Source organism: Acidovorax sp. GW101-3H11 (assembly GCF_001633105.1).
Lineage (GTDB): Bacteria > Pseudomonadota > Gammaproteobacteria > Burkholderiales > Burkholderiaceae_C > Acidovorax.
In genome coordinates this window covers 1-112,452 of the sequence record NZ_LUKZ01000014.1, presented here as the reverse complement: position 1 = coordinate 112,452, position 112,452 = coordinate 1, and the positions used below count along the sequence as shown (strand labels likewise).

Below are 112,452 nucleotides of genomic sequence, written 5' to 3'. Positions count from 1 at the left end.
GTCGCGCTGCCGGTTGATGATCTCGGACAGCAGACTGCGGACCAACGCCGAATCGTCCACCACGATCACCCGGATTTTCCTGCTCATTAACGCGAACCTTCCTCAAAACAGATCAACGGAACCACCGGCAGTGGACTTGACCACCGTGACAGCGTTGCCGCGTGCCTCCTGGGCCAAGGCCTCGGGATGGGCATGCGCCAAGCGCTTGACCATGGCCTTTCCCGTCACAGGAAAGAAGACCACCTTGCGCGGGTAGATATCGAGCACATCCTCGGAAACAATGGGAATGCGCTCGGTGTGCAGGTAGTTGAGCACAAAATTGGTGTTCCTCTCGCCCACATTCATCGTGGTGAAGTTGTGCATCACCTGGGCACCACCAAAAATCTTGGCCTGCATGGTTTCGCGGCGCGCCCCCATCTTCAGCATCTCGTTGATGAGCAGCTCCATGGCGTAGGAACCATAACGCCCCGACGCATCGGCCAGGTCACCATCGGGCAGCATGAAGTGGTTCATGCCCCCCACGCGCGCGCGGCTGTCCCACAGGCAGGCTGCAATGCACGAGCCCAGCACGGTCATGATGACCATGCTCTCATCCGCCACAAAGTACTCCCCGGGCAGCACTTTCACGGCGTTGTGCTGGAAATGGTGGTCCAGGTAAAAGAAAGACGCCTCGCCCGGCTTGCGGCTTTGCGCCTTGAGTTCCTGCAAAGAAGACTCGCGCGCAGGCGCCGCACCCGCTGCGTAGATATCCGCACTCAAGGGCGCGATGCGCGGTGCGCGGCGCCGTTCGGATGAGCCTGGAGTCTGGGTGGTCATGGTGGAAGATGTGCCTGCTTGGATGTTGGTCATGGGTGCTTTTTGCAAGACAACATGGACAGGTCAACGGCGCTCGTACACCGTCTTGCCACGCAGGGTAAACAGATCGCGGGATTCGCTGAAGTTTTCGGCATGGCCGACAAACAACATTCCCCCTGGTTTGAGCACCCGGTGGATCCGCTCCAGCACCTTCCGCTGCGTGGGCGCATCGAAGTAGATCATCACGTTGCGGCAGAAGACCACATCAAAGGGCTCTTTGAACGGCCAGTCATCGCGGATGAGATTCACGCTCATGAAGTCAATCACCCGGCGCAGCTCGGGCTTGGCACGCACCATTCCCGCGTTGCCGCCTTTGCCCCGCAAGAAGAATTTTTGCAGCCGCTCCGGGCTCACCCCTTTCAGCCCGTCGAGCCGGTACACGCCCTGCGCAGCCGTGGCCAGCACCCGCGAGTCGATGTCGCTGGCGGTGAGCTTGAAAGACGCGTTGGCCCCCAGCGCTTCGAACGCCGTCATGACAATCGAATACGGCTCCTCGCCTGTAGACGCGGCATTGCACCAGACCTTCCAGTTGGCCGAGGGTTTGGAGCGCAGGTGCGAGGCAAAAATCTCGAAGTGGTGCTGCTCGCGGAAAAAGGCCGTCAGGTTGGTGGTGAGCGCATTGACGAACTCCTGCCACTCTGGCCCGTCGTGGTTTTCGAGCCAGCTGAGGTAGTCGTGAAAACTGGTGTGCCCGGTATCGCGCAGCCGCCGCGACAGGCGGCTGTAGACCATGGCGTGTTTGCCGTCATGCAGGCTGATGCCGGCGCGCTGGTAGATCAGCGCCTGAACCCGGGCAAAGTCTGCATTGGTCCAGACGAATTCACGCCCCTGGGCCAAAGGCCCCGAGGGAGCCTCTGCCGCAGCATAGGCCCCGTCTCCCCGAGAGGAGGCAGACCGGGCTGAAACGGAGGCACTGGTGGTGTGGGCCATATTGATCGTCCGAAGGGAAATCCTGTTCGCTCCAAGAGGCCCGCAAGCCCCGCTTGCGGCCTGACATGTGCCTGGGCCACCAATGGTTGTTGACCGTCGTTGCGCCCTATTCGTTGGCAGTAACCAAACCCATATCCACGCTCGACATCAGTTTCTCGATGTCGAGCAGGATCAGCATGCGCTCACCCACCGACCCGAGCCCCAGGATGCAGCTGTTGTCGATGGCGCTCTCGATGTCGGGCGCCGAGCGAATGCTCTCGGGCGTCAGCTCCATCACATCGCTGACCGAGTCCACCACGATCCCGACCACCCGGTTGCGCAGGTTGAGGATGATGACCACGGTGAAGCTGTTGTAGTCGGCCTGCGCGCAGTTGAACTTCAGGCGCATGTCCACAATGGGAACAATCGTGCCGCGCAGGTTGGTCACGCCCTTGATGAATTCGGGCGCATTGGCGATGCGGGTCGGAGGTTCGTAGCCCCGGATTTCCTGCACCTTCAGGATGTCAATGCCGTACTCTTCCTGATCCAGGCGGAATGTCAGATATTCACGTGCCCCCGTCGGCGCAGCGTCTGCCGTCTTACCAATCACACTCATGGTGCATTCTCCTTTCATGACAGCGCCCAGGCCCTGACGGACCGGGGCGCCTGAATCCTCAGTGGCGCGCCCGGCGCACCAGGCCGCCCGTGTCCAGAATCAAGGCCACCGTGCCATCGCCCAGGATGGTGGCGCCCGACACGTTGGGCACCTTGCGGTAGTTCGACTCCAGGTTCTTGACCACCACCTGGTGCTGCCCCAGCAGTTCATCGACCAGCAGCGCCACACGGCTGCCGTCCGCCTCGACCACCACCATGATGTTGCTGGACTTGTTGAGGTCGAAACGGGGGACCTGGAAAATTTTCTCCAGCGCGATCACGGGCATGTATTCGTCGCGCACCTTCACCAGCTGCGAGCCCTGCGCCACCGTGCTCACGTCGTCGGCATTGACCTGGAACGACTCGACCACAGAAGACAGCGGCAGGATGTACACCTCTTCGCCCACCCCCACCGACATACCGTCCATGATGGCCAGCGTCAGCGGCAGGCGCACAGACACCTTCATGCCGTAGCCTTCGGCCGAGTCGATCTCCACCGACCCGTTGAGCGCCGCGATGTTGCGCTTGACCACGTCCATGCCCACACCGCGCCCGGACACATCCGTGACCTCATCCGCTGTGGAGAACCCCGGGGCGAAGATCAGTTGCCACACCTCGGCATCGCTCATCTGCTCGGACACTTCGATGCCCCGCTCCTGGGCCTTGCTCAGAATCTTGTCGCGCGAAAGGCCCCGGCCATCGTCACGCACCTCGATCACGATCGAGCCACCTTGGTGCGAGGCCGACAGCGTGATGGTGCCGTGCTCGGACTTGCCCTTGGCCAGACGGTCTGCGGGCATCTCGATGCCATGGTCGCAGCTGTTGCGCACGAGGTGGGTCAGCGGGTCGGTGATCTTTTCGACCAGGCCCTTGTCCAACTCGGTGGCTTCACCCAGGGTGACCAGCTCCACCTTCTTGCCCAGCTTGTTGGCCAAGTCCCGCAGCATGCGCGGGAAGCGGCTGAAGACGATGGACATCGGGATCATGCGGATCGACATCACCGACTCTTGCAGGTCCCGGGTGTTGCGGTCGAGATCGGCGAGGCCCGCCAGCAGCTGTTGGTAGGCACCGGCATCCAGCCCACGGCTGTTTTGCGCCAGCATCGCCTGCGTGATCACCAGTTCGCCCACCAGGTTGATGAGCTGATCGACCTTCTTGACGTCCACCCGGATGGTCGTGGACTCCATCTGCGCCTGCGCGGCTGCCTTGGGCTCCGCCTTGGGAGCGGTCGCCTTTGCAGCCTGGGCAGGGGCGGCTTGTGTGGCGGCCTGCGAGGACTCGTTGGGAGCCCCGGGTGCACCACTAAAGAAGCCATAGGGCGTCTCGCCACCGGATGTGTCCACTGCCATCGTGGCTTCGTCGTCCACCGGTTCCGCGTCAGGCTCGCCCGCTGCGGCACCAGCGTCCCGAATAAGCACTTGCTCCTTGGACACATGGAAGGCAAACAGGTCCAGCAGATCGTCGTTGGTGGAATTGGTCTCCACCCCGAAGAGGCGCGTATTGGGTTCGGTGGCAGTCAGGTCGCGGATGGCACCGAGACCAGGAATGTCGCGGAACAGCTCCTTGATGGCGTCTGCCTGTTCCGGCCGCTCCAGGGGGCCGATCTGGATTTCAAGCTGGCGCGCCTGTCCGGCCACGGCAGGGGCGGCAACCTTGGGAGCAGGTGCGGGCGCAGCGGCTGCTGTTGGAGGCGGTGGAGGTGCTGCGGCAGCAGGGGCATCGCTGGGCACCAGGCCTGCGGCCAGGTCGCTGATGCGGCGAACCAGGGAGGTGGTGGACACCGCCTCTCCCTGGCCACCCGCCTGGTGCCGGGCCAGGAGGCTGCGCGATGCATCGGCGGACTCCAGCAGCACGTCCACCATTTGTGGGATCGGCTGCAGCTCGTGGCGGCGCAGGCGGTCCAGCAGCGACTCCATCTGGTGGGTCAGCTCGGCGACGTCAGAGAACCCGAAGGTGGCAGAGCCGCCCTTGATCGAATGCGCGCAGCGGAAGATGCCATTGAGTTCTTCGTCATTGGCACTGCTCAGATCCAGGTCCAGGAGCATCTGCTCCATCTGGTCGAGGTTCTCGCCCGCTTCCTCGAAAAATATCTGATAGAACTGGCTCAGGTCGAAGTCAGCGCCTGCACCCGATCCTTCTTGGTAGCTTTCCGCCATGGTGGGCTCCTGTGTACTTGATGGTCTCAGTCAACCCGGCTCAGCGGATCACCTTCTGGATGACTTCGATCAAACGATTGGGATCGAAAGGCTTCACCAGCCAGCCCGTCGCACCGGCGGTGCGCCCGGCCTGCTTCATCTGGTCGCTCGACTCCGTCGTCAGGATCAGGATGGGGATGGTCTTGAACTTGGGGTGCTCGCGCAGCTTGCGGGTCAGGCCAATGCCATCGAGCCGGGGCATGTTCTGGTCTGCCAGCACCAGATCGATGTTGTGCGTCTCGGCTTTTTCGAGGGCGTCTTGCCCATCCACTGCCTCCACGACGTGATAGCCGGCGCCCGTGAGGGTGAACGACACCATTTTCCGCATGGAAGGTGAATCATCTACGGCAAGGATCGATTGCATGTATGGCTCCAACTGACTTGAATATATAGGCTAACCAATGATGTGAAGGTCAAAACAGGTCCACGGAACCTGCATCCATCTCGCTCTGCGTAACAGGGTTTGGCCTGTCGGGTGCCATTTCTGCAAAGGGCGCGGCATCCTCGCCGTCTTCATGGCCCATGGCTTCCGAGGCCAGGCGGAAGGCACACCCCTGCAGCACCTTGGTGGTGTGCCAGATCAGTTGGGAGGCCATGTCCTGGAACTGCAACTCGGTCACGGCACTGCGCAGCGCAGCGCGAGCGGCCACCAGTTCGGGAGAATCCGAGACCACTGCGTCCGTCAGCATCGCGTTGGCCTCGCCAAAACGCTCCAGCAGATTGTCTGTCGCGTGGTTCAACAGCCCTTCCAGGCGGTGCAGGTCGTGCATCACCACCAACAAGGAGTCCTGCAGTTCCGCCGCCACCATGACGGGTACCTGGACTGCAGGCCCTCCAGGCGTTGTTAGCGTAGATTGCATCGTTTCTCCATCGCAGCACGTAGCAGCAAAGCACGCAAAAACACGGGACTACGATACATGCCTCAAAGACTTCCGGGCTTTGTGCACACCGTAGCATCCGCGCCCATTGGACGCCGACGCCGAAACCACCCCAACGGGACAAACACCCTTGTTTGTTCCAATTTGTATCCTATGATAGCGCTCCTATGGTCACTGCAACACCAGACCAGACCCTTGAAATCCTGCATCTTGAAGATTCACTGGCTGACCATGAACTTGCAGCCAGAACGCTGCGGCGGTCAGGGCTCCAGTGCCAGTTGCACCAGGTAGACACTCTCTCTGAATTCCAGCGCCTCACCGACTCCGGGGCGTTCGACATCATCCTGGCAGATTACCGCCTGCCCGGCTTCACGGCACTGGATGCGTGGGCACATGTGGCGCAAAAGCCTCAGCATCCGCCATTTGTCCTTCTCTCAGGCGCCATCGGCGAGGCGGCGGCGGTAGACGCCATGCGCCTGGGCGTGGCCGACTACCTGCTCAAGGACGACATCCAGCGCCTGCCCCACGTGATCGCGCGCGCACTGGAGGTGCACGAGGCCCGGCGCATGCGCGAACACGCCATGGCCGAGCTGGCCCGCTCCGAGCGCAGGCTCGCGGAGCTGGCGGAACACCTGCAAACCTCCATCGAGCAGGAGCGCGCCTCGATTGCGCGCGAAATCCACGACGACATTGGCGGCGCACTCACGGCCGTGCGTTTTGATGTGGCCTGGATCGGCCGCCACAGCACCGACCCGGCCATGCAGGAGCATGCAAACTCCGCCGCCGACATGCTGCAGCATGCCATCGGCGCCAGCCAGCGCATCATGATGAACCTGCGCCCCCCCATCCTGGAGCAAGGCCTGGTGGCGGCCGTGCAATGGCTGGCGGCGGGTTTTGAGCGGCGCACGGGGGTGCCCACCCGCGTTCAGAGCAGCAGCGACAGCATCGACACGCCTGCAGACATCCAGCTCGTGGCCTACCGCACCGCCCAGGAAGCCCTGACCAACATCTCCAAACACGCCCAGCCCAGCAAGGTGGACATCGAACTGTCTGACAAGGAAGGCGTGCTGACCCTCGAAGTGGCCGACAACGGCCGGGGCATTGCACCGGAGATGCGGGACAAGCCCAAGGCCTTCGGCCTCAAGGGCCTGCAGGAAAGGGCGCGCACCGTGGGCGGCTGGCTGGACATCAGCAGCCGGCCGGGCCAGGGCACATCGGTCATCCTGTCCATCCCGCTACCATCGGCCCCACCAACAGCCCCAGGAGATGCGACGTGATTCATGTGGTCCTGTGCGACGACCACGCCGTTTTGCGGCGCGGGATACGCGACACCCTGACCGAAGCGACCGATATCCAGGTCACCGGCGAAGCGGGGGGCTACTCCGAGCTGCGCGAGGTTTTGCGCACCGCCGCCTGTGATGTGCTGCTGCTGGACCTGAACATGCCGGGCCGCAGTGGGCTGGAGGTGCTCACCAGCCTGCGAGAGACCCATTCCGCCATCAAGGTGCTGGTGGTGTCCATGTACCCCGAAGACCAGTACGCGCTGCGCTGCCTCAAGGCGGGTGCGCAGGGCTATGCCAACAAGGCGGGGGACCCGGTCGAGCTGATTGCCGCCGTGCGCACGGTGATGCAGGGACGCAAATACCTGACGGCGGAAGTGGCCCAGATGCTGGCGGACAGCCTGGCCCAGCCCACCCCTGAAGCCCTGCACACCACGCTGTCCGAGCGGGAGCTGCAGACGCTGATCAAGATCGCCTCCGGGCGGCGGCTGTCGGACATTGCGGAGGAGCTGATGCTGAGCCCCAAGACCGTGAGCGTGTACCGATCCCGCGTGCTGGAAAAGCTCAAGCTGTCCAACAACGCCGAACTCACCGTCTACGCCATTCGCAACCAGCTGGTCTGAAGGCTTCGGCCCGCGCCCTACCGCTGCGCGGCAAACAAGTCCACCGCCTGCTGCATCAGCGCCAGCACGGGCTGTTCCAGCATGGGCAGGGTGGCGGCAATGCCCAGCATGCCCACCGTGAGCGTGACGGGGAAACCCACCGCATAGATGTTCATCTGCGGCGCCACGCGGGAGATGATGCCCATCGTGAGGTTGACGAACAGCAGCAGCGCAATCATGGGCAGGGCAATCCAGAGTGCGCTGGAGAAAAGCGACGCACCCAGCTCGTGCAGCCGCATCTGCGCCAGCGACTGCAGGAAGTTGCCGTTGACCGGAAAGCGATCAAAACTCTTGACCACCGCCATCAGGATCAGCAGGTGGCCGTTGATGACCACAAACAGCAGCATGGCCATGTGGCCAAAAAAACGGGCCACGGCACTGATCTGCGCGTTGGATGAGGGATCGAAGAAGGAGGCGAAATTCAGCCCCATCTGCAATCCGATGATTTCCCCGGCCAGCTCCACCGCCGCAAACACCAGCCGCACCGAGAACCCGATGGCCAGCCCCACAGCCACCTGCTGCGCCACCGCCCCCAGGGCCTCACGGCCGTTGACGCTGATGACCGGCTGGTCCCCCAGCACCCCCTGGGCACACAGTGCGACCAGGAAGGCCAACCCGATCTTCACGCGCATGGGGATCACGCGCATGGAGAACACCGGGGCTACGGAGAACAGGGCCAGGACCCGCAGAAAGGGCCACAGGATGGGCGAGAGCCAGGCCATGATCTGCGCTTCGCTGAAAGTGATCATGGCATCAGTTTGCTATACAAAACATAGCATATAGCGCTTGATGGTCGCGCGCAGAAGGCCAATTTTTATCAAAAAACTAGCCAATCATCGACGGAATCGACTCGATGGTTCGGCGGATGAAGTCCACCAGCGTGCTGAGCATCCACGGCCCGGCGATGGCAAACACCACCATCGCGGCGATCAGCTTGGGGACAAAGGCCAGGGTGGCTTCGTGGATCTGCGTGACCGCCTGGAAGATGCTCACGATCAGCCCCACCGCCATGACCACCCCGAGCACCGGCATGGAGATCATCAGCAGCAGCGTCAGGGCGTCGCGCCCGATGGTCAATACCACTTGTGGAGTCATCGCACGCTCCTCCCTCAGGTTACAAAACTGGCAGCCAGGGAGCCGATCAGCAGGTTCCAGCCGTCGGCCAGCACAAACAGCATGAGCTTGAACGGCAAGGCCACCAGCACCGGGGACAGCATCATCATGCCCAGGGACATCAGGATGCTCGACACCACCATGTCGATCACCAGGAAGGGGATGAAGATCATGAAGCCGATCTGGAACGCCGACTTCAGCTCGCTGGTGACAAACGCCGGTACCAGCACCCGCATCGGCGCGGTCTCTGCCGTCACATTCGGGTCCAGGCGGGCGAGCCGCGAGAACAGCGCAAAGTCAGACTGCCGCGTCTGCTTGAGCATGAAGCCGCGCATGGGCGCCTCGGCCTTGTCCAGCGCCTGCTCGAACGTGATGGTGTTGTTGGTGTAGGGCACATACGCCTCCTGGTACACACGGTCCAGGGTGGGGCCCATCACAAAGAAGGTCAGGAACAGCGACAAGCCGATGATGACCTGGTTGGGCGGCGCAGACTGCGTGCCCAGCGCCTGGCGCAGCAGGGACAACACGATCACGATGCGGGTGAAGCCCGTCATCATGAGCAGCACAGCAGGCAAAAAAGACAGCGCCGTGAAGAACAGCAAAGTCTGGATGGGCACCGAGTAGCTGGTGCCCGAGGGACCGCTGCCCACCACCAGGGGCAGGCTGCCAGCCGCCTGCGCGAAAGCGGGGCCTTGCACGGCCAGCGTCAGCAGTCCGACAAAGGCAGCCAGCAGCCAGCGGTGACCGGCGCTCCGTCCCTTGGCCGGGGCGGGCATGGGCAGTCTGTCAGCCATGGCTTGCCTTTTCCGGCACACCGGCCACAGCAGCCATCTGCTGCGCAAACGAGGGCACCTCAGCCACCGCGCCCACACCGACTGTCGCTGTCGCTGGCGATGGCGCGGGCGACACCGGCAGCACATGCAGGCAACTCACCTGCTGGGCCGTCACGCCCAGCACGAGCCAGGTGCGCGCATGCTCGGGGCCGACCTCGACCGTCACCACCCGCTGCTGCGGCCCGACCGCCACCGCAGACACCACACGCGATGCTGCCCCCGCAGCCAGGGCGCCGCCCGCATGGCGCTGCTGCAGGCGCCGCACCAGCCAGGGCAGCGCCGCCATGGCGCCCACAAAGAGCACCACGATAAGCAGGGTCTGGGTCATGCTCCCACTATCCACGGCTGACCCGGCGCAGGCGTTCGGACGGGGTCACCACGTCGGTAAGGCGGATACCGAACTTGTCGTTCACCACCACCACCTCGCCCTGGGCGATGAGGTAGCCGTTGACCAGCACGTCCATGGGCTCGCCCGCCAGCGCATCCAGCTCCACCACCGAGCCTTGCGCCAGCTGGAGGATGTACTTGATGGGCACCTTGGTGCGCCCCAGCTCCACCGACAGCTGGACCGGAATGTCCAGCACCATGTTGATGTCGTTGACGGTTCCATCCGGACCTGCAGAGCCGGAAAACGGCCGCACGGGCTCGCCGGACAGCGGGCCGCCCTGCTCTGCATCCGCAGGCTTGTCGTCGGTGCGTTTTTGCTCTTCCAGCGCCTCGGCCCAGCCCGCAAACGGGTCTTCTGCGCCTGCGTCCTTGTTGTCTTCTTCAGTTGCCATCTTTCTCTCCCAGCCAGCTCATGTCCGAATTACGCAAGCATTCCTCAATGCGGATGGCGTACTTGGAGTTGTGGGTTCCATACTGGCATTCAAAAATAGGAACCCCTCCGATCGATGCCCGGATGCGGGGCTCTCGGTCCAGCTCGATGAAGTCGCCCGGCTTCATGGCCAGCAACTGCTCCACCGTGGCGTCGGCCTTGGCCAGCTCCGCCACCAGCGTGACTTCTGCGGACTGGATTTCGCGCTTGAGCACGTTCACCCAGCGGCGGTCCACCTCGATGGAATCGCCCTGCGTGGACGAATACAGCACATCGCGGATCGGCTCCAGCGTGGCATACGGCATGCAGACATGGATGGCACCCGAGAGGTCGCCGATTTCCAGCTGGAAGGCCGTGGACACCACAATTTCGCTGGGCGTGGCGATGTTGGCGAACTGGGGCTGCATTTCCGAGCGCTGGTACTCCAGCTCCAGCGGGTAGATGCCCTGCCAGGCTTTCTTGTACTCGGTGCAGATCACATCGACCAGGCGGTTGATGACGCGCTGCTCGGTGGGTGAAAAATCACGCCCTTCGATCCGGGTCTGGAACTTGCCGACACCGCCATACAGCGTATCGATGATGCCGAACACCAGCGAGGGCTCGCACACGATGAGCCCGCTGCCACGCAGGGGACGGATCGCCACGATGTTGAAGTTGGTGGGCACCGCCAGCTCGCGCAGAAAAGCGCTGTAGCGCTGCACGGACACCGTGCCGACCGAAATCTCGGGGCTGCGCCGGATGAAGTTGAACAGCCCGATGCGGAAGTTGCGCGCAAACCGCTCGTTGACGATTTCCATCGTCGGCATGCGGCCACGGACGATGCGTTCCTGGCTGGAGATGTCGTAGTTGCGTACGGACCCCGCCTCGGCCACTTCCTCGACCGACTTCTGGCTCTCGCCAGTGACCCCTTCCAGAAGGGCATCAACCTCTTCCTGCGAAAGAAATGAATCACTCATGGCTGGTCCTTGCCCCGGTTCACTGAATGATGAAGTTGGAGAAGAGCACACGCAGCACGGGGTTGCGCTCGGTGCGCTTGCGCGCTGGACGGTCTTCGGCGTCTCCGTCCTGCTCGGCATCTGCCGCGCGTGCACGCTCACGTTCCGTCGGCACCGAATACCCCAGGGGGCGGGAGACTTCGCGGCGGATATCGGCGGCCAGCTTCTCCTTGCCTTCGCGCACCAGCAACTCAGCCGACGTGCGCTGGGACACCAGCATCAGGATGCCGCTGCGGATGGTGGGCAGGTACAGCTTGACCTGCTCGGCGGTTTTGGCGTCTTCCAGCTCCAGCGTGATGCCAATCTGGGCAAATCGGTCGCCGCCGGGGTCGGCCAGGTTGACCACCATGTTCTCCATGGGCAGGAAGGTGGGGGCCACCTTGGGCGCCTCTTTGCGGGCAGCCGGGGCACCGCCGCCCTCCTCCTCGTCCCCGTGCGAACGGGTCAGGAACCACGCCGCCGCGCCCCCGCCGAYCACCAGCACCGCCACAACGACGCCAATGATGATGATGAGCATCTTCTTGCTTTTCGCCGGAGCAGCTGCGGGTGGTGGGGCTGACACGATGGATGTTCCTTGCGGTAGGGAGCAGGCCGTGCGTGCGCTATCAAAGTGCAAGCAAAGCCGGATGGCCCATTATTGGACGGGGGTGTAACCAATAATAGCCAGAATAAAAGCCCAAAACCATGGCATTCACCGCGCTCTCCCGCTTGCCATGGAGAACCTCTGCATGCATCAAGCGGCAACTGTGCGCTGCGAATCGGGCTGGGTTGATTGCGCGCACAGGCAACGGCGCAGACCACCCCAGGCCGCAGCCCCTTGAGAAGGCACACAGATGATGCCCGCCGGTGTCGGCGCCCATTCCACCGGGCGCGGACGGGTCAGACGAAGATGTCTACGGTGCGGTCGGGCCCGCTGCCGTCCCGCGCCAGCGATGCGGTGCCCACCGGTGCACTGGACAGCACCTGCGCCTGGCGGGCGCCATCGCGGCCACGGGGCTGCCCCGCATCACCGCCCTGCGCACCTGCACCATCCCGCGCTGAAGTCCCCACCGACATGCCGGACAGCACCAGGCCTTCGCCGCGCAGCAGCTCCCTGAGCTGGGCCATGCTCTGGTCGAGCAGTTCGCGGGTCTGCGCCTGGTCGCTGCGGAACGTGACATGCGCTTCATTGCCCGACAGGGACACGGAAACCTCGACGGGCTGGCCATCGCGATTGAGCGTCAGCTCCGCGTTCTGCGTTTTCTGGTTGACCCAGTACGCCACCTGGTCGGCCACCTGTTCTTCTGATCCGGCAGCACCGGGGTCCACAAACGTGGCAGGGCTGTCGGTGTTGCCTGGCTCCAGGGGGGACACGCCCGCACTGCCATCCGACCAGGCGCCCCCGCCAGCAGGTCCCTCGCCAGGGCGGCCGCCCGCCGAGGACTCGGCCCCCCGCGCTGCCGCCACGCTCGCGAACAACCCGTCGGCCAGCGCAGCAAAGCCTCCCTCTGTCGCAGCGGGCGCACCAACGCCGCGCTCCACCGTGGCGCCACCGGCCATCACCCCCACAGCCGGACGCTCATTGCTGGCGGCCTGGGCGAGCGCTGCCGCCACCCCCTGGGCCACCGACAGGCGCTGCGTTGCATCCCCGGCGGCGCTCGCCACCGTGGACAGCTCCGCGCCCCCGGCGCCCCCTGCTCGCTGGGCCTGGGTGTTCTGCAGGCGCGAAAAGCTGCGGCCGAACCCGGCCACCGTGCTCTGGACGGTGCCGTCCTTGAAATCTGCTGCGGTATCGAGTTTTGCGGTTTCCGCCACCAGCCCCTGAGGCAACCCCCCGTAGGCCACCGGGCCGTTCAGCGCCACGTCGCCCAGCGCCCCAGGGGTCACCGCCCCCGGCATCCCATTGGCCATGGAATCGGGGCGCAGCGTTCCGTCGGCCTGCCGCACCAGTCCGGTGGCGGCAGCATCGCTCTGGGCGGAGGCAAACAAGCCCTGAAAGGCCGCCAGGGCCGCCGCATCCGCTTCGCCCTTCACGGCATCCGCCGCGATGTCAGCAGGGCCCGCATCGGTCCCTGTCAGTTCCAGCGGACCGGTGTCCACAGACACCTCATCCAGCGCAGCCAGCAGTGCCAGAAACCCGCCTGCCGCCGCCGCGTCACTGGCCTCCGCCCCTTGCTGCGCGGGCGCTTTGGCCCGCGTGGCGTGGGCCGCATGGGTGCCGCCCTGCGCGGAGAAAACTTTTCCCTGTTCCATGGTCAATACTCCTGGCCCTGGGGCCCTTGGCTCGCGGTGCGGTACTGCAGCGCGGCCCGTTCATCGGTCTGTTTCTGGTCTCTGCGCATTTGCTGCAGCTCCAGGTCGTGGCGCCGCTTGTCCACCACCTTGCGCAGGCTGGTGAGGCGCAATTCAGCCTCCAGCAACGCGCGCTGCGCGCTCTCCACACGCCCCGCCTGATCGCTCACCACGCCCGTCTGAATGCTGGCCGCATGCCCCAGACGGTTCATGAACTGGTAGTGGTGGTACATCACCTCGGGCTGCATGGCGGTGTCGGCCTTCATCCCCCAGCGCGACTCGGTTTCGCGGGCGTAGTCCTCCAGCTGGTCAAGCTGCGCACGCGCCGCCTGCTGTGCGGCCAGCGCGTCCTGCAGCACCTTGCGTGCGGCGTCCCGCTTGCGGGAGGCCACATCCACGGCAACGGAGAGGGAGTTCAGGCTGGACATGGTGGACTACCGGCGGGTATCAACGGTCCAGCACCGAGGCCATGGCGGTCACGCTCTGGTCCATGGAGGTAGCCTCGAACATGTCCTGCTGCAAAAAACCCGCCATCTGCGGCTGCAGGCGGATCGCTTCATCGAGCGCGGGGTCCGAGCCGCTCATGTACGCACCCACCTGCACCAGGTCGCGGCTCTTCTGGTAGCGCGAGTACACGGCGCGGAAGTTGCGCGCCAGATCAAAGTGCCCGCGCGACACCACGTTGTGCATCACCCGCGAGGCCGACTGCTCGATGTCGATGGCCGGGAAATGCCCCGTCTCGGCCAGCGCCCGCGACAGCACGATGTGCCCGTCCAGAATGGCGCGTGCCGCATCGGCAATCGGGTCCTGCTGGTCGTCCCCCTCGGACAGCACCGTGTAGAACGCAGTGATGGAGCCCACGCCGTGCAAGCCATTGCCACTGCGCTCCACCAGGGCGGGCAGCTTGGCAAAACAAGACGGTGGATAGCCTTTGGTGGCGGGCGGCTCGCCAATGGCCAGCGCGATCTCGCGCTGGGCCATGGCATAGCGGGTGAGCGAATCCATGAGCAGCAGCACATGCTGCCCCTTGTCGCGGAAATGTTCCGCCACAGCCGTGGCATACGCAGCGCCCTGCATGCGCAAGAGCGGCGGTGCGTCGGCCGGTGCCGCCACCACCACCGAGCGCGCGCGGCCCTCTGCGCCCAGAATATCTTCCACAAACTCCTTGACCTCGCGGCCCCGCTCGCCGATGAGGCCGACCACGATCACGTCGGCCTGGGTGTAGCGGGCCATCATGCCCAGCAGCACACTCTTGCCCACCCCCGAGCCCGCAAACAGCCCCAGGCGCTGGCCGCGCCCCACGGTCAACAGGGCATTGATGGCACGCACACCCGTGTCGAGCGGCTCGCGGACCGGGTCGCGGTCCATGGCATTGATCTGCCGACGGCCCATGGGCTCGGCCACCACGTCCTGCACCGGGCCGCCATGGTCCAGCGGCAGGCCCTGGGCATCGACCACGCGCCCCAGCAACCCGTCGCCCATGGGCAGGCGCAGCACACCGGCGCGCTGCACCGGCCGTGGCGGCTCACCCAGGCGGGGGACGGGGATGTAGGGCGCGGCCGGGAACACCCGTGCGCCACTCGACAAACCATGGATGTCGCCCGCAGGCATCAAAAAAGCACGGTCGGCAGAGAAACCCACCACCTCGGCCAGCACCGGCTCGCGGCCCGGCATCTGCACCATGCATTGCGAGCCCACCGGCACCTTGATGCCCACGGCCTCCAGCACCAGGCCCGTCAGCCGGGTGAGCGTGCCCCGGGTTTCCAGCGGCACCCCTTCGGCCACGCGCTCGCGAGCGTCGTCCATGAAACGCGTCCAGGCAGAAGGCGCCTCAACGCTCATCGCCTTCTCCTTCGCTCCAGGGCGACTGCAGGCCCAGGGCCGCAATGGCGCGCTGCCAGCGTTTGTCCAGGCTGCCATCCACCACCGTGCCAGCAGATTCCACCAGGCAGCCGCCCGCAGGCACGGCGGCGTCCGCCATCCACTGCACGCCGGGTCCATCCAGCTCCTCGCGCAGGGGTTGCGCCATCGCGTCCATGTCGATTGGATTCAGGCGCACCGTGGCGGGCCGCCCCTCGGTCACCAGCATGCCCACGGCCTCGCGCACCACGGGCTGCAAGGCATTGGGGTTGACCGACAGCTCCTGGCGCACCACCTGGCGGGCGATGTCGCACGCCAGCTCCAGCAGTTGCTGGGCCATCTGCTGCTGCATGTCGATCAGGCTCGCGTCCAGGGTCTGCAGCACCGCTTGCAGGCGCTGCGCGGCGTCTTGCCCCTGCTGGGCAATGTAGTCATCCATGCGGCGCTGCCACTCCAGCGCGGTCTGCGCCTGCCCCTGGGCAAAACCCTCGGCATAGGCATCGTCGCAGGCCTGCTGCTGCAGCAGCGCCTGCTGGGCCTGCAGCTCGGCTTCATCGACCTCGACGGGGATCTCGGCCACCGGCTCCGGCGCAGGCTCGACCAGGTCCGAGCCATCCACCGCGCTGAACTTCCACTGCTTGAAGTCGCCCACTTCCTCGCTGGGGATGAAGCGCGAGTACGACCGCTGGTTGTTAGACGAAGGCATCATCACCGCCGCCTCCGATCACGATCTGGCCTTCGTCGGACAGGCGCCGGATCGTCTTGAGAATTTCCTTCTGCTGCGCTTCCACTTCGGACAGCCGCATCGGGCCACGGGATTCGAGGTCTTCGCGCAGCGCCTCGGCCGCACGCGAGGACATGTTGGACAGGAACTTCTCCCGCAGCTCGGGCACGGCCCCCTTGAGCGCCACGATGAGGGTCTCGGACGCCACTTCCTTGAGTACGGACTGGATGGCGGCGTTGTCGAGCTTGAGCACGTCCTCGAACACGAACATCTTGTCCATGATCTTCTGGGCCAGGTCCGGGTCGTAGCCCCGGATGGATTCGAGCACCGCGGCGTCCATGTTGCCGCCCAGCAGGTTGATGATTTCTGCGGCCGCCTTGATGCCCCCGAGCGAACTCTTGCGGATCTTATCGCCGCCCGCCAGCACCTTGAAGAGCACTTCGTTGAGGTCCTTGAGCGCCGTGGGCTGGATGCCTTCGAGCGTGGCCACGCGCAGCAGGATTTCGCTGCGCTGGCGGTCCGTCAGGTGCATCAGGATGCCCGAGGCCTGGTCGCTGTCCAGGTGCACCAGGATCGCCGCGACGATCTGGGGGTGCTCGTTGCGCAGCAGCTCGGCCACCGACAGCGGGTCCATCCACTTGAGGCTTTCGATGCCCGAGACATCGCCGCCCTGCAAAATGCGGTCGATCAGCAGCCCGGCCTTGTCATCTCCCAGGGCGCGCTTGAGCACCGCCCGCACGTAGTTGCCCGTATCGGACACCAGCAGGCTTTGGGCCGCCGCCGCGTTCGAGAACTTGTTGATGACCTCGTCCACCTTCTCGCGCGACACCGAGCGCATGCGCGCAATGGTTTCGCCCAGCTTCTGCACCTCTTTGGGTGAGAAATGCTTGAAAACTTCGGCCGCTTCCTCTTCGCCGAGGGACATCAGCATGATGGCGGCATCGTGAAGGCCTTGGTCGTCCATGGTGGGGGTCCGTGCAATCTGTGGCTAGGCGGCGGTGTCGCCGTTCAGCCAGGTCTTGAGAATGTTCGCCACGGCCACCGGGTTCTCCTTGGCGAGCACGCGGGCGTCTTCCAGGCGCAGCTGCTCGGGTGTCGCGGGCACCGCTTCGTCCTTTTTGGACGGTGCGGGCAGCGCGGGGCGGTCGGGCGTGTCGGCCTCCAGGGCATCGAGCTGGCCACCAGGCACCGGTGCGGCGCTGGCCTTGGCCGGTGCGGGCGCCTTGAGGGCGGGCCGCACCAGGCCCAGCAGCACCAGCGCTGCGAACAGCACCGCACCCACCGGCCACGCAAAGGTCTTGGCCAGGTCGATCACTTCGGGCTGCTTCCACAGCGGAACGTCGGTCGATGGCGCTGCCGTCACCTGGAACGGCGTGTTCATGAGGTTGACCGAGTCACCACGGTCCTTGTTGAAGCCAATGGTCTCGCGCACCAGGGCTGTCATCTGCTCGACCTGCTCGGGCGTGAGCGCCTTGGTGATGGGCTTGCCCTTGTCTTCACCAGACTGGTAGTTGACCACCACGGCCGCGCTCAGGCGCTTGACGGCACCGGTGCTGCCTCGCGTCACGCGCACGGTCTTGTCCACTTCGTAGTTGGTGGTGGACTCGCGCTTGTTCGTCTGCTCCTCGGTGCCCTGCTGGCCACCAGCATTGGGTGCGGGGTTGGCGCCATTGATGGGGGCGGCCGACGGTGCAGGCGGCTGGTTGGCCACGGCGCCGGGCACGCCGGTGGCGGTTTTGCTGGCGCTGCCCCGGCTCTCCAGCACCTGCTGGCTGCGCACCGCGCTGGAGTCGGGCGTCTGGTTGGGGCGGAACTGCTCGGAGGTGGATTCCGTCTGCGTGAAATCCACCTCGGCCGTGACCTGGGCCTTCACGTTGTCGCGGCCCACCACGGGCTCCAGAATGTCCATGATGCGGCGGGTGTACTGCTGCTCGATCTGCTGCACATAGAGCAGCTGCTGGGCATTCACCTCGGCACCGGCGGTGCTGTCGGTGGTCTGCGACAGCAGCTTGCCGGTGTCATCCAGCACGCTCACGGCCGAAGGGGCCAGCTCGGGCACGCTGGAGGCCACCAGGTGCACGATGCCCGCCAGCTGGGCGCGGTCCAGGATGCGGCCGGGGTGCAGGCTCACCAGCACCGAGGCCGAGGGCTTTTGCTGCTCGCGAAAGAACCCGTTCTGGTTGGGTAGCGCCAGGTGCACGCGCGCACCCTGCACCGACGACAGCGCCTGGATGGAGCGGGTCAGCTCGCCCTCCAGGCCGCGCTGGAAGTTCAGGCGTTCCTGGAACTGCGTCATCCCGAACTTGCTGGACTCCATCAATTCGAAACCGGCCACCGAGCCCTTGGGCAGGCCCTGGGTGGCCAGACGCAGGCGCACGTCGTGCACGCGGTCCGAGGGGATCAGAATGGCGCCGCCGCCTTCGGCATGTTTGTAGGGCACGTTCATCTGCGACAGCTGGGCCACGATGGCGCCACCGTCCTTGTCGTTCAGATTGGCGAACAGCACCCGATAGTCTGGCTGGCGCCCCATGACGATGGCCGCCACGGCAGCGGCCACCAGCAGCGCCACGCCCACGCCCAGCCGCATGCGCTGCGCCCGGTCGAGGGCAGACAGCCGCTGCAGCCAGCTGGCGCTGGCGGGCGGCGGGAGCGGATTGAGAGGGACTTCAGCAACAGCAGACATCTTTGCTTTTCCAGTAAAGCAGGTCCGGCAACAGACCTGGCGTGGTGTCGATTATTCGGTCACGCCTCCACCATGTTCGCTGGATAAGCCGCCCGTTTGACCATCATTTCAGGGGGATGGGCGCCGGGGCGGTGGCTAGGATACGCAGCATACCGCCATTCCCTACGGATACCGCCATGGACCTTCGCATCTCAAGCTCTACCGCCCCGCTGACGGGCGCAGGCGTGGCGCGCCGTGCCGCAGCGCCCCAGGAAACCGGTAACGAAGTGGGATTTTCCAGCGCCCTCAAAGGCGCCCTGCAGTCGGTGAGCGCGGCGCAAAACCGCTCGTCCGAGCTGCAAAGAGAGGTTCAGCTGGAAAACCCCTCCGTGAGCCTGGAAGAAACCATGGTGGCCATCCAGAAGGCCCAGATCGGCTTTCAGGCCACGCTGCACGTGCGCAACCGCATGGTGCAGGCCTATACCGACATCATGAACATGCAGGTATAACCAGGGACACCCCCCCTGAGGCGCTGCGCGCCTTCCCCCCGCTCTCGCAACGCTGCGCGCTGCGGGCAGGGGGACGATGCCCTCGCTGCGGGGCGGCCCTTGCTTGGCATCCCTGGCATTGGCGCGCGCCCGTACCCAGCCACAGCGCCCGCGCAATACTCCTGATTTGATAGCGGAAAGCGCTTACTGGGAGCGCGGAGAAGCCCATTTTTGCCATAAAAAAGCCGACCTCACAGGGTCGGCTTTGTCTTGGGGCTTGTTGCGCGCCTCAGTGCATCATCTGGGGCTGCCCTTCGAACAGGTGTTCGAACTGTGCCAGCCAGGGTTCGGCCAGGCAGCGGATCTGGGCGTCGTTGCGCAGGATGCGCTGCATGATGCGGGTCTTTTCGCGGCGGTGCTCGGGCAACAGCTCGTGCTCCTGCGACTTGAAGCGCAGCTGCTCGATCAATACGGCACAGGCGCCTTCGTAGCGCACCACGCCGTCCCAGTCCTTGAGCCGGGCAGCCTCCAGCATCTTGGCGCTGCTGTCTTCAATCGCCTTGTAATAGTCAATCAGCATGTGGGACATGGTTTATGCCTCCACCAGCACGGGCTGGCCAGTGGCGGCGGGCGCGTCGGCAGAAGCCGCTGCAGCGCCGGATTTCTTGATGTCGTTCCAGCCCTGGGCCACGGGCTCGATCAGGCGCATGACTTCCTGCATCATCGCGTCGTCGTTGCGGGCGTTGGCCAGGATCAAACGGCGCATGCAGTAGTCGTACAGCGCACCCAGGTTTTCGGCCAGCTCACCGCCGTCCACCTTGTCGAGCGAAGTGCTCAGGCCTTCTTCGAGAATGCGCACCGCCTTGGCGATGGCGTTGACCTTGCCCAGCACGTCGCCCCGTGCCATGGCGCCACGCGCCGTGGCGATGGAGTTCAGAACGCCCTCATACAACAGGCTGACCAGCTGGTGCTGGTCGATCGTGTGCATGCTGGTCTCTACATTGATGCGCTGGTAAGCGTTGGCTGCACGGGGGCTGTAGGCGCTGAACATGCTGACAATCCTTCCGAGGTATTACTTAAGTTATCGGCGAGCGCCAAGAAAACTGAAGCCTCTGTTTATTTAGCCCGTCGATTTGTTCCAGGCCACCACCTGCTGCGAGATATAGGCGTTCAGGCCGTTCAGGCTGCTCAACTGGGTGTCCAGCGCGTTATAGCGCCGCGTGATGCGTTTTTCAAATGCGTCAACCTTTTCGTTCACGCGGGTTTGGTCCTGGGAATTGCGCTTGAGGCTCAGCTGCAGGGTGTCGTCCTTGGATTTGAAGAAACCATCGTTGGCCAGCAAATTGGTGGTCAGCGCCTTCAGTTGCACCGCAATGCCATCGGCCGATCCGCCTCCGGTATTGCGGAACAGGTTCTTCACGTCGTCGGGCTTTTCCGTCAGGGCCTTGTTCAGCTTGGTGGAGTCCACGGCCAGGTTACCGCCCAGCTGCTGCGTGATGCCAACATCTGCCAGGCGCTGAAAGCCCCCGCCACCGGTCGAGATCGACTGGATCGCGTTGCGCAGCGAGTTCTGCAGCGCCACAGCGGTCGAGTCCCCCTGCAGAAGACCCGCCGAACCGGTCTTTGCGTCGTATTTGGTCGCCTCCTGCAGCAGTTCGTTGATGGCGTTGTAGGCCTTCACGAACCCATCGATGTTGGACTTGATGGCCGACTCGTCCTTGCCCACGGTGATTTCGATCGGCGCCGTGGTGATTTGCTCCGCTTTGAAGGTCACGCCCGAGATCGTGGAGGCAAAGGTGTTGGTGGCCGAAGACACGGCAATCCCGTTGACCGTGGCCTTGGCATCGGCAGCCGCCTGCGTGACCGTGGTGCCATTGACCAGGCGCGACAGGCCCGTGGCATCGGTGTTGCCTGCGCTCTGGGGATCGGTGTCGCCGTCCTCCATCACGCTCAGCCGGAAGCCGAACTCCTCGCCGGTGCTCTTGCTGCGCAGCAACAAACGCTCACCGGAAGCATCCGACAGGATCGAGGCGGTCACCCCGGCATTGGAGCCATTGATCTTGCTGGCCACGTCCGAGAGCTTGTCACTCGCGCTGATCGTGATGTCCACCGGCTGGCCGCTGCCGGGCGTGAAGGACGAGGGAGCCACACTCCACTTGCCCAGCTCCAGCCGCAGCGTCCCGGCGCCCAGCGCACCGCCCACAGGCAACAGGGCCGCCGACGCGGTAGCCTGCGCCTTTGCCAGGCCTTGCACCTCCACACTGAAGGTGGTGGGCAGGGTGCCACCCACGGCGGTGGCGGACACAAATTTGGAATCCGAGGAGGTGGTGCTGACCCCGTTCCAGCCGGTCACGCTGGTCAGCTTGCTGGCGGCGTCCTGCAGGGTGGACACCAGCGATTTGATCTGCCCAAAGGCAGATATCTTGGTTTTGACCGTCGCGGCCTGCACCGTGAGCTTGTTCAGCGGCTCTTTTTCCAGCTCGACCAACTTGGCAATGATGTTTTTGACATCAAGCCCGTTTGTGCCGACACCTACGGATGAAATCGTGGCCATACCAACCTCCTGAACTGGTTCAACGGAAATTATGGCGCCGAACGGCGATCAAGAACGTCCGTAAACACGCCAGGAAACCCGTCTTATCCAGCGGTCCTGGCACCCGCTGCTCCAAAAAGCCAAAGGGCGGCGACAGAAATCTGCCGCCGCCTGGGCCACTTCAGGGCGCTGCAACGCCCTGACTGCCTTGCCCGCCGCTTGTTAACGCAGCAGGGCCAACACACCTTGCGGCAGCTGGTTGGCCTGGGCCACCATCGCCGTACCAGCCTGTTGCAGGATCTGCGAGCGCGACAGGTTGGCAGTTTCTGCGGCGAAGTCGGCGTCCAGAATACGCGAACGCGAGGAGGACAGGTTTTCCGACGTCACTTGCAGGTTGCTGATCGAGGTTTCAAAGCGCGATTGCAAAGCACCGAGCTTGGCACGCTCACCGTTGATGAAGGCCAGGGCCGAGTCCACAGTCTTCAGCGCGTTGGTCGCGTTGCTGAACGTGGTCACGTCCAGGTTGGCCACCGTTTGCAGGGCCGAGCCGCCAGCATCCAGCTGGTTGCTGGCCGAGGACACAGCAAAGGACTTTTCGGAGTCCAGCGTGATGTAGCCACCCGTGTTGACGAACTCCACCGAGGCTGCGGCAGAACTCAGCGTGGTCGTGGCACCGTTGGCTGCACCGGCTGCGTCGTAGCCCGTCACCGTCACGTTGGCCGCGTTGGCATTGGCGGTGTCGCCCACCACGATGTTGTTGCCGGTGGCGTTGCTCAGAATGATCTGGCTACCGTCCGAGCTGAGCGAGGCATTGATACCGGTCTTGGCAGACTGGTCGTTGATGGCGGACACGGCGGCCGACAGGCGGTCCGTGCCGGTGGCAGAGGTCAGCGTGAAGGACACGGTGCGGGCGGAGCCCACGTTGTCGCCTTCCAGCGTCAGCGAGTACGAACCCGCCGCTGCCATGCCACCCAGGCGCACTTCGGTGCGGGCCGTGGCGGTCACGCCGGTGTCAGCCTTCAGCGCGTTGATCTGGTCGGCCGTGGCCTTGGCCGTGGCGCTCACAGCCACCGTCAGGGTGCCGGTGCCCAGGTAGCCAGCAATGGCCACGGAGCCCGTGGTCACGCCGTTGGTGCCAGCGGTGGCCTGGGTGGCCGATGCGCCGATACCCGAGCCGTTGGAGGCCACGTTCTGGTTGTTGCCGTACACGCTGGTGCGCAGGTTGGCGGTGGCCGCCACGATGGTCTGGTTGGCGTTGGCGCCCACTTGGAACTGTTGCGTACCGAACGTGCCGTCCAGCAGCTTGGAGCCGTTGAATTCCGTGGTTTGCGAGATGCGGTCCAGTTCGGACACCAGCTGGCCCACTTCCTGTTGCAGGGCCTGGCGGTCGCCAGCGCTGTTGGAGGCGTTGGCCGACTGCACAGCCAGTTCACGCACACGTTGCAGGATGTCGCCGGAGGCCTTCAAGGCGCCTTCAGCCGTCTGCGCCAGGGAGATACCGTCGTTCGCATTGCGAACCGCCTGGTTCAGGCCGCGGATCTGGCTGGAGAAACGCTCAGAAATGGCCAAGCCAGCCGCATCGTCCTTGGCGCTATTGATGCGCAGACCCGACGACAGGCGTTGGATGGAAGTGTTCAGCGAAGTCTGGCTCATGCCCAGATTGCGCTGAGCGGTGAGCGAAGCCACGTTGGTGTTGATGGTGGAAGCCATTGCAAATCTCCAGAAAAGAACTGACTGAATATGGCGTTGCCGCCAGCCGGGGCGCCAGCACCGTGCTGGCCTCCTGGGTTCCCAGCGCCTGGGGCGTCTGGTGAACGGCGGGCCACTCATGGTCCGTTGAAAGTGTTTTCGGGTGGCCGCCGGAAAACTTGAGGGTCAAACGCACAAGTTGTGGGACTTTTTGGCCGCTTATCGGGCTAACACACAAAAGTGGCATCCCCACAATTCACCCATCGTTCCCTCATTGACAGCCGGACGGGTGCGCTTGAACCGGCAAACAGATCCGTCTCGCGACGTTAAGGAGTTTCGCCATGGCAGCAACCATCAATACCAATATCAGCTCGCTGACCGCGCAGCGCAACCTGGGCACCAGCCAGATGTCGCTCAACTCAGCCATCCAGCGCCTGTCGTCGGGCCTGCGCATCAACAGCGCCAAGGACGATGCGGCTGGCCTGGCGATCTCCGAGCGCTTCACCAGCCAGATCCGGGGCCTGAACCAGGCTGTTCGCAATGCGAACGACGGGATTTCGCTGGCCCAGGTGGCTGAAGGTGCGATGGGGTCGGCGGGCAATATCCTGCAGCGGGTGCGTGAACTGGCGGTGCAGTCGGCCAACGCCTCCAACAGCGCCGGCGACCGCCAAGCCCTGCAACAGGAAGTGGGCCAGCTGGTGTCCGAACTGGACCGCATCTCGCAAACCACGGAATTCAACGGCTCCAAGCTGCTGGACGGCACGTTCGGTACGCAACAGTTCCAGGTGGGCGCCAACGCCAACCAGACCATCGTGGCGGCCACGGCCAACCTGCGCACCAATGTCTATGGCAACAACCAGAACATCGCGTCCAACGGCTCGGGCATCGGCGCATCGGCCACCCAGGCCACCACTGGCACCAACGGTGTGACCACCGGTACGGTGGCCATCAGCGGCTACCTGGGCACCGGAACCCTGACGGTCGCAGCCAGCGCCAATGCCAAGGCCACGGCCGATCAGATCAACGCCCTACAAGCCACTACGGGCGTTACGGCATCGGCACGCACCGAAGTTCGTCTGGGTGGCATGGCGGCAGCGGGCTCGTACTCACTGACGCTGGAAGGCGACAACGTCGCCAACCCCCGCACCATTTCCTTCACGCTGGTAGCGGGTACCGGCACCGACCGCCTCTCCCCCGCTGTGTCGGCCATCAATGAACAATCGGCTAAGACGGGCATCAACGCCTCGCTCAACTCCGACGGCACGCAGATCATCCTGACCAACGCCACCGGCAACAACATCGTGATCGGCGACACCGTGAACGCCAATGCGGGCGCGGTCACCGTCACCGGCTATGACGCGGCAGGTGCCAGCAACGGCACCACCCGGACGCTGGCGGCCGATGCCAACGTGGAATTCATCAACACCGGCGGCTACATCACGCTGGACTCCGAAAAGTCGTTCGCAGTGACCTCGGCCAGCAACCAGCTGGACAACGGGGGCTCCTCGCTGCACACCGTGGCCAACCTGGATGTGACCACCTTCACCAACGCCACTGACGCGCTGAAAACCGTGGACTCGGCCCTGGCCTTCATCAATGGCGAGCGCGCCAAGCTGGGCGCCTTGCAATCGCGCTTCGAGACCAGCATCTCCAGCCTGCAGATCACCTCCGAAAACCTGTCCGCATCGCGCTCGCGCATCCAGGACGCCGACTTCGCGGCCGAAACCGCCAACCTGTCGCGCGCCCAGATCCTGCAGCAGGCTGGCACGGCGATGGTGGCCCAGGCCAACCAGATCCCGCAGGGCGTGCTGTCGCTGCTCAAGTAAACCATCTGCCCGGCCCACCGCTGCGCAGTGGAACAGCAAGACAAAGGGGCCCATCGGGCCCCTTTGCACATGGCACACTGCCACCACACCCTGCCCTCTTTTGCTCGTAGATCGGCGCCAACGTGCAATCCAAACACACCGAACAGGACACGCCCCGCCTGCAGGCAGCGCTGGCCGCTGCCGACTGGCCCCTTCTCACCCGCCTGTGCCGCCAGGTGCTGCGCAAGAACGGCCGCCACCTCAGCGCCCACCGGCTGCTGGGCTTCTCGCTGAACAAACAGCGCGAGTTCGATGCAGCGCTCCAGGCCTACCGACAAGCCTATGTGTATTGGCCGGGCGACGCCGAGCTGCTGGTCAACTACGCCAACGTGCTGATCGAGCAGGCGCGCAACATCGACGCCCTGCCCCTGCTGGAAAAAGTGTGCGAGCTGCGCCCCCAGCAGGCCATTGGCTGGATCAAGCTGGCCGAGTGCTGCTACCTGCTGAGCCTGCACGACAAGGGGTTTGAGGCCAGCCAGAAGGCCGCCGCCCTGGCCGAGACCCTGCACGACCGCGTGGCTGCGCTCATGCAAAGCTCCATCCACCGGCGCGAGCTGGGCCAGGTGCGCGAGGCGGTCAAGGACTGCGAAACCGCCATCGGCCTTCGCCCCAACGACCCGGGCAACTACACCAACAAGCTGCTGTTCATGCTGGCCGACCCCGAGGTGGACGCCGCCCAGCTGTCGGCCGCCGCACGGCAGTACGGCGCCACGTTCGAGCCCCCGCTGCAGCCCGAATGGCCGAGTTTTGCCGACCACCGGGGATCGCCCTGGAAGCGCCTGAAGATCGGTTTCCTCTCGCCCGACTTTCGCGTGCATTCGGTCATGTACTTTGTCGAAGGGCTGCTGGCGCAGCTGGACCGGCGGCAGTTCGAGGTGTTTGCGTTCTACCTCTTCCCCCGCGACGACCATGTGACCGAGCGCGTGCAGCGCCACGCCGACCACTTTGTGCCCCTGGCAGGCTTCAGCCCCCAGCACCAGGCCGAGGCCATTCGCGCCGAAGGCATCGACATCCTGATCGACCTGGCGGGCCACACCGGCAACAACGGCCTGCTGGCCCTAGCGCACAAGGCGGCGCCCGTGCAGGTGTCGTGGCTGGGGTTCCCGGCCACCACCGGGCTCACGGCCGTGGACTACAAGTTCACCGACGAGATCACCGACCCGCCCGGTGCCGAGGCGCAGTACACCGAACAGCTCTACCGCCTGCCCACGCTGTTTGCGTGCTACCGCCCCATGAGCCGCAACCCGCTGTGGCGCTACCAGCCGCGCTACCAGGTGCGCCCGGCGCCCGCACTCGCCAATGGTTTCATCACCTTCGGCTCGTGCAACAACCTGGGCAAACTCACCGACGAGGTGCTGGCCCTGTGGGGCCAGGTGCTGGCCGCCGTGCCAGGGTCTCGCCTGCTGATCGAAGGCAAGAACTTCGACCGACCCGATTTTGCGCAGGCCTACCGAGAGCGCTGCGAGCGCCTGGGCCTGCCCCCGGCACAGCTGGACCTGGTGGCGCAGCGCACCGACAACCAGTACCTCACCTACCACCGCATCGACATTGCGCTGGACCCCTTCCCGCTCACGGGCGGCACCACCACCTTCGACGTGCTGTGGATGGGCCTGCCCATCGTGTCGATGGTGGGCGAAAGCTTCAAGAGCCGCATGGGCGTGGGCCTGCTGGCCTACCTGGGCCGCACCGAATGGCTGGCCGAGACGCCCGAGGACTATGTGCGCATCGCCACCAGCCTGGCGGCCGACGCACAGGCGCTGAACACCCTGCGGCAGGGGCTGCGCGCCGAGGTAGAGGCCTCTGCCCTGATGCGCGAGGACATCTTCAACCACCACTTTGCCGAAGGCCTCCGCGTGATGTGGCTGCAGTGGCTGGCCCGCGCTGAACACCCGGACGACCCCGCCGCCCAGGCCCTGGCGATCCAGGACTGGCTGCCCCAGCTGCCCGAGGCCTGGACCCAGCCGCCCGTGCCCGGCGTGGGCCTGAAACCCGGCCAGCGCGTGAGCCTGCACGAGGCCCACCAGCGCCTGCAGGACCTGGTGGACAAGGCCAAGGCCGCCCCGCCGCCCACACTCGCCACCGACTCAGACACCAGCGCGGGCCCGGCCCTCAAGGACCGCCACTGGATCGCCGTGACCGAACTGGCCGAAACCGTGCTCAGCGCCATGCCCAACGACCCGGTGGCCCTGGCCTGCCTGGCCGAGGTGGAACATGCCCACGGCCACACCGAATTTGCCGTGACCTATTTGCGGCATGCCACGCAGGCGATGGGCCTGGACATGGGAGCCAGCCCCGCCGCGTGATGCCTTGGTGTGCAGCTATCGGGCTGCACTGCGTCATTTGCTATAAAAATTATAGCTATAAATGCAAACCTACCGCGCGGAAGGCAGCATTTTTTTCTATATTTCCTGCACCCATCACCCCTTGCGCCGCAGAAACCCGTGTGGCGCCACTGTGACCTGCAGGCGCTGCTCCATCTCGGCGTCGATCTCGAACTCGGCGTGCCCGGCCAGCCACTGGTGCACCGCCGTCTTGGGGTTGTTGCCCACGTCCCAGGGGCGGTCGGCAAAGAACTTGGGTGGCATGTCTTCCACAAAGGTGTCGAACACCACGCAGTAGCTGCCGGGCGTGACCAGCGGCGCATAGGCATCGAGCTCGCCCAGCACATGGTCGTGCGTGTGCATGGAATCCAGGCACACCAACACACGCTGGTAACCCTGGGCAAATGCGTGCACCTGCTGCACCACCTCGGGCGCCACGGCCGAGCCCTGGATCATCGCGATGCGGCTGGCCATGGGGTGGGCTTCGATGGCGGCGCGATTGTGTGCGCGGATATCGATGTCCACACCCAGCACCTTGCGGCGCGAGGTGCGCGGGTCGAGCGTGGTGCCCGCCTCGATGGCGTCGCTCATGTCCAGCAGCGCCAGCAGCGAGGCGCTGAGCACCAGCGAGCCGCCGTGGGCAATGCCGGTCTCGATGATCAGGTCTGGCCGCACGCGCCACACCAGCTCCTGCATGGCCACCATGTCCTGCGGGTACTGGATGATGGGCCGTCCCATCCAGTCGAAGTTGTAGACATACTGCCGCTGCATCGAGGCCTGCAGCCAGTCGCGCGACAGGGTCTGGAAGGCGGTGTCCTGGGCATAGCCCGCGAGGCGGTCGCGGCGCTCCTGGGCGAATTGGTCAACGGGGTTCATGGCAGGTACTCCAACGGGGTCGTCATTCATTCAATCGCAGCAAGCAAGCTGTCGTCCCAGAGAGGGCGGGGCACAACGCCCCACTCGCCCTGCAGGCGCGACACGGCAATCGGGGAAAACGGCTGCAGCGGCGCGCCGGGCAGCACCTCTACCGCGCAGCCGGTGCGGGCCTGCAGCCAGTCCAGCCACTGTGCATGGGAGGTCTGGCAGCCACTGGCCAGGTTGTAGACCGTGGCACGGCCTTGCAGCGCAATGCGCGGCAACCAGTCCAGAACATCGGCCACCTGCACGTAGTCCTTGGCAGACTGCGGATCGGAACGCAGCACCACCCGGCCCTGCCGCGCCTGGTGCAGCAGGTCGGCCACCAGGTTGCCCGATGCGGCGTCCAACCCCGGCCCCACCACGTTCGAGAGCCGCGCCACGCGCACACCGGTGCGGCCGCTGGCGTGGCACAGCGATTCGCCGGTGAGCTTGGTGAGGTTGTAGAGGTACGACGGGTCGCCCGGCAGCACGGACAGGGGCGCGTCTTCGTCAGTGCGGGTGGCGCCCATGTAGACCCGGGTGGACGACAGGTACAACAGCGAGTCGAACTGCGCGCGCCGCAGCACCTCGGCCAGCAGGCCCACATGGGCGTCCACGGTGTCGAACGGGCGCGTGCGGAAGTCGGCAGTGAGCCCCACGCAATAGATCACATGGCCCAGCGGGCGGGTGAACACCTCGGCAGCGCCACGCGTGGGCGCCCACACGGTGTGGCCCTGGGCCTGCAGGTGCGCCACCAGGCGACTGCCGATGTAGCCCGAGGCGCCCAGCACGGTAAACGTCGAAGGGGGCAGGCCCGTCACCGGCGCTCCCCCACGGCCGCCAGCGGCTGGCCCGCATATACGGTGTACGCCAGCAGCTCACCGCGCACGATGGAGCCCGCGCCCACCACGCAACCGCGCCGCAGCACGGCGCCATCCAGCAGCACGCAGTTGGCGCCGATCCACACGTCGTCCTCGATCACGATGCCGCCCTTGCTGGGCAGAAAGCCCTGCTCACGGATCAAGCGGCTGCGGTCGGCATAGGCGTGGTTGACCGGCGCAAAGGTGCAGTTGGCGGCAATGGCCACGTAATTACCGATATGGATGCCGTTGCCGGTGTAGAGCACACAGCCCGCGTTGATCACCACATGCTCGCCCACCACCAGGTCGCCACTGCCGCCCGCAGGCTTGACCTTGACGAAGCTGTCGATCACCGAATGCGCGCCCACCACGATGCGCGTGCCACGCACCGAGTCTTCAATGTCGGCCAGGTGCGAGACCTTGGCAGTGGGGTGCAGCTCGATCACCTAAAACACCTCCAGGCGCGGCACGGCCACCACCATCTGCGCGCCCCAGCTGCGCGTGTAGTCCAGCTGGTCGGCCACCTCGCTGCGCAGGTTCCAGGGCAGGATGAGGATGCGCTGCGGCTGGTGGGCGCGCAGGTGCGCTTCGCTCACCACCGGGATATGGCTGCCGGGCAGATATTGATCCTGTTTGGCCGGGTTCTTGTCCACCACGTAGGGCAGCAGGTCAGGCCGCACGCCCGCAAAGTTGAGCAGGGTGTTGCCCTTGGCCGCGGCGCCGTACGCGCCCACGGTGATGCCATCGGCCTGGCATTGCAGCAAAAAGGCGAGCAGCTCGCGCTTGACCCGTATGGCCTGGGCCTGGAAATCGCTGTAAAAACCGGCGCCCAGCAAACCCGCCACCGCCTCGGTGGCCAGCAGTTGCTGCACTCGCGCAGCGCCTTCGGGCGTGGCCTGGGGGTGGCCCACGGTATCTGCGCGGGCGGCAAACACGCGCAGGCTGCCGCCATGCGTGGGCAGCTCCTGCACGTCGATCACCACGAGGCCATTGGCCGCAAAGATGCGCTGCACCGCCGTGAGCGACAAATAGGAATAGTGCTCGTGGTACGCCGTGTCGAACTGGCAACCTTCCACCATGCGCAGCAGGTGTGGGAACTCGAAAGTGGCCACACCGTGGGGCTTGAGCAGGCGCGTGAAGCCGCCCACAAAGTCGTTGATGTCGGGCACATGGGCCAGCACGTTGTTGGCGGCGATCAGGTCGGCCTGCCGGTCGGCGGCGGCCAGCTCGTCGGCCAGGGCCACGCCAAAGAAGCGATCCACCACCGCGATGCCTTTGGCGCGGGCGGCGGCCGCCGTGCTGGCGGTGGGCTCCACGCCGTAACAGGGGATGCCGGCGGCCTGCACGTATTGCAGCAGGTAGCCGTCGTTCGATGCGACCTCGACCACGCGGCTGTCGGCGGTGAGGCCCAGGCGCTCACGCATTGCCTCGACATAGGCCTGGGCATGGGCGAGCCACGACGATGAGAACGAGCTGAAGTACGCGTAGTCGTCGGTGAACAGCGCCTCGCGCCCCGCGTGGTCTTCGGTCTGCACCAGCCAGCAGGTTTCGCAGACCAAGAGGCGCAGCGGAAACCAGGTTTCGGGCGCACGCAGCGCGGCCGCGCTGAGGTAGGCGTTGGACGGGGGCGCGCTGCCCAGGTCCAGGAACGTGAGTTGCAGCGGGCTGCCGCAGTGTCGGCACTTCACAGGCGCACTCCTTCGAATTCTTCGGTCATCCCGGGCTGGCCCGCGTCGCGGGGCGACATTTGCCCCATCGGCAGCGGCCAGGCAATGGCCAGGCGCGGGTCCAGCGGGTTCAGGCCCGCTTCGGCCGCAGGTGCATAGGCCGCAGAGTGGCAATACAGCAGCTCGGCATGGTCGGTCAGCGCCTGGAAGCCGTGCGCAAAACCGGGCGGGATGAGCACCGCGCTGCCGTTGTCAGCCGACAGGTGCTCGGCGTGCCAGTGCAAAAAGGAGGGCGAGCCGGGGCGCAAGTCCACGGCCACGTCCCAGACCTCGCCGCGCAGGCAGCTCACGAGCTTCATCTCGGCGTGTGGCGGCTGTTGGTAGTGCATGCCGCGCACGGTGCCCTTCAAGGCGGTGTAGCTCTGGTTGACCTGGGCGATGGTGCCCGTCCAGCCCGCGCCCGCCAGCTCGTCGGAGCAGAACAGGCGCGCAAAAAAGCCGCGCTCGTCCACCAGCGGCTGGCGCTGCACACGAAAAAGCCCCGCCAGCGGCAGAGGCGCCAGGGCCAGTCGGCTCATGGGCGCGCCTCCCAGGCGTCGATGTCGGCCAGGCACAGCGCCCGGGCGTCGGCGCCGCCATGTTGCTGGCGGTACCAGTTCATGGTGCGGGCCACGGCAGTGTTCAGCGACCAGTGGGGGGCCACACCCAGCACCTGGCGGGCGTGGGCGGTCTCCAGCGCAAGCCAACCGGCTTCGTGTGGGCCATCACTCTCATTTTCATAGCTGATAGCGCTTGCTGGATAGGCGGCAGAGGCCAATTCGATGACATTTTTGACCGTGGCCGCCTCGTGCGGCAGCGGGCCAAAGTTGTAGGCACCGGCCAGCGCGGGCGTCTCCCACAGGCGCTGGGCCAGGCGCAGGTAGGCGGCCAGCGGCTCCAGCACATGCTGCCAGGGGCGCGTGGCCCGGGGGCGGCGGATGTGCAGGGTCTCGCCCTTTTCCCAGGCGCGCACGGCGTCGGGCAGCAGGCGGTCTTGCGCCCAGTCGCCGCCGCCGATCACGTTGCCCGCGCGCGCAGTGGCCACGGCCACGCCCTGGGCGGCTAAAAAGGAATCGCGGTAGCTGGCCGTGACCAGCTCGGTGGCGGCCTTGCTGGCACTGTAGGGGTCGTGCCCGCCCAGCGGGTCGTCTTCGCGGTAGGGGTAGGCCCATTCGCGGTTGCGGTAGACCTTGTCGGTGGTGACCACCAGGGCCACCCGCGCCTCGGGCAGGCCGCGCAGCGCATCGAGCACATGGGCCGTGCCCATGACGTTGGTGGCAAAGGTATCGAGCGGCGCCGCATAGCCGGGCCGCACCAGCGCCTGTGCGGCCAGGTGCAGCACCACCTCGGGCCGGGCGGCGCGCACGCGCATGGCCAGGGCCTGGGGGCTGCGGATGTCGCAGAAATGGCTTTCGATGCCCGGGCCGCCCTGCCCCAGCTGGGCCAGGGTGAACAGGTTGGGCCCGGTGGCGGGCGGCAGCGCCACGCCGGTGACCTGCGCGCCCAGGCGCTGCAGCCACAGGGCCAGCCACGCGCCCTTGAAGCCGGTGTGGCCGGTGAGCAACACGCGCTTGCCGCGCCAGAAGTCGGGATCAGGGCGCATCGTTCTTACCAGCATTTCCAAGGCGCGCGGCCCGATTGCCACAGGTCTTCGAGCAGGTTCTTCTCGCGCAGCGTGTCCATGGGCTGCCAGAAGCCGGTGTGCTCGAAGGCGCGCAGCTGGCCGCTGCTGGCCAGGCGGGCCATGGGCTCCAGCTCCCAGCTGGTGGCGTCGCTGTCGATGTGGTCAATGACCTCGGGCTGCAGCACAAAAAAGCCGCCGTTGATCCAGCCGCCGTCGCCGCGCGGTTTTTCCACAAAACCGTCCACCCGGTCGCCGTCGCGCATCAGGGCGCCATAGCGGCCCGGGGGCAGCACGGCCGTCACCGTGGCCTGGCAGCCGTGGGCGCGGTGAAAGGCAAACTGGGCGGTCATGTCCAGGTCGGCCACACCGTCGCCATAGGTAAAGCAGAACGGCTCGCCCGCAGGCAGGTACTCCTGCACCCGGCGCAGGCGCCCGCCGGTCATGGTGCTTTCGCCGGTGTCCACCAGCGTCACGCGCCAGGGCTCGGCGTGGCGGTGGTGCACTTCCATGCGGTTGTTGGCCATGTCAAAGGTCACGTCCGACATGTGCAGGAAGTAGTTGGCGAAGTATTCCTTGATGACGTAGCCCTTGTAGCCCAGGCAGATGATGAAGTCGTTCACGCCATGGGCGGCGTACATCTTCATGATGTGCCAAAGAATGGGCCGCCCACCGATCTCGATCATGGGCTTGGGACGCAGGTGCGACTCTTCCGAGATGCGGGTTCCCAGCCCCCCCGCGAGCAGTACGGCTTTCATGCCCGCAGCATAGTCCAGCCCCCGTGCCGCCAAAAGGCCCTGTGGCTGCGGAAAAATGGGCCAAATGCAGAGATTGCCCCGGCTGCGCCGCGCGGTGGATGCAGCGTGCCCACACCAGATTGCTACACATTAGATAGCAATAAATCCTTTTCCATCAGGCGCAAACGGCCTGTTTGATGCCGAATTTGATGGCATGACACGCCTTTCCCCCAGCGATGACGGTGCCCAAGCCATTCCTCCAAGAAGCCCTGGTTTGGCAGCTCTCTTGTGGCATTTCGCGCTCAGCAATCCGATACATTTGCAGTAACCTTCGGTAAACCCGCGACTGCGGCTCTCACGCCTCTGCCGCGACCGCCCCCGCTGCGAAGCCGCCCAATACGTCTAAAACATGTTCGTCATCATTGGTTACGTCGTCTGTTTAGGCTGCATCTTCGGCGTGTACATCGTGCACGGTGGAAACATCACTGTGATCCTGAAGGCCCTGCCCTTCGAGATCATCACCATTCTGGGCGGCGCCCTGGGCGCCTTTGTGGTGAACAACCAGCCCAAGGTGATCAAGGCCACCCTGGCCGCGCTGCCCATGGCGCTCAAGGGGTCCAAATACACCAAGGACCGCTACATGGAGCTGATGGCCATGCTCTATGACATCCTGCAGAAGGCCCGCAAGGAAGGGCTGATGGCGATCGAAAAGGATGTCGAGACGCCCCACGAGTCCGAGATCTTCAAGAAATACCCCACGGTGGGCAGCGACCACCATGTGATCGAGTTCACCACCGACTACCTGCGCATGATGGTGTCGGGCAACCTCAACTCCCACGAGATCGAAGCGCTGATGGACAGCGAGATCGACACCCACCACCAGGAGGCCCACGCCCCCGTGGCCGCGCTGGCCCGGCTGGCGGGCGCCCTGCCTGCGTTCGGCATCGTGGCCGCCGTGCTGGGCGTGGTGAACACCATGGGCTCGGTGGGCCAGCCGCCCTCGGTGCTGGGCGGCATGATCGGCTCGGCGCTGGTGGGAACGTTCCTCGGGATCTTGCTGGCCTATGGCGTGGTGGAACCCCTGGGCGGACTGGTCGAGCAAAAGACCGAGGACGCCGCCAAGGAACTGCAGTGCATCAAGTCCACCCTGCTGGCCAGCATGCAGGGCTACAACCCGGCCACCGCCATCGAATTTGGCCGCAAGGTGCTTTTCTCCGATGTCCGCCCCAGCTTCACCGAGCTGGAGGGGCATGTGAAAGGCAAGAAGTAGCGCAGCCAGCGCCCCTGGGCCCGCAACACCATGGCAGAAAAGAAACTCCAGCCCATCATCATCAAGCGCATCAAGAAAGGCGGCCATGCCGTGCACGGTGGCGCCTGGAAGATCGCGTATGCCGACTTCGTGACGGCCATGATGGCGTTCTTCCTGCTGATGTGGCTGCTGGGCTCCACGGCCAAGGGCGAGCTGCAGGGGATTGCGGCGTATTTCGCGTCGCCGCTCAAGGTGGCGATGACCGGCGGCGACGGCTCGGGCAACAGTTCCAGCGTGATCCCGGGCGGGGGCAACGACCTGGCCAAGGTGCACGGGCAGGTGCGGCGCTCCGACGTAGAGGAGGCCAAGCAGCGCCGCATGAGCATCGACGCAGCCCGGGCCGAGCGCGCCAAGCAGGATCTGGACCGCATCAAGGCCCTGGAGGCCAAGATCGATGCACTCATCACCGAAAACCCGCGCCTGAATGAGTACAAGTCTCAAATCCGCATCGACATCACGCCCGACGGTCTGCAGATCCAAATCATCGATGACCAGAACCGCCCCATGTTCGACAGTGGCAGCGCGTTGGTAAAACCCTACATGCGCGACATCCTGCGCGAAATCGGCGCCGCCCTGGGCGGGGTGGAAAACCGCATCAGCCTGGCAGGCCACACCGATGCCGTGCCCTATGGCAACAGCGAGCGCGGCTATAGCAACTGGGAGCTGTCGGCCGACCGCGCCAACGCCACGCGGCGCGAGCTGGTTTCGGCCGGCATGCCAGACGCTAAACTGGGCCGCGTGGTGGGCCTGGCGGCCAGCGACCTGCTGGAGCCAAACAACCCGCGCGCACCTGCCAACCGGCGCATCACCATCACGGTGTTGACCCGCGAAGCCGAAGAACGTCTCATGGGCAAAGGGATCCCTGAAATCACTTCCACAGAACTGCTGAATGAAAAGCGGGAAAATCCCCCCCCAAGCAGGTAACAGTTACGACTTGTCACCTAACCTGCCACCCATGACAATGCCTACAGTAATTCTCGACCGAAAGGGTCCCAAGTGACCACAGCCCTTCGTTTTCTGATCGTTGACGACTTCTCCACCATGCGACGCATCGTGCGCAACCTGCTCAAAGAAAGCGGGTTCTCCGATGCCGACGAGGCCGAGGATGGCGTGGCAGCCCTCAACAAGCTGCGCAACAGCAAGTTCGACTTCGTGGTGACCGACATCAACATGCCCAACATGAACGGGTTCCAGTTGCTGGCCGAGATCAAGAAGGACGACAAGCTCAAGCACCTGCCCGTGCTGATGGTGACCGCCGAGGCCCGCAAGGAAGACATCGTTGCCGCCGCCCAAGGGGGCGCCGCGGGCTACATCGTCAAACCCTTTACCAAGGCAACCCTCGAGGAAAAGGTGACCTTGATTCTGAAGAAGATGGGGTTATGACACCATGGATGCCACACCGGACCACAGCCAGCCGCCTGCCGATGTACACCACAAGATTGGCCTGCTGACCCGCCAGCTGCACGATTCGCTCAACGAACTCGGCTACGCCGACAAGCTGCGCGGCTCCATGGGCCAACTGCCAGATGCGCAGAGCCGCCTGTCCTACATCGCCCGCCTGACCGGCGAAGCAGCCGAAAAAGTGCTCAGTCGCGTGGAGCAGGCCAAGGCCCAGCACGACTTCATCGCGGCCGAGACGCGGCGGGTCGTCGGCTCGCTGGTGGCCGACCCAGTGGCTGCCGTGGCCAAGGGTGAAATCTTCAACTTCCTGACCGACGTGGAGCGCGTGACCAAAGAAGCCGACACGCACCTCACCGAGATCATGATGGCGCAGGACTTCCACGACCTCACCGGCCAGGTGATTGCGCGTGTGGTGAACCTGGCGGCCACCATCGAAGAGCAGCTGGTGCAGTTGCTTATTCAGACCGCACCACCCACCGCCCAGGTACCTGTGGCTGAGGCCAAGCCGGTTCATCTGCAAGGCCCTGTGGTGGATCCCGAGAACACACCCGACGTGGTCACCGACCAGTCCCAGGTGGACGACCTGCTGGCCAGCCTGGGGTTCTGACCGCCTGCGGGCTTTTGCTGACCGTCTGTGGGCTTTTCACCGGGCTTACATGCTCAAAATGGCCATTTGCGCGCGTCCATCAAGCGCTTTTAGCTATCATTTTTGAAAACACCTTTCTTGCTTGAGCACCCCCTTGCGGGTGCCAGTGCGCCGCCGAAAACGCTGGCGGCAGCAGGGAAAAGAGGGGGCCGCAGCCCCCTTATCCAGCTTTAGATTTCCGGGTCGCTCACGACAATGGCATGACACCAGCGCCGTCATGCCACCATGGAATCCAGCCAAGAAAAAAGCCTCCCCGCGTCAGAGCGCAAGCTGCAGAAAGCGCGCGAAGACGGCCAAGGGGCACGCTCGCGCGACCTGTCGCACCTGGCCATCCTGGGGGCGGGCGCGGCCTGCATGCTGCTGCTGACCCCCCAGCTCATGGACCACCTGCAAAAGGCCATGAGCCAGCAGCTGGCTTTTGACTCCGCCACCGTGATGGCGCCGGGCACCATGCTCCAGCGCCTGCAGAGCATGGTGGTGGTGGGCACGGTGGCCAGCTTGGCGTTTGCACTGCTCACCAGCGCCGCCGCACTCCTCAGCGCCATCGGCGCGGGCGGCTGGATCCTCAGCACCAAACCCATCGCTCCCCAGTTCAACCGCCTGAACCCCATTTCGGGCCTGGCCAACCTGTTCTCCAAGCAGCAGATGGCCAACGTGGCCAAGATGGTGCTCATGAGCGCGATCCTGACCTGGGTGGCCTGGAAGTTCATCGGCAATAGCATCGAGGCCGTGGCCATGCTGGTGCTGCAACCCTCGCCCCTGGCGCTGCGGCAGGTGGCCGACTGGCTGACTTCGGGCATGAGCCTCTTGCTGCTGGTGGTGTTCCTGGCCGCACTGGTGGACGTGCCCCTGCAGGCGTTCTTCTTCAAGGACCGCCTGAAGATGTCGCACGAAGAGGTCAAGCAGGAACACAAGGAATCGGACGGCAACCCCCACACCAAGGGCCGCATCCGCCAGAAGCAGCGCGAGATTGCCGACCGCGCCAGCGTGGCTGCCGTGCCCAAGGCCGACTTTGTGGTCATGAACCCCACCCACTATGCGGTGGCACTGAAGTACGACGACAAGACCATGAGCGCCCCCCAGGTGATCGCACGGGGCACCGACCTCGTCGCCATGAAGATCCGCGACGTGGCCAAGGAACACAGCGTGCCCGTGCTGCAGTCGCCCATGCTGGCCCGCGCGCTCTATGCCCACGCCGAGCTGGACCAGGCCATCCCCGCCACGCTCTACACCGCCGTGGCCCAGGTGCTGGCCTATGTGTACCGCCTGAAGGCAGCACTGCGCGGCGAAGGCCGCATGCCCGACAGCCTGGTGGAGCCCTATGTGCCGCCTGAACTCGATCCGCTGAACCGCACTCCCGTGCAAGGTGCTGCCGTATGAACACCTCCGTAAAGTCTTTGCAGCAATGGGCGGGCTCCAACGCCAGCGCACTCCAGGGGCTGTCGGCCCCGTTGCTGGTGGTGGCCATCCTGGCGCTGATGGTGCTGCCCATCCCGCCCTGGATGCTGGACGCGTTCTTCACGCTCAACATCGCGGTGGCGCTGATGGTGATGATGGTCGCGGCCTACATGCTGCGTCCGCTGGACTTCGCGGCGTTCCCTTCGGTGCTGCTGCTCACCACGCTGATGCGCCTGTCGCTGAACGTGGCCTCCACCCGCGTGGTGCTGCTGGAAGGCCACACCGGCCCGGGCGCTGCGGGTGCGGTGATCGAGGCCTTCGGCCACTTCCTGATCGGTGGCAACTTTGCCGTGGGCCTGATCGTGTTCGCCATCCTGGTGGTGATCAACTTTGTGGTGATCACCAAGGGCGCCGAGCGCATTGCCGAGGTGTCGGCCCGCTTCACCCTGGACGCCATGCCCGGCAAGCAGATGGCGGTGGACGCCGACCTGAATGCCGGCCTGATCGACGAGAAGGAAGCCAAGCGCCGCCGTGCCGAAGTGTCGGAAGAAGCGAACTTCTTCGGCTCGATGGATGGTGCCTCCAAGTTCGTGCGCGGCGATGCGATCGCCGGCATCTTGATTCTGATCATCAACATCGTGGGCGGCTTTGCCATCGGCATGCTGCAGCACGGCCTGTCGGCCAGCAAGGCGGCCGACAGCTACATCCTGCTGGCTGTGGGCGATGCGCTGGTGGCACAGATCCCCGGCCTCTTGATCTCGGTGGCGGCCGCCATGGTGATCTCGCGCGTGGGCAAGGAACAGGACATGGGCCGCCAGATCGTGCAGCAGCTGTTCATGTCGCCCCGCGTGCTGGGCGTGACCGCTGGCATCCTGGTGCTGCTGGGCCTCATCCCCGGCATGCCCCACCTGGTGTTCCTGAGCATGGGCGGCCTGCTGGGCTATGGCGCATGGGTGCTGCACGAACGCCAGAAAGTGCCACCAGAAGTCGAGGCACCGCCTGCCCCCGTGGGCGACGGCGAGGCCACCTGGGACGACCTGCAGCCCGTGGACCTGCTGGGCCTGGAGCTGGGTTACCGCCTCATCAGCCTGGTGGACAAGAGCCGCCAGGGCGACCTGCTGACCCGCATCAAGGGCGTACGCCGCAAGTTTGCGCAGGAGGTAGGCTTTCTGCCCCCCGCCGTGCATGTGCGCGACAACCTCGAACTCAAGCCCAGCGGCTACCGCATCACGCTGCGTGGCGTGGTGGTGGGCGAAGGCGAGGCTTTCCCCGGCATGTTCCTGGCCATCAATCCCGGCGGCATCACGACGCCCCTGATCGGCACACCCACCACCGACCCCGCATTTGGCCTGCCAGCACACTGGATCGACGACCGGCAGAAGGAAGCCGCACAAATGGCGGGTTTTACGGTCGTTGATTCCGAAACCGTGATGGCCACCCATTTGTCACACTTGATGCAAGTGCAGGCAGCCAAGCTCCTCAGTCGCACCGAAACGCAGCAACTGGTGGAACACGTGGCCAAGCTGGCTCCCAAGCTCATCGAAGAAGTGGTCCCGAAAATGGTCTCCATCGCAACGTTCCAGAAGGTCCTCCAGCTGCTGCTGGAAGAGTCTGTGCACATCCGCGATATCCGCACCATCATCGAGACGCTGGCCGAACATGCCGGTGCGGTCTCCGACCCCGTCGAGCTGGCCCGCCGCGTGCGCATTGCGCTGTCGCCCGCCATCGTGCAGCAGATCTACGGCCCCACCCGCGAACTCAACGTCATTGCCATCGAACCCGGCCTGGAGCGCCTTTTGGTGCAGGCGCTGGGCAACACGGCAGGCCCCGCGCTCGACCCCGGCGTGGCCGACATCCTCACGCAAAAGGCGGCCGAAGTGGCCCTCAAGCAGGAAGAGATGGGCCTGCCCGCCTGCCTGCTGGTTCCCGACCAGATCCGCAACGCCATCTCTCGCCTGGTGCGCCGCGTCGCACCCCGCCTGCAGGTGCTTGCGCACAGTGAAATCCCAGAGACCCACACCATCCGCATTGGGCCGATCCTTAAAGGTGCATCAGCATGAACATCAAACGCTTTACCGCCCCCACCTCCCGGGAGGCTCTGGCCAAGGCGCGCATGGCCTTTGGCGACGGCACACTGATCCTGTCCAACCGCCCGACGGCCAACGGCGTCGAAGTGGTGGCGACGGCCGAAGACACGCTCTCGGCGCTGGACGGTGGTGGTGCAGGCAACACCTCCAGCGCACCGCTGCTGGCCCCCAGCGCGCCGCGCAGCAGCAGCACGCAGCCCGCCCGCTCCAGCCTGGCCAGCCAGGCGGCGGCAGCAGGCCTGGGCCGCAACCCGGTGGAGGAAGACACCGAGCAGCTGGCGATGAGCACGCTGTCCTTCCAGGACTACGTGCGTGAGCGCATGCTGCGCCGCCGCCACGAAGCCCTGCATGGCGCGGCGGAAGCCCCGACGCTGTCGGAGCGCAGCCGCGATCAGGAGCCTGAACGGGAGCGCGAACGCATGCCCGCCCCGGCCGTGGCCGTGGCGCGCCACAACCCGCTGCGCACCATCCCCATGGACATCCCGCCCGAGCCCCCGCGCCGTCGGCAGGAAGCGGCCAGCGCCCACCTGATCCAGTCGAACAACCAGCAAAGCCTGATGAACGAGCTGCACTCCATGAAGGAGTTGATCGAAGACCGCTTCAACACGCTGGCCTGGCTGGGCCAGGCGCGCCAGAACCCGATCCAGTCCAACCTGATGCTCAAGATGATCCGCGCAGGCTACTCGCCTTCGCTGGCCCGCGCCGTGCTCGAACGCATGCCTGAAGATCTGTCGGCCGCCGAATCGGTGCGCTGGCTGATGGAGGTGCTGGAGCGCAACCTCAAGACCGACCAGGCCGAGCCCCCGCTGTACGAACAAGGCGGCATCTTTGCCATGGTGGGCTCCACCGGCGTGGGCAAGACCACCACCACGGCCAAGCTGGCCGCCATGTGCGCGCGCATCCACGGCCCCGGCAGCGTGGGCCTGATCACACTCGACACCTACCGCGTGGGCGCCCACGAACAGCTGCGCACCTACGGCCGCATGCTGGGCATCGTGGCCCACCTGGCCCATGACCGCGCCGCACTGCAGGACCTGCTGGGCCTGCTGTCCGGCAAGAAGATGGTGCTCATCGACACCACCGGCGTCGCGCCCCGCGACCCGCGCAAGCGCGACATGCTGGACGTGCTGGACCTGCCCCACGTGAACCGCCTCTTGGTGCTCAACGCCGGCTGCCATGGCGACACGCTGGACGACGTGCTCACCGCGTTCAAGACCGACGGCTCGCAGCAGGCCATCCTGTCCAAGGTGGACGAGGCCGTGAAGCTCGGCCCCGCCATCGACGCGCTGATCCGCCACCAGATGGTGCTGCGCGGCGTGACCAATGGCCAGCGCGTGCCCGAGGACTGGGAGCGCGCCAACGCGCACCAGCTCATCAGCACCTCGATGCGTGCCCCTGCCAAGTCGGCGTTCGACCCCAAGGCCACCGACCTGAACTTCTTCTTCTCGCACTCTCCCGACACCATCACCGAAGGGGGGCTGGTCGATGCTTGATCTGGGTTTTCACCAGGCCGCCGGCCTGCACAGTTTCACGCCGCAGGCCGAGTTGCGCATGCTGGCAGTGGTCAGCCAGGGCAACGCCGGAAGCGGGCTGGAAACGCTCTGGCAGATCTGCGCCAGCCTGCAGCGGCTGGGCTACCCCGTGGTGGTGCTGGACGGCACGGCCCAGGAGACAGACAACAGCCCGGGCCTGCTGCACCTGCTGCAGCATGCCTCGTGGAACGACGGCGCGCAGCTGAACCTGGGGGCCACCGCGTCCTCGCTGGCGGTGATCCCGGCCGCCAAGGGCCTGCAGCATCTCAGCCGCAAGGCGGGCGACACCACGCGCTCCCCCATGGAGGACCTGCTGCCCTATTTCAGGACCTACGGCCTGATGGTGATCCACGCGCCCGCCTCCACGCTGGGGCCCTTGCTGACCCACACGGCCACGGTGCCACTGGTGGTGATGGGCGGCGGTTCGGCGGGCGTGATGACCAGCTACAAAAGCCTCAAGCAGATTGCCCTGCACACCGGGCTGCCCTGCATGGTGGCCGCTTTGCTGCACAGCAACACAGCCGCCGAGCGCCGCAAGGCCCAGTCACAGCTGATGACGCTGCAGGCCTGCGCCGAGCGCCACCTGGGGGGCCCCATACGGACCACCACCATCGCCACACAGAACCCCCAGGAGCTTCAGCGCCTGGCCTTGCAACTGCTGGAAAATGCGGGCACCATGAACGGATCGCTGACTGCGCTGCCTTCCAGCACCTTGGCAGACATGCCTGCACATTTTGTCCGGAGCCATTGAGTTGATTTTTCCGGAGAAGTTGATCTGATGTACACCGCCAAAGGCCAGCTCGATCGTGACGCGATGATCCGCCAGCATGTGCCGCTGGTACGGAGAATTGCGCACCACATGATCGCCAAGCTGCCGCCCAATGTGGAGCTGGATGACTTGATCCAAGTCGGCATGATGGGCCTGGCCGAAGCGCTGTCGCGCTACGAAGTCGCCCAGGGCGTTCAGTTTGAGACCTTTGCCACCCAGCGCATCCGGGGCGCCATGCTCGACGAGCTGCGCGAGGGCGACTGGATGAGCCGCAGCTCGCGCAAGAGCCAGAAAGACATCGAACACGCGGTGCACAGGCTGGAGCAGAAGCTGGGCCGCAGCCCGCTCGAATCGGAAATCGCCAGCGAAATGGGCATGAGCCTGCCCGACTACCAGAACCTGCTGGGGAAGGTCCGGGGCACCCAGCTGGTGTACCTGGAAGACATGACCCACGGCAACGACGACGAGGACGGGTTTCTGGACCGCCATGTCGCCGACGCCGATGCCGACCCGGTCGAGCTGCTGCGCGACCAGCGCCTCAAGACCTCGCTGGTCAACGCCATCAAGAGCCTGCCCGAACGCGAGCAGCACATCATGGGCATGTACTACGAGCACGACATGAATCTCAAGGAGATTGCAGCCGTGCTGGGCGTGACGGAGTCACGGGTGTGCCAGCTGCACAGCCAGTCCATCGCCCGCCTGCGCGCCAAGATGCGCGCGCATTGAACTTGGATTTACCTTGGATTGACCTTATTTTCCCGCCGCCCCATAGGGCGCGCCGGGCCAAGGTCCATCTCCCTCAATCAGCCTGCAGAACGGTAGATGCGCGCCACGCCCGGCTTGGCCGCGCGCGTTGACAGCCCATCGCCATAGGTCGATGCAGCATTGGAGGGAGGCAAAAGGCCCGCAGCCTGGCGGTCCGTCACGGCCGACAGGCGCGCGAGGTTGTCGCGCTGCACCGCCAGCATGCCGCTGATGACTTCCACCCGCTTTTGCACCGCTGCAGGCAACGGCACCCCATGCGCCGTGGATTGCTCCAGCGCGCGCGCAAACAGGGCCGCTGCGTCACGCAGGGCCACACTGTGTTGTTCCAGGGATTGGGGGTCTGCCGCGAGAAGGGCGGCGGTGACTTTATCGATCAGCTGCTCGACAGCCGAGAGGGATTCTTCCAGCGACATGGCGCATTGTGCGATGGATCGCGCCAGTCTGCAAAGCGGGCTCAACCCCGCGAACGGGTCAGGATCTCCTGGGCGTTGGACAGCATCTTGTCGGCGATGGCTTCGGCATCGACAGAAAACTCACCCTTCTCGATGGCAGCGCGGACTGCCTTGACCTTGCCGGCATCAAAATCACCGGCCACGCGGGAGGCGGGGTTCAGGCTTTGGGCAGCGATGGAAACCGTGACGGGCACACCGGCGGTTGACGCTGCAGCCAGGGCGTCTTTGGTGGCTCCTTCAGCAGCGCTGGCAGGAGTCTTGGCTTGCTTGGCAAGCCCCGTCTGCGGCAATGCGCCCGGGAGTTCCGGTTTTTGACCTATCTTCATCGCTCTCTCCACCACCCCGCATGATGTGGGGCACAGTAGCAATGTTTTCGACCCGTTTGGCCCGGACTTTAGCCATTTATCACCGGGGCGTCATCAAAGAGTGACGCCCACTGTCCCGCCTTCGTTCACTATTCCGCTCACGATGCGCCCATTCTCCATGCGGATGCGCACAGTTTGCCCCACGGCCCCGGCTGTCAGCGCCTGCCCTGCCGACGTGACCGCGTAGCCGGGCCCCTGGGCCACCACCTTCACCTGGGCCCCCGCGCGGAACAGCATGGGGGCCCGCACCATGCTCTGGCGCAAGGCCTGGCCCGCCACCAGCTGGCGCGCGGCCACCTGCCCCACCCAGAGGTCCGGGTTCGCCATCACCGGCGCGGTTTCGGCGGCCCAGTCCACCTCGGCTTCGGTGGCGTCGTTGGCGGTCAGTACAGCGCCGGGCGCCACATTGCCCGTCAGCACCCACGCCGGGCCAAACGCCTTGATGGTGACCGGCAGGAACACATTCCAGGCGGTGGCCCCCTCGACACAGCGCAACCCAAGGCGGGTACGCCCCCACAGGCGGGAGCCCACGGGCAAATAGGGCTCCACGCGCGCGCAAGGCGCCAGCCGCAGACGCGAATCCAGTGAGCCAACACTCACTTCCATGCGCAAGGGCAGCCCGGTGGGCGCACTGCGCGCCAGGGTGTCATCCAGCCAGCGCTGCGTCAGTGGGCCCAGGTCCGCCGAGGGATCGCCCGCCGCCTGGGCGCGGGCAGCGCCACCGGCGCCCAGGGCCAGCGTGCCCAGCACCACCAGGCACAGGGCCCGCCAAGCGGCACCTGCGGGGCGCTGCGCGGAGGAGCGGCCCGACACAACCGGGAGGGAAAACAAAAAACGGGGGGGAGTGGACATGGGACCTCCTGGGCATCGGGTGGCCAGCCCACCGGGGGCAGGGGCCATTTCACACCAGGAACTATAGGCAGACTGCGCCTGCCCAAAACCCGGAACTGCCCATCCATTTCCACGCTCTTCGCGCTTTAGAAAAAAGCAGCGGTTTCCATAATCAGGCAACGCCAAAAAAGCCTCTGGGGCTGGCGACTTTGCAACCGACGGTGTGAGGCACACATGCTTGACAAGATGACCAACCAGCTGAGTTTTCACAGCAACGCCCTAGTGCTGCGTGCGGAACGTCAGCGCGCCATCGCCAGCAACATTGCCAATGCCGACACCCCCGGCTACGTGGCGCGCGACTTCAAGTTTGGCGACGCGCTGCGGGAAGCCACGGGCATCGGCTCCTCGGGCACGGGCTCGGGTGTCACCCGCCTGGCCACCAACGGATCGCATGGCACGGCGGGCACCACCGACCCGCGCCACATGCCTTTGCCCACCGTGCCCACCACTGCCAGCATCGACCGGCAGGGCGCCCTGGGCTACACGGTGCAGACGCAGCCCAGCCTGGACAACAACTCGGTGGACCTGGACCGCGAACGCGCGAACTTCGTGGACAACTCCGTGCGGTATGAGGCCACGCTGCGCTTCATCAACGGCGGCGCCAAAACCATGCTCAGCGCCATCCAGGGGCAGTAAGCCAGTAGCGCAGCACAGAAAGCGAGCCACACCATGTCCATGTTCTCCATCTTCAACGTCTCCGGCAGCGCCATCAGCGCGCAGTCGCAGCGGCTCAACGTGGTGGCCAGCAACCTGGCCAACGTCGATGCCGTGGCGGGCCCCGACGGCAAGGCCTACAAGGCCCGCCAGGTGATTTTTCAGACGGCCGAGATGGGTGCGGAAAGCGCCGCCGGTGTACGCGTGAGCGGAATGAGCGAAAGCGACCTGCCCGGCCGCCGTGTGCACGACCCCGCCCACCCCTCGGCCGACGAGCAGGGCTATGTCACGCACTCCAACGTGAACGCGGTCGAGGAGATGGTCAACATGATCTCGGCCTCGCGCTCGTACCAGAACAACGTCGAGGTCATGAACACGGCCAAGTCGCTGCTCCTCAAGACCCTGCAGATGGGCCAATAACTTCAGGACGGACTCCGCCATGATCCTCAACTCCGCCACCAGCGCCCCCACGGTCACGGACGCGACCGGCACCAAAGCCAATGCCGGCACCGACCCCGCCGCCGCGCAAGACCGGTTCCTGAAGCTGCTCGTCGCGCAGCTCAACAACCAGGACCCGATGAACCCGCTGGACAACGCCCAGATGACCTCGCAAATTGCGCAGATCAACACGGTGACCGGTATCCAGCAGCTCAACCAGACCATGCAGAGCATGGCCGAGCAGTTCAACTCGCTGCAGGTCATGCAGGGCACGGCACTCATCGGGCGCAACGTGATGACCGACGGTTCCAGCCTGGCCGTGGCCGACAAGGCGGGCAAGGGCGGCTTCGAGATTCCCTCGGCCGCCACCAACGTGAAGATCGAGGTCACGACCGCAGGCGGCCAGGTGGTGGACACCATCGACCTGGGCGCCAAGGCCGCAGGCCGCCACACCTTCGAGTGGGACGCCAGCAAATACACCGGCACCACCGATGCGCTGCAGTTCCGCGTCACTGCCGTCAACGGCTCCACCAAGCTGTCGAGCACACCGCTGGCCCTGTCCAAGGTCACGGCCGCAGGCGCCGAAGACGGCCAGCTCAAGCTGACGCTGGCCAACGGCAAAACCATCACCTACAGCCAGATCAAGGCCCTGGTCTAACCCGGCCCGAACCCCTTTCCCGCCCCCATCAGGAGAACACCATGAGTTTTCAGCAAGGCCTGTCGGGCTTGAACGCCGCCAGCAAGAACCTCGACGTCATCGGGCACAACATTGCCAACTCCAACACCGTAGGGTTCAAGGCCTCGCGAGCCGAGTTTGCGGAGATGGTGGCCTCGGCCATCGGCTCGGCGGGCGGCTCCAATGCCGGTATCGGCGTGGAAGTGGCTGCGGTGGCGCAGCAGTTCACCCAGGGCAACCTCACGATCACGGGCAACAGCCTGGACGTGGCCATCAACGGCAACGGCTTCTTCACGCTCACGCTGCCCGATGGCACGCCTGCCTACACCCGCTCCGGCAACTTCAAGCTGGACAAGGAAGGCAACATGATCACCAACGACAACGCCTCGGTGATGGGCTACCCGGTGGACCCCGTCACCGGCCTGCGCTCGGGTACGGACCCCATCCCCATGGTGTTCCCCACGGCCGAGCCCATCCCCGCCAAGCAGACCACCACCATCACGGCCGCCTTCAACCTGGACGCACGCGCCACCGATGCGGCGGGCAACCCGGCGGCCACGCCGCCCATCCCGGCCACGCCACGCGCCACCTATGGCACCTCGATCAATGTGTTCGACAGCCAGGGTGTGGCCAAGCCCGTGAGCCTGTATTTCCAGAAGACCGCCACCGCCAACACCTGGGACGTGTACGACCAGCTGGACGACCCTACGGCCGTGCCGCCCGTGGTGGCCACGCCCATCGGCCAGATCACGTTTGACAACAACGGCGCCATCACCGGCCCGGTCGCCACGCCGCCCGCCACGGGCTTCTCGCTGCCGCTCACCGTCAACCCCACGCCGCCCAACCCCAACAACCTGCCCACCTACACGGTGGACGTGAGCCTGGACAAGGTGACGCAGTTCGGCACCAAGTTTGCCGTGTCCAACCTGAGCCAGGACGGCTACACCTCGGGCGAACTCACGGGCATCAACATCGAGAACAACGGGATGATCATGACCCGTTACTCCAACGGCGTGACCCGTGCCGAAGGCCAGCTGGCGCTGTCGAGCTTCCGCAACACGCAGGGCCTGGCCTCGGTGGGCAGCAACAACTGGGTGGCCACGTTCGAATCGGGCCAGCCCGTGGCGGGCACCGCCACCGACGGCAACTTCGGCTCGCTGCGTTCGGGGGCGCTGGAAGACTCCAACGTGGACCTCACGGCCGAGCTGGTGAACATGATGACCGCCCAGCGCGCCTACCAGGCCAACGCCCAGACCATCAAGACGCAAGACCAGGTGATGTCCACCCTGGTGAACCTGCGCTGACCGTCCGCTAACCGGCCGCTGACCTTGCACTGACCCCACCCAGGACCCCGGAGAGCCCCCATGGACCGCATCATCTACACCGCGATGACGGGCGCAAACGCCGCCGCCCACCGGCAGGCCGTGCTGTCCAACAACCTGGCCAACGCGTCCACGGGCGGGTTCCGTGCCGAGATGTCCACCTTCCGGTCGGTGCCGCTGCAGGGCGACGGCGCCAAGACCCGCGTGTTTGCGCTGGAGGCCACCTCGGGCTACGTCAACACCCCCGGCCCCGTGCAGCGCACCGGCCGCAACCTCGACGCGATGGCCGCAGGCAACGCCTGGTTTGCCGTGCAGGGCCTGGACGGCATCGAGGCCTACACCCGCGCAGGCAGCTTCGAGGTGTCGGCGGGCGGCCAGCTGCTCACGCCCACCGGGCTGCCGGTGTTGTCCGATGGCGGCGCCCCCATTGACGTGCCCCCCGGGGCCGAGGTCTCGCTGGGCTCCGACGGCACCATCACTGCCAAGGCTGCAGGCCAGCCCGCGCAGGCGATTGGCCGCCTGAAGCTCGCCACCCCCACGGCCGAAGACCCGCTCAAGCGCGGCGACGACGGCCTGTTCCGCACCGCATCGGGCGACCCGATGCCCAACGACGCCAATGCCCGCATGCTGTCGGGCGCGCAGGAAGGCTCCAACGTGAACCCGGTGGAAAGCATGGTGGGGATGATTGCCGCAGCACGCCAGTTCGAGCAGCAGATGCGCCTGCTGCAGACCGCCGAGACCAATGACAAGACCGCCAGCCAGTTGCTGAGCATGAACGGCTGAAGCCGCGCCCCACGCTGCCACGCCAAAAGGAAGCACCATGATCAACTCCCTCTGGATCGCCAAGACCGGTATGTCTGCCCAGCAGACCCAGCTCGACGTCATCTCGCACAACCTGGCCAACGTCTCCACCACCGGCTACAAGCGCAACAACGCGGTGTTTGAAGACCTGATCTACCAGAACCTGCGCCAGGTGGGCGCCAACACCACCGAGCAGAACCAGCTGCCCACCGGCCTGCACCTGGGCCTGGGCGTGCGCACCGTGGCCACCAGCCGCAACTTTGTGCAGGGCAGCCTGCAGGAGTCCAAAAACAACCTGGACGTGGCCATCAACGGCAACGGTTTCCTGGAAGTGACCATGCCCGACGGCACCATCGGCTACACGCGCGACGGCTCGTTCCAGGTCGATGCCCAGGGCCGCCTGGTCAACTCCAGCGGCCTGCCCGTGGCCAACGGCATCACCGTGCCCGCCAACGCCACCAGCGTGAGCATCAGCGCCGACGGCGTGGTGTCGGCCACCGTGCCCGGCAACACCCAGCCCCAGCCGCTGGGCAACCTGGCCATGTCGTCGTTCATCAACCCGGCGGGCCTGGAGCCCATCGGCCAGAACCTGTTCAAGGAATCGGCCGCCTCGGGCCAGCCCCAGCAGGGCACACCCGGCACCAACGGCCTGGGCATCCTGAAGCAGGGTTTTCTGGAAGCCTCGAACGTGAACGTGGTGGAAGAGCTGGTCACCATGATCCAGACCCAGCGCGCCTACGAGATGAATTCCAAGGCCATCCAGACCTCGGACCAGATGCTGGCCAAGCTGTCGCAGCTGTGATGGCCAGGAAGGACACCGCCATGAAGCACCTGATCGCCTCCAGCGCCCTGGCCTTGCTGGCCACGGGCTGCGCCACCCTGTCGCCACCGCCGCCCGTGGACATCCTGCCCACCACGCCGCCACCCATTGCCGCCGCCGCGCCGCGCACGCCGCCGCCGGTCACCGGCAGCCTGTTTCAGAACGCCAGCTACCGCCCCGCGTTCGAAGACCGCCGCGCGCGCATGGTGGGCGACAACGTGACGGTGATGATTGTCGAGAACGTCACGGCCAGCCAGAAGTCCTCGTCCACGGTGGACCGCACCTCCGAAGCCAAGGCAGGCATCACCAACCTGCCCTTCGTGAAGAAATCGCTCACCGACGTCACCACGCTGGGCGCGGGCTCGGAAAACACCTTCTCCGGCAAGGGCGGCACCGAAAGCGCCAACACTTTCACCGGCTCGATCACCACCACCGTGGTCGATGTTCTGCCCAACGGCCACCTGGTCGTGACCGGCGAGAAGCAGATCGGCGTGAACCAGAACGTGGACGTGCTGCGCTTCTCGGGCACCATCGACCCACGCGTGATGCAGCCCGGCAGCATCGTCAATTCCACCCAAGTCGCCAATGTGCGGGTCGAGTCGCGGGGCCGGGGCGCCCAGAACGAGGCCCAGGTCATGGGCTGGATGAACCGGTTCTTCAACACCATCACGCCGTTCTAGGCTCCCCCCTGAGGCGCTGCGCGCCTTCCCCCCTGAGGGGGGACGCCGCCAGCGCACGCAAGCGAAGCGCCGCATGTGCGGCTTGGCGGCCCTTGCGCGGCGGCCCGCACTGGGGCCGCGCCAGTTTTGACGGACACCGGGCTTTGGGACGGCTGTGGCTACAGTACCAGCCTGAATTTATTGCTATATTATTTATAGCAATAAACACTTACCGATAGTGCGGTAACGGCCTTTTTTGCTTACATTTTTCGCAGCAGAACAGCCTTGGCGCCAGCCCGGCGCGCTGCAGGCTGCCGACCGCCTTCCCCCCGCCCCGAAACCCACGCAATAGGCCGGTGAACCGGCTGCTTTTCGGGTTTTAGTTTCCGGCGGGGCCGCCCACAATCGGTGCCATGAAAGCCTTGTCCCACTCCCCCCTGCAGCGCATGGCGCGCGCACTGTGGCTGCTGCTGGCCCTGGGGGCCGCCTGCCTGGCCGGGCCTGCCCAGGCCCTGCGCATCAAGGAAGTGGCGGCCGTGCAGGGCGTGCGCAGCAACCAGCTGACGGGCTATGGCCTGATCGTGGGCCTGGACGGCACGGGCGACCAGACGACGCAGATGCCCTACACCACGCAGGCGATGTCGAACTACCTGCAGCAGATGGGCATCAGCCTGCCGCCGGGCTCGGCGAACCAGTTGCAGCTCAAGAACGTGGCGGCGGTGATCGTCACCGCCCAGCTCCCCGCATTTGCCCAGCCCGGGCAGATGATCGATGTGAACGTGTCCTCCATGGGCAACGCCAAGTCGCTCAAGGGCGGCACGCTCATCGTCACGCCGCTGCGCGGCGCCGATGGCGAGATCTACGCACTGGCCCAGGGCAATGTGGTGGTGGGCGGCGCAGGCGCGTCGTCCGGCGGCAGCAAGGTGCAGATCAACCACCTGAGCGCAGGCCGCGTTCCGCAGGGCGCACAGGTCGAGCGTGCCGTGCCCACGCCGCTCAACGAGGGCGACACCATCAGCCTGGGCCTGAACGCCTCCGACTTCCAGACCGCGCGGCGCGTGGTGCAGGCCATCAACACCAAGCTGGGCAATGGCGTGGCCACCGCGCTGGACGGCCGCACCGTGCAGGTGCGCGCCCCCACCGACCCCGGCGCCCGGGTAGGCTTCATCGCCGACCTGGAAGAGCTGCAGCTGGACGCCATGACGCCCGCCGCCAAGGTGGTCATCAACGCCCGCACCGGCTCGGTGGTGCTGAACCAGGCCGTCACGCTGGGCCCCTGCGCCATCGCGCACGGCAACCTGTCCATCACCATCAGTTCCACACCCGTCATCAGCCAGCCCGCGCCGTTCTCGCAGGGGCAGACGGTGGTGGCGCAGCAAAGCGACATCCGCATCAACCAGGAGCCGGGCAACATCATCCAGGTGCCCCCTTCGCCCCAACTGGCCGACGTGGTCAAGGCGCTCAACGCGCTGGGGGCCACGCCGGGCGACCTGCTGGCCATCCTGCAGGCCATCAAGGCCGCCGGCGCGCTCAACGCCGAACTGGAAGTGATCTGATGAAGCACCCCCTGAGTCGCTTCGCGCCTTCCCCCTCTCTCGCTGCGCGGGAGGGGAACACCCCCAGCGCGGCGGGGCGGCCCTTGCGCGGGGGTACTGGCCTTGAGCGCGCCAGTTTCGAACGCAGCGAACAAGGCACGTTCTATCAGGAGATCTGACCATGGCGCTCACTCTGCCCTCGTCCTCCAGCACCGCCAGCAACAGCACGTCCAATGCGCTGGCGGTGGACATCCGCTCGCTCAACTCGCTCAAGTACGACGCGGGCACGGCCAACAACGCGCAGACCACGCGCGAGGTGGCCAAGCAGTTCGAGTCGCTGTTCATGCGCGAGCTGATCAAGAGCATGCGCGACGCCACGATGAAATCCGGCCTCATGGAAGGCGAGCAGGCCAACCTGGGGCAGGACATGCTCGACCAGCAGCTGTCGGTGAACATGGCGGGCCAGCAGGGCGGGCTGTCTGAAGCCATTGCACGCCAGCTCTCGCGCCAGATGGGCGGCGCGGACACCACCTTCTCGGTGCCCTCCACCCTGAGCCTGCAGTCCGCCCTGCCCCGCGCTGCGGCCCCGGCGGCCAGCGGCAACACGCCCGCCGAGGCCACCATGCAGGCGCCCAAGGGCCGCGACGGCTTTGTGCAGCACCTCTCCGGCACCGCCGAACGCGTGGCGCAAGAGAGCGGCATCCCCGCCAGCTTCATGCTGGGCCAGGCCGGCCACGAAACCGGCTGGGGCAAGAGCGAGATCAAGCACAAGGACGGCTCCAACTCGTTCAATCTGTTCGGCATCAAGGCGGGCAAGGGCTGGACGGGCAAGGTGGCCGAGATCACCACCACCGAGTACATCAATGGCAAGGCCCAGAAGGTGACGGCGAAGTTCCGCGCCTACGACTCTTACGAGGATTCGTTCCGCGACTACGCCCGCCTCATCAAGGAAAGCCCGCGCTACGAGAAGGCCGAGTCCGTCGCCCAGTCCGGATCGGCCATGGCCTATGCCTCCGCGCTGCAAAAGGCAGGCTACGCCACCGACCCCGAATACGCCAAGAAGCTCAGTGGCGCCATCAACAGCGTGCTGCGCACCCAGCGTGCGCAAGCCTGAGAACGCGAGGTAAGCCATGAGTCTTCTCAACGTCGGCGCCCGCGCCCTGCTGGCCAACCAGGTGGCCCTGCAGACGGCAGGTCACAACATTGCCAATGTCAACACACCCGGCTATTCGCGCCAGACGGTGGTGCTGCAGACTGTGCAGGGTCAGTTCACGGGCGGCGGCTACATCGGCCAGGGGGTGGATGTGCAGACCATCCTGCGCAACCAGAGCGAGCTGCTCACGCGCCAGTCGGCCGCAGCAGGTTCGACCCAGGCCGCAGACATCGTGCGGTCCGAGCGCCTGCGGCAACTGCAGGAGGTCTTTAGCGGCGGCACGGCCGGGTTGGGTGCGGCGATCAACGACATGATGAATGCGTTCACGGATGTCGTGAGCGCACCTACCGACATCACTGCGCGCACAGTCGTGCTTACGCGCATTGACGAAACCGCCGCGCGCATGCGCACTGCTTCTGACCGCCTGAACGAACTTCAGTACACCGTCACCGAGCAACTGCAGAGCAGCGTCACGGCCATCAACGCACTGGCCAAGCAGATGGCCGGAATCAACGAGCAAATTGCACGCGCCAACGGCAACGGCCAGAGCCCCAACGATCTGCTGGACCAGCGAGACCAGATCATTCGCGACATCAACCAGTATGTGCAGACCACGCAGATCCCGGCCGACGATGGCACGGTGGGCCTGTTCGTGGCGGGCAGCCAGCCGCTGGTGCTGGGCACGACGGCCTCCAGCCTGTCCATAGACGACGCCACCCAATTTCCTGCCAGCGGCCAGATCAAGCTGTTCTTCAACCGCACCGGCGCGCCCCCGGTCGAGATGGACGAGAACGTGCTGGGCGGTGGCTCGGTCTCGGGCCTGCTGCGCTTCAACAACAACGACCTGACCGAAGGGCGCAACCTGCTCGGCCGCATGGCCATGGCCATTGGCATGACCATGAACGACCAGCAGAACCTGGGCCTGACGCTCGACGGCCTGCCGGGCAAGGACCTGTTTGCGCTGCCCGCCAGCATGCCGGGCTACACCAATGGCGCGGGCGTGGGCACCGTCTCGTTCACGGGCCCCACGCAGTTTGCGGCGTCTGACTACGAGATCCGCTTCACCACCGGCACGGCGGGCCAGGTCGTGCGCCTGTCCGATGGCAAGGCCACCCCCTTCACCAGCGCCGCCAACCTGGCCACGCTGCAGATCGACGGGCTCAACTTCAACCTGACCACGCCCGGCAACCCGGGCGAGCGCATGCTGTTCAAGCCGTTCAGCACGGCCGCCAACAACATCCAGGCGCTGGTGTATTCGCCGCGCGACCTGGCCGTGGCCAACCCCATCAACGCGGCCATGGGCACCGCCAACGGCGGCACCATGCAGTTGGGGGGGCTCAAGGCCACGGGCCTGCCCAACCCGCCCGGTCTGGTGCTGCCCGCCAATGCCAACCCCGCCGCCCTCCCGCCCATCCTGGGGGGTGTGCAGCTGCAGTTCACCGCCGGCCCGCCCACCACCTACGACGTGCTCGACCGGGGCACGGCCCCGCCCACCGTGCTGGCCGCCGCGCAGCCCTACACTTCGGGTGCACCGATTTCCATCAACGGGTGGGAGATCAAGCTGCAGGGCAGCCCCAAGACGGGCGACACCGTGGTCATCGGCAATGCGCTGGACCCCCAGTACGGCGACGCCTTCACCCGCAACGCGGGCAACGCCAGTGCGCTGATGAGCCTGCGCGATGTGAAGATGTTCGACGAGTCCACGCTCTCCGACGGCTATGCCAGCGCGATTGCCCAGGTGGGCACACGCACGCAGAGTGCGCTGTTTGCGGCCGAAATGTCCACCACCATCGCCGCCAACCTGGAGCGCGACCGCACGGCCGTGTCGGGCGTGAACCTGGACGAAGAGGCCGCCCGGCTGATCCAATACCAGCAGGCCTACCAGGCATCGTCCAAAATGATCCAGATTGCGCAGAATATCTTTGACTCGCTGCTGCAGGGCATGGGCCGCTGACCGCCGTTCAGGAGCTAGGAGTTCGACATGAGCAACAGCATCTACCGCCTTGGCACTGCCAATATGTACGACAACGCCCTGCGCAACCTGGGCGCGCGGCAGACCAACCTGTCCAACCTGCAGGAGAACCTCACCTCGGGCAAACGCGTGGTGCGGGCCAGCGACGACCCCGTGTCGGCCGCGCAGGCCGAGCGGGCACTCAACCGCCTGGCGCGCATCCAGACCGAACAGCGCGCGCTGGAGACCCAGCGCAATGCCATCGTCCAGGGCGAGTCCTCGCTGGGCGATGCGGTGGACCTGGTCCAGCGATTCCGCGAGCTGGTAGTGAGCGCTGGTGACGCGGCCATGACGCCCAACGACCGCGTCACGGTGGCCAACCAGCTGCAAGGCCTGCGCGAGCAATTGCTGGAGGTGGCCAACCGCAAGGACACCAACGGCATTCCGCTGATGAGTGCGCTGGGCAGCGCGCTGGCGCCCTTCCTGGGCCCGCTCAGCGGCTCGCCCGACTACAGCTTCCAGGGCCTGCCCGGCCAGACCGCCAGCACCGGCGTGACCGTGCCCGGCGCGCTGGATGGCGATTCGGCCTTCATGTTCGACCCCAACCGCGACGGCGTCTACACCGCCGGTGTGAGCGCCATCCCGGTGGGCCGCCAGCTCACCACCACCGCCATCACCCCCGCCAACCTGGCCCTGGTGACGGGCGACAACTACAGCATCACCTTCAGCGCCGTGGGTCCGGGTGCCACCACCGGCACCAGCACGGCCACCTACACCATCACCAACACCACCACCGGCGCAGTGTCTGCCCCCGTGGTGGTGCCCGACTACCCCACCGACAAGCCGGTGACCATTTCCGTCCCGGGCATTCCGGGGCTGACCTTCGACATCAAGGGCAACCCCGCCAACGGGGACACCGTCACCCTGCAGCCCAGCGCCAGCATGTTCAGCACGCTGGACAGCGCGATCAACGGTATCCGCAATGCCCCCAACAACAACGCCGCCATCCAGGCCGTGGGGCAGGCGCTGGCCAACATCGACACCGGGCTGGAGCGCGTGCACAACATGCGCAGCTATGCCGGTGAGCTGCTCAACCGCGCCGACCGCATCACGGGCGACCAGGAAAAGCGCTCCATCCAGCTCGAAGGCGACCGCTCGCGCGCCGAGGATCTCGATATGATCAAGGGCATTTCGGACTTCCAGAACCAGCAGGTGGGCTACGAGGCAGCGCTCAAGTCCTATGCCCAGGTTCAGAAGTTGTCGCTGTTCAATTTCATCAGTTAAAGCGGGTCTTCCCACGCCGCACAGCCCCGGGCAGGGGACGGGCCCCAACGACGAGACAACGCAGGAGAAGGTGTGAACGAATCCGCCATGCCCGCTCATCCCGCCAAAACACACCCGCTCGTCGTTGCAAATGCTCGCCATAGCCCGCACTATGGCTGTGCTTGGCGCCTAGACCGGCCGCGTTTTGGCGGCCTGCTCGGGCACGCCGGGTTCACTCACACCTTCTGAGAGCACATGGTCCAATCTGTCCTTGGTAGCCTGATTCTGGGCTACCGCCCTTTGTGGAACCGGGCCCGCAAGCTCGCGGGCATCCAGCTGTATGCGCACAACGAAGCGACGGCTGTGGTCGATGCCGGCCACCTGCTGCGCACCCTGCAAGAGCTGTGGTCCGCCAGCTCCCCACCCCTGCTGATCTCGGCCCAGACGCGCCAGCTGCTGTGCGACCTGCTCGAACACGCACCGCGTGGCGCGCCCTGGATTGAGGTGCGCGGCGACTGGCTTTCGGACTCGGCCATCTATTCACGCGTCAAGGCCGCCAACCAGCGTGGCCTCAAGCTGGTGTGGCGCGGCGATGCCCGCAAGCTCCCGGAGCCCGAGATTGCGCGCTGTTTTGACAACAGCCTGCTGACCCTGCGCCCCGAAGACGCCGTGGCGGCCCTGCAGACGGCCCCTGCGCGCCCCGGCGCCCCGGCCGCGCCCGCCCCCCGGGCCTCCAGCCCGGTGCTGGCCGGGCAGATGTACGAAAACGTGGCCAGCCGCGCGCTCATGGAGCATTGCCTGGACCAGGGCAACGCCATGGCCCTGGCGGGCTGGCCGTCGGAAGACGTGCTCTACAGCCTGCGCCACCATCCGCAGCAGCCATCGCACGCCGTGATCTTCAAGCTCATGAAGGCCATCGACGCCGAGCAGTCGCTGGAGACCTTCGAAGACATCATGGGCGAAGACCCGCTGCTGGCCTACCGCTTCATGGTCTACACCAACTCGGCCGCATTGGGCCTGCGCACCGGCATCGACTCGCTGCGCAGGGGCCTGGTGATGATGGGCTACAGCTCCATCAAGCGCTGGCTCTCCGACCAGCTGCCGCACGCCAGCACCGACCCCAACATGCTGCCCGTGCGCGCCGCCATGCTGATCCGCGCGCAGCTCACCGCCCACCTGCTGGACGCAGGCATCGAGAACGACCTGCGCCGCGAGATCTACCTGTGTGGCCTGTTCTCGCAGCTGGACGAGCTGCTGGGCGAGCCCCTGGGCACCATCCTGCGCCGCCTGCCGCTGTCCGAGCGCATCTACGATGCCACGGTGCTGCGCACCGGCCCCTACACCAGCGGCCTGCAGATGGCCTGTGCGCTGGAGACGGACGACGCCAGCGCGATCCGCCAGCTCTGCGAAACCTACGAGATGGATCTGGAAGAGGTCAACCGCGCGCTGTTGCGGGTTTTGGCCGATCTGAAAGTCGAACGGCCTCCCGCCGGGCGCTGACACCCGCTCACGCTGAATCGACAGGAACCGTTCGGGCTGAGCTTGTCGAAGCTCTGCGCGGCGCTTCGTACGAAATAGCGAGCGCGAACTGCGCGCCCCACTCACCGCCCCTTCTCAGCCCGCACGCGCTCAAAGATGCGCCAGAACGCCGCATCCTGCGTGGTCGCAAAGTTGATGCGCATGAGCGTGCTGGGCTTGCGCTCTGCATGGAACAAAGCGCCGGGCGCGAGCAGGTAGCCCTCGTCCAGCATGCGCTGTGACAGGGCGTCGGTGTCCACCCCCGTCTCCACCCAGCCAAACAGGCCCACCGGCTCGGCCGCAAAGCTGCAGCCTGCGCTGAGCGCCAGCTTCACGCTGCGCGCACGCGCCGCATCCAGCCGGGTGCGGATGCGCTCGGAGTGGCGGCGCAGCTGGCCTTGCTCGATGCACAGGGCCAGGGCCTTTTCGAGCAGCGCAGGGGTGGTGAGTGTGGCCAGCAGCTTGGTGTCGAGCAACTGCTCCACCAGCGTGGGCGGCGCGGCCAGGTAGCCGATGCGCCAGTTGGGCGCGAGGATCTTGGCAAAGCCGCTCACGTAGATGGTGCGCTGCAGGCCATCGAGCGCGGTGAGGCGCGTGGCGTGCTCGGGCGCGATGTGGCTGTAGGTGTCGTCCTCCACCACATGGAAGTTGTGCTGGTTGGCCAGTTGCAGAATCCGGTGCGCGCTGCCCGGCGTGAGGCAGTAGCCCGTGGGGTTGTGGAACACGCTCACGCTCACATACAGCTTGGGCTTGTGCACCTCGCAGTATTTGGCCATCACCTCCAGGTCCGGCCCGTCGGCGCGGCGCGGCACGGGCAGGATGTGCATGCCCAGGGCGGCCAGGCGCGCAAACTCCACGGCCCAGCCGGGCTCCTCCACCATCACCGGGTCGCCCGGGCGCAGCAGGGTACGGCTCACGATGTCGAGTGCATGCGTGGCCCCCACGGTGGTGATGATGTGTTCGGGCGCGGTGTGCACATTGAGCGTGGCCAGCTTCTTGGCCAGCAGGCGGCGCAGGCCCGCATCGCCCAGCGGTTCGCCGTACTGCAGCGAAAAATCCTGCAGGCTGCGCGAACTGGTCACCTTGCGCACGGCCGCAGGCATGAAGGTGGACTCCAGCCAGTCCGGCGGAAACACGCCCATGCCGGGCTGCGGCTTGTCGCTGACCTTGTGGAACATGCCGCGGATCAGCGCCGTGGCATTGACGGGTGACACCCCGCGGCGCCCTGCGGCCCGCGCGGCAAACCAGTGGGCCGTGCTCCAGTTGGCAGCGGCGCTCTCCAGCGCCGGGTCCACGGGAGGGGCGCCATCGTCTTCGGTCGCGCTGGCCGCGCGGCCACTTTCGCGCACAAAAAAGCCCCGGTTCTTGCGCGCCTCCACCAGCCCCTGGGCCAGCAGCTGGTCGTAGGCCGCCACCACGGTGGACGGGCTCACCCCGTTCTGCTGCGCGCACTGGCGCACCGATGGCAGGCGCGCGCCCGGCGCCAGCAGGCGGTTGCGGATGCGCTCGGAGATCCGGGCCGACAACTGCTCGGTGAGCGACTGGGTGGATGATTTCATCAGCATGGCAAGGCCCCGGGCGGTGTACTGTCTTCGCAACCAATACAGATTCAGCACTGCGCTGAATGACTGTACTGGTGATGTATTGGTTCGCAAGATTACATTGAACCCACACCACCGACAAGAACCCCCTGCAAATCCCCATGAGCGCCGCCGAACTCACTGCCCTGCTGCTGTTTTGCACCGCCATGAGCTTTTCGCCGGGGCCCAACACCACCTTGTCCACCGCACTGGCGGCCAACCTGGGCCTCAAGCGCGCGCTGCGCTTTTGCCTGGCCGTGCCCGCTGGCTGGACATTGCTCATGCTGGGCAGCGGCCTGGGCCTGGGGGCGCTCATCACCGGCGTGCCTGCGCTGCGCTGGGCCGTCACGTTGCTGGGCGTGGCCTACATGCTGTGGCTGGCTTTCAAGCTCAGCCGCGCCGGGCAGCTGACCGAAGTGGACAGCAACCGCCTCAACGTGACCTTCTGGCAGGGCGTGGGCCTGCAGTTCGTGAACATCAAGGCCTGGATGCTGGCACTCACGCTCAGCGCGGGCTGGGTGGTCAATGCCGCCGGGCAGCCCGCTGCCAACCCGGGCGAGCGCCTGGCCATCATCTGCGGCGTGATGATGGTGTTTGCCTTCACCAGCAACTTCGTCTACGCGCTGGTCGGCTCGCTGTTGCGCCAGTGGCTGGCGCAAGGCGCACGCCTGCTGTGGTTCAACCGCGCGCTGGCACTCGTGCTGGTGCTCACTGCAACCTGGATGCTCACCCTATGAACCGCTCACAGGAAAAAGAAGCCCTGCTCTGGGGCCTGGTCGGCGTCACGCTGTTTGCCGCCACCCTGCCCATGACACGGCTGGCGGTGGGCTCCACCGACGCGCCGCAGCTGTCCCCCTGGTTTGTCACCTTCGGGCGGGCCGCCGTGGCCGGGCTGCTGTCCATCGGCTACCTGCTGTGGCAGCACGCACAAGGGCGCCTGAACCGGCCCACGCGGGCCGAATGGCCCCTGCTGGGCATCACGGCCTTTGGGGTGATCGTGGGCTTCCCGCTGTTCCTGGCGCTGGCATTGCGCCATGTGCCCAGCACCCACGGTGCCGTGGTCACCGCCCTGCTGCCGCTGTCCACCGCTTTGCTCGGCGCGCTGTGGTACCGGCAGCGGCCCTCGGCAGGCTTCTGGGCCTGCGCGGTGCTGGGCAGCGGGCTGGTGCTGGGTTTCATGGTGTGGCGTGCGGGTGGCCTGTACCTGGGTGCGGCCAACATCTACCTGCTGATCGCCATGACCACGGGCGCCCTGGGCTACATCGGCGGCGCCCGCCTCACGCCCCGCCTGGGGGCCGAGCAGGTCATCTGCTGGGTGCTGGTGTGTAGCCTGCCGCTCACCCTGCCCGTGGCCTGGTGGTTTGCCCCGGCGATCCCTTCCAGCATTGGCGCCATGAGCTGGGTGGGCTTCCTCTACGTGGCCCTGTTCTCGATGTGGATCGGCTTCTTCGCGTGGTACCGCGCCCTGGCGCTGGGCGCCGTGCGGGTCAGCCAGATACAGCTGGTGCAGCCCTTCCTGAGCCTGCTGTTTGCGGTGCCGCTGCTGGGCGAGCACCTGGATGCCGTCACCCTGGTGTTTGCCGTGGCCGTGATTGCCACGGTGTTCGTGGGCAAACGCATGCCTGTTCACACCGCAGAAAGACCCGCCACATGAAGATGAGCGACATCCCCTTTGCCACCACCGACTGGGCCGCCGTGCCGCGCGAAGAAAAAAGCGCGCAGGCAGGCCAGGCGTTCTGGCGCACCCAGCAGTTTGGCGATGTGCGCGTGCGCATGGTCGAGTACACCCCCGGCTATGTGTCCGACCACTGGTGCGTCAAAGGCCATGTGCTGCTGTGCCTGAGCGGCGAACTGCACACCGAGCTGCAGGACGGCCGCCAGTTCACCCTGACGGCAGGCATGAGCTACCAGGTGGCGGACAATGCGGAACCACACCGGTCCACAGCACCACAGGGCACCACCCTGTTTGTGGTGGACTGAAGGAACACCATGCACACCTCTGTGGGACATGGACTGCGGCAGTTGCCCGGCCCGAACGGCGAACGCTTTGCAGCGCTGATGGCGCATGGCAGCATGCGCACCGAGCTGTATGCGCCGCGCGGCCAGGACCCGCAGCAGCCCCATGCGCAGGACGAGCTGTATTTTGTCCAGAGCGGCCAGGGCGAGTTTGTGCAGGGCGACACCCGTCACCGCTTTCAGGCGGGGGACGCTTTTTTTGTACCAGCGGGGCAAGTGCACCGCTTTGAGCATTTTTCGGACGATTTTGTAACGTGGGTGGTCTTTTGGGGACCACCCGGAGGAGAACGAGAGTGAAACTGAACGACCTTCCACAGAACAGCACCTGGACCCTGGCACGCCGTGCCGAGCGCATGAACCCCTCGGTCATCCGCGAAATCCTCAAGGTCACCGAAAAGCCCGGCATCATCAGCCTGGCGGGCGGCCTGCCCTCGCCCAAGACCTTCCCCGTGTCGGCCTTCGCCGCCGCCTCGGCCGCCGTGCTGGCCAACGACGGCCCCGCCGCCCTGCAGTACGCCGCGAGCGAAGGCTACGCCCCGCTGCGCCAGGCGATTGCCGACTTCCTGCCCTGGGATGTGGATGCCGACCAGATCCTGATCACCACCGGCTCGCAGCAGGCGCTGGACCTGATCGCCAAGGTGCTCATCGACGAAAACAGCCGCGTGCTGGTCGAAACCCCCACTTACCTGGGCGCGCTGCAGGCCTTCACCCCCATGGAACCCAGCGTGGTGGCCGTGGCCAGCGACGACGAAGGTGTGCTCATCGACGACCTGAAAGCCAAGGTGGGCACGGGCGCCGACAAGGCACGGTTCCTGTACGTGCTGCCCAACTTCCAGAACCCCACGGGCCGCACCATGACCGAAGCCCGCCGTGCCGCGCTGGTGAAGGCCGCTGCCGAGCTGAACCTGCCGCTGGTGGAAGACAACCCCTACGGCGACCTGTGGTTTGACAACCCGCCGCCCGCACCGCTCACGGCCCGCAACCCCGAAGGCTGCATCTACATGGGCTCGTTCTCCAAGGTGCTGGCCCCCGGCCTGCGCCTGGGCTTCGTGGTGGCCCCCAAGGCCGTGTACCCCAAGCTGCTGCAGGCCAAGCAGGCCGCCGACCTGCACACCCCCGGCTACAACCAGCGCCTGGTGGCCGAGGTGATGAAGGGCAACTTCCTGGACCGCCACGTGCCCACCATCCGCGCGCTGTACAAGCAGCAGTGCGAAGCCATGCTGGCCGCATTGACCCAAGAAATGGCGGGCCTGGGCGTCGAGTGGAACCGCCCCGACGGCGGCATGTTCCTGTGGGTGCGCCTGCCCGAAGGCATGAGCGCGATCGAGCTGCTGCCCCAGGCCGTGGAACGCAACGTGGCCTTCGTGCCCGGCGCGGCCTTCTATGCCGACAACGCCGACCCGCGCACGCTGCGCCTGTCGTTCGTCACTTCGACGGTCGAGCAGATCGCCACCGGCATCGCCGCGCTGGCTGCAGCCATTCGCAGCCACAAGGGCTGACAGGCATGCTGAGGCTCTGGGGTCGCCTGTCGTCCATCAACGTGCGCAAGGTCGTCTGGGCCGCGCAGGAGCTGGGCATCACGCTGCAGCGCACCGACGCGGGCGGCCAGTACGGCATCGTGCGCGAGGCGCGCTTCCTGGGCCTCAACCCCAACGGCCTGGTGCCGCTGATCGAGGATGAAGACACGGGCGTGACGCTGTGGGAGTCCAACCCCATCGTGCGCTACCTGTGCGCCCGGCATTCGCTGGGCAACCTCTACCCCGAAGACCTGCCCACGCGTTTTGCCGCCGAGCAGTGGATGGACTGGCAGCAGACCACGCTGAACCCCGCCGGGCGCGATGCGTTCCTGCAGTGGGTCCGCACGCCTGCCGCGCAGCGCAATGACGCGCTCATCGCCGCGTCGGTCGCCCTGACCGAGCCGCTGATGGCGATGCTGGACGCGCACCTGGCGCGCCAGCCCTTTTTGGCGGGCGAGCGCTTCACCATGGCCGACATCCCGGTGGGCTGCGAAATCCACCGCTGGTGGGGCCTGCCCCAGGTGCGCCCCGCACGGCCGCACCTGGAGCGGTGGTACAACATGGTCAGCACCCGCCCCGGCGCCCGGGGCGTACTGGACCAGCCCCTTTCCTAAGCAGCCATGCACCAGCGCCCCTTCAAGCAGATCGACGTCTTCAGCGACCGCCCCGGTTACGGCAACCCCGTGGCCGTGGTGCTCGATGCCGATGGCCTCAGCGACAGCGACATGCGCCGCTTTGCCGCCTGGACCAACCTGTCGGAAACCACCTTCCTGATGCCGCCCACCGACGCAGGGCGCGCGGCCGGGGCCGACTACCGCCTGCGCATCTTCAGCCCCAATGGCGAGCTGCCTTTTGCAGGCCACCCCACGCTGGGCACCTGCCACGCCTGGCTGCAGGCGGGCAACGCCCCCCGCCAAGGGGGCATGGTGATCCAGGAATGTGCGCTGGGCCTGGTGCGCATTGCACATGCCGACGGCACCCTGGCCTTTGCCGCGCCGCCGCTCAAGCGCAGCGCCCCCAGCCCCGCTCTGGTGCCGCTGATCGCGAGCGCCCTGGGCCTGCGCCCGCAGCAGATTCTGGGCGCGCAGCTGCTCGACAACGGCCCCGTGTGGCTGGGCCTGCTGCTGGACAGCGCCGACACCGTGCTGGGCCTGCAGCCCGACCATGCGCGCCTCAAGGACCTGGGCCAGGACGTGGGCGTGATCCATGTCAGCCCCACGGCCAGCAACACCAGCCAGCCGGGTGCCGTGGTGCGCGCGTTTGCCGCGCCCATGGGCAACCCCGAAGACCCGGTGACGGGCACCCTCAACGCCAGCCTGGCCGAATGGCTGATTGCCGACGGCCTGGCCCCCCGCAGCTACCTGGTGGCCCAGGGCGAATGCCTGGGCCGCGCGGGCCGCGTGCACATCCGCCAGGACGACGACCACCAGCTGTGGGTGGGCGGCCGCGCCGTCACCTGCATCGAAGGCACGGTGCTGCTATGAGCCCGCGCCGCCCTGCCCCACGCCCCAGCGGCTGATTCGATCTGGACCCCGCGCGCAACGCGGGCCGGGCCACCACCAACTCTTCTCCACCGGAAATGCACACCCGGTGAGCCCCCGGCGTGCCCGGCCCACCCCACTTCACTGCTTTTTTGTTTCCAAGGACCTGACCACCATGCACCAACGCCCCTTCCAGCAAGTCGATGTTTTCACCGCCACGCCCTACCGTGGCAACCCCCTGGCCGTGGTGCTGGACGGCTCCGGCCTCAGCACCGAAGCCATGCAGGAGTTCACCAACTGGACCAACCTGTCCGAAGCCACCTTCCTGCTGCCCCCCACCCCGGAAGGCCGCGCGGCCGGAGCCGACTACCGCGTGCGCATCTTCAGCCCGGGGCGCGAGTTTCCGTTCGCCGGCCACCCCACCCTGGGCAGCTGCCACGCCTGGCTGAAGGCAGGCGGCCAGCCGCAGGTGGCAGGCCAGGTGGTGCAGGAATGTGGCGTGGGCCTGGTCCCGCTGCGCCAGGACGGCGAGCGCCTGGCCTTTGCCGCGCCGCCCCTGATCAAGAGCGGCCCACTGGCCGAAGACGATGTGGCGCTGATTGCACGCGGCCTGGGCGTGGCACGCAGCGACATCCTGCACCACGCCTGGTGCGACAACGGCCCGAACTGGCGCGGCGTGATGCTGGCGAGCAGCGAGCAGGTGCTGGCGCTCCAACCCGACGCCAGCATCCTCGGCCAGCTGGACGTGGGCGTAGTGGGCCCGCGTGGCAAGGTCGGTGTCATCGGCAGCACCGATACCGATGGCATTGCGTTTGAAGTGCGCGCCTTTTTCCCCGGCAACAACGGCCTGGCCGAAGACCCCGTGACCGGCAGCCTGAACGCCGCGCTGGCGCAGTGGCTCATTGGCGCAGGCCTCGCCCCCACGCAGTACGTGGCCAGCCAGGGCACCTGCCTGGGCCGCGCGGGGCGCGTGTACGTGGAGCAGGACGGCGACACCCTCTGGGTCGGCGGCAGCAGCGTCACCTGCATGGCGGGCGAGGTGCTGTTGTGACGACCATCGCCAACGCCCCCTGCGTGGACCACCTGGTGGTGCTCGCGGCCGACCTGGCCAGCGGCCTGGCCTGGTGCGAACGCACGCTGGGTGTGACCCCCACCGCAGGCGGCGAACACCCGCTGATGGGCACACACAACCGCATCTTCAACATCTCCGGGCCCGCGCACCCGCGCGCCTACCTGGAGATAATCGCTATAAATTCAATAGCTACTCCCGCAATACCAGCAGGCGCAAGGCGCTGGTTTGACATGGATGATGCGGCCCTGCAGCAGCAAGTGGTGCAGCACGGGCCGCAGCTCATCCACTGGGTGGCCAGCGTGCCCGATGTGGCCGAGCGCTGCACCGCCCTGGCGGCGCTGGACGTGGAGCGCGGCGCCGTGATCACCGCCAGCCGCCCCACGCCGAACGGCCTGCTGCAGTGGCAGATCACGGTGCGCAGCGACGGCCTGCGCCTGATGGACGGCTGCCTGCCCACCCTCATCCAGTGGGGCCCCGTGCACCCCTGCGACAGCCTGCCCGCGAGTGGCGTGCAGTTGCAGCGGCTCACGCTGCAGCACCCGCAGGCCGCCACGTTGCAGGCCGCGTGCCAGGCCATCGGCACGGCGGGCCACGTGGTCATTGCGGCGCGCGATGCCCCCAACCTCACCGCACAACTCATCACCCCCCTCGGCCCGGTCACCCTGGCCTCACGCACACCGGAGTAAACACCATGCTGTTTTCACCACAAGAACTGCTCCTCTTTGCCCTCGCCGCCCTGGTGCTGGTGCTCACGCCCGGCCCCAACATGGTGTACTGCGTCTCGCGCAGCCTCACCCAAGGGCCGCGCGCAGGGCTCATCTCGCTGACCGGCGTGGTGCTGGGTTTTGTCGTGCACCTGCTGGCGGCGGCCCTGGGCCTCACCGCGCTGCTGGCCGCCGTGCCGCTGGCGTTTGATGCCATCCGCTACGCCGGGGCCGCTTACCTGCTGTGGATGGCCTGGCAGGTCGTCAAACCCGGTGGCGCCGCGCCCTTCGAGGCCCGCAACCTGCCGCACGACAGCCCGCGCACGCTGTTCCTCATGGGCTTCATGACCAACCTCTTGAACCCGAAGGTGGCCATGTTCTACCTGTCGTTCTTCCCGCAGTTTCTGCACCCCGAGCGCGGCCAGCTGCTGCAACAAAGCCTGACGCTGGGCGCGGTGCAGATCAGCACCAGCGCCGCCGTGAACGCGCTGCTGGTGCTGGGCGCCGCCCGCGTGGCCCTGTTCCTCAACCGCAACGCCGCATGGATGCGCGCCCAGCGCTACTTCATGGGCACCGTGCTGGGCCTGCTCGCCCTGCGCCTCCTCACCGAAAAGAAAGCCGCCGCATGAACACCCGCCTCGACCCCACCACCCTGCTGCCCACCCTGGCCGACATCGAAGCCGCCGCCCAGGTCGTCTACCGCGACTTTGCCGCCACGCCCCAGTACCGCTGGGCGCTGCTCAGCCAGCGCCTGGGCACCGACTGCTGGCTCAAGCACGAGAACCACACGCCCGTGGGCGCCTTCAAGATTCGCGGCGGCCTGACCTACTTCGACCAGCTTGCGCAACGCGGCGCACTGCCCCAAGAGGTCATCAGCGCCACACGCGGCAACCATGGCCAGAGCATGGGCTGGGCCGCGCGCCGCCACGGCGTGGCCTGCACCATCGTCGTGCCACGTGGCAACTCGCTGGAGAAGAACGCGGCCATGCGCGCCCTGGGTGTCACGCTCATCGAACATGGCGACGACTTTCAGGAAGCGCGCGAACACGCCATGCAATTGGCTGCCCAGCGCGGCGCGCACATGGTGCCCAGCTTCCACCCCGGCCTGCTGCGTGGCGTGGCGACCTACTGGTGGGAGTTTTTGCGCGCCGTGCCGCAGCTGGATGTGGTGTACGTGCCCATCGGACAGGGCTCGGGCGCGTGCTCGGCCATCGCCGCCAAGCTGGCGCTGCAGCACCCCGTGCGCGTGGTCGGCGTGGTCAGCAGCCACGCTACCACCTATGCCGATTCGCTGGCCGCTGGCCATGTGGTGGAGGCACCCGTCACCACCCAGCTCGCCGACGGCATGGCCTGCCGCGTGGCCGACGCCGAGGCGCTGGCCGTGATGGCCCCGCACATCGACCACATCGTGCAGGTGAGCGACGATGAGGTGGCCGCCGCCATGCGCGCCATCTTTACCGACACCCACAACGTGGCCGAGGGTGCGGGCGCTGCGGCCCTGGCGGCGGCGCTGCAGGAGCGCGATGCCCTGCAGGGCCAGAACGTGGGCCTGGCGTTGACGGGCGGCAACGTGGATGCCCCGATGTTTGCCAATACGCTCGCCAAGCACTGACAGTCTGCTGGACAATGCCCCTCGCACGGCCACCACCACGGTGGCGTGACATAAAAAGAGAGGGAGTGTCCATGGCAAGCCAAGCACCGTCCGGCTACCGCTGGGGCCTGTGCGCAGTCATCGCGTTGCAGTGCCTGCTGATTCTCGCGTTCATCTACCGGGGGCTGTCTGCCCCCGGCCTCTTCGGGCCCCGCCTGCCCGCCGTGCAGGGAGAAACGCTCTGGCTCGAAAGCCATGGCGCCCTCCACCAGTTCGACGCCGCAGGCCAGCGGCTGCAGCAGATCCCCCTGCGCGAGTTGAAGATTTCCGACAGCCCCACCAGCCTGCAGTTCACGCAAGAGCAGGTGGCCTGGGTGCACGACGAAAGCCGCGTGGTCCGCTGCGACCTGCAGCAGCGCCAATGCCTGCCGGTGGAGCTGGCGGGGCTGGACACCCGCCGGGGCTACCGCTGGGTGCGGGTGAGTGCGGACGAGTCGGAAATCACCGTCTCCGATGCCTCGGAGCACCGCGTGCTGGTGTACCGGCGCGACCCCATCACCGCGCGCTACACGCTGGCGCGCACCGAGGCGCAGGGCATGCGCTTCCCCAACCAGACCCTGCAGGTGGGCGACGCCCTGTGGGTGGCCAACACCAACCGCCACCAGATCGTGCAGCTGCGCACCGGCCCGGACGGCAAGACCGTGCGGCAGCAGCACCCCATCGCCCACCCCGACCTGCGGCCCGGGCGCGCGTTTCCGTTTGCCATGGCACAGGACCCGCGCGGGCAGCTGTGGGTGCTGGTGGCCAGCGTGGACATGCAGAACGCCGACCTGCTCATGATGGGCCCGCAGCTGCAGCCCGAGCGGGTGATCCCCCTGGCCCCCAAGCAGGACCCGAACGCGATTGCGCTGTTCCAGCAGCACATGCTGCTCACCGACATGAGCAACTTCCTGGTGCGCAGGCTGGACCTGCATGGCCGCGTGCTGGGGCCGTTTGGTGACGCGGCCTTCCAGGCTGAACTGACGACGGCGCGCAACCAGGCCAGCTGGTCGCGGCGCATGCCCGCGCTGCTGCTGGGCAGCGTGGCCGTGCTGATGCTGGTGGCCCTGTGGCTGGCCTGGAAGGCGGGCGAGCTGCGGCAGCTGCGCGGCGCCGCATGGCGGGCCGACCCCGAGGACAGCCCGCAGGACGAGACGGGCCCTGCGCCCGTGACAACCACCGCAGCCAAAGAGGCTGCGGCCGCCGCTTTCGCAGGCGCCGCCACCCCCATCCCGCCCGGCCGGGTGACCATGGTCAAGGCGCTGCCTGGCAGTACCCGCACGCGGCGGCGCCTGCTGCTGGCCACCAGCGCCCTGGCGCTTTTGGTCATGGGCGCCCTGCTGTACTGGATATGGCCCATGTTCTACCAGCACGACTGCGCCCCCGGCACCGCCTGCCCGGTGTGGCTGCCGTATGGCCTGGCAGTGCTGGCCCTGGTGCCGATGATCCTGCCCCTGGTTCTGTGGCGCAGGCTGAAGGCGCTGGAAACCATCCGCATCGGCACCGATGGCCAGCAGGTGCAGGCCCGGGTGGGCAACAAGCGCTACCAGGCCCCGGCGCACCAGGTCACCTGCACGCGCCAGCAGCTGCTGATCGGCCTGGGGGTGGTGCCACTGCGCCTCAACGGCGAAGCCCTGTTTGACGAAGCACTGCTGCGCCGCGACTTCATCCACCGCCTGCCCCAGATGCAAATGCACAACAGCCCCTGGAGCGCCGGGCTGCTGGGCCACTGGTGGAAACATGGCGGCTGGCAGGGGCGCGCCATCGTGATCGGGTTCGGCGCCCTGTGTGCGCTGCTGGCCTGGCTGATGGTGGGGCTGCTGGTGCTGCGCGGACTGTCGGCGTGGCTGACGACGCTGCTCTGAGCCGGACACCGTTCCGCTGCTGCAGCGCAACATCAAAAACTCCCAAATTGATAGCACCGGTCGCACTAGCGACAAGCGTGCTGCGCCGGGTTCATCACAATCCGGCGCATGGGAACCCTCTACCTCGTGCGCCATGGCCAGGCCTCGTTTGGCGCAGAAAACTACGACCAGCTCAGCCCCGTCGGCCACCAGCAGGCGGTGCGGCTGGGTCAGTTCTGGCGCGAACGCGGCCAGCGCTTTGACGCCGTGATCACCGGCACGCTGCAGCGCCATGTGCAGACGTTGGGCGGCATCGTGGAAGGCCTGGGCTCCGCCCCCGAGGCTTTGCGCCTGCCCGGCCTCAATGAATACGACAGCCACGCGCTGATCGCCGCCATCCACCCCCAGCCGCTGGGCCCCGCCGACACACCCGAGCGCTACCGCGCGCACTTTCGCATCCTGTGCGACGCGCTGGCGCAATGGATGGCCGGTGTCATCAGCCCCCAGGGCATGCCCAGCTGGAACGAGTTTTCCGCCGGTGTGCGCAGCGCGCTCGACCATGTGCGCCACCACCACGCGGGCCAGAACGTGTTGCTGGTGAGCAGCGGCGGCCCCATCTCCACCGCCGTGGGCGAGGTGCTGGGCACCGCGCCCGAGGTGACAATTGCGCTGAACATGCGCATCCGCAACAGCGCAGTGACCGAGTTCTCCATCTCGCCCAAACGGCTGATGCTGCAGACCTTCAACACGCTGCCGCACCTGAACGAGGTGGAGCATGCGAATTGGGTGACACACGCCTGAAGTTTTGAGCTTTTTTGGCCGTTGCCGCGCTATGGATAAGCGTTTATAGCTATGTTTTTAATAGCAAACTAGCCATTCACTGTGCAGCCACCGCCTGAACGGGTCGCCGCCGGTGCCGTGGCGGCTGGTAGCGTGGCCCCACCGTGCGCTATGGTGGGTGTTTTGAGCCGCTCACTGCCACCCCATGCGCTGCACCACCCCACCCGTTCTCGCCCTGCTGGCAGTCCTCTGGATGCCCGCTCCTGCACCCGCGCAGGACGAGCCTCCGTCCAAGGCTGCGCAGAACCTCCTTTGGAAAGGCATGGACGCGGTGCTGGCGGGCTGCGTCGGCGCCCGCCCCGCCCCGCAGCAGTGCCCGGCCGGGCGCGTTGCCAAGGCATCCAGGCCCCAGACGATGGAGCGCTCCGATGGCAGCGGCAAGATCACCCTGCAGGCGGTGGAGTACCCGGGCCTGTCCATGTCGCTGCGCAACCGGCAGGTGGTGGGGCTGGAGATCACTCAGGCATCGTGGCCTGTGCCCCATGATTTGCGCGTGGGCACGGCCGCCGCGCGGGTGCGCCAGGTGTTGGGCGCCCCCACGATGGAGGGCCCGGGGCCGGACGGGGTCCAGGGGCTGTCGTACTGCGAGAAGGAAAACTGCGTGCAATTTCTGGTGCACGTCGCTACCGGGACGATCCGCCGGGTACGGTGGAGCTTCTACTACGACTGACTGCGGCTGACTGGCCTGCGGCCCCGCCCCTTGTCAGGGGCGATCCGCTCAGCGCAGGGGATGTTCGCGCAAGGTGCTGAGCGGCAGCGCCTGCAGCTCCTGCAGCAGCGCCACCAGTTGCTGCGCAGCGGCCTGCACCACCGCCTGCCCCTTGTCGGCCGTGGCGGCGGCGGCATCGCCCACGGCGCCTGCCGGGTGGTAGTCCTGCATCTGCCAGCCCAGTTTGGCGGTTTTGCCATTGCCCAGGATGGCGTAGCGCTCAGACCGGTCCTGCGAGGTGGAGCGGAAGTTCTGCGCATGCGCCATGTGCACCGTGGCGGGCGCCAGGTGCAGCATCATGGATGTCTCGATCTCGCCCGCGTGGATGCCAAAGCGGTGCTCCTGCGCGCTGAATTGCCCCGCCACCGCCTCGGGCAGCGGCAGGCTGAACCAGCTGGCGCTGTAAACGATGAGGTCGCAGCGCGTGCGCAGCTCGCGCGCCACGATGTCCATCACACTCACCTGGCCGCCATGGCCGTTGAACAGCAGCAGTTTCTTGACGCCCGCGCGGGCCACACATTCGCCGATCTCGGTCCACAGCGCGATCACCGTGGCGGGTGACAGCGTGAGCGTGCCGGGGAAGCGGATGTGCTCCGGGCTCAGGCCCACGTTCTGCGGGGGCAAAAAGAGTACGGGCAGGTCGGCGGGCAGTTGGGGCAGCGTGGCGTCAATCACGCCCTGCAGCAGCGTCGCATCCACCGAGAGCGGCAGGTGCGGGCCATGCTGCTCGATGGCCGCCACGGGCAACACGGCCACCACCTGGTCGGCCTGGCCCGCGCTTTGCAGCGCGGCAAAGTCGCGGGTGGACAGGTCGGCCCAGAAACGCGAGGGCAAGGTGGGGCGGGCGGGTGGGGGCGCAAGGGCGGCGGTCATGGCGTGATGGTAGTCGCAGCGGCAGCGGCCGCCTACGCCGCAGGCTGGCTACCGAAGCACCGTGGTAACCAGCCAGAACAGAAGGTGCCCTGCGCCCATCACCGACACCAGTGCAAACGCCAGCCCGCTGGCCCGCGTACCCAGCCCACGGCGGCGCTGCCAGGCGCGCACCACCAGCGCCACCAACCAGCCCACGGTGGCCAACACGGCCCACGGCATCCACAGCATCCACAGCAGCCCTTTGCCCAGGCAGCCAAAGTTCTCGCAATACAGCATGAAGCTGTAGTGCGACAGCACCACCAGCAGCGCGCACAGGCCCAGCAGCAACGCATCGAGCGTGCGCGACACCCAGACGGCCGCGCGAGAGATCGGTGCCGGAGAAGGCGACAACGGCGATGAAGGCAAAGGCGTATCCATAACAAGCCGTGGGCAGAGTGGTGTGGGATGGGGCGGCAGAACCCCTGCAGCCCAGCATAGCGCCCGCCCCTGCCCCGCGTGCTGCCGCCCATCCCGCTACCATCACCGCATGACCCACGACCTCTTCCGCCAAGACGCCTACCTGCGCGAATGCAGCGCCCACATCACCGCCACCTCCGATGCCGGCATCGTGCTGGACCAGACCGTGTTCTACCCCCTGGGCGGCGGCCAGGCCGGTGACAGCGGTGTGCTGGTGCTGGCAGACGGCACCACGATCACCATTGCCGACACCCGCAAGGGCAAGGACGCCGACGGCAACCCCACCAGCGACATCGTGCACATCCCCGCCCCCGGGCAAGAAGACCGCGTGGCGCAGCTCACACCCGGTGCGGCCGTCACCGCCCGCATTGACTGGGAGCGCCGCCACCGCATGATGCGGCTGCACACCACCAGCCACCTGCTGTGCCATGTGGTGCCGCAGCTGGTCAACGGCTGCTCCATCACACCCGACTACGCGCGGCTGGACTTTGCGATGACCGACCCGCTGGACAAGGAGCAGCTCACGGCCGCCATCGCCACCCTTGTGGCCGCTGCGCATCCGCTCACCGTGGCCTCGATCAGCGATGAAGAACTGGACGCCAACCCCGCGCTGGTCAAAAGCATGAGCGTGCAGCCACCGCGTGGCACGGGGCGCATCCGCACCATCCGCATCGGCGGGGAGGGCGACGCGCCGCTGATCGACCTGCAGCCCTGTGGCGGCACGCATGTGGCCAACACGTCGGAGATTGGCGGCATCGTGGTGACGAAAATCGAAAAGAAAAGCGCGACCACCCGCAGGGTGGTGCTGGGCTTCGCCCCGTGAGCGCAGCGCAAAGCTGCCGCACCCCACTGTCAACAATCTTGAACCACAGCCCCCCACCTGTTGCAATGGCTTACCCCGGCTGACGCACAACGGGGACAATAGCGGCTCGCGCGCGACCCCTCTGGTTTTTCGCCAGCCCTCCCCGGGGCGCAGCGCCCACTCCTTGCCTGCCGCCATGCCGATCTCCCTGCGCTCCATCTCTTTCGCCACCCTGCGCCAGCACCGCTGGTTCCGCCCCGCCGTCCGCGCGCTGGCGGGTTTGATCGGTTTGTGGCTGCTCACCTGGCTGGCCGTCCCGCCGCTGCTCAAGGGCCCGCTGGAGCGCATCGCGTCCGAGCAACTGGGTCGCACCGTGACCGTGGGCGGCATCGACTTCCAGCCCTGGAGCCTGGAATTTGCCCTGCGTGACGTGGCCGTGGCGGGCGCCAACGGCGCGCCCCCGCAGCTGACCATTGGCCGCATCTACGCCGATGGCGAGCTGCAGTCGCTGCTGCGCCTGGCACCTGTGGTGGACGCCTTCACCATCGACAACCCCGTGCTGCGCATCACCCACCTGGGCGACGGCCGCTACGACGTGGACGACATCATCGCCAAGGTCACCGCGCCCCAAAGCGAACCGGAGCCCGACCAAGGCCCTGCGCGCCTGGCGCTGTACAACCTGGCGCTCACGGGCGGCAGCATCGACTTCATTGACAACAGCGTGGGCGCCACCCACACGGTGCGCGACCTGGCCCTCAAGGTGCCTTTCATCAGCACCCTGCCCTCGCAGCGCGAAGTGAAGGTGGAGCCCCACCTGGCGTTTGCGCTCGATGGCAGCCGGTTTGACTCGTCCGCCCAGGGCACACCGTTTGCACAGACCGGCCAGGCCGATGCACAAATCCGGCTGGACGGGCTGAACCTTGCACCCTACCTGGGCTATCTGCCCGCCAATCTGCCCGTCAAGGTGCTGGGCGCCACGCTGGACGCGGATGTGAAAGTGGCCTTTGAACAGCACCCGCGCATGGCCGTGAAGCTGACCGGCACCGTGCAAGCCAGCGGTGTGCGCATGGCCGACCGCCAGGGCGCCGACCTGCTGAGCTACGAGCGCCTGAAGATCGACATGGCCGATGTACGCCCGCTGGAGCAGGTGGTGCGCCTGCAGCATGTGGAGCTGACGGCCCCGGTGGTCACCGCCACGCGCGATGCGGCAGGGCTGATCAACCTGGCGCAATTGGCAGCGCCCGCCCCGCAGCCCACTGCGGCCAAGGGCAAGGCCACCGCGCCTGCGGCGCCTGCATCTTCGGCAGAACCTGCGTCTTCTTCACCGCCGGCCAGCGCCAGTGCAGCACCTGCCTCTGCAAGCCAAGCCAAGGCCAAGACCCAAGCCGCCCCCGCCTGGGCGGTGGAAGTGGCCACCGCCGCCGTGCGCGGCGGCACCCTGCGCTGGACCGATGCCACCACGCGCCCCGCCGCCGCCTTGCAGGCCACCGAGTTCGCGCTGGAGGCCGCCGACATCGCCCTGCCTTTTGCCAAAGACAACGCCAAGCCCGTCACCTTCAAGGGCGGGCTCAACCTGCAGGGCAGCACGCTCAGCTTCACCGGCGAAGCCACGGACCAGAAAGCCCAGGTCAACACCACCCTGAACGCCCTGGCACTGCAACTGGCCGCGCCCTACCTGGCCCAGTCGCTGGAGCCCACGGTAACCGGCCAGCTCACAGGCGATGTGGGTGTGCTGTGGCAAGCCCCCACCGCAGCGGCCGCGCAGGCAGGCGCCACGGGCGTCACGGTCAAGGCGGGCCCCCTGGCGCTGGAGCAACTGGCCGTCAAGCAGGGCAAGACCACCTTGGCCAGCCTGGGCAAGCTGGAGATTGCGGGCGCCGAAGTGCCCCTGGACGCACGCACCGCCACGCTGGAGCGCCTGGCCATCAGCCAGCCGCAACTGGCGGTGGAGCGCGGCGCAGACGGGCGATGGATGTTTGAGCGCTGGCTGAAGACGCCTCCGACTGCGCAAGGCAGCGCCACGACAACAGCCGATGCAGCCCCCGCCAGCAACACCGCGCCCTGGAAACTGCGCGTGGCCGATTTCTCGCTGCAGGGCGGCACGATCTCGCTGGCCGACAACGCCCAGCCACGCCCCGTGGCTCTGGACGTGACGGCCCTGGGCATCACCGCCCGCAACCTGGCCAGCGACGGCAGCAAGCCCGAGGCCTTGACGCTCACCGCCCGCGCCGCTGCGCCGGGCAAGGGCGGCAACAAAGCCACGCCCGGCAAGATCGACTACCAGGGCACGCTGGCCCTGCAGCCCCTGGCGGCACAGGGCCAGCTGGAGGCCACGCGCCTGCCGCTGCACGCGCTGGACGGCTACCTGGCCAGCCAGCTGTCGGTGGAGCTGCTGCGCGCCAACGTGGGCTACCGGGGCCAGGTGGCGCTGGCACAGTCCGACAAGGGCGTCAGCCTGCGCCTGGCGGGCGATGCGGTGGTCGAAGACCTGCAGGCCAACAGCACGGCCGCCTTCACCCCCAAGACCGAGGCCCAGGTGGGCGAGGAACTGCTGGCCTGGAAGAGCCTGAACCTGCGCGGCCTGGCCGTGGCCATAGCCCCCGCCGCCGCGCCGCGCGTGGAGGTGAAGGAAACCAGCCTGGTGGACTTTTTTGCGCGCGTCACCGTGAACGAGGTCGGCCGCATCAACCTGAGCGACATCGCCAAGACGCCGGAAGAAGCCCGCGCCGCCAATGCCGCCAGCGCTTCGGCCAATACGCCCCCCGCCAGCACAGCGGCTGCGCCCACAGCCACCGCAGCAGCGCCTGCAGCCTCTGCCCCGGCCGCCGTCGCACAGGCCAACCCGCTCGCGCCCGTGGTGTTGTTCGGGCCGGTGAGCCTGGTCAATGGCCGGGTGGCGTTTTCGGACTTTTTCATCAAGCCCAACTACGCGGCCAACCTCTCCGAGCTGACCGGCAAGCTCAGCGCGTTTTCGTCGCAGGCGCCCGGAGGCGACCCTGTGCTGGCCGACCTGGAGCTGCGCGGTCGCGCCGAAGGCTCGGCCTCGCTCGAAATCACCGGCAAGCTCAACCCCCTGGCCCAGCCTCTGGCGCTCGACATCACCGGCAAGGTACGCGACCTCGAGCTGCCCCCGCTCACGCCCTACGCGGTGAAATACACGGGCCACGGCATCGAGCGCGGCAAGCTCAGCGTGGACGTGAACTACAAGGTGCTGCCCAGTGGCCAGCTCACCGCCAGCAACCGCCTGGTGCTGCACCAGCTGACCTTTGGCGAGGCCGTGGAGGGCGCCCCCAACAGCCTGCCCGTGAAGCTGGCCGTGGCCCTGCTGGCCGACCGCCAGGGCGTGATCGACCTGGACCTGCCCATCAGCGGCTCGCTCAACGACCCGCAGTTCCGCATCGGCCCCGTGATCTTCAAGATCATCGTCAACCTCATCGGCAAGGCGCTGACCTCGCCCTTCAGCCTGCTGGCCAGCGCTTTTGGCGGCGGCGACGAGATGAGCCACGTGCCCTTTGCCCCCGGCAGCGCCACCCTCACGCCCGAGGCGCAGCAAAACCTGGACAAGGTGGCCAAGGCCCTGGCCGACCGCCCCACGCTCAAGATCACCGTGACCGGCACCGCCAGCTTGGCCGACGAGCGTGAAGGCCTGCAGCGCGAAAGCCTGCAGCAGCGGGTGCTGGCCGAAAAGCGCCGCGCCAACCCGGGCGACACCGCCCCCGTGTCGGCCGCCGAATACCCCGCCCTGCTCAAGGAGGTTTACCGCCGCGCCGACATGCCCAAGCCGCGCAACCTGGTCGGCCTGGCCAAGGAGCTCACCGTGCCCGAGATGGAAGCCCTGCTTCTGGCCAACCAGGCCGCCACCGAGGCCATGGCCGCCGAACTGGCCACGCAGCGCGGCGAGGCGATCCGCGCCTATCTGGTGGCGCAGAAGCTGCCAGTAGAGCGGTTGTTTGTAGCGGCCCCCAAGGCTGGAAAACAGCCCGAAAAGTGGACCCCCCGTGCGGATTTGAGCCTGGCGACACAGTGAGCAACCCCCCCTGAGTCGCCTGCGGCGCCTTCCCCCTCTCTCGCTGCGCGGGAGGGGGACGCCCCCAGCGCAAGCGCTGGATACGCCGCCTTCGCGACGGGGCGGCCCTTGCGCGAGGGCACTGGTACTGGTACTGGCCCGCCAGTTTCCACGGGCGTGGACGGCTCCAAGCACAATGGTGGATCGAGAATCGGACCGACGGCAGCGCCGGAACCAAAATCGCCAGCCCCGCTCCCACACTGCACCATGCCTTCACGCCCGCTTTACCGCCTCGCAGTTACTCTGTTTTTGATAGCTGCAAGCGCTTTATGGACGGGCGCAAACGCCCAATTTAGCCCCAAAACCAGCGGCCAGGGCACCAGCGTGGTCACCACACCCTATGTGCGTGCCGAGCTGCTGGCCCATGCGCCCCAGGGCGTGGCGCCCGGCCAGCCGCTGTGGCTGGGCCTGCAGATCACCCACCAGCCCGAGTGGCACACCTACTGGAAAAACCCCGGCGACTCGGGCCTGCCCACCGACCTGGCCTGGACCTTGCCCGCCGGGCTGGACGCGGGCGAGATCGCCTGGCCCCTGCCCAAGAAGATCCCCATCGGCACGCTGGCCAACTATGGCTATGAAGGGACGGTGCTGCTGCCCGTGCCCGTCACCGTGGCCAGCAGTTTTGCGCCCGGCCCGCTGGTCAAGGACGCCACCATCCAGCTGCGCGCCTCGTGGCTGGTGTGCCGCAAGGAATGCATCCCGGAAGAGGGCGAGTTCACGCTGCAGCTGCCCATCCAGAGCACCACGGCACTGAGCGGCGCCGCATTCGAGGCCTCCGCCCAGGCCCACCCCCGGCCGGTGCTGGCGGGCACCACCGGCATCGTGCCTGACAGCCAGGCGCAGCTCGCCGCCGAGGGCAACACCTTGAACGTCAGCGTGCAGGGCCTGCCCGTGGCACTGCGTGGCAAGACGCTGGACCTGTTCCCCGAGACCGCCGAGGTCATCGACAACGCCGCCAGCTGGAAGCAGCGCTGGAACGGCAGCGTGTGGACCGCGCAGATTCCCTTGTCAGCCCAGCGCAGCGCCAGCCCCAGCCTGATGCCCGTGGTGCTGGCCGAGCAGTCGCCCGCACATGCCACCGGCCCCGACACCCGCAACGGCTACCGTGCCGAGCTGAAGGTGCTGGGCACCTGGCCGCCGGTTGCGTCAATGACGGCGGTATCGCCCGCACTGGAGGCCGCACTCAAGGCGAATGCAGCGCAGGCAGGCGGCGCAGTCACGTCGGCTGCGGGCTCCGGCGCCTCGTCCCTCACCCTCACCGCCGCATTGCTGGGCGCCTTGCTCGGCGGGCTCATTCTTAACCTCATGCCCTGCGTGTTCCCGGTGCTGGCGATCAAAGTGGTGGGCTTTACCCAGCACGCGCAAGACCGGCGCGCGCACCGCATCAGCGGCATCGCCTACACAGCAGGCGTGGTGCTGTCGTTCATCGCCCTGGGCGCCCTCATGCTGGGCCTGCGCGCGGCGGGCGAGGCGGTGGGATGGGGCTTTCAGCTGCAGTCGCCCGCCGTGGTCGCGTCGCTGGCGGCGCTGTTCACGCTGATTGCGCTGAACCTGGCGGGCGTGTTCGAGTTCGGGCATTTCCTGCCGTCCTCGGTGGCCAGCCTGCAGGCGCGCCACCCGGTGGCCGACAGCTTCCTCACCGGCGTGCTGGCCGTGGCCGTGGCCTCACCCTGCACCGCGCCGTTCATGGGCGCGTCCCTGGGCCTCACCGCCACGCTGCCCGCTCCCCAGGCGCTCGCCGTGTTTGCGGCACTGGGGCTGGGGCTGGCGCTGCCGTACCTGGCGGCCAGCTTTGTGCCCGCCGTGGCCCGTGCCCTGCCCCGCCCTGGCGCGTGGATGGACACCTTCCGCAAGCTGATGGCCTTCCCCATGCTGGCCACCGTGGTCTGGCTGGTGTGGGTGCTGGGCCAGCAAAGTGGCATCGACGGCGCGGGCGCGTTGCTGATCCTGCTGGTGGGGCTGTCGCTGGTGGTGTGGGCACTGTCGCTCGCAGGCCGCGCACGGGTGTGGATGGCCACGGTGTCCATCGCGGCCATGGCCTTGCTGGTCTGGGCCTTTGCGCCGCACATCACCCACATACCCACCGCGCAGGCCGCCACGCCCTCCACGCAGGCTTCGGCCACCGGCTGGCAGCCCTGGGCACCCGGCGCGGCCGAGCAGATCGTGGCCGGGGGCCGTCCGGTGTTTGTGGACTTCACCGCCGCCTGGTGCGTGACCTGCCAGTACAACAAGAAGACCACGCTGGCCCACGCCGATGTGCTGGCCGACCTGCAGACCAAGAACGTCGCCCTGCTGCGCGCCGACTGGACGCGCCGTGACCCCGCCATCACGGCGGCCCTGGCGTCGCTGGGACGCAGCGGCGTGCCCGTGTACGTGTTCTACCGCCCCGGCAAACCACCGGTGGTGCTGACCGAGGTGCTCAGCGTGGACGAGGTGCGCGCCACCATCGCCCAGCTGTAGCCCGCCCTGCTTTCGACCACCCGCCAACCCTTCAGGAGACCCTGCCATGAAGCTGCTTCGCCGTACGTTGATCGCCACTGCTACCCTGGTCGCACTGGGCGCCCAGGCCGCCACCGCCGTGGGCCAGCCCGCGCCCGACTTCACGCTCAAGGACACCTCGGGCAAGACCGTGCGCCTGTCGGACTTCAAGGGCAAACACGTGGTGCTGGAATGGACCAACCCCGGCTGCCCCTTCGTGCGCAAGCACTACGACAGCGGCAACATGCCCGCCACGCAAAAGGACGCCACGAGTAAGGGCGTGGTCTGGCTGTCCATCAACTCCACCGAAAAAGCCAGCAGCGACTACCTGGAGCCCGCCAAGCTCGCAGCCTGGAAGACCGAGCGCAAATCCGCCTCCACCGCCGTGCTGATGGACGAGGAAGGCACCGTGGGCAAGAGCTACGGCGCGCGCACCACGCCCCACATGTACATCGTCAACCCGCAGGGCATGCTGGTATACGCGGGTGGCATCGACAGCATTCCCTCGGCCCGCCCGGCCGACATCGAGAAGGCCACCAACTACGTGACGGTGGGGCTGGGCGAAGCGCTGGCGGGTAAGCCGATCTCGGCGGCAACGACGGCGCCGTATGGGTGCAGCATCAAGTACAAGTCCTGAGCCTGGGATTGCGCCGCCGCCCACACTACCTACTGTGCGCGGCGGCCCTGTTGCGCCTTGGCAAGCGCAACTAAGATGCGGGCATGCACTGCGAACAATGCCGCCGCCCGCTCCAGCATGCCCGCGAGATCTGCCAGGCCTGCAACCAGGAACTGTCGTACCCCACCAGCAGCAACTCCAACAAGGCCCTAGGCGCTGGTCGGTACCGTTGCCCTGCATGCAACGGATTCTTTGATCACTGGGCCACCACCCTTGTGCCCCGCAACGCCCGCTGGTACACGCCCCAGAGTGAGTTAGCAACCTGCCCACTGTGCGAAGAAGCCTTGCAATGGAAGCGGGAGGTGGAGCCTGCACAACTCTCTGCAGGTTTTCAGGGCGCCGCATTGGGCATGGCTTATGCGCTCTGGCTCACCATCCCCACTCCACTCCTGGAAGGAGCCGAGGAACATCTAGGCAGATGGTTTGGTCTCCTAATTCCGCTGCTACTGGGAGCGATGTTCCTCATCGCTGTTCGCCCCTACACACCGCGCACAGGTCAAGGGGTCGGCGGCTTTGTACTGGCACAGCCCCAACCTTACCGGAAGCCCCAATTTTGGGCGTCCTTGATTTTCGGGATAGCCATCATGGCCAGCGTACGGATCGCCCCGCAGGCGGCCCAGCTATACCTGTGGTGCGCCTGGCTCGGGTTGGCTGCTGCAGGCTGCCTGGCCGCCGTTGTGTGGCGACGCTCGGTGGAGCGGCAACAGCGCTTGCACACGCCGGACTCTGCAGCCCCGTCCCCCACCCGCCTTTCATAGCCCATCGCCCCATGCTCCACACCCCCGACACCATCAGCACCCTGCGCCACCTGCTCACCGCCTGCCGCACCATCGCGGTGGTGGGCCTCTCGCCGCAGTGGCACCGCCCCAGCTACTTTGCAGCCAAGTACATGCAGGCGCATGGCTACCGCATCGTGCCGGTCAACCCGCTGGTGGCGCGGGAGGGCGGGCAGATCCTGGGTGAGGCCGCCTACGCCAGCGTGACCGAGGCTGCGGCCGCGCTGGCGGCGCAGGGGCAGAAGATCGACATGGTGGACTGCTTTCGCAAGAGCGAAGACATCCCGCCGCTGGCCGACGAAGCCGTCGCCATCGGCGCCCAATGCCTGTGGCTGCAGCTGGGCGTGTTCAACGAAGTGGCCGGGCAACGCGCCGAGGCCGCCGGGCTGCTGGTGATCCAGAACCGCTGCGTGAAGATCGAACATGCGCGGCTGTTTGGGGGCCTGGGCTGGATGGGCGTGAACACGCGGGTCATCAGCGCCAAGCGCCTGCGGCAACTGCCTTACTAGCAATTTGATAGCTATAACCGCTTACCCATCGCGCGCAAACGGCCTTTTTTATTCAAAACCATGTCCTCCAACCCACCCTCCGGCGCCGACCGCGCCTTTGGCTTTGGCACCCGCGCCATCCACGCGGGTGCGCAGCCCGACCCGGTGACCGGCGCGCGCGCCACGCCCATCCACCAGACCACCAGCTTTGTGTTCGACAACGCCGAACACGCCAGCAGCCTGTTCAACCTGCAGACCTTTGGCAATGTCTACAGCCGCATCAGCAACCCCACGGTGGCGGTGTTCGAGGAGCGCATCGCCAGCCTCGAAAACGGCCGCGCCGCCCTGGCCTGCGCGAGCGGCATGGCCGCGCAGATGGCGGCGCTGCTGGCCATCCTCAAAACCGGCGACCACATCGTGGCGGCCAGCACGCTCTATGGCGGCACGGTGGGGCAGCTGGGCGTGGGCTTTGCGCGTCTGGGCATCGAGACCACGTTTGTGGACCCGGCCGACCCCGAGAACTTTGCGCGCGCCATGCGCCCCAACACCCGCGCCGTGTATGGCGAGACCATCGGCAACCCGCTGGTCAACGTGCTCGACATCGCGGCCGTGGCCGAGGTGGCGCATGCGCACGGCGTGCCGCTCATCATCGACAACACCGTGGCCAGCCCCTACCTGTGCAACCCGCTGGCCCTGGGCGCAGACATCGTGGTGCACAGCGCCACCAAATACATCGGCGGCCATGGCACCACCATGGGCGGCGTGGTGGTGGAGGGCGGCCAATTCCCGTGGGACAACGGCAAATTCCCCGAGATGGTCGAGCCCAGCCGTGCGTACCACGGCGTGAAGTTCTACGAGACGTTTGGCGACTTCGGCTACACCATGAAGGCGCGCATGGAGGTCAACCGCACCTTTGGCGGCGTGCTCTCGCCCATGAACGCGTGGCAGCTGCTGCAGGGCGCCGAGACGCTGCACCTGCGCATGCGCGAGCACTGCCGCAATGCGCTGGCCGTGGCGAAGTTTCTGCAAAGCCACCCGCAGGTGGCGTGGGTCAACTATCCAGGGCTGTCGGATTCGCCGTATTTCGATCTGGCGCAAAAGCAGTTCCGCGCCGTGGACGGCGCGCCGGGCGCCTCGGGCATCCTGACCTTTGGCGTGAAGGGTGGCGCGACGGCGGGCGAGAAGTTCATCGACGCCTGCGAGTTTTTGAGCCACCTCGCCAACATCGGCGATGCAAAAACGCTGGTGATCCACCCCGCATCGACCACGCACCGCCAGCTGAACGAAGAAGAACTGGCCCGCGCGGGGGTGAGCGCGGACATGGTGCGGCTGTCGGTGGGCATTGAAGACCTGGATGACATCCTGTGGGACATCGACCAGGCGCTGGGGCGCACTGGGGGATCCGCCTAGCCTCAGCCTATGAACAACTCCACTGTGCTGCACAAAACTTCAGACGCCGTAGCCGATGAGAGTGGCAATACTCGTCGCCTCTACGGAATCGTTGAATTTAAGCAGCCGTTGCTCTGCCAAACAGAGGCGCTCGGTAGCGTCTTTCAGATTCGCATCGGCCAAGCCCAAGGGCACTTTGAGCTCCCTTCCCTGCCCATCGAATCGGGCCGTCCGTCAGACCCATTGCACGAACCTCTAGTGCCCCCAGCCAGCGCCAAGACGTGGAAAAGTGGGGATAGGCAAATGTTGTGGGGCCGCAGATTCGTCAATCAATATCCTGGTGGCCTTCCTGAGATAAGCCGCGCGCTGCTTCAGTTCGATGTTCTTCCTGATCAAGTCGCCGAAATCAGTACTTCGGTCTACGAGCACTTTAGGGAGTGGAAGACACGTCTTTTTGACGGGTTTGATCTGTTCGGCAGCCGGTGGATTCCTACTGGAGCTAGAGTACACAGTTCAATCCAGGACGACCTAGATTTGTTCCTATGGAACAAATCTGGAAAGCCCGAGCGCCCATACCCCGACGGGCAGATTAGCGTCTGTACTCCGACAACTTCTTCTCTCTTAGAGGTTGCGCTGACTCAACCTCAGTTTAGAGATTGAACCGCCCCGTGTTTCAAGGAGGCCGATTGGTTTAAGTTGACACCTCTGTCGAGGCGTTGATGTTGGCGAGTTGCCTCCAGTAGTTTGCCTCAGCCTCTGCCGGAGGGATGCCCCCAATCGGCGTGAGCAGTCGGACGTGGTTGAACNCCTCACTGACTCAACTTGGGTGGTCTTCTCTGCCGCCACTGGAGTCGCGATAGAAATAACCTTTGGCGGAACTGATGCTTCGAGATTCACGACGTGCTGAACCGCCCCGTGTTTCAAGGAGGCCGATTGGTTTAAGTTGACACCTCTGTCGAGGCGTTGATGTTGGCGAGTTGCCTCCAGTAGTTTGCCTCAGCCTCTGCCGGAGGGATGCCCCCAATCGGCGTGAGCAGTCGGACGTGGTTGAACCAGTGCACCCACTGCAGGGTGGCCAGCTCCACGGATTCCCTGGTCTTCCAGGGTCCCCGGCGGTGAATCAACTCGGCCTTGTACAGACCGTTGATGGTCTCGGCCAGCGCGTTGTCATAGCTGTCGCCCCGGCTGCCCACCGAGGGCTGTATGCCCGCCTGGTCCAAGCGTTCGGTGTAGCGAATGGAAACGTACTGACTGCCCCTGTCCGAATGGTGCGTCAAGACATGGGCTGCTGGCTGGCGGTCGTACAAAGCCTGTTCCAGGGCATCCAGCACGAAGTCCGTCTGCATGCTGCGGCTGACCCGCCAGCCCACGATGCGCCGGGCGTACACGTCCACCACGAAGGCCACGTACAGCCAGCCCTGCCAGGTGGAGACGTAGGTGAAGTCCGACACCCACAGCTCGTTGGGCCGGCTGGCATGGAAGTGCCGGTTGACGTGGTCCAGCGGGCACGGTGCTGATTTGTCCGGCGTGGTGGTGCGCACCGTCTTGCCACGACGTGCTCCTTGCAACCCCATGGCGCGCATCAATCGTTCGACCGTGCAGCGCGCCACCGGGACGCCCTCGCGGTTCATCTGCAGCCAGACCTTATCGGCCCCATAAACCTGCCAGTTGGCGTGCCACACGCGCTGGATGTCGGCCTTCAAGCCCTCATCACGCTGGGCGCGTTGACTGCGCATTTGCGGATTGCGTTGCCGGGCTGCGTGGCGCCAGTAACACGACGGGGCCATCTGCAGCACCCTGCAGACGGGCTCGACCCCGTAGTCATCACGGTGGCGGTCGATGTAGGCCTTCACGACTTGAGTCGGCGGTCGAGCTCCGCCTGCGCAAAAAAAGCACTGGCCGTCTTCAGGATGTCATTGGCCCGGCGCAGCTCTTTGACCTCACGTTCCAGCTCTTTGATGCGCTGGGCTTCTGACGTGGTGGTGCCGGGGCGCTGGCCGCTGTCGACCTCGGCCTTCTTGACCCAGTCGTTCAAGGTCTGCGGCACGCAGCCAATCTTGGGCGCAATCGATTCAATGGCTGCCCACAGCGACGGGTAGTCGGCTCGGTGCTCCTGCACCATGCGAACGGCGCGTTCGCGGACTTCCGGGGAGAACTTCGGTGACTTGTTCATGGCTCCATCTTCTCAAGAGTTGGAGCCTCCTCAAAATCCGGGGCGGTTCANAATGGCTGCCCACAGCGACGGGTAGTCGGCTCGGTGCTCCTGCACCATGCGAACGGCGCGTTCGCGGACTTCCGGGGAGAACTTCGGTGACTTGTTCATGGCTCCATCTTCTCAAGAGTTGGAGCCTCCTCAAAATCCGGGGCGGTTCATGCCTTCTGACGACTCAGCAAACTATAGCTTGCCAGACGGCAGGGACTGGGCTCTCCACCGGCTCGTTTCGGGCTGCGATCAAGCCGAGTTTTGGATAAGTGACCGCTTTAAGGAATGGGTAAAGCGTCGGCTCAGGGCCCGAAGCCGCCATTAGGGCTTTCGATAGCGCTTTCGACGTTCACGGTGGGTGCGGAGGTCGTCTGACATTGACTTCTCATTCCCTGCGCCAAAGATGGCAACCCAGCCGACAAACATGGAAAGCCCGGCGATGAGAAGAGTCGTCGTGAGGTCCTGCGACATCTTGAATGCCACTATGGCAAGCCCTAGCAGTAACAGTGCACAGCCTCCAAGAACCAGGCGCCTCACCCAGAGGTACGTCCCGTAGAGCAGGCGCTCAGCGCCAGAGACGGGCTCGGAGGAGCCTCGCTTGTCTTCAAAAAATGCCTGCCAGAAGACCCAGAAAATGATGGGTGCCAGCAGTACTGCGAAGAGCACGCTCTCCGTGTCTGTTGCCAGCCACACAGCGAGCGCAATCAAGGCAATGCCTACCACCACGAGAACTCTGCGCTCCACGATCTCCCAACGCTCCATGTCTTTTCCTCGACGAGTGTGTCAATTTCTGCCCCTGGCTGGATTCTGCCTTCACACACATACTGGCTTGGCTCCCGCCAGGCTCGTGTGACACGTGCGGGCGTCGCACAGCGCCTGGAACTGGGTTTGCTCTGGATCAGACTCTGCGCCTTGCCCTCAGCGCTAGGACGGTGATATTGATAAAATTGAGAATCAATATCATTCACAACAAGGCATTCCCCCATGAAAGCCATGGACCATGGCGCGGCTGCGCTGCTGCATCAGCGTGCCGGGCGCTCTGCATCCACCGGCCTGGACACGCTGCCCCTGCGCGCCCAGGCGCTGGTGACCGGGCTGCTGCCCGCCCGCGATGCGCAGGAGCACAGCGTTCTGCTGCGCCTGCTGGAAATCGGCTTTCTGCCCGGTGAAACCGTGCGCGTGGTGGCGCGCGGCGGGGTGGGGGGCGACCCCATCGCGGTGCGCGTGGGGCAGGTCACGTTTGCGCTGCGCAGGCAAGAGGCGTCCATGGTGGAGGTGCAGCGGCTGGATGCCTCCGGGCGGGCGTTGGAGGAGGCGGCATGAACGCACCCACGGCAGCGTCCATGCCCTCGTCTGATGCCCCCTTGCGCATTGCGTTACTGGGCAACCCCAACTGCGGCAAGACCGCGCTGTTCAACCTGCTCACCGGTGCGCGCCAGAAGGTGGCCAACTACGCGGGCGTGACGGTGGAGCGCAAGGAGGGCCTGCTTCAGACCGCTGCGGGCCGCAGTGTGCGGGTGCTGGACCTGCCCGGCGCCTACAGCCTGCACGCGCACAGTCTGGACGAGGCCATCACACGCGACATCGTGCGCGGTCGGCGCGTGGGTGAGCCGGTGCCCGATGTGCTGGTGTGCGTGACCGATGCCACCCACCTGCGCCTGAACCTGCGCCTGGTGCTGGAGGCCCGCGCCCTGGGCCTGCCCATGGTGCTGGTGCTCAACATGATGGACGTGGCCCGGCGCCAGGGCATAGAGATCGACCGCGAGGCGCTGGCGCGCGAACTGGGCATGCCAGTGCTGGCCACCGTGGGCGTGCGCAGGGATGGCGCCCAGGAGCTGGTGCAGTGGCTGGACGGCGCGAAACTGCAGCAGCTGCAGCGCCCGGTGGTGGCGCCCGATGCTGCGGCGCGACTGGACGCGAATGACCTGGAGGCGCAGAACGACGTCATCCGCACGCACCAGGAGGTGCGGCGCATTCTGGAGCTGGCGGTGCGCGTGCCCGTGGTGAGCCTGCGCGCCGACGACCGCATCGACGCGGTGGTGCTGCACCCGGTGTGGGGCCTGCTGGTCCTGGCCGCCACGCTGTTCTTGATGTTCCAGGCGGTGTTCAGCTGGGCCGAGTTGCCCAAGTCGTGGATCGAGGACGGAATGGGCGGACTGGCGGCATTGGTCAACACCCACATGGCCGACGGCCCCTTGCGCAGCCTGCTGACCGATGGGGTGCTGGCGGGCGCGGGCGGGGTGCTGGTGTTTTTGCCGCAGATTCTGTTTCTGTTCCTGTTCATTCTGGCGCTCGAAGACTCGGGCTACCTGCCGCGTGCGGCGTTCTTGCTGGACCGCGTGATGGGCACGGTGGGCCTGTCGGGCCGCTCGTTCATCCCGCTGCTGTCGAGCTTTGCGTGCGCCGTGCCGGGTGTGATGGCCACGCGCTCGATCACCCACTGGCGCGACCGGCTGGTGACCATCATGATCGCCCCGCTCATGACTTGCTCGGCACGCCTGCCGGTGTATGCGCTGCTGATTGCGGCCTTCATCCCCGAGCGCACGGTGGCGGGGGTGTTCAACCTGCAGGGCGTGGTGCTGTTTGCGCTGTATGTGGCGGGCATTGCCAGCGCCATGGCCGTGGCGGCGGTGGCCAAGCTGGCCCGCAGCGACACGCGGCCCACGCCGCTGATGATGGAGCTGCCCGCCTACCGCTGGCCCAGCGCGCGGGGCCTGGCGTTTGGCCTGTACGAGCGGGCGGTGATCTTCATCAAGCGCGTGGGCGGCATCATTCTGGCCGTCACCGTGCTGCTGTGGTTTTTGTCCACCTACCCCGGCGCGCCGGAAGGCGCCACCCAGGCGGCCATCACCTACAGCTTTGCGGGCCAGTTGGGCCGCTGGCTGGAGGTGATCGTGGCGCCCATCGGCTTCAACTGGCAGATCGCCATCGCCCTGGTGCCCGGCATGGCGGCGCGCGAGGTGGCGGTGAGCGCGCTGGGCACGGTGTACGCACTGTCTGCCACGGGCGACGAGGTGGCCAACCAGCTGGGCGCGCTGGTGGCGGGTTCGTGGTCGCTGGCCACGGCGCTGTCGCTGATGGCCTGGTATGTGTTTGCGCCCCAGTGCATCTCCACCATCGCCGCCGTGCGGCGCGAGACCAATGGCTGGCGCTACCCGCTGCTCATGGTGGGGTACCTGTTTGCCATGGCGTATGCCGCCAGTTTTGTGACCTACCGTGTGGCGCTGGCGCTGGGCGGCGGCTGAGGGGAAAGGTGCTTATGGCCCAGCAACTGATCGTTGGTCTGATCGTCGCTGCTGCCGCGCTCTATGTGCTGTGGCGCTACCTGCCCGCGCGCTGGCGCCGGGGGCTGGGCCGGGTGCACCCGGGGCTGGCCCAGGCGCCCGGTTGTGGCGGGGGCGATGAAGGAGGGTGCAACCGTTGCGGCAGCTGTGGGGTGCCGCCCGGGGCGGGTGCTGAAAAGCCAATGGCCATGCCAGCACCGCGCAGGCCTGTGGCGTAGAGATTGCTATATTTTTAATAGCTGTCTGCGCTTTGTAGGTGCGCGGTAAGGCCTGTTTTTCTTCATAAAAGTCCGCACCTTTGTGGCCTGCTACGGGTACAGCCTGCCTTCGCCCAGCGCGTGCAGCGCCTGCTGCAGATTGGTGCGCGCCTGCGCCTCGTAGCGCCGCGCAAAGTAGCCCGTGCCGTAGATGTGCGGGCGGTCCAGAAAGCCCTGCAGCACCGCGCTGCGCCCCGCCACATAGCGCGGCCAGCGCACAAAGAAGTATTCGCGCCGCACATTGCGTTCGAACTCGCGGTACACCGCATCGCTCTGGCCGAGGATGGCCAGGTCGATGTCCACCACCCACAGCGCGTCGCCCGTGAGCGGGCCGGGGGTGTGGCGGGTGTCCATCACATGCTGGTGCACGGCCTCGGTCAGTGTGGTGGGGAGCCCTTGGCTGAGCAGGAACTGGCGCGCCCAGTCGGCGCTGCGCGCCTCGTTGTGTCCGCTCCACGGCCAGTAGATCGCGTCGTGGTACCAGAGGGCCAGGGCCACGGCATGGGGGTTGTGGAGCGCGCGGGGCTGCTGCTCTTGCACCGCCTGCAGGTGCCGCAGGCAGGCCCGCAGGTGCGTGGTGTCGTGGTAGGCCCGGGGCCAGCGGGCCCAGCTGCGCAGCAGGCGCCTGCCCTCGGCACGCCAGGCGGGAGTGTCCCGGTCCAGCGCTTGGCCCAGCGACTGCCAGTGCGCGAGCAGTTCAGTAGTGTGGGCGGGCTGGCGGCGCCAGGGCATGGGGATGTGTCGGAGGGGTTCGCGTTCGATCTACCGGAACCGTTCGGGCTGAGCTTGTCGAAGCCTCGCGCGGCGCTTCGACACGCTCAGCGTGAACGGATCTGTATTTTTTAACGCATATCGGTATCAGGCGACGCGGCCGAGCAATAGGTACTCCATGAGTGCCTTCTGCACGTGCATCCTGTTTTCTGCCTCATCCCACACCACCGACTGCGGCCCGTCGATCACGTCGGCCTCGACCTCTTCGCCCCGGTGGGCGGGCAGGCAGTGCATGAAGAGGGCGTCGGGCTGGGCGGCGGCCATCATCTCGGTGTCCACGCACCAGTCGGCAAAGGCCTTCTTGCGCGCTTCGTTCTCGGCCTCGTAGCCCATGCTGGTCCACACATCGGTGGTGACCAGGTCGGCGCCCCGGCAGGCTTCCATGGGGTTGCTAAAGAATTGATAGCTGTCGGCGCTTATCCCGTGTGCGCCAGCGGCCAATTTTTCATCAATTTCATAGCCACGGGGCGTGCTCACATGCACCTTGAAGCCCAGCAGGGATGCGGCCTGCACCCAGGTGTTGGCCATGTTGTTGCCGTCGCCCACCCAGGCCACCGTCTTGCCCTTGAGGCAATCGGTCAGATTGCCGGTTCCGTCCTTGGGGCCACGGTGCTCGATAAAGGTGAAGATGTCGGCCAGGATCTGGCAGGGGTGGTATTCGTTGGTCAGGCCGTTGATGACCGGCACGCGCGAGTTGGCGGCAAAACGCTCGATCTTGGCCTGCTCGTAGGTGCGGATCATCACCAGGTCGGTCATGCGGCTGATGACCTTGGCGCTGTCTTCGATGGGCTCGGCGCGGCCCAGCTGGCTGTCGCCCGTGGTCAGGTGCACCACGCTGCCGCCCAGCTGGTACATGCCTGCCTCGAAGCTCACGCGCGTGCGGGTGCTGGCTTTCTCGAAGATCATGGCCAGCGTGCGGTCCACCAGCGGGTGGTGCTTGTCGTAGGCCTTGAACTTCTTCTTGATGAGCGCTGCGCGCTCGAACAGGTAGGCGTATTCGTCGGCGTTGAGGTCGGTGAACTGCAGGTAATGTTTCAGCGTCGTCATGACAATCTTGCTTTGCTTCAGCTTCATTCAGCCAGGATGGCTTTGACCAGCGGGGTCAGTATGGCGACGATGGCGTCGGCCTCGGCGGTGGTGAGGATCAGCGGCGGCACCAGGCGGATCACGCTGTCGGCCGTGACCGACAGCAAGAGGCCCGCTTCGGCCGCGCGGCCAATCAGGGCGCCGCAGGGCTTGTTCAGCTCGATGCCCAGCATCAGGCCCTGGCCGCGGATTTCCTTCACCCCCGGCAGGCTGCCCAGCTCGCGCTGCAGGGCGGCCCGCAGGTGGTCGCCCACCTGGGCCGCATTGTGCAGCAGGCCGTCTTCTTCCATGATGCGAATGGTTTCGACCCCGGCGCGCATGGCCAGCGGGTTGCCGCCAAAGGTGGTGCCGTGGTTGCCCGGCTGCAGCACGTTGGCGGCCTTGGGGCCCGCCACCACCGCGCCAATCGGCACGCCCGAGCCCAGGCCCTTGGCCAGGGGCATCACGTCGGGCACGATGCCCGCCCACTGGTGGGCAAACCACTTGCCGGTGCGGCCCATGCCGCACTGCACTTCGTCGATCATCATGAGCCAGCCGCGCTCGTCGCACAGCTTGCGCAGCTGCTGCAGGTATTCGATGCGCATGCCGTTGATGCCGCCTTCGCCCTGGATGGTCTCGAAGAACACGGCCACCACGTTGGGGTTGCCCTCGGTGGCTTGCTTGATGGCCTCGATGTCGTTCATTGGCACACGCACAAAGCCCTCGACCAGCGGGCCAAAGCCGTTGTGGATCTTGGGGTTGCCGGTGGCCGACATGGTGGCAATGGAGCGGCCGTGGAAGGCCTTTTCATAGACCACGATCTCGGGCTTGGCGATGCCTTTGTCCACGCCGAACTTGCGGGCGATCTTCAGGGCCGCCTCGTTGGCTTCCAGGCCCGAGTTGCAGAAGAACACGTTCTGCATGCCCGACAGCTCCACCAGCTTGGTGGCGAGCTTCTCCTGCAACGGCACGTGGTAGTAGTTGGAGGTGTGGATCAGCTTGGCGATCTGGTCCTGCAGCGCGGGCACCAGCTTCCCGTGGTTATGGCCCAGCGTGTTCACCGCGATGCCGCCCAGGCCGTCGATGTATTCCTTGCCGTTCACGTCCCACACGCGGCAGCCCTGGCCACGCTCCAGCGCGATCGGCACGCGGCCGTAGGTGTTCATCACGTGGGGCGAAGCGGCTTCGATGAAAGCGGTCATGCGGGAATCTCCAGACGGTACGGTGGCAAAAAACGAAGCACGATTCTAGGGCGCGCACTGTGATCGTCTGTTGACGATTGCGCATTACTGCAATGCAGGCTGTTACCAGGGATTTGAGCCAGATTCCCAGTGCTGGCGATGGATTAGAGGGCCAGCTCTTATATAAGAGTTAGAATACGCGTTGCGGTGCAGCATGCAGTGATCCTGTGTCTGGCGCGCTCACTACCACTCCAATCCCCGATGGTTTCCCCCTCCTCCAAAGAAGTCTTCATTCAGGGCATCACCCATGACGGGAAAACCTTTCGGCCCAGCGACTGGGCCGAGCGGCTGGCCGGGGTGATGAGCAGCTTTCGCCCCGGTGGTGCGCGGCCCGGCAGCCACCTGAGCTATTCGCCCTGGTGCATTCCCACCACGCTCAATGGCATCAAGTGTGTGGTGGTGCACCGCGACCTGCAGGGGCACGAACCCATGGCCTGGGACTTCGTGATCAACTTCGCCCGCGACAACAACCTGCAGGTGGCCGAGGCCTGCCTGCTGCCCGACCCGCCCTCTGCCAAGGGCTGAGGCGCTCGGTTTCCCCTCTCAGTTTCCTTTTTCTGCACCCAGCCGGGGCGCATCGCCAGCGGGGCTCGCGCGCAGCAGTTGGTCGGCCTGCAGCCGGTTCATCCAGGCTTTTTCTACAAACGGGTCCGTCACGCCATAGTGCCCGTGTTTTACGCGCATGAGCAGGTTGGCCGAGGTCATCGCGCCGATGATGCCCTGCACCTCCTGCGCTGTGACTTCGCGGCCAATCTGCGCCGCATAGGCCTTGAGCGCCTCGCCGGTGAACACGCCCTTCACATCGCCGCCAATGCTGCAGATGCGCGAGAACACGGCTTCGGCCAGCGGGCCCATGGCTTCCACCTTCTGCAGTTCCACATCGGCCGCTGCGGCACCCAGCGACTGCGCGATGGTGGGCAGGTGTTCGTCGGGCAGGGCATCCGGCGGCAGGCTGCGCAGCACGTTGAGCGCCTTCATCAGCTCCTCGGGCCGGCTGCCCATGCTGCGAAAGGCGGCTTCGGTGACTTCCGCAGAAGGCAGCATGGCGCCCAGCTGGGGACGGACCTGCGCCAGCACATAGTCGATGAAGTCCCGCCCCAGCACGGGGAATTCGTTGGTCACCGCGCCGTTGAAGGCCTGGTTGCCCTTGAGCGTGAGTTCCTGCACGCGCGCACGGTGCGAGCCGGTGCCGATGAAGAGGAAATGCCCCGGTGTGCCCGGGCGGGTGTTGGTGGCGTCGCGCGCTGCCTTCAGTGCGTGCAGCAGGTGGTCGCCATCGGCACTGCCTAGCGCATGCTGCACCTCGTCCACGATGAGCACCACATCCGTTTTGGCCTGGTCGATCAGCTCCTGGAACGCCTGGGCCAGGCTCACGCCGTCGTCCTTGCCCACATCGGCGAGCTTGAAGCCGAACTTGAAACCCGCAGCGCCCGCTTCGAGGTTGGTGACTTCCTTGAGCCGTTTGAGGATGCTCGAGCCAGGTATCTGCAGTTCTTTGAGTGTCTTGCGGATGGCCTCGTGCACCAGATCGGCCGGGTTGGCCTGGGGCTGGCTCCACAGGTCCACATAGACCACGATGGCGCCCAGGGCCTCCAGCGCGGGGATGAGGTCGGTGGCCAGGAAGGTGGTCTTGCCCACACGCCGCTGGCCCGACAGGAACAGGCCGGAGCGCAGCGAGGTGTCCAGGAACGAGGGCCTGAGCAGCTGCTGGGCCATCTGTTCGGCAAGGGCGGTGCGGCGGAAGGTCATGTTTATGGATTTTTATGAAATCCCGATAATTATGCTTATTCAATAATTTGAGGTAAAGCCTGCTGTGCGTGGCCCGGAAACGAAAAAACCGCCCGAAGGCGGTTTGTTCGTTTTTTTTGCTGGCAGCGCACCCGTTACAAACGGCGAACGGCGGGGCCGTCCGGGCTGTTTGCCTGCCGGAGCAGGCGGTGATTTGATTAAGCGGCTGCGGGTGCCAGGGCTTTCACCTTGGCAGACAGACGGCTCTTGTCGCGAGCAGCCTTGTTCTTGTGGAAGATGCCCTTGTCGGCCACGGTGTCCACCACGGCTTGCATCTTGGCGAACAGTTCGGTCGCCTTGGTCTTGTCGCCAGCCAGAACAGCCTTTTCGACGTTCTTGACAGCGGTACGGTACTTGGAACGCAGCGAGGTGTTCGCGGCGTTGATCTTGACGTCCTGACGGACGCGCTTACGGCCCGAAGCGAGGCGGGGGTTCTTCTTTTTGGGTTTAGCGGATGCCATGATGAATATTCCTTGGGTCTGTGGATGTTGCCAGCAAAGCCAGCGATTATAGCCCAGAGAGGGATTTTTACCACCACCTCGCCGGAAGCCGGTGCGGCGCCGTCGCCAGGGTTCCCTTTGAAAGGGCTTGGCCGGGCCACCGAGGGCGCCATCCGGGCGGGCGACCATCCAGGGCTACACTTCTTGCGGTGTCGTTATTCAAAGCCGCCTCCACCGTCTCCCTGCTGACCCTCGCCTCCCGCATCACCGGGCTGGTGCGCGAGCTGCTCATGGCCTCCGTCTTCGGGGTCAGCGCCATGACGGACGCCTTCAACGTGGCGTTCCGCATTCCCAACCTGTTCCGCCGCGTGCTGGGAGAAGGGGCTTTCAGCCAGGCTTTTGTGCCCGTGCTGGCCGCTACCCGCGCGCAAGAGGGCGACGACGGTGCCCGGGCGCTGATTGACCATGTGGCCACGCTGCTGGCCTGGACGCTGGTGCTGCTGTGCATCGCCGGGGTGCTGGGCGCGCCCTGGATGGTGTGGGCCATGGCCAGCGGGCTGCAGCCCCAGGGGTTTGATGCCGCCGTCACCATGACACGCTGGATGTTCCCCTATATCGGCTTCATGTCGCTGGTCGCGCTGGCCGGGGGCATTCTCAACACCTGGAAGAAGTTTGCGGTGCCCGCCGCCTCGCCGGTACTGCTCAACATCGCGCTCATCCTGTCCATCACGCTGGGCGCGCCTTTGTTCGCGCGCTACGGCATCGAGCCCATCTATGCCCAGGCGGCGGGCGTGATGCTGGGCGGCCTGCTGCAGCTGGCCATCCAGGTGCCCGCGCTGCTGCGCCTGGGGTTGCTGCCGCGCATCGGCGTGCGCTGGGCGGCCATCCGCGCGGCCTGGGCCGACCCTACCACCCGCAAGGTGGCGGGCCTGATGCTGCCCGCGCTGCTGGGCGTGAGCGTGGCGCAGATCTCGCTGCTCATCAACACGCAGATCGCCTCGCACCTGGCCACGGGCAGCGTGAGCTGGATTACCTATGCCGACCGCCTGATGGAGCTGCCCACCGCCTTGCTGGGCGTGGCGCTGGGCGTGGTGCTGATGCCGCAGCTGGCCAGCGCCCGTGCCAAGCAGGACGACGAGCGTTACTCGGCCATGCTCGACTGGGGGCTGCGCCTGGTCGTGCTGCTGTCGGTGCCCTGCATGGTGGCACTGTTGGTGTTCTCCGAGCCGCTGGTGGCGGTGCTGTACCACTACGGCGCGTTTGGCGACGAAGACGTGCGCAAGACCACGCTGGCGCTCACGGGCTATGGTGCGGGCCTGGTAGGCATCGTGGCCATCAAGGTGCTGGCGCCGGGCTTCTATGCCAAGCACGACATGCGCACGCCCATGCTGATTGCCGTGGCGGTGCTGGTGCTCACGCAGCTGATGAACCTCGTGCTCGTGCCCTACCTGCAGCACGCGGCCTTGACGCTGACCATTGGCATCGGCGCACTCATCAATGCCACCTGGCTGCTGGTGGGCCTGCTGCGGCGCGGCAGCTACAAGCCCCTGCCGGGCTGGGGCAGGTTTGCCCTGCAGGTGATTGCCGCAAGCGCCTTGCTGGCCGTGCTGCTGGTGTGGGGCGCGCAGTATTTCGACTGGGTGGAGATGCGCGGAAAATCCTGGCAGCGCATCGGCCTGCTGGCCGCGCTGATGGTGGCGGCCGCCGTGCTGTACTTTGGTGCGCTGTGGGCGGCGGGCCTCAAGCTGCGCCAGATGCTGCGGCGCTGAAACACCGTGGCATATTGCCCCAAAGATCACAAATGCCCTGTCAAGACGGGTTTTCTGTCGATTGACGCTGACCAGCGTGACGCTTAAAAATTCACCATGTCCCTGAGCTATTCCGTGCCCACCTCGCTGGAGTACTTTGCATCGCTGGTGCACAGCGATGAGCATTTTCCGCTGCTGGAGGCCGCCGCCAGCCTGGCCCAGGACGAATACCCCGAATTTGACGTGCAGCAACTGCTGGGCGACATGGACCAGCTGCTTGCGCGCATCCAGCGCCGCCTGCCCGCCGATGCCCCCGCGCTGCAGCGCCTGCGCACGCTCAACCAGTTCTTTTTTGCCGACCTGGGCTTTGGCGGCAACATCAACAACTACTACGACCCCGAGAACAGCTACCTCAACGCGGTGCTGCGCACGCGCCGGGGCATTCCCATCAGCCTGGCCGTGCTCTGGATGGAGCTGGCCCAGGGCCTGGGCCTGCATGCGCGGGGCATCGCGTTCCCCGGGCACTTCATGGTCAAGGTGCTGCTGCCCAAGGGGCAGGTGGTGATGGACCCGATCTCGGGCCAGTCATTGAGCCGTGAGGAGCTGGCCGAGCGGCTGGAGCCCTACAAGCGCCGCAATGGCCTGGTGGACGACTACGACGTGCCGCTGGGCCTGTACCTGCAGGCCGCCACGCCGCGCGACATCATTGCGCGCATGCTGCGCAACCTGAAGGAAGTGCACCGCACCCAGCAGGACTGGCAACGCCTGATTGCCGTGCTGGACCGGCTCATCGTGCTGCTGCCCGAAGCCTGGGGCGAGCGGCGCGACCGGGGGCTGGCCCATGCCGAGCGGGGCAACACCGCCGACGCGGTGACCGACCTGGAGGCCTACCTGACCCATGCCGAAGACGGGCTTGACATCGACCTGATTGCCGACCGCCTGAGCGCGCTGCGCCGGGCTGGCGGCGACTGAGCGATCAGGCTTCCGCGATTGCTCACAGCCCGTTCAGGCTGAGTTTGTAGAAGCCCGGCGCGGCGCTTCGACCAGCTCAGCGTGAACGGTGGAGGGGTGATCGCAAGTTTCTGAATACAACCTGGCGTTAGAACGGCGCGCCGCCCTCTGGCAGCGCCGCCTGCAATTGCGCCACCTGCCTGCGCAACTCGGTGTTCTCGGCCGTGAGTTCGGCCACGCGGCTGCGCAGGGTATGCAGCTCGTCGGCATGGCCTTCGGCACCCGCTGCGGTTTCTGCTGCCGGTTTTTCTTCAGACGGCGCTTCGTCGCGCGGCTTGCGCTTGTTCAGTTCGCGCACGCGCTTGGCGGCCTGCTTGAGTTCGTCCTTGCCCGCCACCACGGCGGCTACCTGCTCCTCGGCAGGCAGGGTGGCAACAGCCGCAGCGGCGTTGATGGAGATGGTGCCGGACTTCACGGCGGCCACCAGCTCGGGCGCGGCCTGCTTCTGGATCTTCTCGATCATCACCACCTGGCTGCTGCTCAGGCGCGCGGCCTTGGCAATGGCCTCGCGGCTGCTCAGGGGATCGGGCGCGGGCAGGGCGGCAACCGCCTCGGGCGCGGCTGCGGGCACCTCGGCCACGGCGGCGGCCGTTGATTCGGCGGGCTCGGTGGCGGTGCTGGCCCGCGCCTTGCGGTCCGCAATGATCTCGCGCTTGCGCAGGGCCAGCACGCCGCGCTGGAAATCCGACACGCTGCGGCGGCCCAGGTGCTGGTCGATCATCCACAGGTGCACGTCTTCCATCGACGTGAAGCGCGGGTTCTGCACGGTCTGGAACGGCAGGCCATGCTTCTGGCAGATGCCGTAGCGGTTGTGGCCGTCCACCAGCACATCGCCCCACAGCACCAGCGCGTCGCGGCAGCCCTCGGTCAGGATGCTGCGCTCCAGGGCCTCGTGCTCCTCGGGGGTCAGGGGTTCGATGTAGGCTTTGAGTTCTTCGTTGACGACGATGTTCATGGTGGCGGGCGGTCCGGGGAGCTGGGCAAGGGGCGGCATTGTAGTGGTGCCCGCCACCGGCCCTACCGATCGCGTGCATCCCGCAGTGCCAGCCAGCCCGCCACCGCAGTGAACGCCACCACCACGGCCACAATGATCCAGAAGCCCTGGGGGTCGTCCGACAGCGGCACGCCCCCCACGTTCATGCCAAACAGACCCGCCAGGATGTTGATGGGCAGGGCCAGCACGGTGACCACCGTCAGCACAAACAGGCTGCGGCTGTTGGCCTCCTGCACGCTGGCGGCAATCTCTTCCTGCAGCAGCTTGATACGCTCCTGCAGGCCCTGCATGTCGCGCAGCACCACCGAGAACTCTTCGGTCGAATCGCGCAGCTCCTGCGCGTCGTCGGCGCCCATCCACGCGGGTGGGTGCTGCAGCAGGCGGAACAGCGCTGCGGGCTCGGGCGCCAGCAGCCGCTGCAGCCGCACCAGCAGGCGCCGCAGCACGCCCAGCCGGGCGCGTTTGTGGTCCAGGCGGCCCGCCAGCAGTGCGTCTTCCACATCATCGATGCGCTGGGTCACGCCCCGCACGATGTCCACCAGGCCCGAAGCCTGCGTGCGCATCAGCTCGGCCAGCAAAGCCACGCTGGAGCAGGGCGCATTGCCGCTGCGTACCGCCGTGCGCAGCGCGTCCACCGAGCGCAGCGGGCGGGTGCGCCCCGTCACCATCAGGTGCGGGGCCACGCTGGTCCACAGGGTGGCGATGTCTGAGGGTTCGAACGCAAAGTCGAAGTGCGCGTCGTTGAGCACGGCAATCAGCGTGTCGTCGTCGCGCTCGATGCGGGTGGAGACGGAGCGGTCCTTGAGTGCGTCAAAAAAAGCCTCGGGCAGGTCGGCGTGCCGCTCCATCCAGCGCATGGCCTGCGCGTGGCTCAGGTTGAAGTGCAGCCACAGGAACTGGCCCTGGCCTTTCCCCGCCACTTTCCCCTCCAGCGCAGCGCCCCCGGCCTGCAGGCCCGCCAGCCACTGCGCCGCCTGGGCCGAGTCGATCTCTCGCGGTGCGGCGTCGGCGCCCAGCAGGTAGCCGCAGATCAGCCCGGCGGCGTCACCCCCGTAGTTCAGGCTGGCGCTGGCGGGCAGGGTGGTGGCGGGATGGGGAGGGAGGTCAACAGGCGGCACGGGCCCGCATCGTGGCCTGCGGGCATGACAACGCTGTGACAGATCGCGCCGCTGTCACGAAATTTTCACGGCACTGTCACTGCAGCGCGCCACCATGGCGCATCTTTTTTGCACTGCCGGATGGCTCCCCATGTTCTACAACAACGCCCTTGACTCCCAGGAGCTGATGCAGCGCATCGCCAATGACCTGATCGACAGCTACGACGAAGAGCTGGAACTGGAGATCGAAGACCGCGAGGTGGACGACATTGGCGCCCCCACCGCCGCCGACAAGCTGGCACGCCAGCAGTATTTCAAGGAGCTGTTCCGCCTGCAGGGCGAGCTGGTCAAGCTGCAGGACTGGGTGCAGCACAGCCGCGAGAAGGTGGTGATCCTGTTCGAGGGGCGCGACGCAGCGGGCAAGGGCGGCGTGATCAAGCGCATCACCCAGCGGCTGAACCCGCGCGTGGCCCGCGTGGCAGCCTTGCCCGCGCCCAACGACCGCGAGCGCACGCAGTGGTACTTCCAGCGCTATGTGGCGCACCTGCCGGCGGCGGGCGAGATGGTGCTGTTTGACCGCAGCTGGTACAACCGCGCGGGCGTCGAGCGGGTGATGGGTTTTTGCAGCGACGGCGAGTACGAGGAGTTCTTCCGCACCGTTCCCGAGTTTGAAAAGATGCTGGTGCGCTCGGGCATCCGGCTCATCAAATACTGGTTCTCCATCACCGACGAAGAGCAGCATCTGCGCTTTCTGGGCCGCATCCACGACCCGCTCAAGCAGTGGAAGCTCAGCCCCATGGACCTGGAAAGCCGCGTGCGCTGGGAGGCCTACACCAAGGCCAAGGAGACCATGCTGGAGCGCACCCACATCGCCGAGGCGCCCTGGTGGGTGGTGCAGGCGGTGGACAAGAAAAAGGCGCGCCTGAACTGCATTGCCCACCTGCTGGCCCAAATGCCCTACCAGGAGGTGCCACACCCCGCCGTGGTGCTGCCCGACCGCGTGCGCAACCCCGAGTACCTGCGCCAGCCCGTGCCAGCATCCATGTATGTGCCGGAGGTCTATTGATCGCCATGGATCATATGCTATAAAAAATATAGCTACAAAGGCATATCCATTGCGCGCAGAAGCCTAAAAAAGCTTCAAAAATCCTGCTCGAAAACCTGGAAAGCCGTGCACGGGCTCTGAGGAAGGCCGTGCCAGGTCAGTGCGGTCGGCCGGTGTCGCCTTGCGACGGCGTGCCCCCGCGCCCGAACTGGTGCCAGGCGCGGCGTAGCTGGGTGTCGGAGCTGAAGCCCGCCATCAGCGCCGCCTGTGTCACGTTCTGGCCTGAGCGCAGCGCGGCCTCGGCCGTGGCCAGGCGGATGCGCCGCAGGTACTGCAGCGGGGCGATGCCCGCGTGCTCCAGAAACAGCCGGGTGAGGTGGCGCGGGGAGGTGTGGGCCACCTCAGCCATCTGGGGCACGCTCCAGTCGGCCTGCGGTTGTTGCCCCACGGCGTCCTGCACGCGGTGCAGGGCAGGGTGCAGGTGGTTGCGGTGGTGCAGAAAGGGCGAGAACTCCGGGTCGTTCGGCCCCCGGCGCAGCGCCACCACCATGGCCTGCGCCACCTGGGCCGCCAGCGCGGGGCCGCAGGTGTCCGAGATGCGGTGCAGCAGCAGGTCGATGCCCGTGGTCACGCCCGCGCTGCTGTACACAGCGCCGTCGGCCACAAACACGCGGTTGGCGACCACATCACAGCGCGGGTCCACGGCGGCCAGCTCGTCCAGGTGCAGGTGGTGCGTGGTGGCACGGCGGCCCGTGAGCAGGCCGGCATGGGCGGCCAGCACCGAACCGGCGCACACGGTGACCAGCTCCAGCTGCCCCGCCACGGGCCGCAGCCCGCGCAGCCAGTGCAGCAGCGCACGTGCCTCGTCGCCCGCCACGTCGATGTGTTTGCCTGCCAGCCCCACCAACACCACCCAGGCAGGCGTGGGCAGGGTGGCGGGCAGGGGCTCCAGCCCCGTCAGCACCGCGCCCACCGAGGTCACGGACTGCGGCGTGGGGCTCACGAAATGCTGCACAAACCGCTCGGGCTGGCCCCGGTTCACCAAGGCCTGGTTGGCGATGCGCAGCGCCTCGGCCGGGCCGGCCCAGTCCAGCACCAGGCTGCCCGGCAGCAGGGCGAAGTACACGTGGATGGGGGAGGAGGGTGGTGTGTCCTGCATCGAAGGTTCTTGGCTCAAAGGCGTTTCATGGCGCCGTGTTCCATGGGGTGTCCATCTGGCGGGCGGTGCGCTGCGAGAGTGCTGCGCCCGCCAGCCGGGTGACCAGGTGCAGGCTCATGTCGATGCCCGCGCTGATGCCGGCCGACGTGACCAGTGCACCCCGGTCCACCCAGCGCACATTCTCCTGCACGTCGAGCGCCGGGAACTGCGCGCGCAGGTCGGCAATGTCCTCCCAGTGGGTGGTGGCCGGGCCTTCGGTCAGCACCCCTGCCGCCGCGAGGATGAACGCGCCCGTGCAGACCGATGCCGTGATTTGCGCACGGCCCGCCGCCTGGGCCACCCAGGCGCGGGTGGCGGGGCAGGCGGCAGCGGCATCGACCACGCCGCCGGGCACGATGAGCACATCGGGTGCGGTGGCGCTGGCGAAGTCTGCATCGGGCAGCACGCGCAGGCCTGCGCGGGCGCACACCGGGGCCAGGCTGCGGGCCACGCACTGCACGGCAAACGGCGCGGGGGCGCCGGGGTGCTGGCGCTGGTGCATGCGGCTGGCCGTGGTGAAGACCTCGTAGGGCCCGCCCAGGTCCAGGGCCTCCACGTCGTCGAACACCAGGATGGCGACCTGCAAGGGTTGCTTGCTCACTGGTGTACCTCCGGCTTCGCCTGCGGTGCGAGCTTGCTGGGGGCGGCCCGGCGCGGCGCTCATGCGGCCGCCCGGTCCAGCGCCTGCTGCACGGTGCACAGCGTGGCAAAGCGGCCCTGCAGCACGGTGGCGGTGCGGGTCTTGATGTCGGCCGCCGCCAGCACCTGGCCGTCGGGCTGCACCATGTCCCAGGTGTGGGTGGCGTCGGTCACGTAGTCCACGGCCCAGCCCAGGTCGGACGCGTGGCGGGTGGTGGTCTCGCAGCACTGTTCGGTGCGGATGCCGCTGACGATGAGGCGCTGGATGCCATGGCGCGTGAGCCACACATCCAGCCCCGTGCCCACCAGCGCGCTGTGGCGCGACTTGGTGAAGGTGGCGGCTGCGTCGTAGCTGGCCAGGCCCTCCAGGGCGCGCACCTGGCCCGATGCCTGGGAGAACGGGTTCTCGGCCACCTCGGGGCCCTCGCTGTGGAACACCCGCACCACCGGGATGCCCTGGGCGACGCTGCCCGCGATCAGTGCGTTCTGGGCCTGCAGGTAGGCGGGCAGGTCTTGCTCGGTGAAGAATGGGCGGTGGCGGAAGGATTCCTGGACATCAATCACAATCAGACAGGTTTTCATGCGGAAATCTCTGGAGAGGGGTGTTTGTAAGCCCCTATCCTCGCGCCGAAGGCCCTTGTTGTCCGATGCTTGCGGGACAGACTTCGATCAATTTAGGCCATTTTCTGGCTGGTCCTTTTCTGATCGCAGTCCACCGAGGCGCCCCGTTCTCCCTCCCTCCTTTCGTTTCGCAGTCCCGTCAGCGCAGCTGGCGCGGTGCCTTTGCCGCAGGCAGGGCCGCTGGGGCGCTGTCGTGCTCAGCCCCATGCCCACTCTCGTGTCCCCCCTCGTGCAGCCGGAAGGCGGCCACCACCTGGTTCAGCTCGTGCGCCTGCTGCTGCAGCGCGGCGGCGGCGGCGGTGGCCTGCTCCACCAGGGCGGCGTTTTGCTGGGTGCCCTGGTCCATCTGGGCAACGGCCTCGTTGATCTGCTCGATGCCGTCGGTCTGCTCGCGGCTGGCCTGGCTGATCTCCTCGATCACGGCCGACACGCGCTGCACGCTGTTCACTACCTCCTGCATGGTGCTGCCCGCCTGCTGGGCCAGGTCGGCGCCCGCCTTCACCTGCTCGGCCGAGTTGCCGATCAGCGCCTTGATCTCCTTGGCGGCGGCCGACGAGCGCTGGGCCAGGCTGCGCACCTCGCTGGCCACCACCGCAAAGCCCCGGCCCTGCTCGCCTGCGCGCGCGGCCTCCACGGCGGCGTTCAGCGCCAGGATGTTGGTCTGGAACGCAATGCCTTCGATCACCCCGGTGATGTCGGACACCTTGCGCGAGGACGCGTCAATGGAGCCCATGGTCTGCACCACCTGCTCGACCACCGCGCCGCCCTTGCGCGCCACTTCGGAGGCCGACTGCGCCAAGGCACTGGCCTGGCGGGCGTTGTCGGCGTTCTGCTTGACGTTGGAGGTCATCTCCTCCATCGAAGCAGCGGTTTGCTCCAGCGCGCTGGCCTGGGATTCGGTGCGCGCCGACAGGTCGTGGTTGCCTGCGGCGATTTGCTGCGAAGCGCTGGCGATGTGTTCGGTGCCGTTGCGCACCTTCTGCACGATGCGGTGCAGGTTGTCCTGCATGGCCTGCATGTCCCGCATCAGGCTGGAGTGGTCGCCCGCGCGCGTGGCCACGGCCACTGCCAGATTGCCTTCGGAGATGCTGCGGGCAATGCTGCGCGCGTAGTCGGGCTCGCCCCCCAGCTGCCGGATCAGGTTGCGTGCGATCAGGGTGCCGATGACCAGCAGGGCCGCGCCCAGCAGCAGCGCCAGCAGGCCAAAGCGGGTGGCGCGCCGCCAGATGGCGGTGTCCACGGTGTCGATGTACACCCCCGAGCCAATGACCCAGCCCCAGGGGGCGAAACCCTTCACGTACGAGGTTTTTTCGACCGGCGTGTCGCTGCCCGCCTTGGGCCAGAGGTAGGGCACAAACCCTGCGCCGCTGGCCTGCACGGTGCGCACAAACTCCACAAACAGCTGCTTGCCGTTGGGGTCCTTGTTGGCGGTGAGGTCCTGTCCGTTGAGTTCGGGGCGGATGGGGTGCATCACCATGCGCGGGTGCATGTCGTTGATCCACAGATATTCATTGCCGCTGTAGCGCACGGCCTGGATGGCCGCCGCCGCGCGCTTGCGCGCCTCGTCCTCTGGCATGCCGCCCTTGGTGCTGAGGTCGTGGAAATGGGCGGCGATGCCATGCGCCGACTCCACCACCTGGCGCACGCCGGTCTGGCGTTCTTCCAGGATCAGCTGGCGTTCGGACACCAGGAACCAGGTGGTCAACACGATGATGCCGAGAACAGCGCTCAGCACCAACAGGGCCAGCTTGCGTGCAGTGGTCATGGGGCCTCCTGAAACGGAATGGAGGGCGTGTGCGGAAGGGGCGGCTCCCCTGCCACATGGGCACCCTGCTGGCAGGGTAATGCCGCCTTTTCGCGGGCGGCAGGGCAATTACCCGCATGGGCGGGAATGGGGGGCTGTGGCAGCGGGGGAAAGGCAGGCCCGTGCAGACCTGCAGAGCGCGGCAGCGCCGCAAACCGTGCGGCGGGGGCGCTACACCAGCCGCGCCGCCACAAGTTCCTTCTTGAGGTAGGCGTAGAACAGCGGCGCCGCCACCAGCCCAGCGGGGCCGAACACGGCCTCGGCCACGAACATCACGGAGAGCAGCTCCCACACGCCCATCTGCGTGCGGCGGCCCACCACCTTGGCGTTGATCACGTATTCGGCCTTGTGGATCAGGATCAGGAAACCCAGGCAGGCCGCAGCCGCCAGCGGCGACACCGACAGCCCCACGATGGTCAGCACCACGTTGCACACCAGGTTGCCCACGATGGGCACCAGCCCGGCGACAAAGGTGAAGGTGATCAGCACCGGGGTGTAGGGCAGCTCCATGCCCCACAGCGGCAGCACAAACAGCAGAAACAGGGCCGTGAGCAGGGTGTTGAACGCCGCGATCCAGAACTGCGCCGCCACGATCTGGCGGAAAGCCTCGCCGAACAGGGTGATGCGCAGCCGCAACTGGTCGGCCAGCGGGCCCAGGGCACTGCCCAGGGGGCGCACGGCGGCCAGGGCGCCGATCAGCAGCCCCACGTAGGCAAACAGCACCCCGGCCAGCCAGGCACGCCCGGCCATGGCCAGCGCGCCCGCCTTGGCGCCCAGGTAGTTGGCAATCACGCGCTGCAATTCGACGGCTCCGTCGGGCAGGTGGCTGGCCATGTCGGGCGGCAATTTCAGCCGCAGCTCCAGCACCGTGCGGGCCATGTAGTTGAGCAGTTCCTGGTACTGGTGCGGCGCAGCCACCAGGTAGCCGCGCGAATGTGTCAGCCCCACGCCCAGCAGCACCAGGGGCAGCAGCATCACCAGCGCGGCGGCGGCGATCTGGGCCAAGTGCAGGGTGCGGGGTGTTGCCGAAGGCTGGCGCAACGCACGCGCGGCCAGGGCGCCAAACCACCGCGTGAGCGCCCGGGTGAGCAGAAAGCCCAGGCACACGCACAGCAGGCCGGGCAGCAGGCCGCGCCACATCACCAGCAGCAGCACACCTGCCATCAGCAGGTAACTCGCAACCATGACGCCCCGGGTGGCAGGGCGTGCGGGCGTGGCCGCGTCAAAGTCCGCAGCAGAGGTCATCCCGTCCACGGGAACGGGTGGGGTGGGGGTTGCCGCAGGCGGCAAGGCAGGGAGGGTGGGACGCGATGCCATGCGCAGTCACCTCAGGAACGGTCTGGTGGGGCGAACACAATCCAAAGCGCAAGCGGCGCGCACAAGCCAGCGCGTGGCCAGCGCGCGGCTGGCCGTGGCGGGATGGGGGCCAGGGTCTTCAGGCGACCACCACGGCGGCGCCATCGCCGCGTGCGGCAATCGCACCAATGGTGTAGACCTGTTCGCCCGCCGCACGCAGCGTGGCGGCTGTGGCCTCTGCGTTGGCGGCATCCACCACCACCACCATGCCGATGCCGTTGTTGAAGGTGCGGTTCATCTCGATGTCGTCGATGCCAGCGGTCTTCTGCAGCCAGGCGAACAGCTCGGTCTGGGGCCAGCTGCCCTTGGTGAGGTGGGCGGCAGTGCCTTCGGGCAGCACGCGGGGGATGTTTTCGAGCAGGCCGCCGCCGGTGATGTGGGCCAGCGCCTTGATGGGATGGGCTGCCAGCGCGGCCAGCACGTTCTTCACGTACAGGCGGGTGGGTTCCATGATGGCCTGCTTGAAGGGCTTGCCGTCCAGCGTGGCGGGGGCGCTGTCGCCTGCGCGGTCGATGCACTTGCGCACCAGACTGAAGCCGTTGGAATGCACACCGGCCGAGGCAAGGCCCAGCACCACGTCGCCGGGCTTCACATCCCGGCCGGTCAGGATCTTGGACTTTTCGACCGCGCCCACCGCAAAACCGGCCAGGTCGTATTCACCTGCGGGGTACATGCCGGGCATTTCGGCGGTTTCGCCGCCGATGAGTGCACAACCGGAGAGTTCGCAGCCCTTGGCGATGCCGCCGACCACGGCAGCGGCTGTGTCCACATCGAGCTTGCCGCAGGCAAAGTAGTCGAGGAAGAACAGGGGCTCGGCGCCCTGCACCAGCACGTCGTTCACGCTCATGGCCACCAGGTCGATGCCCACGGTGTCGTGCATGTTCCATTCAAACGCCAGCTTGAGCTTGGTGCCCACGCCGTCGGTGCCGGACACGAGCACGGGTTCCTGGTAGCGCTTGGGCACTTCAAACAGCGCGCCAAAGCCGCCGATGCCTGCCAGCACGCCTTCGCGCATGGTCTTCTTGGCCAGCGGCTTGATGCGCTCGACCAGCGCGTCGCCCGCGTCGATGTCAACGCCGGCGTCTTTGTAGGAGATGGGGGTGGAGGAGGCAGAGGAACTCATGGGAGGTGCTTTGGTGCTGGTAGGCCCGCCGGGCGGGCTGGAATCCGGGGATTTTAAGGGGGCTGGGCCGACCGCCCCGCTCAGCCCTGTGCAAGCGGGGGCTTTGGTGGGGTGGCTTCGGTGCGTGCGTGCCACAACACACCTACCAGCGCCAGGGCGCTGAACGCGCCTCCGGCGAGGAAGGTGGCGCTGGCGCCCCACTGGTCCCACAGCAGGCCCGCCAGCGCGCTGGCAACCAGCAGCGCCACGCCGCTGGCCAGGTTGAACATGCCAAAGGCCGTGCCGCGCAGGTCGGCGGGCGCGCTGGCCGCCACCATGGTGGCCAGCAGCCCCTGGGTCATGGCCATGTGCAGGCCCCACAGCGCAATGCCCAGCCAGGCCGCGATGCCGTTGCCACGCCAGGCCAGCAGCGCATCGGCCGCAATCAGCGCCACCAAGCCCCAGGCCAGCAGGGTGGTGTGGTTCATCCGGTCGGAGAGCTTGCCCAGCGGGTAGGCGCCCAGCGAGAACACCAGGCTCATGAGCACCAGCGCCAGCGGAGTGAGGGCCAGGGGCAGCCCCCCTTGCTGCAGGCGCAGCACCAGAAACGCCTCGCTGAACCGCGCCAGCGTGAAGACCGCGCCCAGGGTCACCACCCACCAGTATTTTTGGCTCAGGCGGCGCAGGTTTTCGCGGCGGATGGGGTTGGTGCGCGGCTGGCCGCTGGGGCGCTCGGGCTCCTTCACGCCACACACCAGCACCACGATGCACAGCGCGGCCGGGATCACAGCCACCCAGAACACCGCGCGGAAATCGTTGGCCCACAGCAACATCAGCCCCATGGCCAGCAGGGGGCCCAGGAAGGCACCCACGGTGTCCAGCGATTGCCGCAGGCCGAACGCCGCACCCCGCTGGTCGGGCGGCGCCAGGTCGGCCACCAGCGCATCGCGCGGCGCCGCCCGGATGCCCTTGCCCACCCGGTCGAGCAGCCGGGCCGTGATCACCCAGCCCGCCGTGGACGCCAGCGCGAACAGCGGCTTGGACAGGGCCCCCAGCCCATAACCCACGATGGCCAGCGGCTTGCGCTTGCCCCACCAGTCACTCAGCGCCCCCGAAAACACCTTGAGAACCATGGCCGTGCCCTCGGCCGCGCCTTCGATCAAGCCCACCGTGAGCATGCTCACGCCCAGGGCCGTGACCATGAAGACCGGCAGCAGGCTGTGGATCATTTCGGAGGAAATGTCCATGAGGAGGCTGACAAACCCCAGGGCCCAGATGCCAGCGGGCAGGCGCTTGGAGGGGGAGGCGGGAGGTGCCATGGTGCGGGTTCTTGACAGCGGGGTGGGGCGGCGGCGGCAGGGGGGCTGCGCCAGACTAAAATCGGGTCCATTGTCGCCCAGCCCCCTGCCCAGGGAGCCGGTCGCGCCCCGCGCCGTGAGCCACTTTGCCGCTGCACCCCGCCGCTGCCACCCATGGCCGGGCGCCTTCTTCCCATTCTCCTGTGATGCTGCTGCTGAAACTGTCCTCGCCTGCCGCTCCCGCACCGACCGCCACGGGCCTGCCCCTGCCGCCGGGGGGCCTCGCATGATGATGAAGCAACTGGCACTGGACATCGGCCTGGCCACGGGGCCCACCCTGGCCCGTTTTTTTGCGGGCCCCAACGAGGCCGCCCTGCAGCACCTGCGCCTGGCCGCAGGCGATGGCAGCAGTCAGGCCACCCGCTCGCCCGTGCCCACCTACCTGTGGGGCGAGCCCGGCAGCGGCAAGACACACTTGCTCAAGGCCGTGCGCCAGGCCCTGCGCGAGCAGGGCGCCAGCGTGGGCTGGCTCGACCCCTCGGTGGCCGAGCCGCCGGATTTCAACGAAGACTGGGCCGCCATCGTCATGGACGATGTGCACCTATATGACACCGCCCAGCAGGCCACGGCCTTCAACTGGTTTGTCAACGCCATCAGCCCCGCCAGCGGCAGCCAGCGCTGGGTGCTGGCTGCGGGCGACCTGCCCCCGGCCGACCTGCCGCTGCGCGACGACCTGCGCAGCCGCCTGGGCTGGGGCCATGTGTTCCAGCTGCAGCTGCTGGGCGAGGCCGAGCGCCGCTCGGTGCTGCGCCAGGAGGCCGATGCGCGTGGCGTGTTCCTGGGCGACGAAGTCATGGACTACATGCTCAACCGTTTTTCGCGCGACCTGGGCAGCCTCATGCAGCTGCTGGACCAGCTTGATGCATTCGCCTTGCGCACCCAGCGCGCCATCACGATTCCGCTGCTGAAAACCATGCTGGAGTCGGAGTGAAGCGGTGTTTCCCTTTTGTCTCTTTGTGAATCTCAATGACCTCTGAACCACGCCGGCTGCGGCTTGCGCTGTTCGACCTGGACCACACGCTGCTGCCGCTCGACTCCGACTATGAGTGGGGCGAGTTCACCATCCGCATCGGCTGGAACGACCCCGTGGAGTTCGCGCGCCGCAATGACGAGTTCTACGCCCACTACCAGGCGGGCACGCTCAACGTGCACGACTACGTGCGGTTTGCCACCGAGGCCGTGCGCCTGCGCGGACCCGAGGCGGCAGCGGCGGCACACCAGCAGTTCATGCGCGAGGTCATCACCCCGGCCATAAAGCCCCAGGCACTCGACCTCATCCGCCAGCACCAGGCGGCGGGCGACGAGGTGCTGATCGTCACTGCCACCAACGAGTTCGTGACCGGCCCCATCGCCCAGGCGCTGGGCGTGCCGCAGCTGCTGGCCGTGCAGCTGGTGCGGGATGCGAGCGGCTGGTACACCGGCGAGATCGACGGTGTGCCCACCATGCGCGAGGGCAAGGTCACGCGCATGGAGCAATGGCTGGCCGCGCGCCAGCTCAGCTGGGCCGATGTGGACAGCACGTTCTACAGCGACTCCATGAACGACGTGCCCCTGCTCGAAAAGGTGAACCGCCCGGTGGCCACCAACCCCGACCCGCGCCTGCGCGCCCTGGCCCAGCAGCGCGGCTGGCGCATACTGGACCTGTTCACGGCCCCTGCCAGCCAGGCGGCCTCCTGATTACTCCCTATCCATGATCAAGAAGTTCATCGACAAACTGCTGGGCAAATCGACGCCCGGCACCTCGGGCGGCAAGCCCCATTTCGGCAAGCGCGAAGAGGTGCCTGCCAGCGTGCACGGCATCAACCCCGAGCTGGTGGACCGCCGCGCCGCCGAGGTGGTGGCCACGCTCAAGCAGGCCGGTTTTGAGGCCTACATCGTGGGCGGCGCCGTGCGCGACCTGCTGCTGGGCCTGCGCCCCAAGGACTTCGACGTGGCCACCAACGCCACGCCCGAGCAGGTCAAAGGCCTGTTTCGCCGCGCCTTCATCATCGGCAAGCGATTTCGCATCGTGCACGTGGTGCACGGCCGGGGGCGTGAGCATGAGGTGATCGAGGTCTCCACCTTCCGCGCCTACCTCGACAACGCCGCTGCAGGGCAGGTGTCGGGCAACGAAAAGACCAGCAAGGCCCAGCTGTCGGGCATGCAGCATGCGGTGGACGCATCGGGCCGCGTGTTGCGCGACAACGTCTGGGGCCCGCAGGACGAAGACGCCACGCGCCGCGACTTCACCGTGAACGCCATGTACTACGACCCGGTGAGCCAGATCGTGGTGGACTACCACAAGGGTTTGCAGGACGCGAAGAAGAAGACCCTGCGCATGATTGGCGACCCCGCCACGCGCTACCGCGAAGACCCTGTGCGCATCATCCGCGCCGTGCGTTTTGCGGCCAAGCTCAGCCCGCTGGGCTTCAGCATCGACGCCAAGTCGGCCGCGCCGCTGGTGCAGTCGCAGGCGCTGCTGGCCGAGGTGCCGCAAAGCCGCATGTTTGACGAAATGCTCAAGCTGCTGCAGACCGGCCACGCGATCGCCACCATTGAGCAGCTCAAGAAGCTGGGCATGGCCAAGGGCATCTACCCGCTGCTGGATGTGGCCGTGGAGCGTGCCGACACCCCGTTTGTGAAGGCCGCCCTGGTGGACACCGACCGCCGCGTGAACGAAGGCAAGCCCGTGGCCCCCAGCTTCTTGCTGGCCTGCGTGCTGTGGGAAGACGTGCGCAACGGCTGGCAAGAGCGCCTGAACCAGCGCCAGCACCCGCTGCCCGCGCTGCAGGAAGCCATCGACGAAGTGTTTGACCGGCGCATTGGCGACGTGTCGGGCCGGGGCAAGCTGGCCGCCGACATGCGCGAGATCTGGGTCATGCAGCCCCGCTTTGAAAAACGCGTGGGCAGCACCCCGTTTGGCATGGTCATGCAGCCGCGCTTCCGGGCCGGGTTCGACTTCATGCGCCTGCGCGCCGATGTGGGCGAGGTCGAGGAAGCGCTGGCCGAATGGTGGCAGGACTTCCAGGCGGCCGACGACGAGCGCCGCGAAGACCTGATGGACCAGGCGCGCGAAGAGCAGAAGGCGCGCCAGAAAGCGCAGCAGCCCGTGGTCAAGCGCGTGCCGCGCAACCAGGCGCCAGCGCCCGCATCGGCCCCGCGCGCGGCAGGCCAACCGGAAGACGCTGATCTGCCAGAGGGCGACGCCGAGTTCGCCAGCGAAGGCGGCGGCCCTAAAAAGCGCCGCCGCCGTCGCCGCAAGCCCGGTGGCGGGGCGGGCGGTGGTGGCGAAGGCGCAGCGCCTGCCACGGCAGGCGAGTGAGTGAATGAGTGAGCTGGCGGGACATGGGCGCTGAGCCCTCCCTGGCCTACGTGGGCCTGGGCGCCAACCTGGGCGAGCGCGAAGCCGCCCTGCGCAAGGCCCTTGGCGCCCTGGGTCAATACCCCGGCACCCGCGTGCTGCGAGTGTCGCCGCTGTACGGCAGCGCCCCGGTGGATGCTGGCGGCCCCGACTACCTGAACGCCGTGGCCGAAGTGGCCACCACCCTCGCGCCCGAGGCCCTGCTGCAGGCGCTGCAGGCCATCGAACAATCCGCCGGGCGCGAGCGCCCCTACCGCAATGCCCCCCGCACGCTGGACCTGGACATCCTGTGGTTTGGCGACCAGGTGATTGGCACCCCCACCCTCACCGTGCCCCACCCCCGCATGGACGAACGCGCGTTTGTGCTGCGCCCCCTGGCCGACCTGGTGCCTGAGCGGGTGAGCGCCGCCGCCTTGCAGGCCGTGGCCGCGCAGAGCATCTACCAGCTGGCCGATGCGGGCTGGGCAGAAGGTGCTGTGGGTGGTGCTTGCTCCTGAATCAGGAGCTGCTAGCGCTTTCTGGACGGGCGGTAGAGGCCAAAAACCCCGTAGGTTGGGTTAGCGAAGCGCAACCCGACGTCACCGCAATCCCGCAGCGCTCTCCACGGGAGTCGGGTAACGCCCTGGCGGGTTCACCCGACCTGCGGGATGGGGATGATGCTCCTGAATTAGGAGCTACTAGCGCTTGATGGGCGCGCGCAAGAGGCCAAAAAAGGGCTCTCTTCCGTTTCGGGTGGAAAGCCACATTCCCCACCATAGCCATGGTCAGGCCCTTGCTTTTTGCAAAGGACTGCCCGGCAGGTGAGTGAGCTTTCCAGCGATCAGGAACGCCATGGCGATGAAGTGGTCGGTGGTGCCATAGCC

General features: G+C 66.5%; 111 protein-coding genes and 1 other annotated feature (1 of these 112 only partly in view). Of the genes, 58 read left to right on the top strand and 53 right to left on the bottom strand.

Annotated elements, in window-relative coordinates:
• The 7 genes from A1D30_RS15770 to A1D30_RS15740 all read right to left on the bottom strand — a co-directional run.
• On the bottom strand, window positions 1-87 hold the start of the coding sequence (locus A1D30_RS15770) for a chemotaxis response regulator protein-glutamate methylesterase (protein WP_063461675.1). 1,008 nt of this gene lie to the left of the window's left edge; 87 of the gene's 1,095 nt are visible here — the first part of the coding sequence; it begins with the start codon at window positions 85-87; the stop codon falls past the left edge of the window.
• 15 nt (window positions 88-102) lie between these two features.
• Window positions 103-849 (bottom strand): chemoreceptor glutamine deamidase CheD, encoded by a 747-nt coding sequence (gene cheD / locus A1D30_RS15765; protein WP_242421916.1) that lies wholly within the window; start codon window positions 847-849, stop codon window positions 103-105.
• Window positions 850-879: 30 nt separating this feature from the next.
• Entirely contained in the window at window positions 880-1,785 is a 906-nt protein-coding gene (locus A1D30_RS15760) for a CheR family methyltransferase (RefSeq protein ID WP_063461674.1), read from the bottom strand.
• Between the two features lie 106 nt (window positions 1,786-1,891).
• Window positions 1,892-2,380, bottom strand: coding sequence for a chemotaxis protein CheW (locus tag A1D30_RS15755; RefSeq protein WP_063461688.1), 489 nt, complete (start codon window positions 2,378-2,380; stop codon window positions 1,892-1,894).
• 58 nt (window positions 2,381-2,438) lie between these two features.
• A complete protein-coding gene (locus A1D30_RS15750; protein WP_063461673.1) occupies window positions 2,439-4,574 on the bottom strand; it encodes a chemotaxis protein CheW in 2,136 nt (711 codons plus the stop codon).
• Window positions 4,575-4,614: 40 nt separating this feature from the next.
• On the bottom strand, window positions 4,615-4,977 hold the full coding sequence (locus A1D30_RS15745; protein ID WP_015015796.1) for a response regulator: 363 nt from the start codon (window positions 4,975-4,977) through the stop codon (window positions 4,615-4,617).
• Between the two features lie 49 nt (window positions 4,978-5,026).
• Window positions 5,027-5,473, bottom strand: coding sequence for a hypothetical protein (locus A1D30_RS15740; protein WP_063461672.1), 447 nt, complete (start codon window positions 5,471-5,473; stop codon window positions 5,027-5,029).
• Between the two features lie 185 nt (window positions 5,474-5,658).
• Between A1D30_RS15740 and A1D30_RS15735 the strand changes: the two genes are divergently transcribed.
• Window positions 5,659-6,768 (top strand): ATP-binding protein, encoded by a 1,110-nt coding sequence (locus tag A1D30_RS15735; RefSeq protein WP_063461671.1) that lies wholly within the window; start codon window positions 5,659-5,661, stop codon window positions 6,766-6,768.
• The gene (locus tag A1D30_RS15730; RefSeq protein WP_063461670.1) at window positions 6,765-7,394 is read left to right on the top strand and encodes a response regulator transcription factor; all 630 of its coding nucleotides are present in this window, start codon (window positions 6,765-6,767) and stop codon (window positions 7,392-7,394) included. The genes A1D30_RS15735 and A1D30_RS15730 overlap by 4 nt, the downstream gene beginning before the upstream one ends.
• A gap of 17 nt (window positions 7,395-7,411) precedes the next feature.
• On the opposite strand, the gene fliR is transcribed toward A1D30_RS15730, so the two are convergent.
• The 13 genes from fliR to fliF all read right to left on the bottom strand — a co-directional run bounded on the left by fliR (window position 7,412) and on the right by fliF (window position 18,729).
• The gene (gene fliR, locus A1D30_RS15725) at window positions 7,412-8,182 is read right to left on the bottom strand and encodes a flagellar biosynthetic protein FliR (RefSeq protein ID WP_063461669.1); all 771 of its coding nucleotides are present in this window, start codon (window positions 8,180-8,182) and stop codon (window positions 7,412-7,414) included.
• A 76-nt stretch (window positions 8,183-8,258) separates the two neighbouring features.
• Window positions 8,259-8,528 carry a flagellar biosynthesis protein FliQ gene (gene fliQ / locus A1D30_RS15720; protein WP_063461668.1) on the bottom strand — a complete coding sequence of 90 codons (270 nt, stop codon included), beginning with the start codon at window positions 8,526-8,528 and terminating at the stop codon, window positions 8,259-8,261.
• A gap of 14 nt (window positions 8,529-8,542) precedes the next feature.
• Window positions 8,543-9,340, bottom strand: coding sequence for a flagellar type III secretion system pore protein FliP (gene fliP / locus A1D30_RS15715; RefSeq protein WP_242421915.1), 798 nt, complete (start codon window positions 9,338-9,340; stop codon window positions 8,543-8,545).
• Window positions 9,333-9,707, bottom strand: a complete 375-nt coding sequence (locus A1D30_RS15710) for a flagellar biosynthetic protein FliO (RefSeq protein ID WP_063461667.1) — start codon at window positions 9,705-9,707, stop codon at window positions 9,333-9,335. The genes fliP and A1D30_RS15710 overlap by 8 nt, the downstream gene beginning before the upstream one ends.
• Before the next feature lie 7 nt (window positions 9,708-9,714).
• Window positions 9,715-10,158, bottom strand: a complete 444-nt coding sequence (gene fliN / locus A1D30_RS15705; protein WP_063461666.1) for a flagellar motor switch protein FliN — start codon at window positions 10,156-10,158, stop codon at window positions 9,715-9,717.
• Complete coding sequence (fliM, locus tag A1D30_RS15700) at window positions 10,148-11,152, bottom strand: flagellar motor switch protein FliM (RefSeq protein WP_063461665.1); 1,005 nt, start codon at window positions 11,150-11,152, stop codon at window positions 10,148-10,150. The genes fliN and fliM overlap by 11 nt, the downstream gene beginning before the upstream one ends.
• A 19-nt stretch (window positions 11,153-11,171) precedes the next feature.
• Window positions 11,172-11,708 (bottom strand): flagellar basal body-associated FliL family protein, encoded by a 537-nt coding sequence (locus A1D30_RS15695; RefSeq protein ID WP_063461664.1) that lies wholly within the window; start codon window positions 11,706-11,708, stop codon window positions 11,172-11,174.
• A 362-nt stretch (window positions 11,709-12,070) separates the two neighbouring features.
• Complete coding sequence (locus A1D30_RS26465) at window positions 12,071-13,423, bottom strand: flagellar hook-length control protein FliK (protein ID WP_242421914.1); 1,353 nt, start codon at window positions 13,421-13,423, stop codon at window positions 12,071-12,073.
• A gap of 2 nt (window positions 13,424-13,425) precedes the next feature.
• A complete protein-coding gene (fliJ, locus tag A1D30_RS15685; protein ID WP_063461663.1) occupies window positions 13,426-13,890 on the bottom strand; it encodes a flagellar export protein FliJ in 465 nt (154 codons plus the stop codon).
• A 19-nt stretch (window positions 13,891-13,909) separates the two neighbouring features.
• Window positions 13,910-15,304: a flagellar protein export ATPase FliI gene (gene fliI / locus A1D30_RS15680; protein ID WP_063461662.1), complete on the bottom strand. Its 1,395-nt coding sequence runs from the start codon at window positions 15,302-15,304 to the stop codon at window positions 13,910-13,912.
• Window positions 15,294-16,031, bottom strand: a complete 738-nt coding sequence (locus tag A1D30_RS15675; RefSeq protein ID WP_063461685.1) for a flagellar assembly protein FliH — start codon at window positions 16,029-16,031, stop codon at window positions 15,294-15,296. The genes fliI and A1D30_RS15675 overlap by 11 nt, the downstream gene beginning before the upstream one ends.
• Window positions 16,015-17,010, bottom strand: a complete 996-nt coding sequence (gene fliG, locus A1D30_RS15670) for a flagellar motor switch protein FliG (RefSeq protein ID WP_063461661.1) — start codon at window positions 17,008-17,010, stop codon at window positions 16,015-16,017. The genes A1D30_RS15675 and fliG overlap by 17 nt, the downstream gene beginning before the upstream one ends.
• A gap of 24 nt (window positions 17,011-17,034) precedes the next feature.
• Entirely contained in the window at window positions 17,035-18,729 is a 1,695-nt protein-coding gene (gene fliF / locus A1D30_RS15665; RefSeq protein ID WP_063461660.1) for a flagellar basal-body MS-ring/collar protein FliF, read from the bottom strand.
• Between the two features lie 176 nt (window positions 18,730-18,905).
• Here fliF and fliE point away from each other — a divergent pair, with 176 nt between their 5' ends.
• On the top strand, window positions 18,906-19,217 hold the full coding sequence (fliE, locus tag A1D30_RS15660; protein WP_063461659.1) for a flagellar hook-basal body complex protein FliE: 312 nt from the start codon (window positions 18,906-18,908) through the stop codon (window positions 19,215-19,217).
• Window positions 19,218-19,485: 268 nt separating this feature from the next.
• On the opposite strand, the gene A1D30_RS15655 is transcribed toward fliE, so the two are convergent.
• The 4 genes from A1D30_RS15655 to A1D30_RS15640 all read right to left on the bottom strand — a co-directional run bounded on the left by A1D30_RS15655 (window position 19,486) and on the right by A1D30_RS15640 (window position 23,439).
• Window positions 19,486-19,785: a flagellar protein FliT gene (locus tag A1D30_RS15655; RefSeq protein ID WP_063461658.1), complete on the bottom strand. Its 300-nt coding sequence runs from the start codon at window positions 19,783-19,785 to the stop codon at window positions 19,486-19,488.
• A gap of 3 nt (window positions 19,786-19,788) precedes the next feature.
• The gene (gene fliS, locus A1D30_RS15650; RefSeq protein ID WP_063461657.1) at window positions 19,789-20,247 is read right to left on the bottom strand and encodes a flagellar export chaperone FliS; all 459 of its coding nucleotides are present in this window, start codon (window positions 20,245-20,247) and stop codon (window positions 19,789-19,791) included.
• Window positions 20,248-20,316: 69 nt separating this feature from the next.
• Window positions 20,317-21,750, bottom strand: a complete 1,434-nt coding sequence (fliD, locus tag A1D30_RS15645; RefSeq protein WP_063461656.1) for a flagellar filament capping protein FliD — start codon at window positions 21,748-21,750, stop codon at window positions 20,317-20,319.
• Between the two features lie 201 nt (window positions 21,751-21,951).
• Window positions 21,952-23,439 carry a flagellin gene (locus tag A1D30_RS15640; RefSeq protein ID WP_063461655.1) on the bottom strand — a complete coding sequence of 496 codons (1,488 nt, stop codon included), beginning with the start codon at window positions 23,437-23,439 and terminating at the stop codon, window positions 21,952-21,954.
• Between the two features lie 320 nt (window positions 23,440-23,759).
• On the opposite strand from A1D30_RS15640, the gene A1D30_RS15635 reads away from it, so the two are divergent.
• Entirely contained in the window at window positions 23,760-25,244 is a 1,485-nt protein-coding gene (locus A1D30_RS15635; protein WP_063461654.1) for a flagellin, read from the top strand.
• A gap of 122 nt (window positions 25,245-25,366) precedes the next feature.
• Window positions 25,367-27,586, top strand: a complete 2,220-nt coding sequence (locus tag A1D30_RS15630) for an acetylglucosamine transferase (protein ID WP_063461653.1) — start codon at window positions 25,367-25,369, stop codon at window positions 27,584-27,586.
• Window positions 27,587-27,700: 114 nt separating this feature from the next.
• On the opposite strand, the gene A1D30_RS15625 is transcribed toward A1D30_RS15630, so the two are convergent.
• From A1D30_RS15625 to rfbF, 7 genes are read right to left on the bottom strand one after another with little or no spacing between them, the layout of a single operon-like run.
• A complete protein-coding gene (locus A1D30_RS15625) occupies window positions 27,701-28,480 on the bottom strand; it encodes a cephalosporin hydroxylase family protein (RefSeq protein ID WP_109790965.1) in 780 nt (259 codons plus the stop codon).
• A gap of 26 nt (window positions 28,481-28,506) precedes the next feature.
• The gene (locus tag A1D30_RS15620) at window positions 28,507-29,322 is read right to left on the bottom strand and encodes an NAD(P)-dependent oxidoreductase (protein ID WP_063461652.1); all 816 of its coding nucleotides are present in this window, start codon (window positions 29,320-29,322) and stop codon (window positions 28,507-28,509) included.
• Window positions 29,319-29,807 carry an acyltransferase gene (locus tag A1D30_RS15615; protein WP_063461651.1) on the bottom strand — a complete coding sequence of 163 codons (489 nt, stop codon included), beginning with the start codon at window positions 29,805-29,807 and terminating at the stop codon, window positions 29,319-29,321. The genes A1D30_RS15620 and A1D30_RS15615 overlap by 4 nt, the downstream gene beginning before the upstream one ends.
• The gene (locus A1D30_RS15610; protein WP_063461650.1) at window positions 29,808-31,049 is read right to left on the bottom strand and encodes a class I SAM-dependent methyltransferase; all 1,242 of its coding nucleotides are present in this window, start codon (window positions 31,047-31,049) and stop codon (window positions 29,808-29,810) included. It lies immediately after the preceding gene.
• Window positions 31,046-31,606, bottom strand: a complete 561-nt coding sequence (locus A1D30_RS15605; RefSeq protein WP_063461649.1) for a dTDP-4-dehydrorhamnose 3,5-epimerase family protein — start codon at window positions 31,604-31,606, stop codon at window positions 31,046-31,048. Before A1D30_RS15605 ends, A1D30_RS15610 begins: the two co-directional genes overlap by 4 nt.
• Window positions 31,603-32,670 carry a CDP-glucose 4,6-dehydratase gene (gene rfbG / locus A1D30_RS15600; RefSeq protein WP_109790964.1) on the bottom strand — a complete coding sequence of 356 codons (1,068 nt, stop codon included), beginning with the start codon at window positions 32,668-32,670 and terminating at the stop codon, window positions 31,603-31,605. The genes A1D30_RS15605 and rfbG overlap by 4 nt, the downstream gene beginning before the upstream one ends.
• Before the next feature lie 5 nt (window positions 32,671-32,675).
• On the bottom strand, window positions 32,676-33,446 hold the full coding sequence (rfbF, locus tag A1D30_RS15595) for a glucose-1-phosphate cytidylyltransferase (protein ID WP_063461648.1): 771 nt from the start codon (window positions 33,444-33,446) through the stop codon (window positions 32,676-32,678).
• A 388-nt stretch (window positions 33,447-33,834) separates the two neighbouring features.
• On the opposite strand from rfbF, the gene motA reads away from it, so the two are divergent.
• The 9 genes from motA to A1D30_RS15550 all read left to right on the top strand — a co-directional run bounded on the left by motA (window position 33,835) and on the right by A1D30_RS15550 (window position 43,293).
• Window positions 33,835-34,695: a flagellar motor stator protein MotA gene (motA, locus tag A1D30_RS15590; protein ID WP_063461647.1), complete on the top strand. Its 861-nt coding sequence runs from the start codon at window positions 33,835-33,837 to the stop codon at window positions 34,693-34,695.
• 30 nt (window positions 34,696-34,725) lie between these two features.
• Entirely contained in the window at window positions 34,726-35,658 is a 933-nt protein-coding gene (motB, locus tag A1D30_RS15585; protein WP_063461646.1) for a flagellar motor protein MotB, read from the top strand.
• 72 nt (window positions 35,659-35,730) lie between these two features.
• Complete coding sequence (gene cheY / locus A1D30_RS15580) at window positions 35,731-36,117, top strand: chemotaxis response regulator CheY (protein WP_015015821.1); 387 nt, start codon at window positions 35,731-35,733, stop codon at window positions 36,115-36,117.
• A 4-nt stretch (window positions 36,118-36,121) separates the two neighbouring features.
• Window positions 36,122-36,742, top strand: a complete 621-nt coding sequence (locus A1D30_RS15575) for a protein phosphatase CheZ (protein ID WP_063461645.1) — start codon at window positions 36,122-36,124, stop codon at window positions 36,740-36,742.
• Between the two features lie 264 nt (window positions 36,743-37,006).
• Window positions 37,007-38,161, top strand: a complete 1,155-nt coding sequence (locus tag A1D30_RS15570) for an EscU/YscU/HrcU family type III secretion system export apparatus switch protein (protein ID WP_063461644.1) — start codon at window positions 37,007-37,009, stop codon at window positions 38,159-38,161.
• On the top strand, window positions 38,158-40,239 hold the full coding sequence (flhA, locus tag A1D30_RS15565; RefSeq protein ID WP_063461643.1) for a flagellar biosynthesis protein FlhA: 2,082 nt from the start codon (window positions 38,158-38,160) through the stop codon (window positions 40,237-40,239). Before A1D30_RS15570 ends, flhA begins: the two co-directional genes overlap by 4 nt.
• Window positions 40,236-41,759, top strand: a complete 1,524-nt coding sequence (gene flhF / locus A1D30_RS15560; protein WP_063461642.1) for a flagellar biosynthesis protein FlhF — start codon at window positions 40,236-40,238, stop codon at window positions 41,757-41,759. Before flhA ends, flhF begins: the two co-directional genes overlap by 4 nt.
• A complete protein-coding gene (locus tag A1D30_RS15555; protein WP_063461641.1) occupies window positions 41,752-42,549 on the top strand; it encodes a hypothetical protein in 798 nt (265 codons plus the stop codon). Before flhF ends, A1D30_RS15555 begins: the two co-directional genes overlap by 8 nt.
• Before the next feature lie 27 nt (window positions 42,550-42,576).
• On the top strand, window positions 42,577-43,293 hold the full coding sequence (locus A1D30_RS15550) for an RNA polymerase sigma factor FliA (RefSeq protein ID WP_063461640.1): 717 nt from the start codon (window positions 42,577-42,579) through the stop codon (window positions 43,291-43,293).
• A 77-nt stretch (window positions 43,294-43,370) separates the two neighbouring features.
• Here A1D30_RS15550 and A1D30_RS15545 read toward each other — a convergent pair whose 3' ends face one another.
• From A1D30_RS15545 to flgA, 3 genes are all read right to left on the bottom strand, one after another.
• On the bottom strand, window positions 43,371-43,745 hold the full coding sequence (locus A1D30_RS15545; RefSeq protein ID WP_063461639.1) for a hypothetical protein: 375 nt from the start codon (window positions 43,743-43,745) through the stop codon (window positions 43,371-43,373).
• A gap of 41 nt (window positions 43,746-43,786) precedes the next feature.
• Window positions 43,787-44,110 carry a flagellar biosynthesis anti-sigma factor FlgM gene (gene flgM / locus A1D30_RS15540; RefSeq protein WP_063461638.1) on the bottom strand — a complete coding sequence of 108 codons (324 nt, stop codon included), beginning with the start codon at window positions 44,108-44,110 and terminating at the stop codon, window positions 43,787-43,789.
• Between the two features lie 93 nt (window positions 44,111-44,203).
• On the bottom strand, window positions 44,204-45,001 hold the full coding sequence (flgA, locus tag A1D30_RS15535; RefSeq protein WP_082836479.1) for a flagellar basal body P-ring formation chaperone FlgA: 798 nt from the start codon (window positions 44,999-45,001) through the stop codon (window positions 44,204-44,206).
• Window positions 45,002-45,214: 213 nt separating this feature from the next.
• Here flgA and flgB point away from each other — a divergent pair, with 213 nt between their 5' ends.
• The 12 genes from flgB (at window position 45,215) to A1D30_RS15475 (ending at window position 57,812) form a co-directional block, all read left to right on the top strand.
• A complete protein-coding gene (flgB, locus tag A1D30_RS15530) occupies window positions 45,215-45,676 on the top strand; it encodes a flagellar basal body rod protein FlgB (RefSeq protein ID WP_063461636.1) in 462 nt (153 codons plus the stop codon).
• A 33-nt stretch (window positions 45,677-45,709) separates the two neighbouring features.
• Window positions 45,710-46,114, top strand: a complete 405-nt coding sequence (flgC, locus tag A1D30_RS15525) for a flagellar basal body rod protein FlgC (RefSeq protein WP_063461635.1) — start codon at window positions 45,710-45,712, stop codon at window positions 46,112-46,114.
• Between the two features lie 19 nt (window positions 46,115-46,133).
• Window positions 46,134-46,790, top strand: a complete 657-nt coding sequence (locus tag A1D30_RS15520) for a flagellar hook assembly protein FlgD (RefSeq protein ID WP_063461634.1) — start codon at window positions 46,134-46,136, stop codon at window positions 46,788-46,790.
• Between the two features lie 41 nt (window positions 46,791-46,831).
• The gene (gene flgE / locus A1D30_RS15515; protein WP_063461633.1) at window positions 46,832-48,112 is read left to right on the top strand and encodes a flagellar hook protein FlgE; all 1,281 of its coding nucleotides are present in this window, start codon (window positions 46,832-46,834) and stop codon (window positions 48,110-48,112) included.
• 60 nt (window positions 48,113-48,172) lie between these two features.
• Entirely contained in the window at window positions 48,173-48,913 is a 741-nt protein-coding gene (gene flgF, locus A1D30_RS15510) for a flagellar basal-body rod protein FlgF (protein ID WP_063461632.1), read from the top strand.
• Between the two features lie 37 nt (window positions 48,914-48,950).
• Window positions 48,951-49,733, top strand: coding sequence for a flagellar basal-body rod protein FlgG (flgG, locus tag A1D30_RS15505; protein WP_063461631.1), 783 nt, complete (start codon window positions 48,951-48,953; stop codon window positions 49,731-49,733).
• A 20-nt stretch (window positions 49,734-49,753) separates the two neighbouring features.
• Entirely contained in the window at window positions 49,754-50,431 is a 678-nt protein-coding gene (locus A1D30_RS15500; RefSeq protein ID WP_109790967.1) for a flagellar basal body L-ring protein FlgH, read from the top strand.
• A gap of 392 nt (window positions 50,432-50,823) precedes the next feature.
• The gene (locus tag A1D30_RS15495) at window positions 50,824-51,966 is read left to right on the top strand and encodes a flagellar basal body P-ring protein FlgI (protein ID WP_063461629.1); all 1,143 of its coding nucleotides are present in this window, start codon (window positions 50,824-50,826) and stop codon (window positions 51,964-51,966) included.
• A 160-nt stretch (window positions 51,967-52,126) separates the two neighbouring features.
• Window positions 52,127-53,059 (top strand): flagellar assembly peptidoglycan hydrolase FlgJ, encoded by a 933-nt coding sequence (gene flgJ / locus A1D30_RS15490; RefSeq protein ID WP_063461628.1) that lies wholly within the window; start codon window positions 52,127-52,129, stop codon window positions 53,057-53,059.
• A gap of 16 nt (window positions 53,060-53,075) precedes the next feature.
• Complete coding sequence (gene flgK / locus A1D30_RS15485) at window positions 53,076-55,052, top strand: flagellar hook-associated protein FlgK (protein WP_063461627.1); 1,977 nt, start codon at window positions 53,076-53,078, stop codon at window positions 55,050-55,052.
• 27 nt (window positions 55,053-55,079) lie between these two features.
• A complete protein-coding gene (flgL, locus tag A1D30_RS15480; RefSeq protein ID WP_063461626.1) occupies window positions 55,080-56,333 on the top strand; it encodes a flagellar hook-associated protein FlgL in 1,254 nt (417 codons plus the stop codon).
• 234 nt (window positions 56,334-56,567) lie between these two features.
• Entirely contained in the window at window positions 56,568-57,812 is a 1,245-nt protein-coding gene (locus tag A1D30_RS15475) for an HDOD domain-containing protein (protein ID WP_063461625.1), read from the top strand.
• A 101-nt stretch (window positions 57,813-57,913) separates the two neighbouring features.
• Here the strand turns inward: A1D30_RS15475 and A1D30_RS15470 are convergent, their stop codons facing one another.
• Entirely contained in the window at window positions 57,914-59,395 is a 1,482-nt protein-coding gene (locus A1D30_RS15470) for a PLP-dependent aminotransferase family protein (RefSeq protein ID WP_063461624.1), read from the bottom strand.
• A gap of 137 nt (window positions 59,396-59,532) precedes the next feature.
• Between A1D30_RS15470 and A1D30_RS15465 the strand changes: the two genes are divergently transcribed.
• The 14 genes from A1D30_RS15465 to A1D30_RS15400 all read left to right on the top strand — a co-directional run bounded on the left by A1D30_RS15465 (window position 59,533) and on the right by A1D30_RS15400 (window position 71,184).
• On the top strand, window positions 59,533-60,147 hold the full coding sequence (locus A1D30_RS15465; protein ID WP_063461623.1) for a LysE family translocator: 615 nt from the start codon (window positions 59,533-59,535) through the stop codon (window positions 60,145-60,147).
• On the top strand, window positions 60,144-61,064 hold the full coding sequence (locus A1D30_RS15460; RefSeq protein ID WP_063461622.1) for a DMT family transporter: 921 nt from the start codon (window positions 60,144-60,146) through the stop codon (window positions 61,062-61,064). The genes A1D30_RS15465 and A1D30_RS15460 overlap by 4 nt, the downstream gene beginning before the upstream one ends.
• Window positions 61,061-61,390 (top strand): DHCW motif cupin fold protein, encoded by a 330-nt coding sequence (locus tag A1D30_RS15455; protein WP_063461621.1) that lies wholly within the window; start codon window positions 61,061-61,063, stop codon window positions 61,388-61,390. The genes A1D30_RS15460 and A1D30_RS15455 overlap by 4 nt, the downstream gene beginning before the upstream one ends.
• Before the next feature lie 9 nt (window positions 61,391-61,399).
• Window positions 61,400-61,723 (top strand): cupin domain-containing protein, encoded by a 324-nt coding sequence (locus tag A1D30_RS15450; protein ID WP_063461620.1) that lies wholly within the window; start codon window positions 61,400-61,402, stop codon window positions 61,721-61,723.
• Window positions 61,720-62,925, top strand: a complete 1,206-nt coding sequence (locus tag A1D30_RS15445) for a PLP-dependent aminotransferase family protein (protein WP_109790963.1) — start codon at window positions 61,720-61,722, stop codon at window positions 62,923-62,925. The genes A1D30_RS15450 and A1D30_RS15445 overlap by 4 nt, the downstream gene beginning before the upstream one ends.
• A gap of 5 nt (window positions 62,926-62,930) precedes the next feature.
• Window positions 62,931-63,557, top strand: coding sequence for a glutathione S-transferase (locus A1D30_RS15440; protein WP_063461618.1), 627 nt, complete (start codon window positions 62,931-62,933; stop codon window positions 63,555-63,557).
• A gap of 6 nt (window positions 63,558-63,563) precedes the next feature.
• Window positions 63,564-64,427 (top strand): PhzF family phenazine biosynthesis protein, encoded by an 864-nt coding sequence (locus tag A1D30_RS15435; protein ID WP_063461617.1) that lies wholly within the window; start codon window positions 63,564-63,566, stop codon window positions 64,425-64,427.
• A 172-nt stretch (window positions 64,428-64,599) separates the two neighbouring features.
• Window positions 64,600-65,475: a PhzF family phenazine biosynthesis protein gene (locus A1D30_RS15430; RefSeq protein ID WP_063461616.1), complete on the top strand. Its 876-nt coding sequence runs from the start codon at window positions 64,600-64,602 to the stop codon at window positions 65,473-65,475.
• Window positions 65,472-66,182: a VOC family protein gene (locus tag A1D30_RS15425; protein ID WP_063461615.1), complete on the top strand. Its 711-nt coding sequence runs from the start codon at window positions 65,472-65,474 to the stop codon at window positions 66,180-66,182. Before A1D30_RS15430 ends, A1D30_RS15425 begins: the two co-directional genes overlap by 4 nt.
• A gap of 5 nt (window positions 66,183-66,187) precedes the next feature.
• Window positions 66,188-66,829 (top strand): LysE family translocator, encoded by a 642-nt coding sequence (locus A1D30_RS15420; protein ID WP_063461614.1) that lies wholly within the window; start codon window positions 66,188-66,190, stop codon window positions 66,827-66,829.
• The gene (locus A1D30_RS15415; protein ID WP_063461613.1) at window positions 66,826-67,812 is read left to right on the top strand and encodes a threonine dehydratase; all 987 of its coding nucleotides are present in this window, start codon (window positions 66,826-66,828) and stop codon (window positions 67,810-67,812) included. Before A1D30_RS15420 ends, A1D30_RS15415 begins: the two co-directional genes overlap by 4 nt.
• 71 nt (window positions 67,813-67,883) lie before the next feature.
• Window positions 67,884-69,695, top strand: coding sequence for a hypothetical protein (locus A1D30_RS15410; protein ID WP_063461612.1), 1,812 nt, complete (start codon window positions 67,884-67,886; stop codon window positions 69,693-69,695).
• A 108-nt stretch (window positions 69,696-69,803) separates the two neighbouring features.
• The gene (locus A1D30_RS15405) at window positions 69,804-70,475 is read left to right on the top strand and encodes a histidine phosphatase family protein (RefSeq protein ID WP_063461611.1); all 672 of its coding nucleotides are present in this window, start codon (window positions 69,804-69,806) and stop codon (window positions 70,473-70,475) included.
• A 184-nt stretch (window positions 70,476-70,659) separates the two neighbouring features.
• Window positions 70,660-71,184, top strand: a complete 525-nt coding sequence (locus A1D30_RS15400) for a hypothetical protein (RefSeq protein ID WP_063461610.1) — start codon at window positions 70,660-70,662, stop codon at window positions 71,182-71,184.
• Between the two features lie 48 nt (window positions 71,185-71,232).
• On the opposite strand, the gene A1D30_RS15395 is transcribed toward A1D30_RS15400, so the two are convergent.
• Window positions 71,233-72,096: a creatininase family protein gene (locus tag A1D30_RS15395; RefSeq protein ID WP_063461609.1), complete on the bottom strand. Its 864-nt coding sequence runs from the start codon at window positions 72,094-72,096 to the stop codon at window positions 71,233-71,235.
• Window positions 72,097-72,144: 48 nt separating this feature from the next.
• Window positions 72,145-72,486, bottom strand: a complete 342-nt coding sequence (locus A1D30_RS15390; RefSeq protein ID WP_242421912.1) for a hypothetical protein — start codon at window positions 72,484-72,486, stop codon at window positions 72,145-72,147.
• 136 nt (window positions 72,487-72,622) lie between these two features.
• Here A1D30_RS15390 and A1D30_RS15385 point away from each other — a divergent pair, with 136 nt between their 5' ends.
• The 7 genes from A1D30_RS15385 to A1D30_RS25550 all read left to right on the top strand — a co-directional run bounded on the left by A1D30_RS15385 (window position 72,623) and on the right by A1D30_RS25550 (window position 83,887).
• Window positions 72,623-73,375 (top strand): alanyl-tRNA editing protein, encoded by a 753-nt coding sequence (locus A1D30_RS15385; RefSeq protein WP_063461607.1) that lies wholly within the window; start codon window positions 72,623-72,625, stop codon window positions 73,373-73,375.
• Window positions 73,376-73,550: 175 nt separating this feature from the next.
• On the top strand, window positions 73,551-77,381 hold the full coding sequence (locus A1D30_RS15380; RefSeq protein WP_063461682.1) for a DUF748 domain-containing protein: 3,831 nt from the start codon (window positions 73,551-73,553) through the stop codon (window positions 77,379-77,381).
• A gap of 246 nt (window positions 77,382-77,627) precedes the next feature.
• Window positions 77,628-79,880 carry a thioredoxin family protein gene (locus A1D30_RS15375; RefSeq protein ID WP_063461606.1) on the top strand — a complete coding sequence of 751 codons (2,253 nt, stop codon included), beginning with the start codon at window positions 77,628-77,630 and terminating at the stop codon, window positions 79,878-79,880.
• 46 nt (window positions 79,881-79,926) lie between these two features.
• Window positions 79,927-80,535, top strand: coding sequence for a thioredoxin family protein (locus A1D30_RS15370; protein ID WP_063461605.1), 609 nt, complete (start codon window positions 79,927-79,929; stop codon window positions 80,533-80,535).
• A gap of 808 nt (window positions 80,536-81,343) precedes the next feature.
• The gene (locus A1D30_RS15360) at window positions 81,344-81,859 is read left to right on the top strand and encodes a CoA-binding protein (RefSeq protein WP_063461603.1); all 516 of its coding nucleotides are present in this window, start codon (window positions 81,344-81,346) and stop codon (window positions 81,857-81,859) included.
• Between the two features lie 60 nt (window positions 81,860-81,919).
• Window positions 81,920-83,248: an O-acetylhomoserine aminocarboxypropyltransferase/cysteine synthase family protein gene (locus tag A1D30_RS15355; protein WP_063461602.1), complete on the top strand. Its 1,329-nt coding sequence runs from the start codon at window positions 81,920-81,922 to the stop codon at window positions 83,246-83,248.
• 9 nt (window positions 83,249-83,257) lie between these two features.
• On the top strand, window positions 83,258-83,887 hold the full coding sequence (locus tag A1D30_RS25550; protein ID WP_131798468.1) for a hypothetical protein: 630 nt from the start codon (window positions 83,258-83,260) through the stop codon (window positions 83,885-83,887).
• 278 nt (window positions 83,888-84,165) lie between these two features.
• Here the strand turns inward: A1D30_RS25550 and A1D30_RS15350 are convergent.
• Both A1D30_RS15350 and A1D30_RS15340 read right to left on the bottom strand, forming a co-directional pair.
• Window positions 84,166-85,400 (bottom strand): IS3 family transposase gene (locus tag A1D30_RS15350; RefSeq protein ID WP_109790961.1). Its coding sequence is split into 2 segments (ribosomal slippage): window positions 84,166-85,112 and window positions 85,112-85,400, totalling 1,236 coding nucleotides; the frame shifts between segments, so codons are not numbered across the junction.
• Window positions 85,006-85,122, bottom strand: a sequence feature (AL1L pseudoknot). (Overlaps the previous gene by 117 nt.)
• A 351-nt stretch (window positions 85,401-85,751) precedes the next feature.
• Window positions 85,752-86,192, bottom strand: a complete 441-nt coding sequence (locus A1D30_RS15340) for a hypothetical protein (RefSeq protein WP_063461599.1) — start codon at window positions 86,190-86,192, stop codon at window positions 85,752-85,754.
• 231 nt (window positions 86,193-86,423) lie between these two features.
• Here A1D30_RS15340 and A1D30_RS15335 point away from each other — a divergent pair, with 231 nt between their 5' ends.
• The 3 genes from A1D30_RS15335 to A1D30_RS24825 are packed head-to-tail and all read left to right on the top strand — an operon-like array spanning window position 86,424 to window position 88,932.
• Complete coding sequence (locus A1D30_RS15335) at window positions 86,424-86,753, top strand: FeoA family protein (protein WP_063461681.1); 330 nt, start codon at window positions 86,424-86,426, stop codon at window positions 86,751-86,753.
• Window positions 86,750-88,675 carry a ferrous iron transporter B gene (locus A1D30_RS15330; RefSeq protein ID WP_063461598.1) on the top strand — a complete coding sequence of 642 codons (1,926 nt, stop codon included), beginning with the start codon at window positions 86,750-86,752 and terminating at the stop codon, window positions 88,673-88,675. The genes A1D30_RS15335 and A1D30_RS15330 overlap by 4 nt, the downstream gene beginning before the upstream one ends.
• Window positions 88,676-88,689: 14 nt before the next feature.
• Window positions 88,690-88,932, top strand: coding sequence for a hypothetical protein (locus A1D30_RS24825; RefSeq protein ID WP_082836477.1), 243 nt, complete (start codon window positions 88,690-88,692; stop codon window positions 88,930-88,932).
• 90 nt (window positions 88,933-89,022) lie between these two features.
• Here A1D30_RS24825 and A1D30_RS15325 read toward each other — a convergent pair whose 3' ends face one another.
• The 3 genes from A1D30_RS15325 to A1D30_RS15315 form a co-directional block, all read right to left on the bottom strand.
• The gene (locus A1D30_RS15325) at window positions 89,023-89,703 is read right to left on the bottom strand and encodes a hypothetical protein (protein WP_063461597.1); all 681 of its coding nucleotides are present in this window, start codon (window positions 89,701-89,703) and stop codon (window positions 89,023-89,025) included.
• Between the two features lie 126 nt (window positions 89,704-89,829).
• Window positions 89,830-90,789: an ornithine carbamoyltransferase gene (argF, locus tag A1D30_RS15320; protein ID WP_063461680.1), complete on the bottom strand. Its 960-nt coding sequence runs from the start codon at window positions 90,787-90,789 to the stop codon at window positions 89,830-89,832.
• A gap of 23 nt (window positions 90,790-90,812) precedes the next feature.
• Window positions 90,813-92,009, bottom strand: coding sequence for an aspartate aminotransferase family protein (locus tag A1D30_RS15315; protein ID WP_063461596.1), 1,197 nt, complete (start codon window positions 92,007-92,009; stop codon window positions 90,813-90,815).
• Between the two features lie 240 nt (window positions 92,010-92,249).
• Between A1D30_RS15315 and A1D30_RS15310 the strand changes: the two genes are divergently transcribed.
• Complete coding sequence (locus A1D30_RS15310) at window positions 92,250-92,573, top strand: DUF3579 domain-containing protein (protein ID WP_063461595.1); 324 nt, start codon at window positions 92,250-92,252, stop codon at window positions 92,571-92,573.
• An 18-nt stretch (window positions 92,574-92,591) separates the two neighbouring features.
• On the opposite strand, the gene A1D30_RS15305 is transcribed toward A1D30_RS15310, so the two are convergent.
• Complete coding sequence (locus A1D30_RS15305; RefSeq protein WP_199865997.1) at window positions 92,592-93,797, bottom strand: ATP-binding protein; 1,206 nt, start codon at window positions 93,795-93,797, stop codon at window positions 92,592-92,594.
• A gap of 197 nt (window positions 93,798-93,994) precedes the next feature.
• Window positions 93,995-94,297, bottom strand: a complete 303-nt coding sequence (gene rpsT, locus A1D30_RS15300) for a 30S ribosomal protein S20 (RefSeq protein WP_015015385.1) — start codon at window positions 94,295-94,297, stop codon at window positions 93,995-93,997.
• A gap of 188 nt (window positions 94,298-94,485) precedes the next feature.
• Between rpsT and murJ the strand changes: the two genes are divergently transcribed.
• Together murJ and A1D30_RS15290 are read left to right on the top strand one after the other, a co-directional pair.
• Complete coding sequence (gene murJ, locus A1D30_RS15295) at window positions 94,486-96,045, top strand: murein biosynthesis integral membrane protein MurJ (protein WP_063461593.1); 1,560 nt, start codon at window positions 94,486-94,488, stop codon at window positions 96,043-96,045.
• A gap of 96 nt (window positions 96,046-96,141) precedes the next feature.
• Window positions 96,142-96,996 (top strand): transglutaminase-like domain-containing protein, encoded by an 855-nt coding sequence (locus tag A1D30_RS15290; RefSeq protein ID WP_063461592.1) that lies wholly within the window; start codon window positions 96,142-96,144, stop codon window positions 96,994-96,996.
• A gap of 127 nt (window positions 96,997-97,123) precedes the next feature.
• Here A1D30_RS15290 and A1D30_RS15285 read toward each other — a convergent pair whose 3' ends face one another.
• Together A1D30_RS15285 and A1D30_RS15280 are read right to left on the bottom strand one after the other, a co-directional pair.
• Entirely contained in the window at window positions 97,124-97,990 is an 867-nt protein-coding gene (locus tag A1D30_RS15285; protein ID WP_063461591.1) for a hypothetical protein, read from the bottom strand.
• A 62-nt stretch (window positions 97,991-98,052) separates the two neighbouring features.
• Entirely contained in the window at window positions 98,053-99,108 is a 1,056-nt protein-coding gene (locus A1D30_RS15280) for a transporter (RefSeq protein ID WP_063461679.1), read from the bottom strand.
• 169 nt (window positions 99,109-99,277) lie between these two features.
• Between A1D30_RS15280 and ppk2 the strand changes: the two genes are divergently transcribed.
• A complete protein-coding gene (gene ppk2 / locus A1D30_RS15275; protein WP_063461590.1) occupies window positions 99,278-100,192 on the top strand; it encodes a polyphosphate kinase 2 in 915 nt (304 codons plus the stop codon).
• 136 nt (window positions 100,193-100,328) lie between these two features.
• Here the strand turns inward: ppk2 and A1D30_RS15270 are convergent, their stop codons facing one another.
• From A1D30_RS15270 to A1D30_RS15240, 7 genes are all read right to left on the bottom strand, one after another.
• Window positions 100,329-101,330, bottom strand: a complete 1,002-nt coding sequence (locus A1D30_RS15270; RefSeq protein WP_063461589.1) for a helix-turn-helix domain-containing protein — start codon at window positions 101,328-101,330, stop codon at window positions 100,329-100,331.
• 25 nt (window positions 101,331-101,355) lie between these two features.
• A complete protein-coding gene (locus tag A1D30_RS15265; RefSeq protein WP_063461678.1) occupies window positions 101,356-101,970 on the bottom strand; it encodes a DJ-1/PfpI family protein in 615 nt (204 codons plus the stop codon).
• Window positions 101,971-102,029: 59 nt separating this feature from the next.
• Entirely contained in the window at window positions 102,030-102,590 is a 561-nt protein-coding gene (locus A1D30_RS15260) for an isochorismatase family protein (protein ID WP_063461588.1), read from the bottom strand.
• A 178-nt stretch (window positions 102,591-102,768) separates the two neighbouring features.
• Entirely contained in the window at window positions 102,769-104,394 is a 1,626-nt protein-coding gene (locus tag A1D30_RS15255) for a methyl-accepting chemotaxis protein (RefSeq protein ID WP_082836476.1), read from the bottom strand.
• A gap of 210 nt (window positions 104,395-104,604) precedes the next feature.
• Complete coding sequence (locus tag A1D30_RS15250; protein ID WP_063461587.1) at window positions 104,605-105,678, bottom strand: hypothetical protein; 1,074 nt, start codon at window positions 105,676-105,678, stop codon at window positions 104,605-104,607.
• 190 nt (window positions 105,679-105,868) lie between these two features.
• The gene (purM, locus tag A1D30_RS15245) at window positions 105,869-106,912 is read right to left on the bottom strand and encodes a phosphoribosylformylglycinamidine cyclo-ligase (RefSeq protein ID WP_063461586.1); all 1,044 of its coding nucleotides are present in this window, start codon (window positions 106,910-106,912) and stop codon (window positions 105,869-105,871) included.
• A gap of 80 nt (window positions 106,913-106,992) precedes the next feature.
• A complete protein-coding gene (locus A1D30_RS15240; protein ID WP_063461585.1) occupies window positions 106,993-108,210 on the bottom strand; it encodes an MFS transporter in 1,218 nt (405 codons plus the stop codon).
• 271 nt (window positions 108,211-108,481) lie between these two features.
• On the opposite strand from A1D30_RS15240, the gene hda reads away from it, so the two are divergent.
• Genes hda through folK form a run of 4 tightly spaced genes read left to right on the top strand, consistent with a single transcriptional unit; the run spans window position 108,482 to window position 112,086 of the window.
• A complete protein-coding gene (gene hda / locus A1D30_RS15235; RefSeq protein WP_063461677.1) occupies window positions 108,482-109,180 on the top strand; it encodes a DnaA regulatory inactivator Hda in 699 nt (232 codons plus the stop codon).
• Window positions 109,181-109,215: 35 nt separating this feature from the next.
• Window positions 109,216-109,926, top strand: coding sequence for an HAD family hydrolase (locus A1D30_RS15230; RefSeq protein ID WP_063461584.1), 711 nt, complete (start codon window positions 109,216-109,218; stop codon window positions 109,924-109,926).
• 13 nt (window positions 109,927-109,939) lie between these two features.
• Window positions 109,940-111,550, top strand: coding sequence for a polynucleotide adenylyltransferase PcnB (pcnB, locus tag A1D30_RS15225; protein WP_063461583.1), 1,611 nt, complete (start codon window positions 109,940-109,942; stop codon window positions 111,548-111,550).
• Between the two features lie 23 nt (window positions 111,551-111,573).
• Window positions 111,574-112,086, top strand: a complete 513-nt coding sequence (gene folK / locus A1D30_RS15220) for a 2-amino-4-hydroxy-6-hydroxymethyldihydropteridine diphosphokinase (RefSeq protein WP_063461582.1) — start codon at window positions 111,574-111,576, stop codon at window positions 112,084-112,086.
• Window positions 112,087-112,452: the final 366 nt, after the last annotated feature.

Bases quoted from the DNA above. Each gene is read 5' to 3' on its own strand.
- cheD (WP_242421916.1), bottom strand. From the start codon at position 849: ATGACCAACATCCAAGCAGGCACATCTTCCACCATGACCACCCAGACT.
- A1D30_RS15760 (WP_063461674.1), bottom strand. From the start codon at position 1,785: ATGGCCCACACCACCAGTGCCTCCGTTTCAGCCCGGTCTGCCTCCTCT.
- A1D30_RS15755 (WP_063461688.1), bottom strand. From the start codon at position 2,380: ATGAGTGTGATTGGTAAGACGGCAGACGCTGCGCCGACGGGGGCACGT.
- A1D30_RS15750 (WP_063461673.1), bottom strand. From the start codon at position 4,574: ATGGCGGAAAGCTACCAAGAAGGATCGGGTGCAGGCGCTGACTTCGAC.
- A1D30_RS15745 (WP_015015796.1), bottom strand. From the start codon at position 4,977: ATGCAATCGATCCTTGCCGTAGATGATTCACCTTCCATGCGGAAAATG.
- A1D30_RS15740 (WP_063461672.1), bottom strand. From the start codon at position 5,473: ATGCAATCTACGCTAACAACGCCTGGAGGGCCTGCAGTCCAGGTACCC.
- A1D30_RS15735 (WP_063461671.1), top strand. From the start codon at position 5,659: ATGGTCACTGCAACACCAGACCAGACCCTTGAAATCCTGCATCTTGAA.
- fliR (WP_063461669.1), bottom strand. From the start codon at position 8,182: ATGATCACTTTCAGCGAAGCGCAGATCATGGCCTGGCTCTCGCCCATC.
- fliQ (WP_063461668.1), bottom strand. From the start codon at position 8,528: ATGACTCCACAAGTGGTATTGACCATCGGGCGCGACGCCCTGACGCTG.
- fliP (WP_242421915.1), bottom strand. From the start codon at position 9,340: ATGGCTGACAGACTGCCCATGCCCGCCCCGGCCAAGGGACGGAGCGCC.
- A1D30_RS15710 (WP_063461667.1), bottom strand. From the start codon at position 9,707: ATGACCCAGACCCTGCTTATCGTGGTGCTCTTTGTGGGCGCCATGGCG.
- fliN (WP_063461666.1), bottom strand. From the start codon at position 10,158: ATGGCAACTGAAGAAGACAACAAGGACGCAGGCGCAGAAGACCCGTTT.
- fliM (WP_063461665.1), bottom strand. From the start codon at position 11,152: ATGAGTGATTCATTTCTTTCGCAGGAAGAGGTTGATGCCCTTCTGGAA.
- A1D30_RS26465 (WP_242421914.1), bottom strand. From the start codon at position 13,423: ATGGAACAGGGAAAAGTTTTCTCCGCGCAGGGCGGCACCCATGCGGCC.
- fliJ (WP_063461663.1), bottom strand. From the start codon at position 13,890: ATGTCCAGCCTGAACTCCCTCTCCGTTGCCGTGGATGTGGCCTCCCGC.
- fliI (WP_063461662.1), bottom strand. From the start codon at position 15,304: ATGAGCGTTGAGGCGCCTTCTGCCTGGACGCGTTTCATGGACGACGCT.
- A1D30_RS15675 (WP_063461685.1), bottom strand. From the start codon at position 16,031: ATGATGCCTTCGTCTAACAACCAGCGGTCGTACTCGCGCTTCATCCCC.
- fliG (WP_063461661.1), bottom strand. From the start codon at position 17,010: ATGGACGACCAAGGCCTTCACGATGCCGCCATCATGCTGATGTCCCTC.
- fliF (WP_063461660.1), bottom strand. From the start codon at position 18,729: ATGTCTGCTGTTGCTGAAGTCCCTCTCAATCCGCTCCCGCCGCCCGCC.
- fliE (WP_063461659.1), top strand. From the start codon at position 18,906: ATGGACCTTCGCATCTCAAGCTCTACCGCCCCGCTGACGGGCGCAGGC.
- A1D30_RS15655 (WP_063461658.1), bottom strand. From the start codon at position 19,785: ATGTCCCACATGCTGATTGACTATTACAAGGCGATTGAAGACAGCAGC.
- fliS (WP_063461657.1), bottom strand. From the start codon at position 20,247: ATGTTCAGCGCCTACAGCCCCCGTGCAGCCAACGCTTACCAGCGCATC.
- fliD (WP_063461656.1), bottom strand. From the start codon at position 21,750: ATGGCCACGATTTCATCCGTAGGTGTCGGCACAAACGGGCTTGATGTC.
- A1D30_RS15640 (WP_063461655.1), bottom strand. From the start codon at position 23,439: ATGGCTTCCACCATCAACACCAACGTGGCTTCGCTCACCGCTCAGCGC.
- A1D30_RS15635 (WP_063461654.1), top strand. From the start codon at position 23,760: ATGGCAGCAACCATCAATACCAATATCAGCTCGCTGACCGCGCAGCGC.
- A1D30_RS15625 (WP_109790965.1), bottom strand. From the start codon at position 28,480: ATGAACCCCGTTGACCAATTCGCCCAGGAGCGCCGCGACCGCCTCGCG.
- A1D30_RS15605 (WP_063461649.1), bottom strand. From the start codon at position 31,606: ATGAGCCGACTGGCCCTGGCGCCTCTGCCGCTGGCGGGGCTTTTTCGT.
- rfbG (WP_109790964.1), bottom strand. From the start codon at position 32,670: ATGCGCCCTGATCCCGACTTCTGGCGCGGCAAGCGCGTGTTGCTCACC.
- rfbF (WP_063461648.1), bottom strand. From the start codon at position 33,446: ATGAAAGCCGTACTGCTCGCGGGGGGGCTGGGAACCCGCATCTCGGAA.
- motA (WP_063461647.1), top strand. From the start codon at position 33,835: ATGTTCGTCATCATTGGTTACGTCGTCTGTTTAGGCTGCATCTTCGGC.
- motB (WP_063461646.1), top strand. From the start codon at position 34,726: ATGGCAGAAAAGAAACTCCAGCCCATCATCATCAAGCGCATCAAGAAA.
- A1D30_RS15575 (WP_063461645.1), top strand. From the start codon at position 36,122: ATGGATGCCACACCGGACCACAGCCAGCCGCCTGCCGATGTACACCAC.
- A1D30_RS15570 (WP_063461644.1), top strand. From the start codon at position 37,007: ATGGAATCCAGCCAAGAAAAAAGCCTCCCCGCGTCAGAGCGCAAGCTG.
- flhA (WP_063461643.1), top strand. From the start codon at position 38,158: ATGAACACCTCCGTAAAGTCTTTGCAGCAATGGGCGGGCTCCAACGCC.
- flhF (WP_063461642.1), top strand. From the start codon at position 40,236: ATGAACATCAAACGCTTTACCGCCCCCACCTCCCGGGAGGCTCTGGCC.
- A1D30_RS15555 (WP_063461641.1), top strand. From the start codon at position 41,752: ATGCTTGATCTGGGTTTTCACCAGGCCGCCGGCCTGCACAGTTTCACG.
- A1D30_RS15550 (WP_063461640.1), top strand. From the start codon at position 42,577: ATGTACACCGCCAAAGGCCAGCTCGATCGTGACGCGATGATCCGCCAG.
- A1D30_RS15545 (WP_063461639.1), bottom strand. From the start codon at position 43,745: ATGTCGCTGGAAGAATCCCTCTCGGCTGTCGAGCAGCTGATCGATAAA.
- flgM (WP_063461638.1), bottom strand. From the start codon at position 44,110: ATGAAGATAGGTCAAAAACCGGAACTCCCGGGCGCATTGCCGCAGACG.
- flgA (WP_082836479.1), bottom strand. From the start codon at position 45,001: ATGTCCACTCCCCCCCGTTTTTTGTTTTCCCTCCCGGTTGTGTCGGGC.
- flgB (WP_063461636.1), top strand. From the start codon at position 45,215: ATGCTTGACAAGATGACCAACCAGCTGAGTTTTCACAGCAACGCCCTA.
- flgC (WP_063461635.1), top strand. From the start codon at position 45,710: ATGTCCATGTTCTCCATCTTCAACGTCTCCGGCAGCGCCATCAGCGCG.
- A1D30_RS15520 (WP_063461634.1), top strand. From the start codon at position 46,134: ATGATCCTCAACTCCGCCACCAGCGCCCCCACGGTCACGGACGCGACC.
- flgE (WP_063461633.1), top strand. From the start codon at position 46,832: ATGAGTTTTCAGCAAGGCCTGTCGGGCTTGAACGCCGCCAGCAAGAAC.
- flgF (WP_063461632.1), top strand. From the start codon at position 48,173: ATGGACCGCATCATCTACACCGCGATGACGGGCGCAAACGCCGCCGCC.
- flgG (WP_063461631.1), top strand. From the start codon at position 48,951: ATGATCAACTCCCTCTGGATCGCCAAGACCGGTATGTCTGCCCAGCAG.
- A1D30_RS15500 (WP_109790967.1), top strand. From the start codon at position 49,754: ATGAAGCACCTGATCGCCTCCAGCGCCCTGGCCTTGCTGGCCACGGGC.
- A1D30_RS15495 (WP_063461629.1), top strand. From the start codon at position 50,824: ATGAAAGCCTTGTCCCACTCCCCCCTGCAGCGCATGGCGCGCGCACTG.
- flgJ (WP_063461628.1), top strand. From the start codon at position 52,127: ATGGCGCTCACTCTGCCCTCGTCCTCCAGCACCGCCAGCAACAGCACG.
- flgK (WP_063461627.1), top strand. From the start codon at position 53,076: ATGAGTCTTCTCAACGTCGGCGCCCGCGCCCTGCTGGCCAACCAGGTG.
- flgL (WP_063461626.1), top strand. From the start codon at position 55,080: ATGAGCAACAGCATCTACCGCCTTGGCACTGCCAATATGTACGACAAC.
- A1D30_RS15475 (WP_063461625.1), top strand. From the start codon at position 56,568: ATGGTCCAATCTGTCCTTGGTAGCCTGATTCTGGGCTACCGCCCTTTG.
- A1D30_RS15470 (WP_063461624.1), bottom strand. From the start codon at position 59,395: ATGCTGATGAAATCATCCACCCAGTCGCTCACCGAGCAGTTGTCGGCC.
- A1D30_RS15465 (WP_063461623.1), top strand. From the start codon at position 59,533: ATGAGCGCCGCCGAACTCACTGCCCTGCTGCTGTTTTGCACCGCCATG.
- A1D30_RS15460 (WP_063461622.1), top strand. From the start codon at position 60,144: ATGAACCGCTCACAGGAAAAAGAAGCCCTGCTCTGGGGCCTGGTCGGC.
- A1D30_RS15455 (WP_063461621.1), top strand. From the start codon at position 61,061: ATGAAGATGAGCGACATCCCCTTTGCCACCACCGACTGGGCCGCCGTG.
- A1D30_RS15450 (WP_063461620.1), top strand. From the start codon at position 61,400: ATGCACACCTCTGTGGGACATGGACTGCGGCAGTTGCCCGGCCCGAAC.
- A1D30_RS15440 (WP_063461618.1), top strand. From the start codon at position 62,931: ATGCTGAGGCTCTGGGGTCGCCTGTCGTCCATCAACGTGCGCAAGGTC.
- A1D30_RS15435 (WP_063461617.1), top strand. From the start codon at position 63,564: ATGCACCAGCGCCCCTTCAAGCAGATCGACGTCTTCAGCGACCGCCCC.
- A1D30_RS15430 (WP_063461616.1), top strand. From the start codon at position 64,600: ATGCACCAACGCCCCTTCCAGCAAGTCGATGTTTTCACCGCCACGCCC.
- A1D30_RS15420 (WP_063461614.1), top strand. From the start codon at position 66,188: ATGCTGTTTTCACCACAAGAACTGCTCCTCTTTGCCCTCGCCGCCCTG.
- A1D30_RS15415 (WP_063461613.1), top strand. From the start codon at position 66,826: ATGAACACCCGCCTCGACCCCACCACCCTGCTGCCCACCCTGGCCGAC.
- A1D30_RS15410 (WP_063461612.1), top strand. From the start codon at position 67,884: ATGGCAAGCCAAGCACCGTCCGGCTACCGCTGGGGCCTGTGCGCAGTC.
- A1D30_RS15405 (WP_063461611.1), top strand. From the start codon at position 69,804: ATGGGAACCCTCTACCTCGTGCGCCATGGCCAGGCCTCGTTTGGCGCA.
- A1D30_RS15400 (WP_063461610.1), top strand. From the start codon at position 70,660: ATGCGCTGCACCACCCCACCCGTTCTCGCCCTGCTGGCAGTCCTCTGG.
- A1D30_RS15395 (WP_063461609.1), bottom strand. From the start codon at position 72,096: ATGACCGCCGCCCTTGCGCCCCCACCCGCCCGCCCCACCTTGCCCTCG.
- A1D30_RS15385 (WP_063461607.1), top strand. From the start codon at position 72,623: ATGACCCACGACCTCTTCCGCCAAGACGCCTACCTGCGCGAATGCAGC.
- A1D30_RS15380 (WP_063461682.1), top strand. From the start codon at position 73,551: ATGCCGATCTCCCTGCGCTCCATCTCTTTCGCCACCCTGCGCCAGCAC.
- A1D30_RS15375 (WP_063461606.1), top strand. From the start codon at position 77,628: ATGCCTTCACGCCCGCTTTACCGCCTCGCAGTTACTCTGTTTTTGATA.
- A1D30_RS15370 (WP_063461605.1), top strand. From the start codon at position 79,927: ATGAAGCTGCTTCGCCGTACGTTGATCGCCACTGCTACCCTGGTCGCA.
- A1D30_RS15360 (WP_063461603.1), top strand. From the start codon at position 81,344: ATGCTCCACACCCCCGACACCATCAGCACCCTGCGCCACCTGCTCACC.
- A1D30_RS15355 (WP_063461602.1), top strand. From the start codon at position 81,920: ATGTCCTCCAACCCACCCTCCGGCGCCGACCGCGCCTTTGGCTTTGGC.
- A1D30_RS25550 (WP_131798468.1), top strand. From the start codon at position 83,258: ATGAACAACTCCACTGTGCTGCACAAAACTTCAGACGCCGTAGCCGAT.
- A1D30_RS15340 (WP_063461599.1), bottom strand. From the start codon at position 86,192: ATGGAGCGTTGGGAGATCGTGGAGCGCAGAGTTCTCGTGGTGGTAGGC.
- A1D30_RS15335 (WP_063461681.1), top strand. From the start codon at position 86,424: ATGGACCATGGCGCGGCTGCGCTGCTGCATCAGCGTGCCGGGCGCTCT.
- A1D30_RS15330 (WP_063461598.1), top strand. From the start codon at position 86,750: ATGAACGCACCCACGGCAGCGTCCATGCCCTCGTCTGATGCCCCCTTG.
- A1D30_RS24825 (WP_082836477.1), top strand. From the start codon at position 88,690: ATGGCCCAGCAACTGATCGTTGGTCTGATCGTCGCTGCTGCCGCGCTC.
- A1D30_RS15325 (WP_063461597.1), bottom strand. From the start codon at position 89,703: ATGCCCTGGCGCCGCCAGCCCGCCCACACTACTGAACTGCTCGCGCAC.
- argF (WP_063461680.1), bottom strand. From the start codon at position 90,789: ATGACGACGCTGAAACATTACCTGCAGTTCACCGACCTCAACGCCGAC.
- A1D30_RS15315 (WP_063461596.1), bottom strand. From the start codon at position 92,009: ATGACCGCTTTCATCGAAGCCGCTTCGCCCCACGTGATGAACACCTAC.
- A1D30_RS15310 (WP_063461595.1), top strand. From the start codon at position 92,250: ATGGTTTCCCCCTCCTCCAAAGAAGTCTTCATTCAGGGCATCACCCAT.
- A1D30_RS15305 (WP_199865997.1), bottom strand. From the start codon at position 93,797: ATGACCTTCCGCCGCACCGCCCTTGCCGAACAGATGGCCCAGCAGCTG.
- rpsT (WP_015015385.1), bottom strand. From the start codon at position 94,297: ATGGCATCCGCTAAACCCAAAAAGAAGAACCCCCGCCTCGCTTCGGGC.
- A1D30_RS15290 (WP_063461592.1), top strand. From the start codon at position 96,142: ATGTCCCTGAGCTATTCCGTGCCCACCTCGCTGGAGTACTTTGCATCG.
- A1D30_RS15285 (WP_063461591.1), bottom strand. From the start codon at position 97,990: ATGAACATCGTCGTCAACGAAGAACTCAAAGCCTACATCGAACCCCTG.
- ppk2 (WP_063461590.1), top strand. From the start codon at position 99,278: ATGTTCTACAACAACGCCCTTGACTCCCAGGAGCTGATGCAGCGCATC.
- A1D30_RS15270 (WP_063461589.1), bottom strand. From the start codon at position 101,330: ATGCAGGACACACCACCCTCCTCCCCCATCCACGTGTACTTCGCCCTG.
- A1D30_RS15260 (WP_063461588.1), bottom strand. From the start codon at position 102,590: ATGAAAACCTGTCTGATTGTGATTGATGTCCAGGAATCCTTCCGCCAC.
- A1D30_RS15255 (WP_082836476.1), bottom strand. From the start codon at position 104,394: ATGACCACTGCACGCAAGCTGGCCCTGTTGGTGCTGAGCGCTGTTCTC.
- A1D30_RS15250 (WP_063461587.1), bottom strand. From the start codon at position 105,678: ATGACCTCTGCTGCGGACTTTGACGCGGCCACGCCCGCACGCCCTGCC.
- purM (WP_063461586.1), bottom strand. From the start codon at position 106,912: ATGAGTTCCTCTGCCTCCTCCACCCCCATCTCCTACAAAGACGCCGGC.
- A1D30_RS15240 (WP_063461585.1), bottom strand. From the start codon at position 108,210: ATGGCACCTCCCGCCTCCCCCTCCAAGCGCCTGCCCGCTGGCATCTGG.
- hda (WP_063461677.1), top strand. From the start codon at position 108,482: ATGAAGCAACTGGCACTGGACATCGGCCTGGCCACGGGGCCCACCCTG.
- A1D30_RS15230 (WP_063461584.1), top strand. From the start codon at position 109,216: ATGACCTCTGAACCACGCCGGCTGCGGCTTGCGCTGTTCGACCTGGAC.
- pcnB (WP_063461583.1), top strand. From the start codon at position 109,940: ATGATCAAGAAGTTCATCGACAAACTGCTGGGCAAATCGACGCCCGGC.
- folK (WP_063461582.1), top strand. From the start codon at position 111,574: ATGGGCGCTGAGCCCTCCCTGGCCTACGTGGGCCTGGGCGCCAACCTG.